Annotated in this window: 104 protein-coding genes (2 of these 104 only partly in view); 44 read left to right on the top strand and 60 right to left on the bottom strand. The window is 50.5% G+C overall.

Features of this window, described 5'->3' with window-relative positions:
- Together AC0KH7_RS11935 and AC0KH7_RS11930 are read left to right on the top strand one after the other, a co-directional pair.
- Positions 1-2,042 carry the 3' portion of a methyl-accepting chemotaxis protein gene (locus AC0KH7_RS11935; RefSeq protein ID WP_472373686.1) on the top strand. The gene continues 262 nt to the left of window position 1, outside the view, so 2,042 of the gene's 2,304 nt are visible here — the last part of the coding sequence; its start codon lies beyond the left edge, outside the window; it ends in the stop codon at positions 2,040-2,042.
- A gap of 166 nt (positions 2,043-2,208) precedes the next feature.
- A complete protein-coding gene (locus tag AC0KH7_RS11930) occupies positions 2,209-5,043 on the top strand; it encodes a sensor domain-containing protein (protein ID WP_472373685.1) in 2,835 nt (944 codons plus the stop codon).
- Between the two features lie 55 nt (positions 5,044-5,098).
- On the opposite strand, the gene AC0KH7_RS11925 is transcribed toward AC0KH7_RS11930, so the two are convergent.
- Complete coding sequence (locus tag AC0KH7_RS11925; RefSeq protein WP_472373684.1) at positions 5,099-5,536, bottom strand: GNAT family N-acetyltransferase; 438 nt, start codon at positions 5,534-5,536, stop codon at positions 5,099-5,101.
- Between AC0KH7_RS11925 and AC0KH7_RS11920 the strand changes: the two genes are divergently transcribed.
- On the top strand, positions 5,536-6,189 hold the full coding sequence (locus tag AC0KH7_RS11920; RefSeq protein WP_472373683.1) for a tRNA-uridine aminocarboxypropyltransferase: 654 nt from the start codon (positions 5,536-5,538) through the stop codon (positions 6,187-6,189). The two genes, AC0KH7_RS11925 and AC0KH7_RS11920, sit on opposite strands and share 1 nt — an antisense overlap.
- A 20-nt stretch (positions 6,190-6,209) precedes the next feature.
- Here AC0KH7_RS11920 and AC0KH7_RS11915 read toward each other — a convergent pair whose 3' ends face one another.
- The 12 genes from AC0KH7_RS11915 to AC0KH7_RS11860 all read right to left on the bottom strand — a co-directional run bounded on the left by AC0KH7_RS11915 (position 6,210) and on the right by AC0KH7_RS11860 (position 19,861).
- Complete coding sequence (locus AC0KH7_RS11915) at positions 6,210-7,436, bottom strand: TsoY family (seleno)protein (RefSeq protein WP_472373682.1); 1,227 nt, start codon at positions 7,434-7,436, stop codon at positions 6,210-6,212.
- Between the two features lie 152 nt (positions 7,437-7,588).
- Positions 7,589-8,905, bottom strand: coding sequence for an MFS transporter (locus AC0KH7_RS11910; protein WP_472373681.1), 1,317 nt, complete (start codon positions 8,903-8,905; stop codon positions 7,589-7,591).
- A 57-nt stretch (positions 8,906-8,962) separates the two neighbouring features.
- Positions 8,963-9,679 (bottom strand): VIT1/CCC1 transporter family protein, encoded by a 717-nt coding sequence (locus tag AC0KH7_RS11905; RefSeq protein ID WP_472373679.1) that lies wholly within the window; start codon positions 9,677-9,679, stop codon positions 8,963-8,965.
- Between the two features lie 22 nt (positions 9,680-9,701).
- Positions 9,702-9,914: a LapA family protein gene (locus tag AC0KH7_RS11900; RefSeq protein WP_472373677.1), complete on the bottom strand. Its 213-nt coding sequence runs from the start codon at positions 9,912-9,914 to the stop codon at positions 9,702-9,704.
- A gap of 51 nt (positions 9,915-9,965) precedes the next feature.
- Positions 9,966-11,369 (bottom strand): MBL fold metallo-hydrolase RNA specificity domain-containing protein, encoded by a 1,404-nt coding sequence (locus AC0KH7_RS11895; RefSeq protein WP_472373676.1) that lies wholly within the window; start codon positions 11,367-11,369, stop codon positions 9,966-9,968.
- Positions 11,370-11,440: 71 nt separating this feature from the next.
- The gene (locus AC0KH7_RS11890) at positions 11,441-12,073 is read right to left on the bottom strand and encodes a LysE family translocator (RefSeq protein WP_472373675.1); all 633 of its coding nucleotides are present in this window, start codon (positions 12,071-12,073) and stop codon (positions 11,441-11,443) included.
- Between the two features lie 53 nt (positions 12,074-12,126).
- Positions 12,127-13,386, bottom strand: a complete 1,260-nt coding sequence (locus AC0KH7_RS11885; RefSeq protein ID WP_472373673.1) for a diguanylate cyclase — start codon at positions 13,384-13,386, stop codon at positions 12,127-12,129.
- A gap of 92 nt (positions 13,387-13,478) precedes the next feature.
- Positions 13,479-14,612, bottom strand: a complete 1,134-nt coding sequence (locus tag AC0KH7_RS11880; protein ID WP_472373671.1) for a polysaccharide deacetylase family protein — start codon at positions 14,610-14,612, stop codon at positions 13,479-13,481.
- Between the two features lie 152 nt (positions 14,613-14,764).
- Positions 14,765-15,886 carry an ABC transporter permease gene (locus tag AC0KH7_RS11875; protein WP_472373669.1) on the bottom strand — a complete coding sequence of 374 codons (1,122 nt, stop codon included), beginning with the start codon at positions 15,884-15,886 and terminating at the stop codon, positions 14,765-14,767.
- Positions 15,886-17,025, bottom strand: a complete 1,140-nt coding sequence (locus tag AC0KH7_RS11870; protein ID WP_472356517.1) for an ABC transporter permease — start codon at positions 17,023-17,025, stop codon at positions 15,886-15,888. The genes AC0KH7_RS11875 and AC0KH7_RS11870 overlap by 1 nt, the downstream gene beginning before the upstream one ends.
- Positions 17,022-18,812, bottom strand: a complete 1,791-nt coding sequence (locus AC0KH7_RS11865; protein WP_472373668.1) for an ATP-binding cassette domain-containing protein — start codon at positions 18,810-18,812, stop codon at positions 17,022-17,024. The genes AC0KH7_RS11870 and AC0KH7_RS11865 overlap by 4 nt, the downstream gene beginning before the upstream one ends.
- A 5-nt stretch (positions 18,813-18,817) precedes the next feature.
- Entirely contained in the window at positions 18,818-19,861 is a 1,044-nt protein-coding gene (locus AC0KH7_RS11860) for an HlyD family efflux transporter periplasmic adaptor subunit (RefSeq protein WP_029939255.1), read from the bottom strand.
- A gap of 225 nt (positions 19,862-20,086) precedes the next feature.
- On the opposite strand from AC0KH7_RS11860, the gene tsaC reads away from it, so the two are divergent.
- Positions 20,087-20,644, top strand: coding sequence for an L-threonylcarbamoyladenylate synthase type 1 TsaC (gene tsaC, locus AC0KH7_RS11855; protein ID WP_472373667.1), 558 nt, complete (start codon positions 20,087-20,089; stop codon positions 20,642-20,644).
- A 15-nt stretch (positions 20,645-20,659) separates the two neighbouring features.
- On the opposite strand, the gene AC0KH7_RS11850 is transcribed toward tsaC, so the two are convergent.
- The gene (locus tag AC0KH7_RS11850; protein ID WP_472373666.1) at positions 20,660-21,529 is read right to left on the bottom strand and encodes a M48 family metallopeptidase; all 870 of its coding nucleotides are present in this window, start codon (positions 21,527-21,529) and stop codon (positions 20,660-20,662) included.
- Positions 21,530-21,630: 101 nt separating this feature from the next.
- Here AC0KH7_RS11850 and hemF point away from each other — a divergent pair, with 101 nt between their 5' ends.
- From hemF to AC0KH7_RS11810, 8 genes are all read left to right on the top strand, one after another.
- Positions 21,631-22,599, top strand: a complete 969-nt coding sequence (gene hemF / locus AC0KH7_RS11845; protein ID WP_472373665.1) for an oxygen-dependent coproporphyrinogen oxidase — start codon at positions 21,631-21,633, stop codon at positions 22,597-22,599.
- 2 nt (positions 22,600-22,601) lie between these two features.
- Complete coding sequence (locus AC0KH7_RS11840; protein ID WP_472373664.1) at positions 22,602-22,976, top strand: RNA-binding S4 domain-containing protein; 375 nt, start codon at positions 22,602-22,604, stop codon at positions 22,974-22,976.
- A gap of 116 nt (positions 22,977-23,092) precedes the next feature.
- Entirely contained in the window at positions 23,093-23,353 is a 261-nt protein-coding gene (locus AC0KH7_RS11835) for a phosphopantetheine-binding protein (protein ID WP_472373663.1), read from the top strand.
- Between the two features lie 60 nt (positions 23,354-23,413).
- Positions 23,414-24,736 carry an AMP-binding protein gene (locus AC0KH7_RS11830; RefSeq protein ID WP_472373662.1) on the top strand — a complete coding sequence of 441 codons (1,323 nt, stop codon included), beginning with the start codon at positions 23,414-23,416 and terminating at the stop codon, positions 24,734-24,736.
- Complete coding sequence (locus tag AC0KH7_RS11825; RefSeq protein ID WP_472373661.1) at positions 24,723-25,109, top strand: ApeI family dehydratase; 387 nt, start codon at positions 24,723-24,725, stop codon at positions 25,107-25,109. The genes AC0KH7_RS11830 and AC0KH7_RS11825 overlap by 14 nt, the downstream gene beginning before the upstream one ends.
- Positions 25,106-26,005 (top strand): LpxL/LpxP family acyltransferase, encoded by a 900-nt coding sequence (locus AC0KH7_RS11820; RefSeq protein WP_472373660.1) that lies wholly within the window; start codon positions 25,106-25,108, stop codon positions 26,003-26,005. The genes AC0KH7_RS11825 and AC0KH7_RS11820 overlap by 4 nt, the downstream gene beginning before the upstream one ends.
- Positions 26,002-26,616 (top strand): LolA-related protein, encoded by a 615-nt coding sequence (locus AC0KH7_RS11815; protein ID WP_472373658.1) that lies wholly within the window; start codon positions 26,002-26,004, stop codon positions 26,614-26,616. The genes AC0KH7_RS11820 and AC0KH7_RS11815 overlap by 4 nt, the downstream gene beginning before the upstream one ends.
- Before the next feature lie 3 nt (positions 26,617-26,619).
- A complete protein-coding gene (locus tag AC0KH7_RS11810; protein ID WP_472373656.1) occupies positions 26,620-28,998 on the top strand; it encodes an MMPL family transporter in 2,379 nt (792 codons plus the stop codon).
- Positions 28,999-29,210: 212 nt separating this feature from the next.
- Here AC0KH7_RS11810 and AC0KH7_RS11805 read toward each other — a convergent pair whose 3' ends face one another.
- The gene (locus AC0KH7_RS11805) at positions 29,211-30,440 is read right to left on the bottom strand and encodes an NAD(P)/FAD-dependent oxidoreductase (protein WP_472373654.1); all 1,230 of its coding nucleotides are present in this window, start codon (positions 30,438-30,440) and stop codon (positions 29,211-29,213) included.
- Between the two features lie 122 nt (positions 30,441-30,562).
- On the opposite strand from AC0KH7_RS11805, the gene AC0KH7_RS11800 reads away from it, so the two are divergent.
- A complete protein-coding gene (locus AC0KH7_RS11800) occupies positions 30,563-31,564 on the top strand; it encodes an ABC transporter ATP-binding protein (RefSeq protein ID WP_472373652.1) in 1,002 nt (333 codons plus the stop codon).
- The gene (locus tag AC0KH7_RS11795) at positions 31,557-32,804 is read left to right on the top strand and encodes an ABC transporter permease (protein WP_472373650.1); all 1,248 of its coding nucleotides are present in this window, start codon (positions 31,557-31,559) and stop codon (positions 32,802-32,804) included. The genes AC0KH7_RS11800 and AC0KH7_RS11795 overlap by 8 nt, the downstream gene beginning before the upstream one ends.
- 19 nt (positions 32,805-32,823) lie before the next feature.
- Here the strand turns inward: AC0KH7_RS11795 and AC0KH7_RS11790 are convergent, their stop codons facing one another.
- The 15 genes from AC0KH7_RS11790 to AC0KH7_RS11720 all read right to left on the bottom strand — a co-directional run bounded on the left by AC0KH7_RS11790 (position 32,824) and on the right by AC0KH7_RS11720 (position 44,585).
- Entirely contained in the window at positions 32,824-33,486 is a 663-nt protein-coding gene (locus tag AC0KH7_RS11790) for a class I SAM-dependent methyltransferase (RefSeq protein WP_472373648.1), read from the bottom strand.
- A complete protein-coding gene (locus AC0KH7_RS11785) occupies positions 33,483-34,121 on the bottom strand; it encodes a LysE family translocator (RefSeq protein ID WP_472373645.1) in 639 nt (212 codons plus the stop codon). The genes AC0KH7_RS11790 and AC0KH7_RS11785 overlap by 4 nt, the downstream gene beginning before the upstream one ends.
- 120 nt (positions 34,122-34,241) lie before the next feature.
- Positions 34,242-35,255, bottom strand: a complete 1,014-nt coding sequence (darH, locus tag AC0KH7_RS11780; protein WP_472373643.1) for a BtrH-related acyltransferase DarH — start codon at positions 35,253-35,255, stop codon at positions 34,242-34,244.
- 23 nt (positions 35,256-35,278) lie between these two features.
- Positions 35,279-35,704 (bottom strand): DarG family dialkylresorcinol biosynthesis protein, encoded by a 426-nt coding sequence (locus AC0KH7_RS11775; protein ID WP_472373641.1) that lies wholly within the window; start codon positions 35,702-35,704, stop codon positions 35,279-35,281.
- An 18-nt stretch (positions 35,705-35,722) separates the two neighbouring features.
- Positions 35,723-36,898: a beta-ketoacyl-ACP synthase III gene (locus AC0KH7_RS11770; RefSeq protein ID WP_472373639.1), complete on the bottom strand. Its 1,176-nt coding sequence runs from the start codon at positions 36,896-36,898 to the stop codon at positions 35,723-35,725.
- Positions 36,889-37,836, bottom strand: a complete 948-nt coding sequence (locus AC0KH7_RS11765) for a dialkylrecorsinol condensing enzyme (RefSeq protein WP_472373637.1) — start codon at positions 37,834-37,836, stop codon at positions 36,889-36,891. The genes AC0KH7_RS11770 and AC0KH7_RS11765 overlap by 10 nt, the downstream gene beginning before the upstream one ends.
- A gap of 102 nt (positions 37,837-37,938) precedes the next feature.
- A complete protein-coding gene (locus AC0KH7_RS11760; protein WP_472373635.1) occupies positions 37,939-38,694 on the bottom strand; it encodes a glycosyltransferase family 2 protein in 756 nt (251 codons plus the stop codon).
- A gap of 5 nt (positions 38,695-38,699) precedes the next feature.
- The gene (locus AC0KH7_RS11755) at positions 38,700-39,377 is read right to left on the bottom strand and encodes a YdcF family protein (RefSeq protein ID WP_472373633.1); all 678 of its coding nucleotides are present in this window, start codon (positions 39,375-39,377) and stop codon (positions 38,700-38,702) included.
- A gap of 9 nt (positions 39,378-39,386) precedes the next feature.
- The gene (locus AC0KH7_RS11750; RefSeq protein ID WP_472373631.1) at positions 39,387-39,791 is read right to left on the bottom strand and encodes a hypothetical protein; all 405 of its coding nucleotides are present in this window, start codon (positions 39,789-39,791) and stop codon (positions 39,387-39,389) included.
- Positions 39,792-39,944: 153 nt separating this feature from the next.
- Entirely contained in the window at positions 39,945-40,673 is a 729-nt protein-coding gene (fabG, locus tag AC0KH7_RS11745) for a 3-oxoacyl-ACP reductase FabG (RefSeq protein WP_472373629.1), read from the bottom strand.
- Between the two features lie 3 nt (positions 40,674-40,676).
- Positions 40,677-41,135, bottom strand: coding sequence for a hotdog family protein (locus AC0KH7_RS11740; protein WP_472373627.1), 459 nt, complete (start codon positions 41,133-41,135; stop codon positions 40,677-40,679).
- Positions 41,136-41,141: 6 nt separating this feature from the next.
- Positions 41,142-41,933: a beta-ketoacyl synthase chain length factor gene (locus AC0KH7_RS11735; RefSeq protein WP_472373625.1), complete on the bottom strand. Its 792-nt coding sequence runs from the start codon at positions 41,931-41,933 to the stop codon at positions 41,142-41,144.
- Complete coding sequence (locus tag AC0KH7_RS11730) at positions 41,930-43,153, bottom strand: beta-ketoacyl-[acyl-carrier-protein] synthase family protein (protein ID WP_472373623.1); 1,224 nt, start codon at positions 43,151-43,153, stop codon at positions 41,930-41,932. The genes AC0KH7_RS11735 and AC0KH7_RS11730 overlap by 4 nt, the downstream gene beginning before the upstream one ends.
- 97 nt (positions 43,154-43,250) lie before the next feature.
- Entirely contained in the window at positions 43,251-43,781 is a 531-nt protein-coding gene (locus AC0KH7_RS11725) for a COG4648 family protein (protein WP_472373621.1), read from the bottom strand.
- Entirely contained in the window at positions 43,782-44,585 is an 804-nt protein-coding gene (locus AC0KH7_RS11720; RefSeq protein WP_472373620.1) for a MipA/OmpV family protein, read from the bottom strand.
- A gap of 203 nt (positions 44,586-44,788) precedes the next feature.
- Between AC0KH7_RS11720 and AC0KH7_RS11715 the strand changes: the two genes are divergently transcribed.
- A complete protein-coding gene (locus tag AC0KH7_RS11715; RefSeq protein ID WP_472373618.1) occupies positions 44,789-46,663 on the top strand; it encodes a DUF389 domain-containing protein in 1,875 nt (624 codons plus the stop codon).
- Positions 46,664-46,717: 54 nt separating this feature from the next.
- Here AC0KH7_RS11715 and AC0KH7_RS11710 read toward each other — a convergent pair whose 3' ends face one another.
- From AC0KH7_RS11710 to AC0KH7_RS11640, 15 genes are all read right to left on the bottom strand, one after another.
- Positions 46,718-47,659 carry a phosphoribulokinase gene (locus AC0KH7_RS11710; RefSeq protein WP_472373617.1) on the bottom strand — a complete coding sequence of 314 codons (942 nt, stop codon included), beginning with the start codon at positions 47,657-47,659 and terminating at the stop codon, positions 46,718-46,720.
- A 157-nt stretch (positions 47,660-47,816) separates the two neighbouring features.
- A complete protein-coding gene (gene gyrB, locus AC0KH7_RS11705; protein WP_472373616.1) occupies positions 47,817-50,261 on the bottom strand; it encodes a DNA topoisomerase (ATP-hydrolyzing) subunit B in 2,445 nt (814 codons plus the stop codon).
- Positions 50,262-50,562: 301 nt separating this feature from the next.
- Positions 50,563-51,582: a ChaN family lipoprotein gene (locus tag AC0KH7_RS11700; protein WP_472373615.1), complete on the bottom strand. Its 1,020-nt coding sequence runs from the start codon at positions 51,580-51,582 to the stop codon at positions 50,563-50,565.
- Positions 51,583-51,589: 7 nt separating this feature from the next.
- Positions 51,590-52,156: a lipid-binding SYLF domain-containing protein gene (locus AC0KH7_RS11695; RefSeq protein ID WP_127119028.1), complete on the bottom strand. Its 567-nt coding sequence runs from the start codon at positions 52,154-52,156 to the stop codon at positions 51,590-51,592.
- Between the two features lie 192 nt (positions 52,157-52,348).
- Positions 52,349-52,669 (bottom strand): DUF3240 family protein, encoded by a 321-nt coding sequence (locus tag AC0KH7_RS11690; RefSeq protein WP_472373614.1) that lies wholly within the window; start codon positions 52,667-52,669, stop codon positions 52,349-52,351.
- Positions 52,666-55,749: an efflux RND transporter permease subunit gene (locus tag AC0KH7_RS11685; RefSeq protein ID WP_472373613.1), complete on the bottom strand. Its 3,084-nt coding sequence runs from the start codon at positions 55,747-55,749 to the stop codon at positions 52,666-52,668. The genes AC0KH7_RS11690 and AC0KH7_RS11685 overlap by 4 nt, the downstream gene beginning before the upstream one ends.
- Positions 55,750-56,892, bottom strand: a complete 1,143-nt coding sequence (locus AC0KH7_RS11680) for an efflux RND transporter periplasmic adaptor subunit (RefSeq protein ID WP_472373611.1) — start codon at positions 56,890-56,892, stop codon at positions 55,750-55,752.
- Complete coding sequence (locus tag AC0KH7_RS11675; protein WP_472373609.1) at positions 56,889-58,082, bottom strand: TolC family protein; 1,194 nt, start codon at positions 58,080-58,082, stop codon at positions 56,889-56,891. Before AC0KH7_RS11675 ends, AC0KH7_RS11680 begins: the two co-directional genes overlap by 4 nt.
- Before the next feature lie 163 nt (positions 58,083-58,245).
- Positions 58,246-59,124, bottom strand: a complete 879-nt coding sequence (locus tag AC0KH7_RS11670; RefSeq protein WP_472373607.1) for an HDOD domain-containing protein — start codon at positions 59,122-59,124, stop codon at positions 58,246-58,248.
- 87 nt (positions 59,125-59,211) lie between these two features.
- Positions 59,212-60,531, bottom strand: coding sequence for a sensor histidine kinase (locus tag AC0KH7_RS11665; protein WP_472373605.1), 1,320 nt, complete (start codon positions 60,529-60,531; stop codon positions 59,212-59,214).
- Complete coding sequence (locus AC0KH7_RS11660; RefSeq protein WP_472373603.1) at positions 60,528-61,202, bottom strand: response regulator transcription factor; 675 nt, start codon at positions 61,200-61,202, stop codon at positions 60,528-60,530. Before AC0KH7_RS11660 ends, AC0KH7_RS11665 begins: the two co-directional genes overlap by 4 nt.
- Before the next feature lie 139 nt (positions 61,203-61,341).
- Complete coding sequence (recF, locus tag AC0KH7_RS11655) at positions 61,342-62,436, bottom strand: DNA replication/repair protein RecF (protein WP_472373601.1); 1,095 nt, start codon at positions 62,434-62,436, stop codon at positions 61,342-61,344.
- Between the two features lie 85 nt (positions 62,437-62,521).
- Complete coding sequence (gene dnaN, locus AC0KH7_RS11650) at positions 62,522-63,628, bottom strand: DNA polymerase III subunit beta (RefSeq protein ID WP_472373599.1); 1,107 nt, start codon at positions 63,626-63,628, stop codon at positions 62,522-62,524.
- A 153-nt stretch (positions 63,629-63,781) separates the two neighbouring features.
- Entirely contained in the window at positions 63,782-65,188 is a 1,407-nt protein-coding gene (dnaA, locus tag AC0KH7_RS11645; protein WP_472373597.1) for a chromosomal replication initiator protein DnaA, read from the bottom strand.
- 418 nt (positions 65,189-65,606) lie between these two features.
- Positions 65,607-66,395, bottom strand: a complete 789-nt coding sequence (locus AC0KH7_RS11640; protein WP_472373596.1) for a sulfite exporter TauE/SafE family protein — start codon at positions 66,393-66,395, stop codon at positions 65,607-65,609.
- A gap of 386 nt (positions 66,396-66,781) precedes the next feature.
- On the opposite strand from AC0KH7_RS11640, the gene rpmH reads away from it, so the two are divergent.
- The 11 genes from rpmH to AC0KH7_RS11585 all read left to right on the top strand — a co-directional run bounded on the left by rpmH (position 66,782) and on the right by AC0KH7_RS11585 (position 76,795).
- On the top strand, positions 66,782-66,916 hold the full coding sequence (gene rpmH / locus AC0KH7_RS11635) for a 50S ribosomal protein L34 (RefSeq protein ID WP_082671993.1): 135 nt from the start codon (positions 66,782-66,784) through the stop codon (positions 66,914-66,916).
- Positions 66,917-66,928: 12 nt separating this feature from the next.
- Complete coding sequence (gene rnpA / locus AC0KH7_RS11630; RefSeq protein ID WP_472373594.1) at positions 66,929-67,429, top strand: ribonuclease P protein component; 501 nt, start codon at positions 66,929-66,931, stop codon at positions 67,427-67,429.
- A 100-nt stretch (positions 67,430-67,529) separates the two neighbouring features.
- Entirely contained in the window at positions 67,530-69,194 is a 1,665-nt protein-coding gene (yidC, locus tag AC0KH7_RS11625) for a membrane protein insertase YidC (RefSeq protein ID WP_472373592.1), read from the top strand.
- Positions 69,195-69,206: 12 nt separating this feature from the next.
- Positions 69,207-69,530 (top strand): hypothetical protein, encoded by a 324-nt coding sequence (locus tag AC0KH7_RS11620; protein ID WP_472373591.1) that lies wholly within the window; start codon positions 69,207-69,209, stop codon positions 69,528-69,530.
- A gap of 118 nt (positions 69,531-69,648) precedes the next feature.
- Positions 69,649-71,004, top strand: a complete 1,356-nt coding sequence (gene mnmE / locus AC0KH7_RS11615) for a tRNA uridine-5-carboxymethylaminomethyl(34) synthesis GTPase MnmE (RefSeq protein ID WP_472373589.1) — start codon at positions 69,649-69,651, stop codon at positions 71,002-71,004.
- A gap of 1 nt (position 71,005) precedes the next feature.
- The gene (locus AC0KH7_RS11610; RefSeq protein WP_472373587.1) at positions 71,006-71,182 is read left to right on the top strand and encodes a hypothetical protein; all 177 of its coding nucleotides are present in this window, start codon (positions 71,006-71,008) and stop codon (positions 71,180-71,182) included.
- Positions 71,183-71,255: 73 nt separating this feature from the next.
- Positions 71,256-72,236, top strand: coding sequence for a cation diffusion facilitator family transporter (locus AC0KH7_RS11605; RefSeq protein ID WP_472373585.1), 981 nt, complete (start codon positions 71,256-71,258; stop codon positions 72,234-72,236).
- Positions 72,237-72,275: 39 nt separating this feature from the next.
- Positions 72,276-72,512, top strand: a complete 237-nt coding sequence (locus tag AC0KH7_RS11600; RefSeq protein WP_472373583.1) for a YigZ family protein — start codon at positions 72,276-72,278, stop codon at positions 72,510-72,512.
- A gap of 109 nt (positions 72,513-72,621) precedes the next feature.
- On the top strand, positions 72,622-74,511 hold the full coding sequence (locus AC0KH7_RS11595) for a Dam family site-specific DNA-(adenine-N6)-methyltransferase (protein ID WP_472373582.1): 1,890 nt from the start codon (positions 72,622-72,624) through the stop codon (positions 74,509-74,511).
- Positions 74,512-76,197, top strand: coding sequence for an AlwI family type II restriction endonuclease (locus tag AC0KH7_RS11590; protein ID WP_472373580.1), 1,686 nt, complete (start codon positions 74,512-74,514; stop codon positions 76,195-76,197).
- A 1-nt stretch (position 76,198) separates the two neighbouring features.
- Complete coding sequence (locus AC0KH7_RS11585) at positions 76,199-76,795, top strand: YigZ family protein (RefSeq protein ID WP_472373579.1); 597 nt, start codon at positions 76,199-76,201, stop codon at positions 76,793-76,795.
- Positions 76,796-76,917: 122 nt separating this feature from the next.
- On the opposite strand, the gene AC0KH7_RS11580 is transcribed toward AC0KH7_RS11585, so the two are convergent.
- Positions 76,918-78,042, bottom strand: coding sequence for a DGQHR domain-containing protein (locus AC0KH7_RS11580; RefSeq protein WP_472373577.1), 1,125 nt, complete (start codon positions 78,040-78,042; stop codon positions 76,918-76,920).
- Positions 78,039-78,881, bottom strand: coding sequence for a hypothetical protein (locus AC0KH7_RS11575; RefSeq protein WP_472373575.1), 843 nt, complete (start codon positions 78,879-78,881; stop codon positions 78,039-78,041). Before AC0KH7_RS11575 ends, AC0KH7_RS11580 begins: the two co-directional genes overlap by 4 nt.
- 343 nt (positions 78,882-79,224) lie before the next feature.
- On the opposite strand from AC0KH7_RS11575, the gene AC0KH7_RS11570 reads away from it, so the two are divergent.
- Positions 79,225-79,464 (top strand): DUF1949 domain-containing protein, encoded by a 240-nt coding sequence (locus tag AC0KH7_RS11570; protein WP_472373573.1) that lies wholly within the window; start codon positions 79,225-79,227, stop codon positions 79,462-79,464.
- 106 nt (positions 79,465-79,570) lie between these two features.
- Positions 79,571-80,416 carry a CHAD domain-containing protein gene (locus AC0KH7_RS11565; protein WP_472373571.1) on the top strand — a complete coding sequence of 282 codons (846 nt, stop codon included), beginning with the start codon at positions 79,571-79,573 and terminating at the stop codon, positions 80,414-80,416.
- Between the two features lie 5 nt (positions 80,417-80,421).
- Here AC0KH7_RS11565 and AC0KH7_RS11560 read toward each other — a convergent pair whose 3' ends face one another.
- On the bottom strand, positions 80,422-81,531 hold the full coding sequence (locus AC0KH7_RS11560) for a linear amide C-N hydrolase (RefSeq protein ID WP_472373569.1): 1,110 nt from the start codon (positions 81,529-81,531) through the stop codon (positions 80,422-80,424).
- 68 nt (positions 81,532-81,599) lie between these two features.
- Positions 81,600-81,797 carry a hypothetical protein gene (locus AC0KH7_RS11555; RefSeq protein WP_472373567.1) on the bottom strand — a complete coding sequence of 66 codons (198 nt, stop codon included), beginning with the start codon at positions 81,795-81,797 and terminating at the stop codon, positions 81,600-81,602.
- A gap of 75 nt (positions 81,798-81,872) precedes the next feature.
- On the opposite strand from AC0KH7_RS11555, the gene queF reads away from it, so the two are divergent.
- The 6 genes from queF to AC0KH7_RS11525 all read left to right on the top strand — a co-directional run bounded on the left by queF (position 81,873) and on the right by AC0KH7_RS11525 (position 90,046).
- Complete coding sequence (gene queF / locus AC0KH7_RS11550; RefSeq protein ID WP_472373565.1) at positions 81,873-82,721, top strand: NADPH-dependent 7-cyano-7-deazaguanine reductase QueF; 849 nt, start codon at positions 81,873-81,875, stop codon at positions 82,719-82,721.
- A gap of 86 nt (positions 82,722-82,807) precedes the next feature.
- The gene (locus tag AC0KH7_RS11545; RefSeq protein ID WP_472373563.1) at positions 82,808-85,693 is read left to right on the top strand and encodes an EAL domain-containing protein; all 2,886 of its coding nucleotides are present in this window, start codon (positions 82,808-82,810) and stop codon (positions 85,691-85,693) included.
- A gap of 147 nt (positions 85,694-85,840) precedes the next feature.
- Complete coding sequence (locus AC0KH7_RS11540; RefSeq protein ID WP_472373561.1) at positions 85,841-87,340, top strand: HAMP domain-containing sensor histidine kinase; 1,500 nt, start codon at positions 85,841-85,843, stop codon at positions 87,338-87,340.
- Entirely contained in the window at positions 87,337-87,945 is a 609-nt protein-coding gene (locus tag AC0KH7_RS11535; RefSeq protein WP_472373559.1) for a hypothetical protein, read from the top strand. The genes AC0KH7_RS11540 and AC0KH7_RS11535 overlap by 4 nt, the downstream gene beginning before the upstream one ends.
- A complete protein-coding gene (locus AC0KH7_RS11530) occupies positions 87,935-89,302 on the top strand; it encodes a sigma 54-interacting transcriptional regulator (protein ID WP_472373557.1) in 1,368 nt (455 codons plus the stop codon). The genes AC0KH7_RS11535 and AC0KH7_RS11530 overlap by 11 nt, the downstream gene beginning before the upstream one ends.
- Before the next feature lie 504 nt (positions 89,303-89,806).
- Complete coding sequence (locus AC0KH7_RS11525; RefSeq protein WP_472373555.1) at positions 89,807-90,046, top strand: EF-hand domain-containing protein; 240 nt, start codon at positions 89,807-89,809, stop codon at positions 90,044-90,046.
- Between the two features lie 188 nt (positions 90,047-90,234).
- On the opposite strand, the gene AC0KH7_RS11520 is transcribed toward AC0KH7_RS11525, so the two are convergent.
- The gene (locus tag AC0KH7_RS11520) at positions 90,235-91,137 is read right to left on the bottom strand and encodes a LysR substrate-binding domain-containing protein (RefSeq protein ID WP_472373553.1); all 903 of its coding nucleotides are present in this window, start codon (positions 91,135-91,137) and stop codon (positions 90,235-90,237) included.
- A 161-nt stretch (positions 91,138-91,298) separates the two neighbouring features.
- On the opposite strand from AC0KH7_RS11520, the gene metE reads away from it, so the two are divergent.
- The 4 genes from metE to AC0KH7_RS11500 all read left to right on the top strand — a co-directional run bounded on the left by metE (position 91,299) and on the right by AC0KH7_RS11500 (position 95,223).
- Complete coding sequence (gene metE, locus AC0KH7_RS11515) at positions 91,299-93,674, top strand: 5-methyltetrahydropteroyltriglutamate--homocysteine S-methyltransferase (protein ID WP_472373551.1); 2,376 nt, start codon at positions 91,299-91,301, stop codon at positions 93,672-93,674.
- A gap of 198 nt (positions 93,675-93,872) precedes the next feature.
- Positions 93,873-94,298 (top strand): hypothetical protein, encoded by a 426-nt coding sequence (locus tag AC0KH7_RS11510; RefSeq protein ID WP_472373550.1) that lies wholly within the window; start codon positions 93,873-93,875, stop codon positions 94,296-94,298.
- Between the two features lie 52 nt (positions 94,299-94,350).
- A complete protein-coding gene (locus AC0KH7_RS11505; RefSeq protein ID WP_472373548.1) occupies positions 94,351-94,497 on the top strand; it encodes a hypothetical protein in 147 nt (48 codons plus the stop codon).
- Between the two features lie 9 nt (positions 94,498-94,506).
- Complete coding sequence (locus tag AC0KH7_RS11500) at positions 94,507-95,223, top strand: hypothetical protein (RefSeq protein ID WP_472373546.1); 717 nt, start codon at positions 94,507-94,509, stop codon at positions 95,221-95,223.
- A 134-nt stretch (positions 95,224-95,357) separates the two neighbouring features.
- On the opposite strand, the gene AC0KH7_RS11495 is transcribed toward AC0KH7_RS11500, so the two are convergent.
- The 4 genes from AC0KH7_RS11495 to murI all read right to left on the bottom strand — a co-directional run bounded on the left by AC0KH7_RS11495 (position 95,358) and on the right by murI (position 98,290).
- Positions 95,358-96,092 carry an AraC family transcriptional regulator gene (locus AC0KH7_RS11495; RefSeq protein ID WP_472373544.1) on the bottom strand — a complete coding sequence of 245 codons (735 nt, stop codon included), beginning with the start codon at positions 96,090-96,092 and terminating at the stop codon, positions 95,358-95,360.
- 37 nt (positions 96,093-96,129) lie between these two features.
- The gene (locus tag AC0KH7_RS11490) at positions 96,130-96,594 is read right to left on the bottom strand and encodes a carboxymuconolactone decarboxylase family protein (RefSeq protein ID WP_472373542.1); all 465 of its coding nucleotides are present in this window, start codon (positions 96,592-96,594) and stop codon (positions 96,130-96,132) included.
- A 231-nt stretch (positions 96,595-96,825) separates the two neighbouring features.
- The gene (locus AC0KH7_RS11485; protein WP_472373540.1) at positions 96,826-97,065 is read right to left on the bottom strand and encodes a hypothetical protein; all 240 of its coding nucleotides are present in this window, start codon (positions 97,063-97,065) and stop codon (positions 96,826-96,828) included.
- A gap of 415 nt (positions 97,066-97,480) precedes the next feature.
- Positions 97,481-98,290, bottom strand: coding sequence for a glutamate racemase (gene murI, locus AC0KH7_RS11480; RefSeq protein WP_472373538.1), 810 nt, complete (start codon positions 98,288-98,290; stop codon positions 97,481-97,483).
- A gap of 350 nt (positions 98,291-98,640) precedes the next feature.
- Here murI and AC0KH7_RS11475 point away from each other — a divergent pair, with 350 nt between their 5' ends.
- The 6 genes from AC0KH7_RS11475 (at position 98,641) to AC0KH7_RS11450 (ending at position 104,430) form a co-directional block, all read left to right on the top strand.
- Entirely contained in the window at positions 98,641-99,930 is a 1,290-nt protein-coding gene (locus AC0KH7_RS11475; protein WP_472373536.1) for an MFS transporter, read from the top strand.
- Between the two features lie 174 nt (positions 99,931-100,104).
- Positions 100,105-101,520 carry a cytochrome ubiquinol oxidase subunit I gene (locus AC0KH7_RS11470; protein WP_472373534.1) on the top strand — a complete coding sequence of 472 codons (1,416 nt, stop codon included), beginning with the start codon at positions 100,105-100,107 and terminating at the stop codon, positions 101,518-101,520.
- Positions 101,520-102,518 carry a cytochrome d ubiquinol oxidase subunit II gene (cydB, locus tag AC0KH7_RS11465; RefSeq protein WP_472373532.1) on the top strand — a complete coding sequence of 333 codons (999 nt, stop codon included), beginning with the start codon at positions 101,520-101,522 and terminating at the stop codon, positions 102,516-102,518. The genes AC0KH7_RS11470 and cydB overlap by 1 nt, the downstream gene beginning before the upstream one ends.
- Complete coding sequence (locus tag AC0KH7_RS11460; RefSeq protein ID WP_472373530.1) at positions 102,502-102,633, top strand: hypothetical protein; 132 nt, start codon at positions 102,502-102,504, stop codon at positions 102,631-102,633. The genes cydB and AC0KH7_RS11460 overlap by 17 nt, the downstream gene beginning before the upstream one ends.
- 96 nt (positions 102,634-102,729) lie before the next feature.
- Positions 102,730-103,266, top strand: coding sequence for a DUF6790 family protein (locus AC0KH7_RS11455; protein ID WP_472373528.1), 537 nt, complete (start codon positions 102,730-102,732; stop codon positions 103,264-103,266).
- Positions 103,267-103,272: 6 nt separating this feature from the next.
- Positions 103,273-104,430: an NnrS family protein gene (locus AC0KH7_RS11450; protein WP_472373526.1), complete on the top strand. Its 1,158-nt coding sequence runs from the start codon at positions 103,273-103,275 to the stop codon at positions 104,428-104,430.
- Positions 104,431-104,543: 113 nt separating this feature from the next.
- Here AC0KH7_RS11450 and AC0KH7_RS11445 read toward each other — a convergent pair whose 3' ends face one another.
- From AC0KH7_RS11445 to AC0KH7_RS11420, 6 genes are all read right to left on the bottom strand, one after another.
- Positions 104,544-105,092: an SgcJ/EcaC family oxidoreductase gene (locus tag AC0KH7_RS11445; RefSeq protein ID WP_472373524.1), complete on the bottom strand. Its 549-nt coding sequence runs from the start codon at positions 105,090-105,092 to the stop codon at positions 104,544-104,546.
- Positions 105,093-105,270: 178 nt separating this feature from the next.
- Positions 105,271-106,587: a SulP family inorganic anion transporter gene (locus AC0KH7_RS11440; RefSeq protein WP_472373522.1), complete on the bottom strand. Its 1,317-nt coding sequence runs from the start codon at positions 106,585-106,587 to the stop codon at positions 105,271-105,273.
- Between the two features lie 155 nt (positions 106,588-106,742).
- The gene (locus AC0KH7_RS11435; protein WP_472373520.1) at positions 106,743-109,193 is read right to left on the bottom strand and encodes a YbcC family protein; all 2,451 of its coding nucleotides are present in this window, start codon (positions 109,191-109,193) and stop codon (positions 106,743-106,745) included.
- On the bottom strand, positions 109,190-110,743 hold the full coding sequence (locus AC0KH7_RS11430) for an NADH-quinone oxidoreductase subunit L (protein WP_472373518.1): 1,554 nt from the start codon (positions 110,741-110,743) through the stop codon (positions 109,190-109,192). The genes AC0KH7_RS11435 and AC0KH7_RS11430 overlap by 4 nt, the downstream gene beginning before the upstream one ends.
- Positions 110,744-110,963: 220 nt before the next feature.
- Positions 110,964-114,857 carry a transporter substrate-binding domain-containing protein gene (locus tag AC0KH7_RS11425; RefSeq protein ID WP_472373516.1) on the bottom strand — a complete coding sequence of 1,298 codons (3,894 nt, stop codon included), beginning with the start codon at positions 114,855-114,857 and terminating at the stop codon, positions 110,964-110,966.
- Positions 114,829-115,343, bottom strand: partial view of an HD domain-containing phosphohydrolase gene (locus AC0KH7_RS11420; protein ID WP_472373514.1) — the 3' end only. Its footprint extends 532 nt past the window's final position; only the last 515 of its 1,047 coding nucleotides appear in the window; the start codon falls outside the window, past its right edge; the stop codon is at positions 114,829-114,831. Before AC0KH7_RS11420 ends, AC0KH7_RS11425 begins: the two co-directional genes overlap by 29 nt.

Raw genomic sequence — 115,343 nt, 5'->3', positions numbered from 1 at the left:
ATTCCCAGCAGTTGCAAACCAACTTGGAGAAAATCCGATCCGATATCGAGGCATATCGACGTTTTCCGGATTTGCAACCGCCGGAAACCAACGGTTTGAAAGCCATCGAAACCACAGTTGAGCAATATCAGAAAATGGCCGACAAGGTGCGTGAACTCAAAAGGAGGGGGTTGAGCGTTGAAGCGATTGACCAGCAAATCGTGGTGGACGACCGTCCGGCGATGCAGGCGTTGCAGGTCTGGTCAAAATTCCTGAAAGCCAATGCCGCCCAGCGTATTTCGGCCTTACACTCCGAAGCCGACCGAAATGAATTGATGGAGCTGGCAACGATTTTTGGCATTTCTTTATTGTTGATTGGTTTCGCATTTGAAGGGTTGGTGCGCCGTGCGCTGGTTCAGCCGGTCGGACAGATTAATCGGCAATTGGAAAGTCTGTGTGGCGATGACGGCCATTTGAATCTCGATATTCAGGTTTGTGAAAAAGGCGCACGCGAAACCCGCCGGCTGGGTCAATACATCAACGGCATGCTGCAGATGATTCAAAATGAAATGACCAAAGTGAATGCGGTTAAAACGGTGGTGGATCAAAGTTCATCCAATATTATGTTGGCGGATCAGGATTTGGTCATTACCTACATGAATAAATCGATTGTCGATACCTTGAAAAAAGTGGAAAAGGACATTCAAAAGATGTTGCCGCACTTTTCCACCGAAGAGCTGGTGGGGCAAAATATTGATGTGTTCCACGTGAATCCATCACACCAGCGCAAATTGTTAGCGGAGTTGACCGATACTTATGTGGCGAAATTGACATTGGGCGAATTGCATCTCGACATTATTGTCACCCCGATCTGGGGTGCGGATGATGAACGTACCGGGTTCGTGACCGAGTGGAAAGATATCACCGAAACCGTCAAGCTGGAAAAGATGCAGGAAGCCGTGGAACAAAACCTGAAAACCATGGTGGAAAAAGCCGCCAAAGGCCACATCGGCGCGCAAATTGATGTTTCGGCGCTGGACGGTTTTATCCGTGACCTAGGTGAGCAAATTAACACCATGTCCAATGCCATTCATGTCGCCAATAAAAAAATCTCCGATGTGATCGTTCACCTTTCCAAAGGCGATTTAACACCACGGGTGGAAGGCGACTACGAAGCCGATCTGGGTGCCATGCAGGCCGCCATTAATCAATCGTTGGATAATTTGTCGTTGATAATGGCACAAGTGAACGTTTCCGTTCGGGAAATTGCCGAAGACATACAAGCCACCACAGAGCGTAACACCAACGTATCGTCACGTTTGCAGGAACAGGCGGCGTCTATTGAAGAAACCGCCGCGACCATGGAAGAGATGACGGCCGCCGTGCGTAACAACGCCCAAAACGCGCAGCAAGCCAATGATTTGACCGTTCAAGCCAGCGATAAAATGGCCGAAGGGGCACACATCATGCAACAGACCATTCAAGCCATGCAGGGCATTAAAGCGTCCAGCGATAAAATCGAACAGATTATCGGCCTGATTGACTCCATTGCATTCCAGACAAACTTGCTGGCTTTGAATGCGGCGGTGGAAGCCGCTCGCGCCGGAGATCATGGCCGTGGGTTTGCGGTGGTGGCCGGTGAAGTCCGTAATCTGGCCGGTAAGTCGGCGGATGCCGCGCGGGAAATCAAAACCTTGATTGAACAGTCGGTTTCGCAAGTGGAAAACGGTACGCAACTGGCCGAACAGTCCGGTGCGTCTTTGGATGAAATTAACTTGTCCATTCGTCAGGTGACGGAACGGGTCAGTGAAATCGCCACGTCTTCCTTACAGCAATCGCAAGGGATTGAGCAGTTAAACCAAACCATTGTCTCATTGGACCGCAACACGCAGGAAAATGCCCAATTGGTCGAGTTGTCCGCCAACAGTGCAGAATTGATTGCCGGGCGCGCCCAAGAGTTGGTGAACCGGATGCATCAATTCACCATTGCCGGGCCTTTCATGCAACAGGCGGAAACCGAATTGAAAATTCATCACTCGGATAAGACGGCGGACAAAGACTAGCCAACGCTGGACGTTTCCGCCAAAGTTTCGCATAATGAAGCGACATAAAAGAAACCCGTTACGTAAAGCGTAGGGTCGGGTGGATATATGGGAAGATTTGTAGCGCTTTCTAAAACAGATTTAGCGCCCGCCAACTTAAGGTTTGGACGTTTTAAGGTTCCGTTGGATGAGTGATTATCGCGACAGTGTGACGCTTGAGCAGTATGAAGAATGCCTAGGCGATAAAAGTTTCTTCTTTGCGCACAATCCGGAAGGCATTTTTACTTATGTCAGCCCCTCCATTACCAAAGTCCTCGGATATGCTCCGGAGGATTTCTTAGCCCACTACACTCAGTTTCTGACCGATAACCCCAAAAACGGTTTGGTGCAATCCAATACCGATATCGCTTTGGCGGGCGGCAAAGTGCCGGCCTATACTGTGGAAAGTTACCATTGTGACGGTGGCACTCGTTGGCTGCAGGTTCAAGAGTTTGGCGTCTGTAACGATCAAAATGAGATTGTTGCCGTACATGGGTTAGCGACCGACATCACCACCCACAAGCAGGCGCTAAAACAATTGGAACTGCAGACTCAGCGTTTCCAGCGAGCCGAAAGCATGGCAAAGGTGGGTAGCTGGGAATTGAATCTCAGTACCCAGGACTTGTACTGGTCTCAGGAAGTGTATCGAATTTTTGAGTTGGATCCGGCGCAGACCAAGCCGTCGTATGAGTTGCTTTTGGCGTTGACGCATCCGGCGGATCGCGAGAAGCTTAATAACGCCTATCACCATTCACTGGAAACCCGAAAGCCTTATCGGGTAGAACATCGTTTATTGATGCCGGATGGTCGCATCAAGTATGTACTCGAAGAAGGGGTGTCCGATTTCGATACCGACAATCGGGCTTTGATGTCGAGCGGCACGGTGCAGGATATTACCGCCTATCACATGGCAAAACAGCAATTGCTGGAAAAACAGGCGCTGTTAAAAGAAGCCGAAACCATTGCCCAGATTGGTTCCTGGGAATACGAAATTGCGTCGGAAAAGATTATTCTGTCGGATGGCTGTTATGCCATTCTCGGGTTGTTACCGGGTATGGATGTCGTCTATGAAGATTTCATCGCGCTGGTGCATGAGGAAGACCGCGAAATCGTTGAAGCCGGGTTCGACCGTAATTTGGAGTCCGACGAAGAACAGATTTCCGTGTATCGTATCGTCCGGGCGTCCGGGGAAACCCGTTATATCGAACAACGCGGCATCACTCGTTATGCGGAGGAGCATTCGCCAGCTCGTATTGTTGGAACTTTGCAAGACATTACCAACCAATATATGGCGCAACAGGCCCTGGAAAAACAGAAAACCTTGTTGCGTTCCGTGATTAATGCCACCAGTGATTTGATTTTTATCAAGGATGCGTTGGGGGTTTATCAAGGTTGTAACCTGGCTTTTGAACGTTTTACCGGTGAAGTTGAAGCCGACATTGTCGGAAAAACCGATTACGAATTGTTCGATTGGGAAGTGGCCGACGCTTTCCGTCAGCAGGATTACGCCATGTTCGACAGTGGCCAGGCTCGGCAGAACGAAGAATGGTTGACCTACCCGGATGGCGCAGAAACGCTGGTGGATACACTGAAGACGCCGTTTTACGGCGAAGACGGCAATGTGTATGGCTTGGTCGGCGTCAGTCGAGACATCACGGCGCGCAAAAAGGCCGAAGAAAGACTGTATTATCTGGCGCATCACGACGACTTGACCGGTCTGGCGAACCGACACTTGTTTACCAGCCTGTTGGATCAGGCGATTGCCCACAGTGACCGTCATCACGAAAAACTGGCGATTTTGTTTATTGATTTGGACCACTTCAAGCAAATCAACGATTCGTTGGGGCACCAAATCGGTGACCAGGTATTGGAGCAGGTGGGTAAACAACTGCAAACCACCGGCCGGAAATCCGACACCATTGCTCGTTTAGGAGGCGATGAGTTTGCGTTTTTGATTCGGGATTTGAAACGCTCTGAAGATGCCCAAATCGTGGCACAAAAGGTACTGAAAGCCCTGGAACAACCGTTTCTGGTGGAAAGCCACAAGTTGTATATCGGCGCCAGTATCGGCATCAGCATTTACCCTGATAATGGCAAAACGTCCGATATCATACTGCGCAACGCCGATGCGGCCATGTATCGTGCCAAAGATAATGACCGCAATACCTACGCCTTTTACACCGACGAACTCACCCAGATCGCTTTCCAGCATATTCAGCTTGAATCCGAATTACGGCGCGCTTTGCATGAAAACGAGTTTGAGGTGTATTACCAACCCAAGTACGAATGTCAAAGTAAACGCATTGTCGGGTCCGAAGCCTTGATTCGTTGGCGGCACCCTACACGTGGTTTGTTGCTGCCCGGCCAATTCATTGCCGAGGCCGAAAAAACCGATTTGATTATTGAGCTTGGGGAATGGGTGTTACGCCAAGCCTGCCGTCAAAATGCCCAATGGCACCGAATGGGTTTGAAATCCGGACGAGTGGCGGTGAATGTTTCCGGCCGTCAAATCACCAAACACGACCTCAGTGCCACCGTACAGCGGGTGTTGCAGGAAACCGACTGCAAACCCAATTGGTTGGAGCTGGAAATCATTGAGCGCTTTGTAATGAATTCTCCGGAGCAAACCTTGCAGGTGTTGGACGAAATTCATGGCAGCGGTGTGGCCTTTGCGATTGATGATTTCGGGATTGAATATTCATCGCTGTCGTATCTCAAGCAGATGCCGTTGAACACCTTGAAAATCGATTTATCCTTTATTCGTGACATTCCGGAAGACAAAGATGATATGGCGATTGTCGAAGCGATGTTGGCGTTGGCGAAAAGCTTTAATCTCATCGCTGTGGCCGAAGGTGTGGAACGGGAAGAGCAGTTGGACTTCCTACGGGCTTCCGGGGCCGACCGTTTCCAGGGCTTTTTATTGAGCCGCCCCATGCCGGCTTCCGAGTTTGAAGCCTTATTGAAAACCCACCCCACGCTTTAATCGGCCGACCAAGTCATTCTAAAAAACACCAGGCCTGGTGATTTCCCATTCTGATTCAACGGCGGTATTGATAAGCCTGCAATGCGGATTTGCTTTGTTGGTAGTTCGCCAATCGGGTTTGGAGTGACACCGGCAGTTGAGCGGCCATAATGGGTTGAAAACCCAACCGATGGTAAAATGCGTCGAGATTGGGCAAGGCAAAAGCGTAAAGCGTACCGCCGGTGTTGGTTTGAAGCGCCTGAATCAAACGATGACCATAACCATGCCGGCGTTGCTCGGGGTGGATGAACAGGCCACGTAACCACCAGGCCGGGTCACATTCCGTTGTTTCGGCCGCCGGAACCAGGCGCGCAACACCGATGAGGCGACCGTCAAGCTCCGCCAGCCAGACATGATCCCTCTGTAAGGGTTGGCTGAGGCGATGTTGTTTGTGAAAATGCTTCAGGCGCGCTTGATGTATCGCATCGGCTTTAACACAGTGAAGAGAAGACATTGACCATACCATCCGAAAAAAGAACCTATTGTTCACGTTGTGGCTTACCGTCGCGCAGTTGCATTTGCGACTGCGTTCGTCCAGTTTCACACCGCTTGGGTCTGGGTATTTTACAGCATCCCACCGAACAGCATCAGGCCAAAGGTACGGCCCGGTTGGCGAACTTATGTTTACAGGATTGTCGGATTTGGGTGGGTGAATCGGTTGAGGCTTTGCCAGATTTTCAAACCTGGTTGCAGGCGAAACCGACCTATTTGTTGTTTCCCGTTCAGGAAAATAATGGAGCGGGCGATGAAGTGGACATAACGGTCAACAAGGTGTTTGCGGCAGATTTGTCGGATATCTCTGTGGCGTCAATGCAAGTGCTGCTATTGGATGGCACCTGGCGTAAGGCCTATAAACTGTTGCAGACCAACCCGGCATTGCAGGCGTTACCGCGTTTGCAGTTGAGCGGTGACTGGTCGTCTTCTTACGCCATTCGAAAAGCACCCAATGCGCAGAGTTTATCGACGTTGGAAGCCATTCATGCGGTGTTGTGTGAGCTGGAAGGGGAACCCTCCCAGTTTGAAGACTTGCGCTTGGCGTTGGCCGATTTTGTGGCGCAACGTCAAGCGTTTGTGAACGAAAGAGACGTTTCCGCCAGGCCTGGCTAAAAGCTGGGCCTGGGTTGCGATTAGGATTTCAATACTCGAGAAACTTCTTCCGTTTGCCAAGACTGAATATTATTACGCAAGACCATTCGGTATAACAGCAGTCCAACGCCTAGCAACGTCAAAGTCGCCAAGAACAACTCCAGCACCCAGGCGACATTCCATACCAGACCGTACTTCGCAATAATGCCGGCTTTAGCGGCCGTGCCGGTAAACATCGCCGTCATCACATAACTGGAAACCAACATACAAATTTGCCCCAGCGAAAACAGATAGTTTTTAGACGCCGTCAAAAGGTGATTGAAGAATCCGGAGCGCCATAAGGCTAATAAAGTGATAGCGACCAATGGCAGGATAATTCCCATTCCCCAAGTCAGGCTGTTTTTGAAAGCAATGGAAAATTCACCGAAATTATGGCCGTAGTTCAGGTAATTTCGAAGCAGGATGATTTGCCAAACATTGACGGCCGTAATGGCGGTGGCCAGGTTGATTTGGTGACCCCAGACGCGTGTACGGGTTTGTTCATCTTGCGGGCGCATCCAAAGGTGTTGAAAAGCGTGCTTCAAAGCCGGTAATTTGCTGAAAAAGCTGTAAACGGACAGTGCTAAAAAGGTTAAAGACGCGCCCATGGAAAGGGTAGCGACGGTGGCATTTTCGGTAAAAGCCCCCGGCCCGGCCAGGTTTAAGCCCATAAAACCGATGGCAAACGGCACCACCATCGAATATTGTTCAGGGTTATCGGCCGACCGACGAATCTGACGATACCAAACGTATTGCCCAAATGCCATCAGTGCAATCACCAAATCCAAGCCCAGCCAAAACGGCCAGAGAATGTCATCCTGCTTGGTATTCAGTCCGAAAAACATCACCGCACCGAAAGCACCGACATTCATATACATCGCCAGAGATAAGGGCAATCCAAACCAGCCGGCGGTTTCCATGACGTTTTTGTCTGACAATCGGTGTGCACCAGCCCGTAAAAATTGTACCGATTTAAACAAAAATAACGGAATCAACAGACTGGTGGCGATGAACAAGCTCCAGAAAAGCGTCCAATCCATTAGCAGTAAATAGCCGATGAAGCCCTGCGTTTGAGCGTAACTGTAAAGTTGTGCGTAATCGGGCAACATGGCACCCGGGTGCGGAACATAGGTTTTGAGAATGAACATGGTCATAATCGCTAAGCCGCCAAGGGTTAAAGGCAGCAGCCAGTGGCGCGGGTGCCATTTTTGCAAATGAAGCGAAGACATAACGGTGACTCCTTAAAGTAAAAAATAACCAAAACTTGATATAGATTAAGTTAATCTGGCTATAAAAAATACTTTAAATGAGCATGAGTCACACTATGTTCAATATTTCTTAAGTGTTTTTACGTGTTCAGTATGTAAAGGATAAGCCTGTGTTAATCGCTGACTTCCGGTAAACGGGCTATCCAAAAGGCTGCCAGCACGGCGACGATACTCAAGACCAAAATCACCACTTGAATCGATAGGATGTCGGCCAACAAACCGATGGCCCCGCCCGCCAGCATTGCCAGGCCGATCAGCGTGTTGCTCAAGGCGACATAAGTGGCGCGATTGTCAGCATTGGCCAAGTCCACCAGGTACACCTTTCGCCCTAAACGCACACCGCTGTGAAACACCGTCAACAGCAGGAAAAAACCGGCATGCACCAACGGGTTCGACAGCCAGTGATTGTCGCTTTCCACCAAAGCGAACAGCACTATACCCAATAGACCCGCCGACAGTGACGCTAATAGCATCACCAATCGGCTGGAGCGGTCACCCAGTTTTCCCCATACCGGCGCGCTGATGGCACCGGCGATGCCGCTGGCAATAATCAACATCCCCAGGCCGCTGAGGTCGTTTTCACTGTACTGCTGAGCGAGCAATACATAAAACGGTGGTGCGAGCGCCGTACTCAGCAATAAGGCCCGACCGATGACGTATTGGCGGAAAGGCCGGTCGGTTTTCAACAAAGCAAAGCTTTTAAAGGCGGTGGCGAAGGCGTTCCCGCCGCCTTCCGTGGCACCGGGATGCTCTTCAATCTGCGCAAACACCACAAAAGCGATAACCCAGAGAATCGCGCCTATCCACAACAAACCGGCCAGCAAATCCGATGATGGGTTTCGGGTGAAAAACTCGATATACACCCCGATGCCTAAGGTGGCGACCCCGGCGATTCCCGAGCTGATGCCCATCAGATTGCCGCGCCGTCCTTTGGAAATGGTTTTGCCCAACACGTCTTTGGCGGAAACGGAGCAGAGACCGCGTGCCAAGCTGAAGACCACCAATGACAGAATAACCGCCCACCCGGCCGCAACACCGCTGACCGAACCGGCGGTTAACGCCATGACTGCTAGCGCCACGGCCGATAAGGCCGCCCCCAGTAACCAGACGCCTTTTCGCACCGGCAGATGGCGCACGGCGGCGGCCACAAACAATTGCGGTAACAGTACACTGGCTTCGCGAATCGGCACCAGAAAACCGGTGAACACCGCCGGGGTGCCTAACGTGCCCAGCAACCAAGGTAAGGTCAGTTTGGCGCTGGCGAGCTCATCGGCGATTTTACCGAGGAAGTTGGCGATGAGATAAGCGAAAAAATTTTTCGGTTGATGGTGACAGGCTGAATCGGGGATGTCTTTGCAAACCCGGGCGTCTTCTTCGTTATTAATGAGGTCGTAAGCTTTATCAAGCCGGGATTTAGCGTGTTGTGTCATGGTGTCGTGAAACGGTCTTTAAAGGTTAAAAACCCCCAGGCCTGGGGGTTTATGGGATTAGTGGATATTAAACATCAGGCCGACATAGGTGGTGAGTGCCATCGCCAAAAAGCCCCAGGAAGCCATACGCAGGGCACCTTTCAACATAGGCGCACCGCCGGTTTTGGCGGCGATGGCACCGAGCAGGGCTAATAACGCTAATGAAGTGGCGGCCACAATCACGCCGAGGTTTTCCATGGGCAGTAAGGCCACCAATAACACCGGAATGGCGGCACCGGACACAAACGAAGCCGCTGAAGCGAATGCGGCTTGCATCGGCCGGGCGCTATGAACTTCCGACAGTCCGAGTTCGTCTTTGGCGTGGGCAGCCAGCGCATCGTGTTCCATTAATTCGTTAGCGACTTGTATGGCGGTGGCTTCACTGACGCCACGTTGGCGGTAAATTAACGCCAGTTCGGCGTGCTCGACTTCCCAGTTTTCTTCGAGCATGATGCGCTCTTTTTCCAAATCGGCCTTTTCGGTGTCGGCTTGCGAACTCACTGAAACGTATTCCCCCGCGGCCATGGATAAAGCACCGGCCACCAAAGCCGCCACCGCCACCAGCAAAATATGTTCTCTATCCACGCCGGAGGCAATGACGCCCACCAGTAAACTGACGACGGAGATAATACCGTCATTGGCACCGAGTACGGCGGCTCGTAACCAACCCATGCGATGACTGAAGTGTTCTTTGGTCAGATGGTGTTCGAGCATTTCGGGGGTGAATTCGGCCATGCGGGTTCCTTGTCTGATAGGGTTATGGTTGAGTTGTGGTGTGGCGATGTTGGGCAAAAATCAACCCGATGACAAACCCGATGCCGATCATTACGGCCACCAGCACGGCTCTGGGCACACTCAGACTCCAGATCAGGAATTTGACTTCCACCGTGACCAGATTTTGCAAAATGAAAAGAACGGAAAAGGCGATCAAAGCCCAGGATAGAATCGATTTAAAGGTGAGTTTTTGCATATTGATTTCCTATATTGGGTTCCTGTATTGAGTTGAGATTCAATTCAAATCCTAAATCCAGACTTCTTCGGCGTATTCCACGATGTGCACCGGTTTGCGGTGGTGGAATTTTTCTTCGATGGCCGCTTTGAAAATTTCCTGTTTGTCGCGTTCGCCGTGAATCAAAAAGATTTTATCCAGCTGGCGGAAATGCGCCATCCAATCTAACAATTCATCCTGATCGGCGTGGGCGGAAAAGCCGTTGATCATATGGATTTTCGCGCGGACTTTGATTTTTTCCCGGTAAATGCGAATCTCCTCGGCACCGTCCACCAGCAAACGCCCCAAGGTGCCGACGGCTTGATAGCCGACAAACAGCACGGCGTTGCGCGAGTTCCACAAACGGTGTTTGAAGTGATGCAAAATGCGTCCACCGGTGCACATGCCACTGCCGGCGATGATAATACAACCGCTTTCTTCGTCATTGATGCGCATGGAATCGCTGCCTTTAATCGAATATTCCAAATAAGGGAAATCGAAGACCGAATCGCCTTTCGCATGAAGGGCTTCGGCGGCTTCATTCAGATCGGTGTGATATTGGTTGTATATTTCGGTCGCGCGAATGGCCATTGGCGAGTCGAGATAGACTTTGCAGGTGGGCAATTCATTGTCGTAATACATTTGTTTCAGTAATAACAGGATTTCCTGCGAGCGTTCAATGGCAAATGACGGAATCAACACATTGCCTTGGTTCATCAAGGTGTTGACGATGGCCTGCTTGAATTCGGAAACGCTGCCTTCCAGCGGACGGTGATTGCGGTCGCCATAGGTGGATTCGATGTAGAGTGCATCGGCTTGTTCAACGTAAGCCGGCGGCGGCATGGCAATGTCTTTCTGATTGCCCAAGTCGCCGGAAAACACCACGGTTTTCGGTTGATCATCTTCCTGAAAGTCGATTTGAATGCTGGCGGAGCCAAGAATGTGACCGGCATTGCGGAAGGTGGCGGAGACGCCTTGGGTTAATTTCGCCGGTTGGTCGTATTCGGCGTATTGAACGCTTAAGTCGAACACCGCCTGGACATCGTCCATAGTGTAGAGCGGCGGGTGCACCTTGTCTTCCTCGCCGCGACGCTGGGCTTTTTTCAGGTCGGTTTTATAGTCTTCACGCATGATTTTTGCGCTGTCCATTAAGATGACTTGCATGAGGTCATAGGTGGCGCGTAGGCAGACGATGCGGCCGCTGAAACCTTCATTGACCAGTTTGGGGATGCGTCCGACGTGGTCGAGGTGCGCATGAGTGAGCAGCAGCAGGTCGATGTCGGCTGGGTTGAATCCGAAATCGTTATTCGCCTGTTTGGCGGAACGCCCTTGAAACATTCCGCAATCCACAAGTATTTGCGGGCCTTGTTTCAGTTGTAAATAATGACAGGAGCCAGTAACGGTTTCGGCGGCCCCAAAAGATTGAATCGGTGTCATAGCGCACCCCTCGAATGGTAATCGGTCAAAGAAAGACAATTTCATTTTACAGGAATTACGTAAAAAAGCGCTTAAGAATATGATTGCGTCAGATCAAAAAACAGCTTCAAACCTAGTAGAGCCAGTATTCCGGCGGTAATGAGGTGCAAGCGCCGTTGCGCCAAATCGGATTGATTGAGGATTTTCAGGGTGCCGGCAAACAGCGCAATACTGCCGAATATAAACAAAGTGGCGAGAATGGCGATGGCACCGAGCACCAGTATTTGCAACGTGACGTCGTCGGTGTCGTGAGAGACGAATTGCGGCAGGAAAGCCAAAAAGAAAAGGGTGACTTTCGGGTTGGTGATGTTCATCAAAACTCCGCGGCGATAGAGTTGCCCCGCACGGAGTTTGGGTAGCTGCTGGCTGACATGGCAGTTGGCCGCCCGGTAGCTCTGCCAGGCCAGGTAAAGCAGGTAAGCGGCCCCGATGGCCTGGAGGCTGGTAAACAACCAGGGCGAGGTTTTGAGTACCAGTGCCAGCCCAAGTGCGACGGCTAAAGTGTGGCCGATCAAGCCGGTGCAAAGCCCTAGAGTCACCCAAACGCCGGCCGTTTTGCTGTGAACGGCCGATTGCATGAGCACAAACAGGTTGTCCGGCCCCGGCGATAGCGCGAGCAGCATCATTAACCCGGTGAAGGGGAGCAGAGTGTCAAGTTCGGGCATTGTGAAGCACCCTAGCGAAAATCACCAGGCCTGGCGGTTTTGGGCAAAACACCTTAAGTCTCTTTGGCGTAAATGGTCACCCGGTTACGCCCGGCGTGCTTGGAATCGTACAGGGCGGTGTCGGCCAGGTGGATGACTTCGGAGGTGGTTTCACCGTGTTCAATGGTGGCCAAACCGATGCTGACGGTCAGAGGTTGCTTGACCGGAAAATCATGTGTTTCGATTTTTTGACGGCATTCTTCCGCCAGTAAAACCGCTTGGTGGGCATCTATTTCTTCCAGAATGACGATGAACTCTTCGCCACCCCATCGGCCGATGTGACTTTTCTCGCTAAAGGTGTTGGTCAGGCAGTGTGCCATGTCTTTAAGCACTAAATCGCCGGTGTGATGGCCGTAAGAGTCGTTGATGCTTTTGAAAAAGTCGATGTCGATAAACAGGATGGTATATCGATATTGCTCTTCTTCATAACGGGTCTGTAAGGTTTCCAGAATGCGCTCGATCTTGAGTCGATTATGCAGTTGGGTCAAAGCATCCGTGGTGGATAAGTGTTCCAATATCCGGTTTTTTTCCAGTAGGTCGGATTGCGTTTGGGTCAGGCGCTGGGTACGGTTTTCCACTTCCTTTTCCAGGGTGTCGTTTGCGGCTTTCAGGCGCAGGTTGACGAGATGGAATCGGCGGGCCAATAGATAAGCGAAGAAAAAACTGACCAGAACCAGTAAGGTTGCCACCAGTACAATCTTCTGCATGGTTTGGTCGATGTTACGACGCGATTGTGAGATGAGCTTTTGGGTTTGCTTTGCTTGAAATTGTGAGAAATCTTCGATGTTTTGTCCGAAAGCGTCCAGCTGTTGCATGCCTTGATTGGCTAACAGTTTTTTGCCTTGTTCAACGTGTCCAGACAGCGCCAATTGAGCCACTTCGTTTTGCAAGGGTTCGGCTTGATTCGCGAGTGACTTTAAATTTTGATACCAATCATTTTCGGTGTTGTCGATGATTTTCGCCAATTGATCCCGATATTTAATAAAGTTCGAGCCGTCTTGATAAAACGCCATCCTGGCGGCATCTTTGGCAAAGGCATCGTCCAGCAACAGCATTAAGCTGAGGTTGATATTACGCTTCTGGCCGTAGAGTTGTAGATTGAGGAGGTTGTCCAATTTTTGATACTGGGTATTGACCACATGGGCGGCTTCATCAAGCGTTTCCGTGGTCATTTTTTTCGATACCGAAACCAATGTAAATACCAGTGCGATTACCGATACCAGAGCGATGGCAATCAGGAGGTTGTCCGCATTGAAAAATTTTTTTCGCGTCATAAGGTTATCGGAGGTTTCGGGTTCTTAAAATGATTAACAGTTCATTTTATCTTATCTACGTAAAATTAGGGTAACTTTTTGAAATAGTTAGGTTAATTTTCCTGTTGATGGCTTGGGGTCGGCTTGGGTAGGACCCAGCTGTGGCTGAACCAACGCCAACGACCGTCTCCGGTTAATTGGGTGCAGGCATAGCGGCTGCGTGGAGGCGGAATCGGATTTTCATTCCAGATTTCCAGGGTGGTGTCGTTTAACCATTGTTGCTGTAAGCGCTCGCCCTGCGGGTTGAAACATTGAATATTGCGACCGGGTGCTTCAGCAAAAAACAATTTCAAATGCGGCGGGTTTTCGCGGAGGACCGGGTCGAAAGGAACGACCTTTTTTATCGGCATGGCTACGGCATGAACCTTTTGTTTAAAGACTTCCATGTCAGCGAAGGCTTCGCTCATCGGAAAGCGCATCAAGGCGCGTAAATCGGAATGACGATTCACGGCACCGGAATTTTGCGCGATGCCGACAAACCCCATTTCTTGAACTAAGTTGGCCAGTTCTTCGGAAAATTCACCGTAAGGATAAGACAGCAATTTGGTCTGGTTGGTATCGGCCCTCAGTTCAGCTTGCAGTCGTTGTTGTGCGCCGGTGATTTCCTCGCGAACCCGTTTTCGCCAGGCCTGGTGGGATTCGTCGGAGTGGCGAATCAACGGATCGTGGGAGCGGGAATGGTTGGCGAATTCGATGCCGTCGCCCTGCACTTCGCGCATTTGCTCCCAAGTCATGCTGGAGGCATACCCTTGATCGATGGCGTCGGTATTGACGAACACCGTCATCGGCCAGCCGCGGGCTTTGAAACGGGGAATGGCTTCTTTATAGACGCTGATCCAGGCGTCGTCCACGGTAAACACCACGGTTTTGTCGGGAATCGGCGTTTGGTTTTTAAACGCCTTGACCAGTTGCGACAGTGACCAGACATGGAAATCGTTTTCCGCCAGATAATCGAGTTGTTGGTCGAATTGAGCCAAACGGATATTAGTGCTGGGGACAGAGTCTTTGCCGAAATGGTGGTAAATCAAAATCACCGCGCTGTTATCGGCGGTGGCTTTGTCAGTCGCAGCGGGCGGTGAGGATTGGGCCGGTTGATTCGGTTGCCAGACCATGAAACCAATGAAAACGGCTAAGGCCAATAACGCCAAGCCATACCAGAAAGGGTGTTTCGATGCTATCTGCGGCATAAAGTGACTCCTCCATCACGGTTTCCGTTGGGTTCAATTTTCGTCAGGCCTGGTTATTTTAGCGTGATCGTGCCTGAACACAGCCGACGTGTTTTTTTGTATCGGGTGTGGATGTGTACCGAGTGCAATCGAGTTAAAAGCAATTTACCACATTAATCGGTGCGATGTCTAAACAACCAGGCGGCCATCGACAGTGTGATTAGCGCGATGATGATCATCGGCCAGATTTGCGGCCAAAGACTGTCGAAAGACATATTCTGTAAGAAAACACCCCGTACCACGACGAGAAAGTAACGCATCGGGTCGAGATACGTCAGCCATTGGATTACGTCCGGCATATTTTCAATCGGGGTGGCAAATCCGGAAAGAATGACCGCCGGTACCATAAACATAAAGGCACCGAGCAAAGCTTGTTGCTGGGTGGTGGAGAGCGAGGAGATCATCAACCCGATGCCGATGGCCGACAGAATGAAGAAGAACAGGGCGAACTGCAACAGCAGGTAATCACCGCGGAAAGGGACATCGAACCAGAACATCGCCAATAGAATGATGATATTGCTTTCAAACAAACCGATGAGCAAACCGGGCAGGGATTTGCCGATGAGGATTTCCACCGGCAAGGCCGGGGTGACGAGCAGTTGGTCAAAGGTGCCTTCTTCACGTTCGCGTGCCACCGACAAGGCGGTGACCAGTAAGGATACCACCAGCACGATCAGCGCCACGATCCCGGGCACGAAAAACCAATTGCTTTCCAGGTTCTCGTTGAACCAGTTGCGGGGCACCAAGGAGATTGGCGGATCGGCCAAATGATGGTGTTGGGCCCAATCTTGATTGAAGGCTTCCACCACCTGAGCGACGTCGTTTTGGGCCAACAAGGCGGTGTTGGAGTTACGCCCATCGACAATCACCTGCATTTGAGTGCTGCCGGTACGCATCAGGCGTGAGGAAAAGTCACTCGGAAAACTGACCACGATCATGGCCTCTTTACGGTCGATTATCTCCGGCACTTCGCGATTACTGTGGAGGTGGGCGACGATTTCAAAGGTGTCGGAACCGGCCAGATGGCCGATGATTTCCTGCGAGACCATGCCCTGATCCTGGTTGAAGATGGCGACCGGGGCCTGTTTCAAATCGAAGGTGGCGGCGTAACCGAAGATGAATAGCTGAATCAGCGGCGGTCCGATCACCACGAAACGGGTACGTTTGTCCTGAAACAGCACACTGAATTCTTTTAGGGTCAGGGCCCAGATACGAGCCCAGGATAACCAAGCCATCAGTCCAACCTCTTATAGGATTTTTTCAAAACAATCAGCGTTAAAATCAACCCCATCAAAACCAAAGCGGCGAGGTTGGGCAGAATCACCCACAAAATGTCCCCGGCCAGAAATTCGGTTTGCAGCAGGGCGACGAAGTAGCGCGCCGGCACAATGTGCGTGACCCATTGGATGAACAACGGTGTACTGCCAATGTCGAAAATAAAGCCGGACAGCAGAAAGGCGGGTAAAAAGGTGACGAGAATGGCGATTTGTCCGGCGACGAATTGGGTTTTACCAACGGTGGAAATCAAGATACCCATCGACAATGCCACCCATAGAAACACCGCCGAACTGAGCAGCAATAACCCTAAAGAACCGCGTAACGGCACCTCGAACAGAAACAGCGCCATCACCAGACTGAGCAGCATACCGCCCATACCGAGTACGAAATAGGGAACCACTTTGCTGAATAAGAGTTCCTGAATCGACACGGGCGTGACCAACAGCGCTTCCATGGTGCCGCGTTCCCATTCACGAGCGATGACCAGTGACGTCAGAAGGGCGCCGATCAGTGTCATGATGATGGCAATCAAACCCGGTACCAGAAAGTAGCGGCTGTTCACTTCGCTGTTGAACCAGATACGGGTGAGCTGTTCCACCGGTTGGCGGAATTCAATGCCTTGCGTATCGCCGTAGGCAATCAGCCATTCCGCCCAAGTGCCTTGCACATAACCATTGATGAGGTTGGCGGTATTGGAGTCCACGCCATTGACCAGCAATTGTACGGGGGCGGAATCGCTTTGGTGGAAATCACGGGCGAAATTGCTTTTGAGAATCAACAGGGCTTGGATGTCGCCGCCTTGCATGGCATTTTGGCCGTCGGTCACGGTCAGGTAATTGCGGGTGTCGAAATATTCCGAGCGATGGAAGCGGCTGACGAAACTTTGTGATTCCGCTGAGGGCTGCTGTTGCACGACGCCGAGCTTGATGTGTTTGGCGTCGAGGTTGACACCGTAACCGAAAATCAACAACAGGATAATCGGCAGAATAAAAGCGATGCTGATGCTGCTTGGATCACGGATGATTTGCAGGAACTCTTTACGGATCAAACCGCGGATACGCATCCAACGAGCGCCTTGAGAGGTTGGATTGCTCATCCGGTGGCCTCCTGTTTCGGCGGGGTATCGGGTTTGTTTTTTTGCTGTTCGATAATATGAATAAAAGCCTCTTCCATATCGGTTTGGCCGGCCCCTTGTTTGATGTCGGCCGGCGAACCGATGGCGAGAATTTGACCGCTGGCCATAATCGCCATCCGGTCACAATATTCGGCTTCTTCCATAAAATGGGTGGTGACCATAATGGTCACCCCTTGTTCCGCCAGCGCATTGATTTTATTCCAAAAGTCGCGTCGTCCCATCGGATCGACACCGGACGTCGGTTCATCCAAAAACAAAATGTCCGGTTCGTGCATCAAGGCGCAGGCCATCGCCAAGCGTTGTTTGAACCCAAGCGGTAACTCGTGACTTCTTTGGTGCAAATAGGGCGTCAGTTCGAACATTTCGATGGCCCAGTCGATGCGTTCTTGGCGGCGTTGTCCGGTCAGTCCATAGACTTTGCTGTAAAAATTGAGGTTTTGCGCTACGGTCATGACACCGTAAAGTGAAAATTTCTGTGACATATAACCCAGCCGTGCCCGAGCTTGGGCTCGCGCTTTGCGCAGGTTGAGTCCGGCCACGTGCAAATGGCCTTCGGTGGCGGGTAACAGTCCGCACAGCATGCGGAAGGTGGTGGTTTTGCCCGCGCCGTTCGCCCCCAGCAGGCCAAATATTTCGCCGCGCTCCACTCGGAAAGACAGGTGGTCGACCGCGACGAAATCGCCGAAGCGACACACCAGTTCTTCGACATCAATGGCGGGGGTGTCACGGTTTTCGTTTTCGGCAGGGGGGTTGGATGTTTCCATTGGCTGTGCCGGTTCGGCGACCATGGCATCGTCTTGTTGGCTGAGTTGGTCAACAAATGCATCTTCAAAGCGCGGTTCGACCGGTTCGATGCGTAGGTTGGCGTCGGGACAATCCAGGGAATCGAGCAGTGTATCCGGTTTGGATTGCGGTTCGGCGGTGAGGATTCGAATCGTCTCTCCAAAAATTAAGGCGTCGCGGATACCCGCTTGGCGACTGAGTTGTTTTTTCAATTGACGTTTCGGGTAAGAAGCCTCGCTGGCGACCAGAAAGGTTCGGTTTTTAAGCGGTTCAGTGAAACTTTCCGGCCGCCCTTCCGACAGCAAACGACCTTCGTGCAGTAATTTGATGTCATGGCAACGTTCGGCTTCGTCGAGATAAGCGGTGCTGAGCAAAACACTCATGCCGTTTTCTTCCACCGCTTGATAAACAATTTGCCAAAGTTCGCGGCGTGAAACCGGGTCAACGCCGACCGTGGGTTCGTCCAATAACAATAAGTCGGGCGACTTTAACAGGGTGCAGGCCAGGCCCAATTTCTGTTTCATGCCGCCGGAAAGTTTACCGGCCAGGCGGGAACGGAAAGGGGCCATGCCACTCATATTCAGAAGTTGCTCAAATCGGGCGTCACGTTGGTTGGCCGGTAAACTTTGTAAATCGGCGTAGAGTTGGAGGTTTTCCAGTACGGTGAGGTCTTGATAAAGCCCGAATTGCTGCGGCATGTAACCGATGGCCGACTGAATGGCGAGCGGGGATTCGGCGACGTCGTGGCCGAGAACATTGATGCGTCCGGCATCCAATGTCAGCAGCCCGGCAATCAAGCGCATCAGAGTGGTTTTCCCGGCGGCATCCGCGCCGATTAGGCCGGTGACCTGGCCGGGTTCAATCTGGAAGGAGACCTCGTCCAGTGCTTGCACACGGCGATTCGGCAGTACGAACGCCTTGCTGACGTTTTCAATCGATAAGGGGGCGGCCGAATCCGTCAGCATAGCGTTTAGTTGTCCGCTTGGTTATCCGTCTGGGCGTTGCACTGTGGGTTGTTCAGCGGTGGCGTTTTCACGTTCAGGGAAACGGTGGCCGGCATGCCGAGCCGCAGTTCACTGTCGGGATCGCAGGTGAAAACGCGAACCTGATAGACCAACTGAGTGCGCAACTCTTCGGTTTGTACGGTCTTCGGAGTGAATTCCGCCGTTGGTGAGATGTAACCGATCCAGCCGGAATAGGATTTGTCGGGATAACTGTCGGTTCGCACTTGGGCCGGTTGTCCGAGCTTGAGTTGCCCGAGCGCGGTTTCGGAAACGTAGGCACGAATCCATTTCGGACTGTTGAGCGCCAGCGTCATGACGGTCTGTTGTGGTTGCGCCAGGTCACCGGGTTCCTGTACTCGATCGCGAACAATGCCGTCAATGGGGGAGAGTAATCGGGTGTCGGTGAGGTTTTTTTGGGCCAGTTTGACTTCCGCTTGGGCTTGCGCGATTTGGGCTCGCACTTGGGCGATGTCTTCGTCTCGGGCACCGAGAATGGCGACTTGCCAAGCTTCATAAGTGGCTTTTTCTTGATGACGTAAGGCCTGGGCCTTGGCTTCGGCATTGTCGACGTCCTCTTGTGACGCGAGTTTTTTGGGTAACAGTGACTTCAAGCGTTGATAGGTTTTGTAAGCCTGTTTGGCCTCACTTTGCGTGGCGAGGTAGGTGTTTTTGGCCTGAGCGATTTCTTGAGGGCGGTTGCCCGCCACGAGCTTGTCAAGATGGGCTTGTAAGGCTGCGACATTGGCTTGGGCCAGTTCCAGCTTGGCTTTATAACGTGTTTGGTCAACACACGCCAGTTCTTGGCCGGGTGTCACGTGTGTGCCTTCGGTCACTTGCATGCGTTCGATCTGCCCGCTGACCTGAAAGGCCAGGTTGACCTGGCGCAAATCGACATTGCCGTACAGGGTGAGCTGATCAGGCGATTTTGCAGCGGGCTTTTGCAGGAAATACCAGCCGGTGACTGATAAGATAACTAAAACGACGATACCCAGTAACATGCGTTTTTTCATTGTTGTCACAGCCTTTCCTCCAAGCGCCTACCGACTTTAAATGGTTTTTTCCATTGGTGTGTTACATAACGTTAACACAAAACCCCGGTTTCGGGAATGGTATTCATGCTTTGTCCAGCTTTTGGCGCGCGGGTTTTCGCCAGACCTGGGGGTTTTCGGGGGTGACCGTGTTTTTAGCCGGTGGCTTTGCTAAAATGCTTGGATTCGATAACAACAGGTGATGGCATGGCGGAAAACCGGGTGAACGCGATGGAAGCGGCCGAATGGGTTCGCAACGGCGGGGTGCTGGCTTACCCGACCGAAGCGGTGTATGGCTTGGGCTGCGATCCGTTCAATGAAAGTGCGTTTCAGCAATTATTGGCTTTAAAAGGACGGCCTCTGGAAAAAGGCGTGATTCTGATTGCTTCACGAGTGGCACAGGTGGCCGAGTTGACGGAATTGTATGAGCGCCCTTGGACAAATGAGGTACTGCAAAGCTGGCAGGAAGAAGGTGCTGTGACCTGGGTTTTACCCGCCAAAACGACGGTGCCGAGTTGGATAACCGGTGGACGCGATACGGTGGCCGTTCGGGTCACCCACCACCCTGGCGTACAGACATTATGCGATCAACTGGAAGGCCCGTTGGTCTCTACCAGTGCAAATCTGACGGGCGAAGCACCTATTCGGAGCGAAGCGGCTTGTTTGGCCGCTTTTCCAACGGTGCCGGTGTTGGCTGGCAAAGTCAGTGGCGGCAAAGCACCGTCCGAAATCTGGGATGCGCAAAGCGGTGAACGGTTGCGTTGATTTGGGCCTGTGCGGTTAAGGTTTGGGTTGCGAAACGAGTTTCGCCGGTTTGGGTGGGTGTTGTTTGGCCTGCTGATACAGCGGTTCGACCATGGCGGCGTATTTTTTCAAGTCGTCCACGCGGGTGGCATTGGACGGGTGCGTGCTGAGGAATTCCGGTGGCGCATCCTTTGAGCGTTTTTCCATTTTTTCCCAAACGGAAACGGCCGCATAAGGGTCGTATCCGGCCCGGGCCGCCAACTCTACGCCCATGCGGTCGGCTTCGGTTTCATGGGTTCGGCTGTTGGGTAGCAAGAAGGTCGTTTGCATCACCAGATTGCTGGCATCCAATGCCGGGCCTTGGATGCCTGTAAGGATACTTAAAGCCGTCAGGCCGGCTTGACTAACCATTTGTTGAGAGGCGCGTTCCCGGCTGTGTTCGCGCAAGGCATGGGCCATCTCGTGCCCCATAATGGCGGCGATTTCATCGTCGGTGAGTTGCAATTGGTCAATGATGCCGGTGTAAAACGCGATTTTCCCGCCGGGCATACACCAGGCGTTGAGCTGATCGGATTTCAGTAAATTGACTTCCCATTGCCAGTCGGGCGCATCTTCACGGTAGATTTTGGTTTGTGGAATCAAGCGGCTTGCAATGGTTCGCAAACGCTTCAATTCTTTAGGGTCGGTGTTGAGTGTATGGTTTTTTTTGGCTTCCGCCAGCACTTCTCGGTAGGCTTGATCCGCGCCTTTTTCCATTTCCGTTTCGGAAACCAATAACATTTGCTGGCGTTCAATGCCGACAGCGCCTTGTTTGGTGGTCGGTGTACTACAACTTACCAGCGTTATCAACGACAGTAACAGTAAGGCTTGCGCCCAAAAGTATTGTGTTTTCAGTCGTGTTTTCATGTGCTTTTTTCCAATCCGAGGAACGGGATATTTTAAAGAAATAGGCGGTTTTTTTCTATAAAATAACGTCCTAACTGCTCCCAACGAATCGAAGGATGTTTATGTCAGACACACAACCCAACCAAGTGAATATTGAAGTCGTTAAGAACTATCTGCTCGACCTGCAAGCCGATATTTGTCGACAGCTGGCGGCGGAAGACGGTTCCAAGGACTTCATTGTCGATCAATGGGAAAGAGAACCCGATCAGGGAGAAATGGGGTTGACGGGGGGCGGTATCAGCCGGGTGCTGGAAGGCGGCGATGTCATCGAAAAAGGCGGTGTGAATTTTTCGCATGTACGGGGCAAAACCTTGCCGGCTTCCGCCACCGCGCATCGTCCGGAATTAGCGGGGCGCTCTTTTCAGGCTTTGGGGGTGTCGCTGGTCATCCATCCGCGCAATCCGTATGTGCCGACATCCCATGCCAATGTACGTTTGTTTGTGGCGGAAAAAGAAGGTGAAGCACCGGTTTGGTGGTTTGGCGGTGGCTTTGATTTAACACCCTATTACCCGTTTGACGATGACGTACTGCATTGGCATTTACAGTCCAAAGCGGCGTGTGATCCGTTCGGCGACGACATTTATGGCAAGTATAAGGATTGGTGCGACGAGTACTTCTTCCTGAAGCACCGTAACGAAACCCGCGGTGTCGGTGGTTTGTTCTATGACGATTTGAATGAAAGCACCTTCGGTTGGGATTTCGACACCTGTTTCCGTTTTATGCAATCGGTCGGTAACCATTACATCGAGGCCTATCGTCCGATTGTGGCACGCCGTAAATCGGTGGCGTACGGTGACCGTCAACGTGATTTTCAGTTATACCGTCGTGGTCGTTATGCCGAATTCAACCTGGCCTTCGACCGTGGCACCATTTTCGGCTTGCAGACTGGCGGGCGCACGGAGTCGATTTTGATGTCGATGCCGCCGTTGGCGACTTGGAAATACGATTACCACCCAGAGCCGGGCACGGAAGAAGCCAAACTGTATGAATACCTGGCGCCGCGAGATTGGTTGAACACGGAAGGAACCTAACGGTGGAAAAAGTTCGGGTCGATAAGTGGTTGTGGGCCGCGCGGTTTTTTAAAACGCGTGGCGTAGCGCTGGACGCCGTCAAAGGCGGTAAAATCGAATTGAACGGCAGCAAGCCCAAGCCCAGTAAAACCGTGACCGAAGGTGATGTTTTGAAAATCACCCAACCGCATCGTAAGGTGGAGGTGACGGTGTTACTGGTGTCGGATAAACGTGGGGCGGCACAAGTCGCGGAAACCTTGTATCGTCTTGATCACGAAATACTGAACCAAAAAACGCCACCGCCGCAAATGGCGTTGGCCGGATATCGTGAAAGAGGCAAAGGCCGGCCAACCAAACGTGACCGTCGTAAAATCGAACAAATGTCACTTGGAGAGTAAGTTTTTTCATGTTTTTCGGGGTTTTATAACCATTAAAAAAAGAAGGCTGATATAATTTGCGCTACTTTTGAATTTCGTTAAATTCAGCTTAAAAACCGAAAAATTTGGAAAAAAACATGACACCTGAGCAAACCGAAATTGCAGAAATGATTATTGAAGCCGTTAATCTGGAAGACGTGACTTTGGACGAAATCGACCCGAATGAGCCCATTTTCAATGACGGCCTGGGTTTGGATTCCATTGATGCGCTGGAGATTTCACTAGAACTGAATAAGCGTTACGGCATTAAAATCAAATCCGGTGATCAGAACGTCGGGGATGTGTTTGCTTCCATTGCAGCTTTGTCCGAATTCGTTCAAGCCAACAAACAGGCCTGATTCGTGGCCGGCCACTCGGTGGAATTACCGTTAAAAGGGTTGCTGTCAAGCGACCCTTTTATGCTTTCGGGGGATGGAAACCGGTCCCGTCATCAACTGTTTTCCGCCGCTTACCGTTTCAGTGAAACCTTGCCGGACGCGCCCGTCGTCCTCAATCTTTATGCCCGTCGTGATCTGTTTCTGGTGATGCTACTGGCGGTCGCCATGCGGGGCGGTAAAACCGTTCTCCCGCCGAATACCGCGACCAACACCTTATCGGAACTGAAAGCGTCTCTTGAGGAAACGGAAGCACAGCCCGTTCTTGTGCTCAGTGAACACCAGGCTCCGGAAGTGTTGCAATCCGTTGAACGGTGTTTGGCCGCAGAAGCGGTGGAAGAATCGAGTTTGCAGGCGGTGTGGCACACGGTCTTGGTCAGTGATATTTGGTTGTACACGTCCGGCTCCACCGGCCAGCCGAAACGGGTGGTAAAAACCTGGTGGCAAATGGCGAGGCTCGCACAGCAGGCGATTGCCCGATTCGAACTGGACCAACCCGGTTGCGTGGTGGCGACGGTGCCGAGTCAGCATATGTTCGGCTTGGAAACCACCATTTTTTGGCCGTTGTTTTCCAATCAGGCGATTTGGACCGGACGACCGATTTTTGCCGAAGACATTCGTGATGTTCTGGTGGCTCAAAGTGGGCCCGTGTTATTGACTTCGACGCCGTTGCATCTGAAGAAGCTCATGGCGTTTGATGTGGACTGGCCGCAACGGTCATTGCGGGTTTTATCCGCCACCGCGCCGCTGGAGGACAATTTGGCCCGCCAAGTCAGTGACACCCTGAATGCTCGGGTGTTTGAGGTTTTTGGCAGCACGGAAACCGCATCGATTGCTTCACGTGAAACATTGGCCGGTAACGCTTGGACGCTGTACGGTGGCAATTACCTGTTGTGTGAAGAATCTTTGTCGGTATGTGAGGTGAACATTGCGCCCTTGTCGGAGACCTATTCATTGCACGACCAGTTTGAATTGATTCCAAACCAGCCAAATCGGTTCCGGTTGCTAGGGCGTCGTTCCGATGTGGTGAAAGTGGCGGGTAAACGCAGTTCATTAGCCGACCTGAATCAAAAGTTGCAAGCCATTGACGGCGTGGCCGATGGCCTGTTTTGGCAGCCTCCAGGCGGAGAGCGGTTGCAGGCTTTTGTGGTGTCCGAATTGAGCGCACAGGAAATCAAGCACGCGTTAGCGCAAGATATGGACGCGGTATTTTTGCCCAGACCGATTCATTTTGTGGAGCAGATTCCGCGCAATGAGTTAGGTAAAATACAGTTTCAACAGTTGAACGATTTGGCCAAGCGAGCCACAATGCAAACAGGAAACCAAACCCAAAATGCCCGTGTTTGAACCGATTTCAAAAACGTTTGTTATTCCCGCCGAACACCCCAGTTTGCCGGGGCATTTCCCGGGCAATCCGGTGGTGCCGGGCGTCGTGTTACTGGAAGTTGTGGAAAACACGCTTATTGAGCGTTATCCTCAGTACGATATCGTTAAGGTTCCTCAGGCTAAATTCACTCACTTGGTACGCCCGGAGCAACCGGTCGATTTGCACATTGAATGGACGGATGAAGCCAACATTGAAATGCCGAAAGCGCGGTTTAAACTGATATTGAGCGGCGAGTCGGAAAACGCGATTCCGGCCGCGAGCGGCCAGTTGGTGTTGCACAAACGCGGGCCAACGGATAAGGCGCTGAATCAAGCAAGGGGCGAGGCCGTATGACGTCACATAAACTGACCGAATGGACACAGCAAAAAGAGCGTACTTCCGGCTTCTGGCTAAAACTGATTCGTCGGTTAGCCTTGTTGTTTCCGCGCTGGCTGGTGAAACCCCTGCTGCATCCGATTATTTTATTTTATATGCCGATTTCCGGTAAACAAAAAGCCGCTTCACGCCATTATCTTGGTCAGGTGTTGGGGCGTCCGGCTCGGTTTGGAGACGTTTACAAGCATTTTTTGTGGTTCGCGACGACCATTTTGGACCGAGTGTATTTTCTCACCGGTCGTATTGAAAACTTTGAGTTGACGTACCGAAACCTGGATAGCTGGCGTGCGTCGATGGAAACGCACCCGGCGCAACTGTATTTCGGGGCGCACTTCGGCAGTCTGGATGCCATTCGCGCCTTGTCGTCGGATTTATACGACATCAAAATCAAGGTGGTTTTAAAGGTCGACCAGAACGAAACCATTGTCAAACTTCTCAATGAGTTGAATCCCGAACTGGAAACCATGGTGATTCCGTACAATGGTCTGCAAACCATTTTTGACATCCACGACACCATCGAATCGGATCAATCGGTGGCGATTCTGAAAGACCGTCCGGTCGGGCAGGAAGCCACGGTCAAGGTGCGTTTTTTCGACGATGAAATGTTGATTCCGATTGCCGGTTTCAAACTGGCAAAACGTTTTGATATTCCGGTGACGGTTTTCTTTGGCCGCTTTGAAGGCGGCAACCGCTACCATGTTTACAGCGACGCCCTGACGTTCGAACCGGGTGCCAGCTTGCAGGAAATGGCGCAGGCATACATGGATGAGGTGGCGCGGCAATGTCGTCAATCACCGTACAATTGGTTTAATTTTTACCACTATTGGTTGGACGACGAGGGCGTTTCAAAATGAATGGTTTGAGCGGATTTAAATGGGTTATCTCGATGATGACGATTGGGTTGTTGTTCGCCAGTCATGCGTTCGCCGATACGGCGGCTCAAGCGGGCCAAGCGAGTCAAGCGGAAAAGGCCAAAATCTACCAGGCCTGGGCCAAAACCCCGAAAACGCAGGATTTTGTCGAAGCTCGACACGATACCTTGCTGGATGTCACCAGCGATTATCAAGGCACCTTTCACTATCAAAATCCACAGCATTTTTCATTGGTGTACCATCAGCCGATTCAAGGCACCTTGTCGATGATCGGGGATTCAGCCAAAGTCGATTTTCCCGACAAACACTGGCAGGTGCCTTTGGCACAGGTGCCGGATATACAAGCTTTTTTGAATCCGTTGCAAGCCTTGTTATCCGGTCGGCCGCAAGCCTTGGAAGACTTGTATGAGGTGCGCTATCAAGCTATGCCGCAAGGCGGTTGGCAGCTTACTTATCAGCCGAAAGCCAATGTGGTTCTCACCACGCACGACGTCATCGTGTCCGGCATTTGGCATCATCAAAAAGCCCAGGTGAAAACCATCCAATTGAATTTCGCCAATGGAGATTGGCGGCGTTATCGCATGGAGCCATAGCGGATGGCGCCGCGCTCGCGTTATGGCGTTTTGCTGGCCGTGGTACTGGTCTTCGCTGCGCTGGCCGCTTGGAATCTGCCGAAACTGAACCTGCAAAATCAATTGACCGCCTTTTTCCCGCCGGCGGAAACCCCCGACCAATCGGTGTTGTTCGACTCCCTGAAACAATCTCTCAATCAAGACCGTTCACAGCAACCCTTAATGGTGTCGGTTCAAATCCCTTTGAACGTGAATATCACCTTAAATGACACGGCGTCCATCAGTCAGACGTTGGCCTCGGCATTACGGCATCAGCCATGGGTAGTCGAGGTTCGGAATGCCCCGTCGTCCGTTTCCGCCTGGAATCGGGCACCTTTACGGAAATATCGTTATCTTTTGACCGATTTTGACCTGGAAGCCTTGCCGTCGCGGCTGGACGATTTGTGGCAGGCCTGGCAAATAGGGCTGGTGATGGATAAGCCCACTGTGCTGAGCGATCCAACCCAGCAGTGGTTCCGTTATTTGGGGCAGTCCCGTTTTCAGCAAGCGGTGCCGACGATCTCCGGCGTGTGGGGCGAAGCGGCGAACCGCCCTTCCGACAAAGAGCCTGAATCGACACCATCTGAATCCATACAATTGCTGTTGCTGGTGACCTTCAAACCCGAGGCTTTGGTCAGCCATTTGCAAGCGGTCGAACCGGTTTTGCGAGTGGCGTTAGCAAAAGTGGGGGGTTCCGCAGCGGATAGTCCGGGCGTGAAAATCGCTGTGTCCAATGTGGCCTGGATTGCCCAGCAGGCGCGCCACGACATTGAACAGGACGTCAAATGGCTGTCCGCCATTGCGACACTGTTAGTCTTGGGCTTTCTGTTTTGGGTGTTCCGACGTCCGTTGTGGGTGCTATTGAGTTTTGTGCCTTTGGCGGCGGGGACCTTGCTGGGCGCACTGGCGGTGCAGGCCGTGTTCGGTGCCCTTGAAGCGATGACGTTGGCCTTGGGGGTGGTTTTGATTGGTGTGGCGGTGGATTACCCGATTCATGCTTTGTCGGCGCTTCGGCAGTCCCTGCAGCAGGCCTGGCGAAATTGGCCGGTGATTCGTCTGGGAGCCTTGAGCAGTCTGGTCGGCTTGGGCAGTTTGATGTGGCTGGGGATTCCCGGTGTGCAGCAAATGGGGCTGTTTGCCGCCGTTGGGCTTTTGACGGCTTTGGGCATGACCCGTTTGATTTTATGGGTGCTGGCGCCAGCGACGTCCTGTTCAATGTCTGCGAATTCAGTGCCGGCAAAAATGAAGGAGACCGATTCGGCGCTTGCCACCTTGCGCGATGGTTGGAAATGGATGGGATTGGCCGCCTTGATCATGGCCGTGCTGTGGTGGAAACCCATCGTGTGGCAGGACGATTTGGCCAGCTTGAGTCCGGTGCCGCCCAGCTTATTGCAACAGGACGGCGATTTGCGACAGGCGTTTCGTCAGCCGGAAGCCAGCCAGTTTTTACTGGTTCAAGCCGACTCCATGCAGACGTTATTGCAGCGGCAGGAAGCTTTATCGGCCAGTTTGGCACAGTTGAAAACGGACGGCGTTATTCAAGGCTGGTTGGGCCTGTCCGATTGGTTGCCGAGTTTAGCACGTCAAACGCAACGACTTGCCCGTTTGCCGTCGACCGACGCTTTGAATCGGATTTTGGCGCAAAGCGACACCCCGTTACAGCCCAACCATTTCCAGTCGTTTGTGCAAAGTGTGGAAGCGTCTTCGACCTTGCCACCGTTGGATTGGCCGCGATTTGAAACCCTGGCGCTGGATTGGCAGCAGGCTTTGTTGCCGACCCTGGTCACTGAGACGGCGCACGGCGTGGTCGGCAAAATCTTATTGCAAGGCGTGACCCGGCCAGCGCGTTTGGCGGACTGGAGTGAGGCGCAGGGCATTTTATATTTCAATCAGCGGTCGCTGGTGGCGGAGTCGGTGACTCAGTTACGTTGGGAGCTGACGTGGGGTTTGTTCGGCTTGCTGTGGGTGTTTGTACTGGGGCTCCGGCTGGCCACCGCCGGTTTCGCCCAGGCCTGGCGGATTTTACTACCGGTCGTATTCGGGCTGGGCGCGACCTTGGCCACCTTGTCTCTGTTCGGGCAAGCGGTGACGGTGTTCCATTTACTGGCTGGTTTTCTGGTGGTAGCGATCGGTTTGGATTACAGCCTGTTCGCACGCCAGGCTAAGCTGGAATCGGGCACTTCGCGGGAACCGCATGATGGTGGCGATGCCATGCAATCGGTCACCATTGCATGGATGACCACGATTCTGACGTTTGGTTGTTTGCTGTGGACGTCCATCCCGATTCTGGTCGCCATCGGCCAAACCTTGGTTGTCGGCGTCATCTGGGTGTACCTTCTGGCGCGTTGGCAGAATCGGGTGTGATAAGACCTGTGCGCGAGCCAATGACACGGCTAAAAAAGGTTAAAATGCACGGCTTCTGCGTTAAAAAACTTGGCAATAGTCAGGCTATTACCTGCGTTTTTTGCCCTGAATCCGCCCATTTTCCCGCTTTTTTATCTCGCGCCCTGACTCGCGCAAAGGTCTTGAAGTAACCTCGCTTGATTCAGAAGTCGAACCGAGTCTGGGGAAGCACTTTAAACAGGTTGTTTGGAACTCTCAATCATGGCCACCAGCGTATTCACGGCGGCGGTGGGTGATTTGACGAAATAGTTTTTCGGGTTCCAGACGTAACCGCTCAGTACCGAGGTGATGGATTGCTTGATGCGTTCGTCTTTGTGTTCGGTGAAGAAAATCGTTTGCAGACGGCCGTCGTACCAGGATTCCACGAATTCGCGGAACACATTGATGCCGCGCATCATGTAGTCTTCATAGTCGGTTTGCCAGTCCACGGCGTCGCCCTGCAATTCACGCAGCGTTAAATCCGCGGCAACCGACCCGGATTCCAAGGCCAAGGTCACGCCGGAGCTGAAAACCGGGTCAAGGAATTCGGAGGCGTTGCCGACCAATACGAAATTGTCGCCGTACAGTTTTTTCACTGCGGCCGAATAACCGCTCAAGGAACCGACGTCATTGATTTTGGAGGCGTTTTTGTAGCGTTCTTTAGCGCAGGGATGGGTGTGGATAATGTGATCCCAAAAGGCGTCGTCGGTCATATTGAACGACTGGAAAAACTCTTCGGTACAGACGATGCCGACCGAGGTGATGCCGTCGTTAAACGGGATGTTCCAAATCCAGGCATCGTTGTCACCGTAAACGTCGACGTAAATGTAGCCGTCGGTGCCGTCGGTGGGGCGCACGTCATTCTGGACTCGGCAGAAGGTGGCGCGTCTCAGGGCCAGTTTCGGTTTGGCGTCCAGATTCAGTAAACGCGGCAAAACACGGCCATAGCCGGACGCGTCGATGACTTTTTTTGCCTGGTAGGTTTCGGTGTCGCCTTGTTTGGTTTTGACGGTGACGATGTTGGCATCCGGGTCGTAAGCGGTGACTTCGGATTCGAATTCCACATCCGCGCCTTTGCGTTCCGCATCTTTCAACAGTTCATGGTCGAAGAGCTCGCGTTTCACTTGAAAGGAACTGTTGAAGGGCTCGCCGAGGTTGTTGTCGAAATGGAAAATCTCGAATTCCCGTCCAGTCTGGAAGGCGACGCCGCCTTTGAATTGGAACCCGGCCGCTTCGATGCTGTCGAGCATATTGGCGTCGTTCAGCAGTTGGTTGCAGCGTGGCAACAAGGATTCGCCGATGACAAAACGCGGGAAGACCTGGCGTTCCACCAGTTTGACGTCGTAACCGGCTTGGACCAATTTTGCGGCGGCGATGGAGCCGGCCGGACCACCCCCGATAATGAAGACATCACAGTGTTTCAAACCTGTTTCCTTTGCAAGCGAACGAGAAGCGTTAAGTCTATCAAAAAAACCGCCAATCGGTTGTGTTTCCAGCGCTTTTGTGAGAAAGTTTGTGCAATTTTCAGCGGAACCCTTTTCACCTCGTGAACACCCTCGACATCCAAGACCTTTCTTACCAATACCAGCCCGGTCAACCGGTGCTGAAAGCGCTCGACCTGCAGATGAAACAAAACGATATTTTGGGGCTGTTGGGCATCAACGGTGCTGGAAAAAGCACCTTGATCGGTTTGCTGACCGGTCAGCTCAAAAAGCAATCCGGCGACTTGACGGTGCTGGGGTTGGATTATGCGACCCATCGCACCGACATCCTGCGACAGATTGCGTTGGTACCGCAAGGCTATGCGTTTTACCCGACCCTGACGGTGCTGGAAAATTTGCAGTTTTTCGCCGACTTGCGGGCGGATTTGGGGGAGCGGACGCAACGTGTTGAGGACGCCATCGCGTTTTGTCAGCTGGAAACGCACCGCCAGCAAACCGCCGACCGGTTGTCCGGTGGCCTGAAGCGCCGCTTGAATCTGGCTATCGGTTTGGTCAATCGCCCGAAACTGTTGTTCCTCGACGAACCGACGGTCGGTATCGACCCTATTTCCCGCGATTTTATTCTCAAGGCAATTCGTCAACTGCGCGATCAGGGCGTGGCGATTGTCTATACCTCGCATCACATGCAGGAAATCGAATTGTTGTGCGATCAGGTAGCGTTGTTGCATCAAGGTGAAGTGCGTTTCCAGGGAGAATTGGATGCCTGGCGGCGAGAAAGCGGCGTGAAACTGGAAGTCGAAATTGACCAGGCCTGGTCAGGTTTAAATCATTTACCGGCATTTGATGAATTTTGCCAACAAAATGGGCTCACGGTTCAAGGAAATAACGTATCAGGGCGGTTGCCGTCCGACATGGACTTAGCGTTTATCGACCGGCAAGTGATGGCATTTTTGAATCATCTGCCGGGTGCAAAACTGCAACGTTTATCGATGCAACCCTTGGACATGGAAACCCTGTTTTTCGAATCCGTGCAACCGGACGTGCTGGCAGCCTTGAAGCATGCTTCGCAGTCGGATATGGCGATTGAGGATGTGAACCATGTTTAAGGCCTTATTGCAGAAAGAAGCGCGTTTGATTCTGCGGGATGTCTATGCCTTATTGGTGCTGTTTTTGATGCCGGTGGTGTTTGTGGTCATTATGTCGATGAGTTTGCAGGAAGTGTTTTCCGACAAACAGGTAACGGACGCTAAAACCTCCGCCGCTTCGGCATCCGGCGGCTTGAAAATCTTTGCGGTGTTCGACGACAAAATCTCCCAGGCCTGGCAGAACGACTTTCTGAATCTGGAAAGTTTTGATGTCCTGCCGATTGAAAACAGTCCGCAAGCCATCGCCGATGCCCGGCAAGCGACGTTGAGCGGGGAGCGCTTGGCCTTGATACAGGTGCCGACCGGTTTGGTGAAAAAGCTTAAACGCGGCGAGCCGATTCAGACACCGATTCAAATCGACTATTCTCCGGTGGCACCGAGTTATGCCCGTTCCTTGTTGAAAGCGGCGTTGATGCGCAAACTGGTGGAAAAGAAAATTGCCGTGACCTTCGCGGCCGGTTCCCGCTCGGCGAGCCGACAGCAAGAGGTGCCGGAGTTGGATATCCGCAAGTTTCTCGGCCCCAGCGTTTTGAATGAAACCAGCTTGTCTTATGGCAAAACTCAAGTAACGCCGACCTCGGTGCAGCAAAGCGTGCCCGCTTGGCTGGTGTTTGCGATGTTCTTTATTGTGATTCCGTTTTCGGCGACCTTGTTGGTGGAATTGAACAATGGTACGTTGGAACGGCTCAACACCTTTCCGATTGCCAAGCAGTGGATTCTGTTAGGGAAGCTGTTGCCTTATATGCTGATTAATTTGCTGCAAACAGGGCTGATGTTTCTAACGGGCGTATTTTTGGTGCCGTTATTGGGCGGAGAAGCGTTGCAGTTGAGCAGCAACGCTTGGTTATTGTTGCCGGTGTCGTTGGCGTTGAGTTTGACCGCCATCAGTTTTGCGTTGTTGATTGCGGTTTGGGTGAAAACCCACGAACAGGCTTCGACCGTTGGCGGCGTCAGTAATTTGCTGATGGGCGCGATGGGCGGGGTGATGGTGCCGGTGTTCGTGATGCCGGACGCCATGCAAAAGCTTGCTGCTTTTTCACCGATGAACTGGGGCTTGGAAGCCTTTCTGGAAATCCTGTTACGCCAGGGCGATTTTCAATCGGTTCTGCCTTATATCCTGCAATTGCTCGGCCTAGCGTTGGTGTTCTTTCTGGCGGCCTATTGGCGTTTGCAAAAACGCCTGACCCAGCCGGATCATTGAAGGCGGCCATCGCCTGTTTTTATGTTTTTAATACGAAAATCACCGATGCAATCCGGTCACTGTCCGGATAAGCCGGGTAACGCACAGCTTCCATTTCCAACCCCACTCGGGTGAATAATTCAAACCAATCCGCTTCGCAACGTTTGAACCAGGGGTGCGGTTCCTGAAAAGTGTCCGGCAGACCGGCCCAGGAGTCGGCTTCCCACTCACTCGTTGGTGCGTCCGAATATAAGGTCTGAATTACCAACCGGCCGATTTTCGGCGTAAGGCAGTCGCGTAATCGTTGCAATAACTCCACAACCGCTTCGTTTTCGAATAATGAAAAGTTGCAGACAATGCGTTCGAAAGGCTTTGAAAAACGGTTGGGGTGTACTTGTTGATAGGTAAGGTGATGGTAATCGCTGTCCCAGTCGTCGGCGCGAGCGGTTTCGATTAAGGCCGCACAGCCGTCAAGTCCAGTGAACTCTGCATCGGGGCGTTCGGATTTTAGGGTGCGAATTAACCAACCTTCACCGCAGCCCACATCGAGAAGAGAGGACCAGTCGGATTCCGATAATAATTGTTCGACGATGGCGGCGTCGGTCACGAGCCGGCGTGAGGCCAAGGCGTTCTCCCGTACGGTTTTGGCCCAGGCCTGGGCGTTTTTGTCCCAAGCGTTCAGAATGCGTTGCGATACCGTCATGACCACTCCAGTGTGGTGGTGACGATGAGGTACACGCCGATGACGAGAAACACGCTGGCGGCGATGCGGCGAATCAAATCCTGACGTCGAGGGCGAAAAAACGCCGATGTTTTGGCGGCACTGATGGCGTAAAGAGCCTTGGCGCCACCCACGGTGACCAGCGTGAGCAATAGAATCAATAAGATGTCGCCGATTGCAAGTTGATCCATGGGCACGAAAGCGGGGAAAAACCCGAAATAGAACAGAATGGCTTTCTGGTCGCCGAGGGTAAATAATAAGCCTAGCCCAAAACTGGCGGTGAGAGTGGCGTGGGTGGTTTGCATCACGGGTTTCTGTTCTGGCGGACGGCGCAGCAATTGCACACCGAGCCAGATGAGGTAGCCGCCGCCGAGATACGTCAACAGCCTGAAGCCGAGTTCAAAATGCTCCGCCAGCCATTTCAATCCGAAAAGCGCTACCAGTGTGAACAGCAGGTCGGCGCTGACAATACCGGCGGCGGTTGCCAAACCGTGGCGAACCCCGAACAGGCTACTGCGGCTGGTGACCAACAGTACGCTGAGACTGGGCATCAACGCCATGATGAGCAATACCGCGCCCATCGCCAGCCAGATATCGAATGTCAGTTGGAATGCCATAGAACCCCAATCGAAATGGAAGGACTCCATTATGACGGTTTTTTGCTAAAAGTGCCATCTGCAACCAAGTACCCCGAAACGGCCAGGCCGGGTGGGATGTTTGTTTACTTGATGGAAAGCTTATTTAAATTTGGCCATCTGGTTGTAGAGTCTTTGTTCCTGGTCGGCAATGCGACGCAGGAAGTCGGCGGCTTCTTTTAAGGTGTGGTTTCCGCGTCCTTTGCTGATGCGGGCGCACAATAAGGCAAACTCGCGCCACTCGTCGCCGATGGCGACAAAGGCATCGGCCCATTCATTCAGTTCCGGGCGCTGGATTTTGTCGGCGGCTTCCTGCAAAAATGCGGCGTACATATAGCGGAAACCGGCACCGCCGGTACCGATTTCTTCCTGCATCCGCACGATGTGGCCTAAGAAAAGTTGACGATAACGTTTGCTGTCCTTTTCCAGTTTTTCGATGCGTTTCGCCACCCGTTTCATACCGCTCACGCCGGAAATAGGTGTGATGTTGCGTTTACCGTTGGCCTTGCCGGTAAAGCGAATGGCTTTGGGAATCAACGTTTCGTAATCGATGGTTTCGGGCACCGACTCAAAGTAGTATAAGCGGCCATTCGGTGCCAGAGCGCCTTTAGCGAAGCGCGCTTCGGTCAGGCTGGCGGCATCGGTGGTCACGGTGTGGGAAAACACCGGGTCGCTGATGTGATATTGTGTTTCGCCATCCACCGTTTCCTTTCCGAAAATCAACAGGTTGTGGGCGTTGAAATGAAAACGCATTTCTTTCGGGAAGTACGGCAGAAAGAATACGGAGGTCTGACAACCGACCAATTCGCCTTCGGCCAGTTTTTGGTCGAGAAAGGCTTGGCCGTCGGCTTCGTTTTTGAAGGTTTTAAAACGAATTTTCAAGCCTTTGATGCGCCATGACAGCATTTTTAAAATCATGCGCGGCGGCATGCGATAGGCCATCAACGGCAAGCCATTGATTTTAACAAATGGCAGATACGCATAGGTTAAGCCGCTGGCGAGGCCAAAGACCATGGCTTCGGATAAGTCGAGGCCGTGGGCGCGGAACAATCCGGCGGCGGCGCCGGTTTCGCAGTGGGCGGCTTGTTGATGTTGGAATTGAGATAAATCAGGCATAGAGAGTCGTTTTTTACAGAAAGTTAGGACTTGGCATGGTCGGTTTCGAGGGTGTTTGGCAGGCGTTTCAGCGACTCGACAGACAATCCCATCACTTTGGCATATTGTTGCAGGTGTTTGTCCGACAGGCGGTTAAAGACGGCCGGTTTGAAGTGACGCCGGATCTGCCATTGGAATTTGCCCATCGCCTGCGCTAGCATCGGCACATCCAGTCGTTGACGATGCATGTGGTATTCTAATGGTGAGGTATCGCCGTTTTGGGCGCGCTGCCAGGCATCCCGAGTCTGCTGTTCGATTTCATCGACGGCATCTTTCAAGGCCTCGATTTCCGCTTCCCAACCTTGGGTGGAGGCGGTAGCGAGTTTGCCGTCGTGGCCGACGGCGTAGACCACTTTGGTTTCGCCTTCGTAGATGTCGTCGGCTTGTTGGGGTACGTCATCGACCTTCATAGGCTGTTCCTTTTCACTTTAGACCACTTCCAACAGCATAAAGCCGCTGGAAAAACGGCCACTCTCCGGTACGAAGCAGAGTAGTGTGTCGCCGCTTTTCAGGCGGCCGGATTTGACCAATTCATCAAGCATGATGAAAATAGAGGCCGAACCGGTGTTGCCTTTGGTGGTGAGGTTGGTGAACCACTTTTCCTGCGGAATGACGAAATTCATTTCCGCCAAGGCATCGGCGACTTTGTGGTAAAAATACATTGACGAAATGTGCGGCAGGAAATAATCGATGTCATCGGCCTGCAATCCGGTTTCCGCCACCAGTGTATCGAGCGTTTTGGTGATGGCATAGGGCACGATGTTATCGTTGAGGAGTTTGACGTCCTGTTTGATGGCCAACACGCTTTCTTGCATCAAGGCAGCACCCTCGTAACGATTCCAACCAATCAGGTCGCCGTTAGCTTGCTTGGTGGCCCCGGCATACATACAGGTTTCCAGTTCGTTGGCGTAAGACAGGGTTTTGATCCAGTGAATTTTCAGGCTGATGGTATCGGTGCGCGGTTGCGGTTCGATGCAGACCGCACCGGCTCCATCCGACAGCATCCAGCGCAGGAAGTCTTTGTCGAAACCGATTTCCGGGCGGGTTTCAAGCTGTTCCAGCTTGGCTTGGGTCTCGGCTTCGTAATTGCGAGCGCGCAACAGGATGGAGGCGGTTTCCGATCCGGTGGCGACGGCCTTGCGGCTATCGCCGTTCCGCACCGCCAGATAAGCGTATTTCAACGCCATCAGGCCGCTGATGCAGATGCTGGCGGTGGACACGGTTTCACAAGGCGGGCAGGCTAGCTCGCCGTGCACCATCACCGCATGACCGGGCGCGATTTGGTCGGGCATGGTGGTGCCGCAGGCCAGTAAATCGATTTGATTCAATTCATTTTTTGATGCAAATAAGTTGCGCACGGCCTGTGCCGTGAGTTGCGCATTATTGCAAACCGGTTCCTGAGTGTTCGGATCCAGAACATAATGACGCGATTGAATACCGTTGTTGCGCAGAATAATACGTTTGGCGCGAGACGGCTTGCCGTTGATCATGCCGAGCACGGATTCAATTTGGTCGTTATCGACCGGCGCATTGGGCATTTCGGCGGCGGTCAGGGTAATGTAGGCTTCCGGCCGGGCATTGGGTGTATTGGAGTTTACGGACATGGGAAATCCTTCAACCGCTCGGAGCCCGAGCCGGACGGCGCTTCAAATTCCGCTTCAAGTTGCTTCAGGCGGTTATTCAACAACGGCTTGAACAACTTGCGCAGCAGTAGGGTGATCGGCACCACCGTGATGATCATCAGCACCAAAAACAGAATGTAAATCACCAGAAGGGGTTTCCGTTGCCAGCTTCCGCTGGGGCCGACGGCGCGCAACAGTTTGCCCCAGATGTGGAAACTGCGGGCGCCGATTTTTTCCGACTGCAGCAGGCTGGCATCGGCTTTCACCGCTTTCAGCCCGGTCAGCATGGGCGCGTCGGTGAGAGTGTCCTGGGTTTCCAGTGTTTGACGAATGGCGTGCCCGAAACGGCAGGCCTGGCAGATTTCGTCGGGAGCAATGCCGGCATCGGGCAAATTGAGGACACCGCTTTTACGGCCGGTCAGCAACCAGACCGGCGTGGTGATGAAGGTGGCCAGAGATGACCCCTGGTCGGTCAGCACCACATTATCGATGAGTTTGGCTCCGGCGGCGGCCAGCAGCGTTTTGACTTTCAAGTGCGCCTGCCCCCACATATTGCGGCAACCAATGACGGTGATGACCGGAGTGTCTTTTAAAATGGCTTTGCCCTGTTCCGATTTGAGAAACGCGGTGGTCGGCAGGGAGGGTGATAAAAACCAGGGTTGGTAACCGAGAATCACCAAATCGTAGTGTTCGCCCAAATCCAGCGGTTGATTGTCGGGGGCGTCCAAATAGACGCATTCTGGAAAAATATCGAAAAACCGGAAAAACGACCAAGGGAACGAATAAGGCTGCTTCGGCATGAGCGTACGGCGTGAAACAGTCACGGCGTTGCTGTCGGAAAGCGGTTGTTCAATGGCGTCCAAAACGGCGTTGAGTTGGCCGGTTTGGCTGTATCCCAAAATCAGAATTTTTTTCGGCATGCGGGCTTTTATAAAATAATTTAATAATGGGGTTATTTTACCTTGAAATGACGTTTTTTTGAAAAAAAACAGTTGGGCAGCCTAGGTTTTACAAGGCCGATTTTACGGGTCGCCGTTGGCGATATGAGGCTGTTTTGTCAGGGATTTGACCAGGCCTGGCAGATTCAGGCCTTTACGGAGCAGTTTACCGGCCACCATTAAGGTGATTTGGGTGATGTCGAAACCGGGCCGGAAATGACTGGCGCGGCGCTCTTCCGGGTAACAGGAGGCGATGGGGACGAATGTGAATCCGAATCCGGCGGTGGCGGCATCAATCAAGACTTCGCTTTCAAAGACGAAGCCGGAAGGATTGACGGCATTGGTCTTCAGGTTGCGGATCAAGTCGATGGGGTAGAGACGGAAACCGGATTGGCTGTCGGCAATCGGGCTGGAGGCGGCCCAGCCGACCCAGAAATCGGCGATTTTATTGGCGATCAGGCGCGCTTTGGGCGCATTTTCGCGGTTTTGTAAACGTGCGGCGATGACCATGTTTTGAGGGGTTTCTGCAAAGGCCGCGAGCAGTTGCGGGATTTGCTGTGGGTCATGTTGGCCATCGCCGTCCAATGTAATGACGCAGTCCACACCGAGTTCAAGCGCTTTGGCAAAGCCGGTCAATAAAGCACTGGCCTTGCCGCGATTGTGTTCGTGTTCCAATAACAACGCCGGGGTTTGGCGAACCAGTTCGGCGGTATTGTCTTGGGAAGCGTCGTTGACGACCAGAACGTTCGGGGTGATGGCCAGAGCGGAATCAATGACGCTGGTGATGGTCAAGGCTTCGTTATAAGCGGGAATTAAAATGGCAAAAGTGGAAGGTGTCATAGAACTCAGTGAATTTTGGCAAGCATGCGTTTGTTGTTAAGCCATCGGCTGACCCGTGCGCCGGTATGATACCAATGGCTGAAAAAAGCTTCCATGAAAATTTTGTAACAGTTTGCCCAGCGGCCGTCAAAACGGTTTTCGGCGGCCACCAAAGTGACGTTGAACCCCAGGCCTTGTGCCAGCGCCTGACAGCGGTAAAGATGATAGCGATTGGATAACAAATTGACTTGGAGCGCACTGTTTTGTCGGGTCAAAAACAGTCGGGCCTGTTTCAGGTTTTCCAGGGTGTTGCGGGAGGCTTCTTCCAATATCAATTGCGGTTTCAGATCGGGTTGGCGGTGCAGTAAAAACGTTTCTCCGGCCTTGGCTTCAGACACCGAATTGGGCGCGGTGACACCGCCGAGCACAAAAATAGGCTGGTTGGTCTGCAAGGCGAGTACGCGCTTTAAACGGGCGCGATAATCGTTGTCGATTTGGTTATGGTGTAGTTGTTTGCCAAACACGATTAAAGGGTGTTGAATTTGGGAGGGTGTGGGGGCTTGTTTTGCGGTTCGGTAGGTCTTGAAAATCAGCCAAAGCCATGAAAGGCCAAAGGTCGCCAGGATAAACAGGGTCGACAAGACGAGCATGAGCAGCCCGTCCCAATCGACCCCTTGCTGGGATGCGCTTGAGGTTAAGCGCATGCCAATGCCTTAAAGCCCGATCAACTGCACTTGGATGCGGTTGTTCAGATTCTGAATCCAGCTGTTGTAGTTTTTGTGGATGGTGCCCTTTTCAGGATTGTAGTTCAAATCCACACTGGACTGATAGATCAAACTGTATTCTTTTGCAGAATATGGAATGGAAATCACCGCTTGGTGGGTTCTCAAGTTCAAGGTGCCTTTCAATTTGCCTTTACCGTCATCGCTGATAATCCAACCCAGACCGGCGCCCGCAGTACGGATGGCTTTTTTAACCTGTTCGGCGGTCTTGATGTTCGACGGGACCGGTTGTGATTCCATATTACGGATTGGGTGACCTTTACCACAGGCCGTTAAAGTGGCGACTAAACCAAGTACGGAAAGGCCTAATATTAATTTTTGGAACATGGATTTCATCGTGTTTATCCTCCTGAATCGATCGCAATAAATGTGTGTATTTCTAAAAATGGAAAACCCCATTAAAGTACCATTAATAGGGGATTTGGTAAAGTGAATTTCGTATATTTGCTTAATCTTATCGGGCTTTGATATCCGTTTGGATAGCCGATGTCAGATCATGCCGCCATTGATATTCAGTACTTGACTGGTGATGTAACCGGCTTTATCTGAAGCGAGGTAACTGACGGCGTGGGCGATGTCATTCGGTTGCCCGGCGCGCTGCATGGGGACCGCTTTTTTGATGACCTCCGGCGGGAAAACATCCTGCGTCATGTCGCCTTCGATAATGCCGGGGGCGATGACATTGACGGTGATTTTGCGCGAGGCCAGCTCCAAGGCCAGCGATTTGCTGGCGCCGATTAAGCCGGCTTTGGCGGCGGCGTAGTTGGTTTGGCCGCGGTTTCCGGCCACACCGGCAATGGAGGCGATGTTGATGATGCGGCCCCATCGAGTCCGAATCATCGGCATCAGCAGCGGTTGGGTGACGTTGAAAAAGCCGTTCAGTGACACGTCGATGACCGATTGCCATTGTTCTGTCGTCATGCCGGCCATCACGGCATCGTCGTGAATACCGGCATTGTTGACGACGACTTGAATCGGCCCTTGTGCCAATAAGCCATTGAGTGCAGCTTCTACGGTCTCGGCCTGGGTGATGTCGAATTGGACGGCTTCGGCCGACAGCTTTTGTGCGGTTAAATCGGCGACGATGGTCTCGGCTTTGGCCAGATTGTGGTTGGCGTGTACGATAACGTGAAAACCGTCTTCGGCGAGTTGTTTGGCGATGGCGGAACCGATGTCGCCGCTGCCACCGGTGATGAGTGCGCGTTTGATGTTTTCCATAAATCAGTCTTCCGGATGTATGACCAGTGCCCGGCCGCTGCAAACGGTTTGGCCGTTCTGGTCTTGCAGTTCGAATTGATAGAGTTTTGAGGCGTCATCCGCCATGAGCTGTGTGGCTTGGCCGGTGAGCATGGCCGTTTGCGGATTGAAGTCGCCGAAGGCGATGTTTTTAACACTCGCCAAATAACCAGGCCTAGGCGTTTTCGAAGATGACGTGGCGTTGTTTTCGGCTTGCGCTTTTAAGCCGCCGTGAATGGCGATGGTTTGTGCACCGAACTCAATCAGGTGGAGTTTCGATAAATGACCGTCGCGTTTCAGCGGGTGATTTGGGTCGAGATGACGGGTGGTGCGGCATTGCACACTGTCGTCGTCAAATGCCGTGACGGCTTCCCACAGGCACATTTTGTCCGAATGCGGAATCAAACGGTGCAGGGTGTCGAAATCAAAGAGCACGTCGTTCATCGTCTCTTATCCATTTTCATTTAAAGGCGTCAGAGCGAGGTTGGCCGTCAGTTTTGATGAGATGGGAAAGGCAAATTCTCCACTCTGATATTGCGCCAGACTTTGTAATAGCGGTAGGGCTTGTGCCGCGATATTGTCGCCGAACCAGGCCGATTTTGGTGCTTGAACTTCGCCGGGAGCTAACGAGAGTGTTAATTCCGCTAAAGATTGTTGGCTGGGTTGATATGTTAGTACCAAACCAAAGGCAAAAGGTTGCATTTCCGGTTGGTAGTTTTCGATAATCGGGTCAATCGGTAAATCGTACACAACCAGCAGTACTTTCGGATGGGTGTCCGACAATTGCGATAGCGCTTCAATAAAGCTGTTGGCGATTTGGTATTCCCCGGCGGAAATGGCGGAGGCCGCCTGTTGGTTACGCTGACCGATCATCCAGTAACCGGCGGGGGCATTGTGCACCGAATTGTGAAAATGAATCGGCGAAATCATCGGTTCGTCCTGCAAAATTGCGCTGGTCATTTTCGCGGAAATTTCGGTGTCGCCGTCCACACAGGCAAATAAAGTTGGCATGGCGGCGATGGCTTCCGGTGTATAGCCGGTAACGGTCTCTTCCGCGGTGCGTAACGCCAGTTTAATGGTGGGCGTGGTGCGGCGCCGTTCATTGGCGGGCAGAAATTGCGGGCTGTATTTTGATAGCGGTTCAGATTGATACGGCGCGCCACCGGTCAGAATGGTTTGAGAGGCTTCCCAGCCTTCCAAGCCGGGCGCTTGCAAGCCGATGTGTTCGATATACGCTTTCATGCCGGCCCTCCAGGTTTGTCGGTTTTGGTTTGGCTGAAAATGAGGCAGGCATTGTTGCCGCCGAAACCGAAGGAGTTGCTCATGCAATGACGTAATTCGGCCGACTGTGTTTGTAACACCGGCGTCAGCGATAAGGCGGTGTCGGGCTGCTCGCAGTTCAAATTCGCCCAGGCCTGCTGGGATTCAAGTGCCAGTTGGCAGAAAATCGCTTCGGTAATGCCCGCCGCACCGAGTGTATGACCGGTGAATCCTTTGGTGGAGCTGAGCAGAGGGGGCTTTTCACCAAATAACGTGTTGACGGCTTTGGATTCCGCCAGATCGTTACTGGGTGTGCCGGTGCCGTGCAGATTGAGATAATCAATGTCTGCGGGCGTGAGTCCGGCCATGTTCAGCGCTTGTGACATGGCGTCGTGGGCGCCCTGGCCGCCGGGATGTGGCGTGGAAATGTGGTAAGCGTCGCTGGTTTCGCCAAAGCCGGTCAGTTGAATGCGGTTTTCGCCAGGCCTGGTGGTTTCCGAGGCTTTTTCCAATAACATAAAACCGCCGGCTTCGCCGATATTGATGCCGTCACGGCGCGCGTCCAATGGTCGCACGATGTCGTGGCTCACCAAGCCCAACGCATTGAAGCCGTGAATGGTGGTCAGACATAAGGTGTCGACGCCACCGACCAGCACCGCATCGACCAAATCGTTATCCAGCCAGCGCGATGCGGTGGCGAACACTTTGGCACTGGAAGAACAGGCGGTGGAAATAATCAGGCGAGGCCCTTGCAATGACAGGGCGTCGGCGCAGAAATCCGCCAGGGAATTCATGCGATGCGTGGTTTCGTAATGATAATCATCGGAAAATTGCCCATTTTGTTCGCGATAGGCCAGCACCTGTTCAGTTTCTAAAATACCTGAAGTACTGGTTCCAAGCGCCAAACCGACGCGATGTGCGCCGAAACGGTTAATTGCATCCGCAACTTGATCGGCAAACCCGTCGGTGATTAACGCCTGCCAGGCCAGGCGATTATTGCGGCAGTCGTAGTTACTTAAATGTGCCGGTAAGGCCGGTAAGTCGGTCACTTCGCCGTAGTAGGTCGCCAGTTTGGTTTCAAGAGTTCGGGTGTTGAGCTTCAAACCGGTGGTCTCGTTTTCGAGGGCTTGGCGGTGGGCCTTCAAGCCAACGCCCATGCCGGAGACAAGGGTTGAAGCGGAAATTTGGATTGGATAACGCATAGAGCTTTTTTCAAAAAACGAATTGCCAAAAGTATAAAGCATTAAGGATTTTTTGTGGCGTTTTTAACGGCTCGCCCATGCATCATCCATGTATTATTCAGGGCTTATTAACGCCTCTCTGCGCCTGTTTTGTTGGCCTGAATTGCCAGATGTCCTTGAGGGAAACCTGTGAGGTTTTGCCGATGAATTGCAACAGGGTCTCCGGCGGTTTTTCCGGGAACACCCAGCGGCGCAGATAGAGTTCGCCAACGAATAAGGCGGTGGAACCCAGAAAAAAGCCCACTTCGATGTAATCGGTGAGGTCGTGGCCCAACAGTATCCAGCGTCCGTCGAATACTCCGCTCCAGAGTTTAGTGAGCAAAATCAGGCTTAATAGAATGACCCAAGCCCAAGTGACTCCGCGGGTATAGTGCAAGTCGCGCGGTGTTAAATCGGCCTGCATTAAGATGGCGTACCGGGTGATCAGCGGTGTTTGGCCGGGTAATAAGCTTTGTACAAACAGACTGTAAATGAAGAGGAACAGTAAAATCGAGATGGTTTGCACCGTGCATAATAACCAGCCGTCGGCAAATAATAAAATGCCCAAAATAGTTGTGAGTACCAGGGCGGGAAAGAACAGCTTTTTCATTTATTCGAGACCCTGAACCGTTTCGTCGGATTGATAGAAGTTCCAGGTAATTGCAAAGCCAAAGGTTTCGGAACGGGTGGTTTCCATTAAAGGGCTGTTTTCGTAAACACTGCCCGAGAGATCGCGGAGACGATAAAAACCGCCCAGCCAGAAGTCGCTGACGTGCCAGTTCAAACTGAAAACGTACGCCAGGCCGGCGAAGCCGCCAGTGGCTTTGTAGGCCGGTCTAACGGCGGTGGCTTCATTCGGGTCCACACCGTAAAAATAATTGTTGTTGCGGGCGGTGGCGAAATCGGCGCGGGCACCGAGGGTGACTTTCAAGCGTTCCCGCGCGCTGAAGCCTTGCCGAAAATAATAATAGAAACCGGGCGAGGAAAAAAAGCCTTCTTCGTGGATGGATTGAAAATCGGAAGCCACGACCCAGCGCACCGGCCATTCGAATTTGAATTCGCTGAGATCATTGCGATATAAACGAGCCTTGATGACGGGACCGATGCCGATGGAACCATCCAGGTCGTCCATGCCCTCGCGGGCTTTGTTGTCTTTGCTGGACACGGGAATGGTGCCGGAAATACTCAGGTCGAACTCCAGGTTGCGGTATTCGTACAGCGGTTTTTTGATTTCGCGCTGGTCGATGGTAAAGGCATCACTGCGGTAGGTGATGTACGGAAAAGGCACGATGAGGTTGTTTTGTTCTTTGGAACCGGGGTAATCCGGATAACTGACCAGGCCTGGCCCCAAGCCGATTTCCCATTTTGGCAGGGTTTGCTGTTGTGCCTGAACAGGCAACAGCAGAACGCTCATAAAGGCGCAGGCAAGGAGACGAAAGGAAAGCGATTTCAGCATGGGCTTATTATGCCCACAAATGATGCAATAAAAAAGGCCATCATTCGCTTGAGTGGATCTTAAACAGAATGTTCGCTGTGTTTAGGGCATTACATTGGTTGCATTTATTTCGGGGTCGATTAGAATCAAAAGCAGTGATCATCCGTGCAAAGGAAGCTTGAGTGAATCAATACGTCATTTTTTACGATGCCGAACGGGCCGAGTTGTTCGAGTCGGATATCAAGGCTTTGTTGCCGGAATCCTGTGAGTTTGTGGCTTATGACGGCCAACGGCTGGACGATTATCAACCCGATGGCGCGGTGTTGTTCTGGCTGAGTGACGAAGCGCTTTACCAGCTGTTACCTTTGGCATCGAAACAAGGCTGGACCATCGGGTTCATTCCGCATCCGGAAATGAACCGCATCCACCGCAGTTTTTCAATTCCGAAAGACCCAAAAGAGGCGGTGGAAGACATTTTATCCGTGGACAAACCGGTGTCGGCGGATTTGATGTATTGCAATCATCATTTGGTTTTGAATTCGGTGATGCTCGGCAATCCCGATATGATGAAACCAGCGGCGCTGGTGGACGAAAGCGTTTGGTGCAAGCTTAAAAACCTGCTGTTGCTGGTGTTCAGTCTGAAAAAAATGTGTTTGTTACCTTATAAGATGGTGACGGCCAAGGAAACGGTCGTTAATACGGCTGCTTTGGGGATTTCGGTGGTGTACCGCCCCAGTGCCAGCGAGTTCACCAAACGTGTGGTGGGGGAAACTGAGAAGGATGAAGCCACGCTGAATGCCGTCATTCTGGCACCCCGCAGTATGTCCGAAGTGTTGCATTTTTTGCTGACCAAAGTGTTGCCGAAGCGGGTGGTTTCGAAAGGCGTTCTTGCCGGTTACCTGGGGCATATTAAAACCGAAAGAATCAGTTTGTCAGGTGCCGGGCAACTGGAATTCAGCATTGATGGGCAATATTTCAATGCGGAGAAAGTGGATGTGGCGATTGAGCCGGACGCACTGAAAATTCTCAGTCATCAGTTACCGGAAAAAATCAGCCATAAAGAATTGAAAGAATCGGTGCGGGTGACTCGCTTGCCGAAAGGCGAGGCGGTAAAAGCTTTGGCAAATCGTCCTTTTCCATTGATCCACCACGCGGATCAGGAAGAAATCAAAGAAGTGTTTCTAACATTACGCGAAAACGCCCAGGCCTCGGAATCCTATAAAGTACTGATGGTGTTGGCCACCTTGCTGGCCACGGTGGGGCTGTTCGCCAATTCGGCACCGGTTATTATCGGTGCCATGATATTAGCGCCGCTGATGGCACCGATTATTTCGCTGGCCATGGGGGTGTTACGCCAGAATGTCGATTTGGTGACGGAAAGTGCCAAAACTTTGAGTGTCGGCATTTTGTTGGCGCTATTTTTCGGAACCTTACTGACATTGATTACCCCCTTGAACAGTGTGAATCATGAAATCAGTGCGCGTTTGAGTCCGACCTTATTGGATTTGGGGGTGGCGATTATTTCCGGCATTGCCGCCGCCTATGCCAATGCCCGTTCTGAAGTGGCGAAAAGTTTGGCCGGCGTCGCCATTGCTGTGGCATTGGTGCCGCCGCTGGCGGTGTCGTCCATCGGTATCGGCTGGTGGGATTGGTCGGTGTTCTGGGGCGCTTTCTTATTGTTTATGACCAACTTGGCCGGCATTGTTTTGGCGGCCGCCGCGACTTTTCTGGTGTTGGGGTTCAGCCCGTTTCAGCTGGCCAAAAAAGGCTTGTTGCTGTCGTTGGCCTTTGTGGCCATGGTGAGTATTCCGCTGGTGTTTGCGTTCAGCAGTTTGGTGCAGGAACAGCAGGTGGCCTCGGCCCTGAAAGATTTTCAGATGGAAGGCATTGTCTTGAAGGATGTGAAAATTCGCAGTGGTGAACCCATGTTAGTGTCGGCGAAATTGGTGTCGCACCATTCCTTGAAGGATACACAAATCGAAGCGGTGAAACAGGAAATTGAAACCCGATTAGGCACGGAGATTCAGTTGGAAGCCATTACGGCGGTGGTGAAATAGACATAAAAAAACCTGCACGAGGCAGGTTTTTTATTGGATGATGAAACGAACGTCTTAGCCGTTTTGTGCCGCCAAGGCTTTACGTTTTTTCTCAATCAAGTTGTGGATGATTGGGGACATCATCAGGTCCATGGCTTGTACCATATGTGAACCGTTGCACACCAAAGTGGTGTCGTTCTGTAGGAATGCGCCCGGAATTTTTTCCTTGATGGCTTCCAGATCGACATCTTGGTGGCGAACGTGACAGATAATCAAAGAATCTTCTGGAGCCGGCCCCATTGGTGCGTCGTCCGAGATGGTGGAGAACGGATCGGACGTATCGATCAACGGTACACGGTGGAAGTTGATGTGTGTACGGTGGAACTGTGGAACAATCGTTTCGATGTAGTCTGGCATACGTTCTAGAATGATGTTGCGCACTTGTTCTACGGAATATGGACGTTCCGAGGTATCACGGTAGATTTTCTGCATCCATTCGATGTTGATGGATGGTGCGACGCCAATCCCGAGATCCACATACTGTGCGACATTATGCATGCCTTCTTTTGGGCCATGGTCCATACGCTTGACCATGCCGTGCAGGCCTTCATAGAACAAGATGTCAGTGCCTTCCGGAATCGGCTCCCAAGGGGTGAATTCACCGGAAGAGAAGTCCGTTCCTAGACGAGCGTTATGCTCAGCGGCTTCCTCATCACTGTGGATGTAGTAGCGACGCTTACCGGTGGCACTTTCTTTGTATTCTTTGAAAAGCGCTTCCAATTCGCCGAATTCGTTGGCTTGTTCGGAAAAGTGCGTTAGAACCGGCCCACCATTTTCTTTGGATTCCGCTACTTTCGCTTTCATTTCGGCACGGTTGTATTTGTGGTAGCTGTCGCCTTCCACAATCGCCACATTCAATTTTTCACGCTCAAAGATTTTTTCCACAGCGCGTTTTACAAATGACGTTCCGGCTCCTGAAGAACCGGTCACTGTAACAATTGGATGCTCTACTGACATATGTGTCTCCTATTGTTTTATTTACACAGGCGTGTAAATGACCCCTTTTTTTGGGGCTTTCTAAAGTTTAAAAAATAAATTTCGGCTATTAAAAGCGATTTATACCGCTTTGTTAACAATGAAATTTTGACCGTTTTGTGACATTCACGGAATCGCGTTATACGTCGATATTTTCTGCCTGAAGGGCATTGGATTCGATGAACTCACGTCGGGGTTCCACTTCGTCCCCCATTAAGGTGGTAAATACCTGGTCAGCCTGGATCGCATCAGAAATTGTCACTTGCAAAAGGCGTCGAGCCTCGGCATTCATCGTGGTTTCCCATAGCTGTTCGGGGTTCATTTCACCCAAACCTTTGTAACGTTGAATGCTTTGGCCACGTTTTGCCTCAGCGAGTAGCCAGTCCATGGCATCTTTGAAGTGTGAAACCGCTTCTTGTTTTTCACCGCGTTGGATATAAGCCGAATCGCTCAGTAGCCCTTTTAGTTCAGTGGCAACGTTTGCAATTTGTTCATATTCCGCCGCAGCAAAGAAGTCTTCGTCATAGACTTGCGAACTCAGTGTGCCGTGCTCACGTTGTTGCAGTCTGATTTGAAATTTTGTTTCGCCCTGTAAAGCCGGTTCGACCTGTAGTTGGTATTCGACCTTTTGGTTCTCGCCAATCGCTCTTAAACGTGGCAGGGCTGCGGCCACCCACTTCTCGCAAGCGGCATGGTCGTCCAACAGGCTGACCTCGACTGCTTCCAGGTCCAGCATCAGCTCCAGGAACGTTTTGCTGAAACGTCTCGCTAAACGGTCAATGATGCGGTTGCTCTGCAAGAAGTTTTTGGCGAGGTTTTCAAGCGCCACGCCTTGGATGACCGGTGCGTCCTGGGCCGTGTACAGTGCCGCGTCGTTCAACGCGGACTGAAGCAGGTAGTTTTCCAGTTCGGCATCGTCTTTCAAATAGGCTTCTTGCTTGCCTTTTTTCACTTTGTAAAGTGGCGGTTGGGCAATGTAAATGTAACCACGTTCGACCAATTCCGGCATTTGACGATAGAAGAAGGTCAACAGCAAAGTACGAATGTGAGAGCCGTCCACGTCGGCATCCGTCATGATGATAATGCGATGGTAACGCAGTTTGTCCGGGTTGTATTCTTCGTGACCGATACCGCAACCGAGAGCGGTGATCAGGGTACCGACTTCGGCGGAGGCCAGCATCTTATCAAAGCGGGCTTTTTCGACGTTGAGGATTTTTCCTTTCAACGGCAAAATGGCTTGGGTGCGTCGATCGCGCCCTTGCTTGGCCGAGCCACCGGCGGAGTCACCCTCCACCAGGTACAATTCGGATTTGGCCGGATCTTTTTCCTGGCAATCGGCCAACTTGCCGGGTAGGCCGGCGATGTCCAAAGCGCCTTTACGACGAGTCATTTCACGGGCTTTACGCGCCGCTTCACGGGCACGGGCGGCATCGACGATTTTGGCGAAGACCGATTGGGCGTCTTTCGGGTTTTCCAACAGGAATTCCGCTAATTTTTCGTTCATAGCGGTTTCCACGGCGGACTTCACTTCGGAAGACACCAGTTTATCTTTGGTCTGTGACGAGAATTTCGGGTCCGGTACTTTGACGGAGATAACGGCCGCCAAACCTTCACGGGCGTCATCGCCGGAAACGCTCATTTTGTATTTTTTGGTTAGCCCTTCTTTTTCCGCGTATTGGTTCAATGTCCGCGTCAAAGCGGCACGGAAGCCGGACATATGTGTCCCGCCGTCGCGCTGAGGAATGTTGTTGGTAAAGCAGTAAATGGCTTCCTGATAGGCTTCGGACCATTGCATGGCCACTTCCACTGTAATGTCGTCTTTTACGGTGGAAAAGTAGAATACTTTCTCGTTGATCGGTGTTTTGTTGGTATTGATGTAATCCACAAACGCACGAATACCACCGTCGAATTCAAAGACTTCATGACGGTCATCGCGCTTGTCGATCAACTCGATGTGGACACCTGAGTTGAGGAATGAGAGTTCGCGCAGGCGCTTCAACAAATAGTCGAAACTGAATTCGGTTTTGTTGGTGAAGGTTTCTTTGCTCGGAAGAAAGCGAATTTCCGTACCGGTTTCTTCAGTCTCTTCAACCGCTTCAAGCGGTGCGTCCGGTACCCCGTGACGGTAGGTTTGTTTCCAGACATGGCCTTCACGCTTGATGGTCAAGTGTAACTCTTCGGACAGGGCGTTGACCACGGAGACCCCAACCCCGTGCAACCCACCGGAGACCTTGTAGGAGTTATCGTCGAATTTACCCCCGGCGTGCAGAACCGTCATAATGACTTCCGCTGCTGAAACGCCTTCTTCTTCGTGAAGGCCGACCGGAATACCGCGTCCGTTATCGGTAACGGAAACCGAACCGTCGGTATGGATGGTGACAATGACTTTGTCGCAGTGGCCGGCGAGGGCTTCATCGATCCCGTTATCGACCACCTCGAAAACCATATGGTGCAGACCGGTTCCATCGTCTGTGTCACCGATATACATCCCCGGGCGCTTACGAACTGCATCCAGTCCTTTCAGGACTTTAATCGAGGAAGAATCGTATTCTGGTTGAATCGGATTTTCAGCTTCTTGAGTCATAAATGAGTATCTTCACATTGTTGTTTTTATGGGGTTAAGGTGCAAAATTAGCCAAGCAATTTTACCACAAATCGCATTTTTTTGTAGCGCTTAAGGTTGGGCCGTTTTTATGGGGTTAAGTCACTGATTTTTTAAGGAATCAAAAAGTCGAAAAAATCCGGTTCGGACGGTGGATTTGGGGCAAATGGTCGGTGCAAATTTGTGAAACATTCGAGCTAAAAACAGACTAGGCCTGGGTGTTTTTCAAAGCTCTCTCCAAATTGGGTTTCATGTGAAACCTTAGGCGAAATGAGCACCTAGCCTAGCGGCAAGGTTTGGCATCGGCTTTGTCGAACATCTTTTTGAACGCGGCACGGCGTTTGGCGGCTTGCACATAATCCTGCGGTTGTGCCTGAATCAAATAAATGGCATTGCCTTTCGCTAAATCCGCTTGGTTAAAACTGGGTGTTTGCGGGTCATCCACCACGACCGGACTGATAACGGCGATTTTTAATGTGGGGTTCAAATGCTTCAATGCGGAGACCGTGCCGAGGAAGTTGTCGCTGTGAAAAGCGCCGTTTAAATGCACAATTTGGGCTTCAGGGTATCGCTTCAGTGCCTTGAAAATCGATTCGGCCATGGTGTTGTCACGCACCAACTGCGCTAGATACGCCGGATTGCTTTCCGGCGCGGCGGTCGGTTGATCGGATTGTCCATGCCGGGATTTCGCCATAAACTCAGCGAACTTATCGGCATAGGCCGGGTCGCTGTAAAACGTTTCCTGGGCCACTTGTTGGCGTTCATCCTGGGTCAGTTTGGGGAGATAGGCTTGGCCTTGTCGTCCCACGCAGCGCACCGTTTGAGCGGGTGCGTTGGCGGCGATGACCGGCAGAAAATGCTGTTTGGCGAACTCAATGATCGGCCGATAACTGCCAGCGTAATTTGACCAGGCCGGTGCGTCTTCAATCAAAGTCTTTTCACCGATCTCACCGTCCAGATAACGGTTTAGCACCACTTGCTGATCGCGGTTGAACTGTTCCAGTGAGACCACCTGATTCGGACGCTGCTGATAGAGCTTCGCCTGCAATTGCGCTTCCAGCAGATGCGAAGCCTGGTTGCCGTGGAGTTCGCCGATAAAGACCACATCCATGTCTTTCAAAGACGCCACCAAAGCCTGAAGCGAAATGGGCTGTCCGCTGGTGCTGTCGATGAGTTGATAGTCATACAGTGTCGTCAACGGCGGTACCGGTGCTTCCGGTTTGGGTGACGGTGTTGAGCAGGCGCTCAATAGCAGCGCGCTGGCTAAGATGAAAAGAGAAGCGTAGCTTGAGCGGTGGCCCATTCAAATCCTATTTCGGCGTAAAGGTAAATTTTTGTCCGGCCAGCGAGGCTTCATACATCAGGCCGCCTTTAGCGATGATGAAGGTCGCCATGCCGCGATAATAGTCAGCGGAGGTGCGGGCGTTGTTTTGCCCGCCGCTGACGGAGGCGCCGGTGCCTTTTGTGCCGGCTTCGGCCGAAGCCCCCGCTGTAATGGCGACAACGGTCGCTTGGGCACTGAATTCAAAGTTGCCACTGGTGAATTCGTCATAGGCGCGCTGATCTTCAAAAAAGATGATCTGGCTATAGGCTTGTCCGCCCAGTTGGAAGCCGACGGAGGCTTGTGCCATGCTGGTGGTGCCCATGTATTTATGGTGTTGGTATACACGTCCCTCGCCGTAGGCACCGCCCACGATAAAACCGCCTTTGCCGATGGTTGGGAAAACCGCATAACCATAGGCGCTCTTGAAGTAAGGCTGCGGTGCTTTGGCCTCACGGAACATATCGACGGTTTCGCGGTATTCATCCGCCCAGGCCTGGGCGGAAACGCCTAATGCGCTGAATATAAACACGAATGGAATCAGTAAGTGACGCATGATGGTATCCTTCAACGATGAATTTTTTGTTCAATTGTGAGGTATTATCCGAATCTCGACGAATAAACACAACTGGAAAGTCTGAAAACCTTATGAAGATGCCACCGCGGAAAGGCGAAAACAGAGAGCAGCATTGGGTGGAAAATGCCCCTAGCCAAAAAAATATAGAGGCCTGGGCATTTTTCAGAGAACTTAAATCAATCCCCGCGCATGGCATGGAATGACTTCATAGCGCAGTTTGACCTTGGGCACCGCTTCTTTCAAGTGCTGTAAAACACTCGGATAATCGGCCAAGGTGGTTTGGATGTCCAGCACCATTTTCAGCTGATAACCGGAGACCTTTTCGTGGGTACCCTGCAAGGTTTGCTGCTGGTGATAGGAATTCACTTCATACAGGTGAAACGGCACCGCCGGATTATAGGTCAGTAATTGATCCGTCAAATCATGGTGCCATTTGTGGTCGATGATCAATTGCAGGCGCACGGCGTCCTGTGCATGAGTCATGGTGTTCATTCCGTCACCTCCTTGGCCGGTTTTATATCAAGTGACCCCAAACCGAATCGGCGATAGATGATTGGCAGAATCATCAGGGTCAACAGAGTGGATGTCATCAAGCCGCCGATGACCACGATGGCCAAGGGGCGCTGAATTTCCGAGCCAGGGCCGGTCGCGAGTACCAGCGGCACCAATCCCAGCGCGGCGATGGAGGCGGTCATCAGAACCGGGCGCAGGCGTCGCAAGGCGCCTTCCACCACCGCCTCGGAGATGGCCAAACCGTTGGCAATCAATTGGTTGAAGTAACTGATCATCACCACGCCGTTCAAGACGGCGATGCCGAGCAGGGCGATGAATCCGACCGACGCCGGAACCGATAGGTATTCGCCGGTGAACCACAGCGCCAGGATGCCGCCGATCAGCGCGAATGGAATGTTGACCAGTACCATCAGCGCCTGCGTCATCGATTGGAAGGTACTGAACAAAATAATGAAAATCAGCACCAGTGCGATGGGCACCACCACGCCGAGTTTGGCGGCTGCGCGTTGTTGGTTCTCGAACTGACCGCCCCACTCGAAGTAATAGCCGGCCGGGACGTTCATGGCCGTCGCTTCCAATTTGGCGTCTTCCACGAAGCTCACCAAATCGCGGCCTGAGACATTAGCGATCACCGTCGCGTAGCGTTTACCTTGTTCACGGCTCACCGAAACCGGCCCGGAAATTTCCTCGGCGTCGACCAATTGATTCAAAAGCACGGTACGCCCGTCGGACAGGCTGATGGGTTGTTGCAGCATTTCGATTTTCGATTGCTTGGTCGATTCCGGGCCACGGATAATGAGCGGCGTCTGACGAATGCCTTCGTAAATGATGCCGACCGGCAGTCCCTCGACCTGAGTGCGGAGCAATTCTTCGACATCGGAGACGGTCAAGCCTAAACGTCCGGCCATCAAACGATTCACTTTCAGTTGCAGATAACGCGATCCTTCGTTACGCGGCGTGTAAACGTCCACCGCGCCCGGTAGGGTTTTGACGCGCTCCACTAAGGTATCGGCCAGTTGATTCAGAGTGCCCTGCGATTCGCCGAAAATCTTGATGGCGATGTCCCCCCGTGCGCCGGTCAGCATTTCGTCCACCCGCATTTGAATTGGCTGGGTAAAGGCGAAATTAATGCCCGGGAATTGCTGTTCCATCACCGTACGAATGGCGTCGATCAATTCTTCTTTGGTGTCCATGCGCCACTCGTCTTTCGGCTTCAGGACCATGAAGGTGTCGGTGTCGTTCAAGCTCATCGGATCCAAGCCCAGTTCATCTGAACCGACACGGGCGACGATACGGGTGATTTCCGGCACTTCGGCCATCAATTTTTTCTGGATGCGCAAATCCATCCGCACCGTTTCTTTTAAGCCGATGGACGGAATCTTTTCAATTTGCAGAATAATGTTGCCTTCGTCCATCTGCGGCATAAAGGTTTTCCCGACTTGGGTATAAACAAACCCGGCGAATGCCAGAGCGCCGACAGCCAGGCCGATGACCAGTTTATCGTGGGCCAGGCTCCACGTTAGAGCCGGGCGATAGACTTGTGTCAGTTTGCGAATCAACCAAGGCTCTTTATGGGAGGGTTTACCCAAAATAAACGAAGCGAGTGTTGGGATGACCGTTAAGGAAAGCAGCAAGGAACTGCCGAGCGCGAAGATAATCGTCAGGGCCACCGGCACGAACAGTTTGCCTTCCAGGCCTTCCAGTGTCAGTAATGGCAGGAAAACGGTCATGATGATTAGAATTCCGGACACCACCGGCACCATCACTTCCTGCAAGGCGCGGTAAATTAGATGCAGCTTCGGCAAGCCGGCGCGGTCTTTTTCCTGGGTGGTGACGATGTTTTCCACCACCACCACGGCGGCATCCACCAGCATCCCCACGGCAATGGCCAGCCCCCCCAATGACATCAGGTTCGCCGACAAACCGTACAGGTTCATTAAGATAAACGTCATCAATGCCGATAGCGGTAAAATCAGCGCCACCGTGATGGCCGCGCGCAAGTTGCCGAGGAATAACAGCAGAACCAATACGACAAGGACGACCGCTTCCACTAAGGCTTTGGAAACGGTGTAAATGGCGCGGTCTACCAAAGCACTCCGGCTGTAGAATGGATTGATACTGATGCCATGGGGCAAGGCCGACTTCAGTTCTTCAAGGCGTTCTGTCACGCCTCGAATGACTTCTTTGGCATTGGCACCGCGCAGGGCGATGACCAAACCTTGAACCGCTTCGCTTTCGCCATTGGTGGTGACGGCACCGTTGCGATACAAGGAATCGATTTTAACATCGGCAAGGTCTTTGACCGTGACCGACACATCGTTTTGGTGCGAAACGACGATGTTTTCGATGTCTTCCACCGACGTCAGGTTGCCTTCGGTGCGCACCAACAAAACTTCTTCTCCTTGATTCAGGCGACCGGCACCATCGTTCTGGTTGTTTTGGCGTACGGCATCGGCCAATTCGGAAAGCGTGATTTCATAGGCTTGCAGTTTTTCAAAATTGGGTTGTACGCTGAACACCTTGACGAAACCACCCAGTGCATTGACATCCGCCACGCCAGGTACAGAACGCAGGGCGGGGCGAATAACCCAGTCCAACAGGCCGCGTTTTTCCTGGTTGTTGAGGGTGTCGCCGTCGATGGTGAACATAAAGACGTCACTCAATGGGGTCGACAAGGGCGATATCCCGCCCGATACACCGGAGGGCAAATCCACATTGCCGAGTCGTTCTGCCACTTGTTGACGGGCCCAGTAAACATCGGTGCCTTCTTCGAAGTCCAATGTGATGTCGGCAATGGCGTATTTGGCCAGCGAGCGCAGACTGGTTTGGTTTGGAATGCCGAGCAATTCCATTTCCAGCGGTGCAATGATGCGTTGCTCCACTTCATTCGGGGTCATGCCGGGCGCTTTCAGAATGATTTTTACCTGCACCGGCGAAACATCCGGGAAGGCGTCAATCGGCGTTTTTTGGAACGCCATCCAGCCGCCGGAGACGATGCCGAAAATCAGCAACACCACCAGCATACGTTGGGTGAGAAAAAATTGGGCGATGCGATTCATTTATTCGCCTCCTTCGGCCGTTTCCAGAAGCCCTTTGACGGCCGCGGTGCTTTCAACCAATATTTCGGTATTGGTGGGTAACGGCTCGGCCGTGGTGAAATACAGCAGGTTGCCGGTGATGTTTTTCACCTCAATTGGCTGTACCTGAATGCGGGTGCCTTGGCGTAGGTAAACCACATCTTGGTTGTCGTAACGGCTGATGGCCCCGCGCGGAATGACGTACAGCGGCGTATTCGGCTCGGCCTCAAACAGAAAGCTCAACGTCACTAACTGACCGGGGCGCAATTGATGTTCGTTATTGGCGAACTCGATGTGGACATTCATGGTTTGTGTCATCGGGTCGCTGAAATTGGGAATGTATTCGATTTCGCCAATCAAATCCGGAGAGGCCAAGCGCGCTTTTTGTTTGAACGAAAGCAGTCTGGCGGCTTGAATCGGCACACGCGATTCGACCACAATCGGTTCAATCTGGCCGATGGAGATAATCGGTTGATTGGTGGTCAGGCGTTGGCCGACCCGAATTTGCAAATCGAACAATTCCCCGTCAACCGGTGCGGTGATTTGCACGACAGCGGGTTGCAGTTTATGGCCTTTTTCCAAGGCGTCGATGGCGCTTGGGGCCATGCCAAGTAACGCCAAATCTTGACGTTGCTGGCGTTGAATCTGGCGGAATTTTTTCAGGTTGGCTTCTGCCTGTTGGTATTTTTTGGCCGAAACCACCCCCGTCTTCATTAATTTTTGGGCCCGGTTTAGTTCCGATTGAGCGGCCTGCAGGTCCGAGAGAGTGTTGAGATAGTTCTTCTGGGCGTTCAGCAACTCCGGGCTTTGCAGTTCGGCAATGACGTCTCCGGTCGTAATCGGGCCGTGAATATGAATGATTTTGGTCACCAGGCCGGATAGAGGGGCGGTCACCAGAAATGTTTGATTGGGCGGAATAATGGCTTCACCCGGATAGCTCACGCCCGGGTAGGTGTTTATCTGTTGGAGCGGTGCGGTTTGAATGCCCAAGGAAGCTTGTTTTTCGGCGCTGACGTCCAGCGATGTGGCTGAAGCGGGTTGCCAGAAAAGAACGGCGCCCAGTGAAACGGCTCCGAGGGTCAAGGTACGAAAAGCGGATGTCAAAGACAGGATAGATGGCTTCATTTCAGGCGAACTCCCAAGGCTTGATTCAGGTTAGCGATGGCTTCCAGGCGATTCAGCCGGGCCAGTTTAAAATTCAGTTTGTCGTCAAAATACTGTTGTTTCATTTGTAAAAGGTTTTGGATGGACGTTTCCCCTTCCTGGTAAGCCATTTGCGCCAAACGCATGGCTTCTTCCGCCAACGTATTTTGTTCGGCGGCCAATTGTTCACTTTTTTGCGCGGCTTGCAGTTTTTGGCGCGCCTGGAACTGGGTCATTTTCAACTGCTGCTTCATGCGAGCCAGCGCCATTTGGCTTTGTGAAAGCTGCTGACGTTGTTCAGCGATGCGTGTCGGAGCCATGGGGTTGCTGCCGATCGGGATTCGAATTTCGGCGATGAGGATGCTGTTATCGGATGTTTGGTCGTCGCGCTCGTTTTTCGCCGCCAAATACAGATTCGGGTTGCTGTGGCGGCTGGCCTCGGCCAGGTCCAAGCGTGCTTTTTCGGTTTTTTGACGAGCGTTTAGCCATTGCACATCCGGGTGATTTTCCAAGGCCGGTGCCGACGCAACTAAGGTTTCGGCCAAGGGCGATGGCAGTTCGGTTTGTTGCGTCCAATATTGGTAATGTTGCAGGGCGACATCATAGTCCGCTTGCAGTTGCGTCAGGCGTTTTTCAACATCATAAAGCGATTTTTGCGCCAGCAGTAGGTCGAACTTCGGGCTTTCGCCGGCGTCGACTTTTTGTTTGACAAAACTCACCAGGGCTTGGGTTTGTCGCAGGTTTTTATGGCCGAATTTAAGGCGCATGGCCGCTTTTTTGGCTTGCCATACCACTTGGCGTAATTGTTTGGAAGCCATTAATGCCAGTTGGGTTTGGCCGGTTTGGGTTTGTTGTTGGTAACCGTCGCCGATGGCGGACTGGTGACTGGATTGGCCCGGCCACCAAATCGGGAAGGTGGCGCCACCCTCCCAGGATCGGAAGCCTTTATCGCCGGTTAAACCGTCGTTTTCGTGTTTGAGGTTCAGTTCAACTTCACCGGGAATCCAGCTGTCCGCGGCCTGACGGTTGGCTTTCGACAACGCCTGATAGTCGTTTAATTGCTGTGTTTCCGGTAATTTGGCCATGACATTGGGCAGCAATTCGCCATACGTCACCGCCCAGCCAAGAGAGGAGTAGGCACTCAGCCCCACCAGTAACCAAAACGCTTTCATAATTCACCCTATGGTTGATTGAAGGTGGCTATCTTAGAAAAGGAAACTGAATTGAAGCTGAAAAAACGAAAAAAGTTAAAAAAAAGCCAAAGGCCCGGTTAAGAAGAGCTCAATCACGATAATCGCCAGGCCTGGTGATTTTGTCGATTCAATCAGAGGTTACTTAATGACTGGAAAAATGCAGGTGATCGTCGTCGCCCCATTTTTTCAAAGCGGCTTCGGCGGCATCGATGGCGTTGTCCGGTAACTCCAGAAAGGTGCGGGCGTGTTCGAAACTCTGTTGCAGTTCCTCGGTCATGTAATGGTCGGAAAAAGTTTTGAATACCAGGTAGTTGGCGACCTGAATGATGGCGACCATTTTGGCGACTTTCGGTGCATAGGCTTGCACGCTTTCCAGTTCATTCTGGTGGTGAAGCAGCAAGGATTTACTCAGCAAATCGCTGAGATGCCAACGCCGGGCAATCACACTGCCGACAAAGGTATGCGCCGTCTGATAATGGTCGAACTCCGCTTGATAACCGGTGAACGGTTGGTTGAGCTGGGCGTTCAGGTAGGTTTGGGTATAATGATCGAAATCGTGCCGCATGATGAAGATGGCACCGATGTCTTGCATAAAGGCAATCAAATAGGCTTCAGTGCGCTCAATCTCATTTACCCAATAGGACAGTTCGGCGGCAGCCAGGCCGGAACGCATGCTGTGGAGAATGATTTTGCGGTCTTGGTCGCAGGTGGGCAGTTGTTTTTTGAGGTAGGCGCTGAGAAACAGGTGTTGGATTTCCTGTAAGCCCAATAGATTCACCGCCGCCAGAGGTTCCAGAATGAGGTCTTCCTGGGGCCGTTTCAGTACTTTATTGGTGAGACTGAGAAAATCGCCGAGCAGTTCCGGGTGTTTGGAAATTAAATGAGCAATGTCGTTGGCATTAGGCTGTTCGGCTTCCATCAGCGCTTCGAGCTGATAAATTTCCGGCGGAACTGTTTCCACTTTAATTTGTTGGATGAGTTGGGTGGCCTGATCCATCCCGAGCTTCATTTCGATTTTCATGTCGCTTCTCCTCAACGCCTGAAATCATCATAGCCGAAGACGATTGTTTGACAAAGCAAAATTGGCGTCCACTTCTTAGAAGCGACTTTAAAAGCGCAGGGTGACTTTTAAGCCGCCGTGTTTGGACGTGTCGAATTGCATGGTTATTCCGTACGCATCGGCGACCTGTTTGACGATGGATAAACCGATGCCGTGCCCATCGACCGATTCGTCCAGCCGGTGCCCGCGGGTTTGGATGGCTTCGAGCTGGTCTGATGGCACTCCGGGGCCGTCGTCTTCGATGATAATGGTCGGTTGTGCCAGAGTTTGAATCTCGATATAAACGTGCCGTCGCCCGAATTTGGCGGCGTTGTCGAGCAGATTGCCTAATAACTCGAATCCATCTTCCTTCTCCATGGGCAGTAACGCGCCAGGCCGGTTGGTTTCGGTGAGGTTAAAGTGCATATGAGGGTAAAGCTGTTGTAAAGAATCGACCAGGTCTGGCAGATGTTCGGTCAGGGAAAAGGGTTGAACCGAGAGCGTGCCTGAGGCGAGGCGGGCTTTTTGCAGTTCGCTTTCGATCCGGGCGTGGATTTTTTGGGCCTGATCTTTTAAGGTGGCTTTCAATTCGGTGTGCTCTGCCAGCGCCGGGTCTTCCAACAATTGGTAGATAAGGTTCAGCGGTGTTTTTAAGCTGTGCGCCAGATTGGCGTTGGATTGGCGGGATTTTTGCAGTTGCGCGCTGGCGCTGAGAATGGCCTGATTCAGGCTACTAATCAGGTCGCTGACTTCCGATGGGTAATCGGCCGGATCCAATTGCGTGGCTTCGCCTTTCTGTAGATTGGCCAGGGCGACTTGAATCGGTTCCAGACGTTTAAAACCTTTGCGCAGCAAGTGCCGTTGGCTCAAATACAACAAAGTAAGTGTCATCAAAGCAAACAGGCCTACCATAATATCGAAGACTTTTAAGGTGCGCTGGATGGGGCTGTGGTCTTCGGCGACGTAGAGGGTCATCGGTTGACCTTGGTAATGGCCGACAAAGCGCCGGACCAGAATGGTGGTTTCCGCCGGTCCTTTGGTCTCATAATGGCTGATAAGGTGTGAACTTTTTTTGAGATACAACGGATAATCGCTTAAAGAACGTGACTTCACAAACCGGTCGCCGAATTGAATGACGAAATAATGACCGGAATCTGGCTGGGCGTAAATTGGGTTGATGGCATCGTAATCGACTTGCGGTAGTTGTTTGCCCTGACCGGTGCGATTGAGGTGTTTTTCAATCGACAAGGTATCATGTTCCAGGCGCGTCAGGATGTAGTCTTCGGTCAAGTGGTGAATGGTGAACACCGACAACCACCAGAAAATCAGGAAAATCAGCAGGATGCTGGCGGCCAGCGACAGGTTGAGTTGTTTTTCGATGGATTTCACGTCGCGTCTCCCTGGCCGACGAAACGGTAGCCTTGGCCGCGTAGGGTTTCAATGGCTTCTTTGCCGAGGTATTGGCGCAGTTTGCGGATGTAGACTTCGATGACATTGCTTTCGCGTTCGTGGGTGTGGTCGCCGAGGCGTTGCATTAGCTGGTCTTTGGAAAACACCCGGTAAGGTTGATTGAAAAAAGTTTTCAGCAAAGCAAACTCCGTTTTGGTCAGGGCGAAAGTACCCTGCTCGCTTTTTAGTTCACGCCGGTTTAAGTCCAATTCAAAGCCGTTGACCTTGAGCTTATCGTCGCGTGTTTGCGCCGGGCGTTTCAGTAGCACTTCGATGCGTGCCAGCAATTCTTCGAAATGGAAAGGTTTGCCGAGATAATCGTCGGCCCCTTTTTTCAAGCCTTCCACGCGTTCTTGCCAGGTATTGCGAGCGGTCAGAATCAATACCGGCGTCGGGTTTTGAGCTTGGCGCAGTCCTTCGAGAACCGCTAAACCGGGTTTTTTGGGTAACCCGAGGTCGAGAATGATGAGATCGTAATTGTATTCATTCAGTAAGTAGGTCGCTTCGTCTCCATCCAGAGCCGCATCCACAATGTAACCGGCCTGGGTTAGATTGGTTTTGAGGCGGTCAACCAAAAGGGCTTCGTCTTCAACAAGCAGTAGTTTGTCCATAGTGTCGGTTACGATCTTCTCAGAGAATGTTGGCGTCGCGCCATTAACAAGTGTTTACTATTCTAAAGCTTTTTAGCCGGAGATGGCGAATGATGTATGGGGCATTATTGAGGGATGAAAAGCGCCAGGCCTGGTGCGTTTAGGTATTTGGCCGGTCAAGGAGCCGACCGTTTTCAATCTGCCATCGGCGAGCGTTTTCCGGGTTTAGAATCGGAATCAGGTCGTCGGCGGTGCTGGTCAGAATGTGCTGGATATGCAATAAATCCAGCAGCTTCAACAGGGTTTCACGGTGCTTGGCGTCGAGCTCGGCTGGCAGGTCGTCAATGAGCATAATGACCGGTTTGCCGCTGTGCTTTTCATAGAGACTGGCTTGGGCCAACAACAGAGCGCAGACAAACAGTTTTTGTTGGCCGCGGGATAAAGTCATCATGGCATCCTGGCCATCAAAGCGGAATTTGATGTCGGCGCGATGGCTGCCGTATTGGGTGTGGCCCTGCATGGCGTCTTTCGGATAGTGTTCGTCCAGCAATTGGGCATAGCTGTCGGCACTTTTCGGCCAGCCGGGTTGATAATGGCAGGCCGGTTGGGCACGGACTTCCGGCATCAGCGCCTGACAGAATTCCACCAGATAAGGCGTCAGGTCGGAGATGTAGGCGGCGCGGATTCGGTCGATTCGCTCGGCGGTGTCAATCAGTTGTTGATCCCACAGACGCGCCTGGTTGGCGGGCAGTTTCCGCTTCAGGGCATGGTTGCGCTGTTTCAAGGTGCGCCGATAGGTGCGCCAAAGGTGGATGAAATCAGCGTCATGGTGAAAGCAGCCCCAATCCATGAATTGGCGTCGGGCTTTCGGGCCCTCTTCCAAAAGGCGGTGGCTTTCGGGGGTGAGCAATTGCACGGGCAGTTTGGCGGCCATTTCCGCTTGGTTGCGCAGTGTTTCGCCATCCACTTTCAAGGTCACTTTGTCGAGGGAACGGGACAGACCGATTTTATGGGGGTGTTCGCCGTCGGAAACTTCGCAAAACAGCACGGTTTCCGTTTGGTCACGTTGGATGAGGTGTTCGGGTTTGGCGGTGCGGAAAGAGCGCCCCGAGGCCAACACCCAGATGGCTTCGATTAAGGCGGTTTTTCCGGCGGCGTTGTCGCCGACAATCACATTTAAGCCGTCACCGAACGACAGGCAGGCCTGGTCGATATTGCGGAAATGGCGAAGTTGTAATTGCTGAATTTTCGACACGATTCACACTCGTGAAAAAGGGAATTGGGAACGGACAGGACGGGAAAATAGCCCGGCGCTTGGGTGTGCGCCGGTTGGAACGCGACTAGAGACGCATTGGCATGATGACGTGCTGGCAGTGGCAGGTTTCGTTTTGGGTATCGACCATGCAGCTGCTGTTGGCGTCTTTCATGTACAGGGTGACGGCTTCTTCGTGCATGGAGTTCAGTACGTCCAATAGGTAGTTGACGTTGAAGCCGATTTCCATTTCTGTGCCGTTGTAATCAATCGCCATGTCTTCGTGCGATTCGTCCTGATCCGAGTTTTGCGCGTGTACCGCCAACAGGTTCTGGGTCAGCGCCAAGCGGATGCCTTTGAATTTGTCGTTCGACAGGATGGCGGCGCGTTGTAACAGGCTGCGCAGCAACTCACGGTCGGTTTGCACCAGTTGGTCGTTGTGCTGCGGTAAGACGCGCTTGAAGTCCGGGAAGCGGCCGTCCACCAGTTTACAGGTGAACACCGTTTCTTCGAATTGCACCGTCAGGTAGTTTTTCGCCAGAGCGAAGGCAATCAGGCTGTCGTCGTCGTCAATCAGTTTTTGCAATTCCAGCACGCCTTTACGTGGCAGAATCGCTTGGGTGGCGGTCAGCCCTTCCGTTTCCAACAAGGTTGAGCAAGTCGATAAACGGTGGCCGTCGGTGGCCACCACGCGTAAAGTCTGGTTGCTGATGTCAAACAGCATCCCGTTCAGGTAGAAACGGACGTCCTGGCTGGCCATGGCGAAAGCGGTATTGTGAATCAGTTGCTTCAATTGGTTCTGCGCCATGGAGAAGGACAATTCGGTTTGCGTCAAATCGATGGTCGGGAAATCGTCTGCCGGCAAGGTGGAAAGCTTGAAGCGGGAACGACCGGCCGATAATTGGCAACGCATTTCTTCAAACTCCAGCAAGATGGTCAGCCCGTCCGGCAGTGAGCGCACGATGCTGATGAGTTTCACGGCCGGCAAGGTGACGCTGAAATCGCCATCGCTGCTTTCCAACTCGGTCGTGGCACGGGTTTCGATTTCCAAATCCGACGCGGTGACGGTCAAGGAATTCTGGCTGACCTGAAACAGGATATTGGCCAGAATCGGCATCGTTTGACGTTTTTCGACTACGCCGCCGACCGTTTGAAGAACTTTTAAAAGATTCTCGCGGGAAAGACTGATTTTCATCTCAATACCTTTGCAATATGAAGTTTGACGTTGGGTCTAATTATGCCAATATTTCCGACATTTATGTATAGAAACCCAAGAAAAATTTTAAATATTTTTACCAATGTTTTGTGTGGGTTTTAAACGAAAGCGTTCAGGCTTTCGAACAAGGGGTTAATTCGTAATAATTCGAACCAGACTGTTGAAGTCTTCTTCCACACGGTGGTCGGTTTCTTTCAGTTCGTTGATTTTGCGCACCGCATGCAACACAGTGGTGTGGTCACGTCCGCCAAAAGCGTCGCCGATTTCCGGCAGGCTGTGGCTGGTCAATTCTTTGGAAATGGCCATGGCGACTTGTCGAGGACGGGCAATGTTGCGGGTGCGACGCTTCGATAATAAATCGGCGACGCGAATTTTGTAATAATCGGCCACGGTTTTCTGGATGTTTTCCAGCGTGATCATTTTTTGTTGCAGTGCCAACAGGTCTTTCAAGGCTTCTTTCGCCAAATCGACCGTGACCATTTGCTGGGTGAACTGCGCAAAGGCGCCGACCCGTTTCAAGGCGCCTTCCAAATCGCGGACATTGCCGCGCAAACGTTTGGCGATGAAGAAAGCCACTTCGTCCGGCAGCAAAAAGCCGAATTCACCGGCTTTTTTCATCAAAATGGCGACCCGCATTTCGAACTCCGGCGGCTCGACGGCGATGGTCAGTCCCCAGCCAAAACGCGATTTTAAGCGGTCTTCCAGGCCGTCCACTTCTTTCGGAAAGCGGTCACTGGTGAGGATGACTTGTTTATTACCTTCCAAAAGGGTGTTAAAGGTGTGGAAGAACTCTTCTTGCGACTGTTCTTTTTTGGCAAAGAACTGGATGTCATCGATCAGCAAGGCGTCGAGTGAACGGTAAAAACGTTTGAATTCGTCGATTTTATTGTGACGCAGCGCATTGACCATATCCGCGACGAAGCGCTCCGAATGCAGGTACACCACACGGGAGTTCGGGTTTCGGCGAATCAATTCATTACCAATGGCGTGCATTAAGTGGGTTTTACCCAGGCCAACGCCGCCGTAAATGAAAAAAGGGTTGTAACTGCCACCCGGATTGTCGGCCACTTGGCGTGCGGCGGCGGCGGCCAATTGGTTGGCTTTACCTTCCACAAAGGTTTCGAAGGTGAAATTGGTGTTGAGGTTGTGTTTGATGGACTTTTTTGAGTTGCTGGAACCGCTGTTGGTTTTTTGTTGTGCGGCCGGTTCCAAGTCATCCTGTGGTTGGGCTTCCGGTGCCTCGCGCAAGGCTTGCGGCACCGTACTGACCTCGGGCTCGTCAAAGCTGTCCAGAGCATAGTCGCCCACTTCCAGGGTGACTTCCGGCGGATTGACCGGCGCGACCAGGTACACGGCTTGTTTGATTTCGCCGAAAAGTTTTTTGTTTACCCAGTCCAAAATGAAGCCGGACGGCGCAATCAGGCGAATGCGTCGCGCGTCTTCCATGGCTTCCAAAGGGCTGATCCAGGTTTGCATCTGCTGTTCATTCAGAACAGCTTCCAGTTGTTTTAAGACTTGTGGCCAAAGCGATGTTGTCAAAACGAGTACCCATTTCCGCTCCGAGAAAAGGAAAAAAGCGGCGCTTTCCTCGGGCGAATTTTATTCATTATTATGGTTGATTCATTTGAAACGTTCGGAAAAACGTTCGCCCATGAAAGAAGGGCAGACCGGTCGAAAACGTTTTCGAAACCGGCTTTAAAAGCGCGCCCATTCGGCGGCCAAAAAACTAACGGCGATTATACCTGTGAATAACTTTAAAAAATACCCTTAGCCTGTGGATAAGTTGTTGAGAAAGGCTGTGGATAAAACCGATTTCAATGTAGTTATCTAGCTGAAATATAAGTTGTTTTTGTGTTTTTTAAAATTAAACAATTTTTTTTGTATTGAAGATTTTTGGGCGCGCTTGTTGGCCGACGGAAGGCGACCAGTCATGCGTTGTGTTCGATTGACGGGCGGGTTAAAACCAGAACATTTTAATGGCCAGGATAACCAGCAGTACACCAAAGACCCGTTTTAAGAGTTTGACCGGCAGTCGATGGGTTAAAGCGGCTCCGAGCGGCGCTATAAAGAAACTGGCGATGACAATGCCGAAAAAGGCCGGCCAATAGATATAGCCGGTGGCGTAAGCCGGTAGGTCGGTGGCGTTCCAGCCACCAATGACAAAGCCCAAGGTGCCAGCCGCCGCCACCGGCAGGCTGCAGGCGGCCGAGGTGGCGATGGCTTGTCGGACCGATACGTTATGCCACACCATATAAGGGGTATTGAGTGCGCCGCCGCCGATGCCCACCAGTGAGGAAATGCCGCCGATCAGCGTGCCGGCCACCGAGCGGGCGGCCAGCCCCGGTAATTCACGGTGGGGATTGGGCTGCGCATCCGTCAGCATTTTAACGGCGATGACCAGTTCGATAACGGCAAATATTTGCGCGAGGGTGTTGGCATTGAAAAACTGTGACACCCAACCGCCGAATAGACCGCCGAGCAAAATGCCCGGCGTGAGGGTTTTGACAATGTCCCAGCGGATGGCGTCGTGTTTTTGGTGTGCACGAATTGATGCCGCGGCCGTTACCAGAATGGTAGCCATGGAGGTCCCGATGGCGAGATGGACTAAGTGGGGCGTGTTCAGAAAATACACAAACGCCGTGGTCAGCACCGGTACAATGATTAAACCGCCGCCGATGCCCAGCAAGCCTGCGAAAAAGCCTGCGATGATTCCCGTCAGCAGATAAATAGAAAATTCGATTAACATGGACGGGAACTATAGCATAATTTGCGAAAGGTGGATTCTGAAAAGGCTTGAAACACTTTGAGAAGAAGAAATGGGCGGATGAGAGCGGATGAAACGGCGTAAATCCGATTTTTGACCAGGCCTGGTAAAAATAATGGATTATCTGGTTGTTATTTAAAGGGGATTCGATTAAAATGCGCGATTCTTTTGAAAGAAGTAATTTTCTAATGAGAGCTTTGCATGAGTGGGGCGCTATAGAAAAATGAAATAAAATTTTTCTGAATTAGGCGGAAAACGCAGCGAATAGCGAGCTATTGGCCAGTTTTTCAACGACATTCAGGGAAATTTTAGCCATTTTTATCTGTGCATCCATCTCGTGCAACGCTCTCCTTAATAGGATTGATATCATGAAACGTACATTTCAACCAAGTGTTATCAAGCGCGCTCGTACGCATGGTTTCCGTGCTCGCATGGCAACCAAGAACGGCCGTAAAGTTTTGGCGGCTCGTCGTGCAAAAGGACGTAAGCGTTTGACTGCGTAATCATTCATCTTAATGATTGAGCAGCCGCCACAAAATTCTGATGAGTCGGGTTCGGGGTTAAGTCTAGACAACCTGGAACTCACTCATCACGATTTCAACCGAAATCACTTTCCCAAATCCCTTCGACTTCTGAGTCCCAAACAGTTTCAACACGTATTCGCCAAGGCAGAGAAATTCTCTAATCGCCATTGGACCTTTATTGTTCGTCCGAATGGGTTGCCTTATCCGCGGCTGGGATTAGCCATCGCTAAGAAACAATTGATGAAATCCGTCTGGCGCAATCGGGTAAAAAGATTGGCGCGAGAGACATTTCGTCAACATAAACAAGCAGTAAGCGGGTATGATATTGTCGTTTTAGGGCGTAGAGGCATGCAGGATGTCGAGAATCGCGTTCTGATCAACAGTTTTGAACACCTGATCCGGAAAGTGAAGCAAAGCGGTTTGAAAGACGGCCAGCAACGACGCCAGGCCGGCAGACCGGCTGCAGTGCGAAAGCGCCGGGACAAGGCTTGATTTCGCCCGAATCAGCCGAACAGTACAGTAGAATAAACACCTTTAATATATGTTACTCGGTTTTTGTGAACCGTAACGATTGAGAAGCAGGAAACAACGGATGAATATGAGATCTTTCTGGTGGTTGGCGTTAGCCTTCACATTGCTCTGGATTTGGTTGCAATGGACGCAATTCCAAAACCCACAAACCCAGGCCCTGACGACCGCCACCCAATCGACCTCGCAAACGTCGAAAGAGGCCGCTGTGCCGGAAGTCAATGAAGCGGATGCCGTGCCGGGCGCACATCAGGCCACGCAGGATGTGCCGACGGCCAAAGCCAAAATTCAGCAAGCACAGCGCATTCATGTCAAAACCGATGTGCTGGACATTGTGATCGACACGCAAGGCGGTGACATTCGTGATGTGAAACTGCTGAAATACGCCGCGACGCAAGATCATTCCAAGCCGTTCCAGTTGATGGGCGATGAAGCCCCCATGATGTACATCGCGCAAAACGGCATTGCCCTGCAGAAGAAAGCCACGCTACCGGCTCCGACACACAAATCGTTGTATCAGTCGGCGCAAACCCACTATGAACTGACCGGCGATACGCTGGAAGTGCCTTTAACGTGGGAGCAGGATGGCGTCAAGGTCACCAAAATTTATCGCTTCCAGAAAGGTCGTTACCTGATTAACATCGATTATCGAGTTGAGAATACGGCTCAGGCTGAATGGAGCGGTAGCTTGTACTCTCAGTTGGTCCGCAACACCTACGATCCGGATCACAATGCGATGATGTACACCTACACCGGACCGGTGTTGTACAACGGCCACGCCGAAAGCAAATACAACAAACATCCGTTCGATGACCTGAAGACCGAACCGGTTAATAACCTGTCCGTTGAAGGCGGCTGGGCAGCGATGATTCAGCACTACTTTATGTCGGCGGTGATTCCGAATCAGGACAGTCAGAACCGTTATTACGCCAAGCCGTTGGGTGAAGGCGATTACGTTGCCGGTGTGGTGGAGCCGATGGTGTCGGTTGAGCCGGGCCAAACCGGTAACTTGACGTCCGAATTGTATATTGGGCCGATTATTCAGGATAACTTAGAAAAAATCGCGCCCGGCCTGGAGTTGACCGTGGATTACGGCGTCTTGACCATCATCGCCGAGCCGATTTTCTGGGTGTTGGAAAAAATCCACGCGCTGGTCGGCAACTGGGGTTGGTCGATCATCCTCTTGACGATTTTGATCAAACTGCTGTTCTACAAACTGTCGGAAACGTCTTATCGTTCCATGGCGCGCCTGAAGAAATTCCAGCCGAAGTTGCAGCAGTTGAAAGAAAACTATGGCGATGACAAGGCCATCTTCCAGCAGAAATTGATGAAGCTGTACAAGGAAGAGAAGATCAACCCACTGGGTGGTTGTTTGCCGATTCTGGTGCAGATGCCGGTGTTCATTGCGCTTTACTGGGTATTGTTGTACTCGGCGGAAATGCGTCAGGCCCCTTGGATTCTGTGGATTCAGGATTTGTCGGCCAAAGACCCGTATTACATTCTGCCGGTTCTGATGGGGATTTCCATGTGGGTACAGCAGAAACTGAATCCGTCGGCAATGATGGACGAAATGCAGCAGAAGGTCATGAAAGCCTTGCCGTTTATCTTCACCATCTTCTTCATGTTCTTCCCGGCCGGTTTGGTGCTTTACTGGGTGGTCAACAACATCCTGTCGGTTGCGCAGCAGTGGTACATCACCAAGAAGATCGAATCGGGCGAAGAAAAATAATAAGGAAATACCATGCAGTTAACCTATGAAAAACCGGGTAAAGATCACCCGAAATATGGCCAAGTCGATTGGTTGGTGATGGATGGCACCACGCCGATTTGTTATAAAACTCAAAACGGTTATGTGCCGTTGGAAGGCGGCTCGGTGCAAACGGCACCGGCCACGGCCTCTGTCGACACACAGCCTTTGTATGTGCTGTCGTTCAAGGTCAACGACGAAGCCGAAGAAATGACGTTCAAGTCGAAAAAGAAACTCGATAAAACGGTGGCCAAATTGAGCCAGAAACCGTTTGTGACCGATTTACAGACCACCACTTATCAAGTGATGGCCGGTTAAGGTTTCTAAGTTTCGGTCTCGATTGTTTCGGCAAGGTACGTCGAAACAATCCATATGTTTAGCGCCCGTTAAGGGCGCTTTGCATTTCAGAAGCGCCAACGGTTGAACAGGAATCCACATGACGTTTGCATCGAATGACACTATTGCTGCGGTTGCTACCGCGCCGGGACGCGGCGGTGTGGGCATTGTTCGCGTGTCCGGTCCGCAGTGCCGCGGTATGGCGGAAGCGATTCTCGGTTTTGTTCCGAAACCGCGTTATGCGCATTACGGCCCGTTTTATGGGCTTGGCGGTGACGTGTTGGACGAAGGCATCGCGTTGTTTTTTCCGGGACCGAATTCCTTTACCGGTGAAGACGTTCTGGAGTTGCAAGGGCATGGCGGGCCGATCATTCTGCAATGGTTGTTGGAGAGAGTGGTGCAACTCGGGGCACGGTTGGCGGAGCCGGGCGAGTTTTCCAAACAGGCTTTTTTAAACGATAAGTTGGATTTAGCACAGGCCGAGGCGATTGCCGATTTGATTGACGCCAGCTCGCAGCAGGCGGCTAAGTCGGCGTTAAAGTCTTTGCAGGGTGAGTTTTCCAAACAGGTCAACGAACTGGTCGAAGAGCTGATTCAGTTGCGCATTTACGTGGAGGCCGCCATCGACTTTCCGGAAGAGGAAATCGATTTTCTGTCCGATGGCAAAGTGGCTGGGGAATTACAGCATATTCTCGATCGGTTGCACCAAGTGTTGGCGTCTGCGCAACAAGGGGTGTTGTTGCGGGAAGGGATGTCGGTGGTGATTTTGGGGCGCCCGAATGCCGGTAAATCCAGCTTGTTGAATGCCTTGTCCGGCCGCGAATCGGCGATTGTGACCGATATCGCTGGCACCACGCGCGACATCGTCAAAGAAGAAATCCAAATCGACGGCATGCCGTTGCATGTGTTGGACACCGCCGGGTTGCGCGAAGCGACCGATGCGGTGGAGCAAATCGGTATCCAGCGCGCCTGGGCAGCCATTGAAGAGGCCGATAGGATTTTGGTGGTGGTGCAGGCCAATGAAAGCATCCACCCCGAAGACCGGGCGATTTTGACGCGGATGCCGTCACACATTCCGGTGACCCTGATTCACAATAAAATCGACTTGATTGAAAAATCGCCAGGCCTGGACGAATCCGCGACAACCGCGGAAATCTGGTTGTCGGCCAAGCATCAGCTCGGGCTGGACCTGCTCAAGCAGCATCTGAAAATCCAGATGGGGTATGCACAAACCCAAGAAGGTGTGTTTATGGCGCGTAAACGTCATCTGGACGCTTTGAATCGGGCCTTGGAATTCGTACAAACCGGCCAACAGCAGTTGGAAGCCTATGCCGCCGGGGAATTGCTCGCGGAGGATTTACGTCAGGCGCAGCAGGCACTGTCGGAAATCACCGGGCAATTTACTTCGGACGATTTGTTGGGACGAATTTTTACCTCCTTCTGCATCGGAAAGTGATATGTTGAAGCTATTGAATTGGGTATTCGGTTGGTTTGGATACGAATGGGTGCGTGATATCCGACCGTATGAACGCGAATATGGCGAAAATGAACTCGACGATGGCTGGGACGATTTATATGAAACCAACCCCCGCTACCGTTTACGGCGCAAAGGCGTGTCGTCTTCCGATGACTGAAATGGTTAGCCTATTATTAAGCCTGCGGGGCTCGGGCCTATATTGAACTTACAAAACACATAAGAACGGAAACATGTCGAATCAAAAAATCCCTTTAGCCCAAAAAGTTGCGACGGAAAAGCGCGCCATCAAACTGGTGATGGTCGGCGACATTTTGATGGCCGTGCTTGGGCTATTGTTTTATTACCTGACCCAGTCTCAGGCGATTTTGATGGACGGGGTTTATCCGTTCATCGATTTGGTCGCCGGTTTGTTGACCTTGCGGGTGGTCAGCCTGATGGCCCAGCAGGCCAGCCAGTCTCAGCCGTTCGGTTATGCCATTTTTGAACCGGTGCTGAATTTCATCAAAGGCGTGTTGATTCTGCTGGTCATTTTGGTGGCGTTTTACGCCTCGGTGGAAGCGATTTTCCACGGCGGTCGTCACATTGACGCCCATATTGCCGTGTTCTATTCCGTGATTGCCTCCGTGCTTGGGTTTGGGTTGGCCTATGTGCTGTACCACATGAATAAAACCGCCCAGTCATCGCTGATTCATGTGGATTTGCAAGGTTGGTTGACCGGCGGCATTCTCAGTATCGCTGTCGGCTTGTCGTTCGGCGCGGCTATCTGGATGGAAGCCATCGGCCATGAAGAATGGGTGCCTTACACCGACCCGGTGGTCATTCTGATTTTGATTTTATTGATGTTGCCGATTCCGCTGAAAATCTTAAAAGATAACGGCTTGCAGATTATCGGCCGTACCGATGATGCCGAATTGATGCGTTTTCTGCAAAAAGAAGTCGAGGAGGTCTTCGATTCCGTCGGCTATCTGGATATGAAAATTCGTTATTTACAAGCCGGGCGCATGATGTACGTGCAGGTTTACATTCAACTGGGGGACGAAACCCCGTTTGACATTCATCAGCAAGACGACTTCCGTGACCGTTTGTATCACCACCTGAAACAAACCTATGATTATCTGTCGTTGGATGTGATCTATACCGCTCAACCGATTTGGGTGATGCGCAGTATTGGCGAAAACCATACCAACATCGAATCGAACTCCGAAAATTGACCAGGCCTGGCCTGTTTGCCGGGTCATAAAAAGGTAACCATGTCGTATCCTGTTCCCGCGGACTTGAACCGCGCTGAAATTGAAATCAAAAAAAGCCGCTTTATCGCCTATGCCAAGGGCATTCAGAATCGTGCGGAAGGCATGGCGTGGTTGGCGGAATTGAAAGCGCAGTACCCGGATGCTCGCCACCATTGCTGGGCGTATTTGCTGGGTAACCCCGAATGCGCCAGCAATGCCGGGATGGGCGATGGCGGTGAAGATTTGAGGAGTTGTTAGATAAAATTAATCAACTGGAAAGTGGTAAAGTTGTCCATTCAGATCATAAATGAATTACTAGTACGTGGTAAAATAAAAAGCTAATGAAAATTAATTCGGTGTCAGGGTAATGCAACAAGAATGTCTTTTGATTGGTAGTAGCTACAAACCCATTTTGAAGTGGGCTGGAGGGAAAACTCAATTATTGGACAAAATTTATCCACATATTCCTAATCATTACAATAAGTACATAGAGCCATTTTTTGGTGGTGGTGCTCTATTCTTTAGCTTAAGTTACGAAAATTCTGTTATTTCTGATCTAAATCCAGAATTAGTTAACCTTTATACTCAAGTTGCGAATAATCTTGATACTGTAATTTCTTTCCTAGAAAAATACAGCAATACAGGAGAATGTTTCTATCACGTTCGTGCTTTGGATACTTCTAAACTATCCGATTCTGAAAAAGCGGCAAGAACACTTTATTTGAACAAAACCTGTTTTAATGGTTTGTATCGAGTGAACAAAAAGGGGCAGTTTAACGTCCCATTCGGGCGTTATAAAAATCCTACGATTGTTGACTACGAAAACCTTAATAATGCTTCCAAATTACTTCAAAAAGCAACCATTATCAATGGAGGCTATAGAGAAGTTTTGGGTCAATTCGCAGAACCTAATGATTTAGTATTTCTAGATCCCCCATACCTACCAATTTCTGATTATTCAGACTTTAAAAGATATACAAAAGAACAGTTCTATGAAGAAGATCATATTGAGTTGGCGGAAGAAGTGGAAAGACTCCGAGAATTAGGATGTCATGTAATTTTGACTAACTCTAATCACCCTCTCGTACATGAACTTTTTGGTAAGTATAAAATCGAAGTGCATAGCACAAAAAGACACATCTCTTGTAAGGGCGGTAAACGGACTGGTGAAGATGTAATTGTAGACATTCCTCCAAAGAAAAAATTTGATTTAAGAATTGTTCCTGATCAGCTCCCCAAACAAGTTTCAATGTATCCTTCGACTCGTTATATGGGTTCTAAGAATAAGTTATTACAGCAGATTTGGGGCATTGCTTCTCAGTTTGATTTTGATAGTGTTTTGGATTTGTTTTCAGGCTCTGGCGTAGTTAGTTATATGTTTAAAGCTCAAGGGAAAAAGGTTGTAAGTAATGACTATATGTCATTTTCTTCTCTATATACAAAAGCTATGGTAGAAAACAACACTGTTACGCTTACTGACAAGGATATTGAATTTCTTTTGTCGGATAAGGGCCTTTGTGATGGATTCGTTGAAAATACATTTAAAGACCTGTACTTCACCGAAGATGAAAATATTTTCATTGATCAGGTAAGAGCAAACATAAAAAAGTTTAGAAGCAGTACAAAAAGAGCAATAGCAACATCTGCTTTAGTTAGAGCTTGTTTTAAAAAGAGACCTAGAGGAATCTTTACTTATGTTGGTCACAGGTATGATGATGGTAGGAAAGACCTTCAAACAACACTAAAAGACCATTTTGTAAATGCAATAGAACAAATTAACTTAGCTGTTTTCGATAACGGACAGGAAAATTTATCAAGAAACCTTGATGCAATGTCTCTAAATACAAAAACTGACTTAGTGTACATAGACCCTCCATATTACTCGCCTCACTCTGACAATGAGTATGTTCGTCGATACCATTTTGTTGAGGGTATAGCTAGAGATTGGAAAGGGATTGAAATTCAAGAGCACACCAAGACGAAGAAATTTAAATCTTATCCAACTCCTTTTTCGTCGAGAACGGGAGCTTATGAGGCGTTTGATAAGCTTTTCAAGAAACATAGGGATAGTATTCTGCTTGTTTCATATTCATCAAATAGCTTACCAACACTAGATGAAATGGTTTCGTTGCTCTCTAAATATAAAGGGAATGTTGAAGTGATTCCTGTTGACTATCAATACTCTATTGGTAATCATGGTCATAAAGTTGGAAGTAATAACAACTCCGTTAAAGAGTATTTGTTTGTGGGTTACTAAATGAAAGCGTGGCACTTTGGTAATACAACTGTTCGTTCAGCATTGAGATTAAGAGATGGTTTGATAGCGATTAGAGAGTGTGGTCTGGAAGGTCATATTCGGGGTGCTGATGGGGATAAAGCATTAAGAGACTGTTTTGGTAAAGTTGAATTGGTTTCTTTAGGAGCAGACTCTACCAATAGTGTTGGTCGAAAATGGCGTTCAGCTATGGAAAGAATGGGGTTTTTAGTTCCTGATTTACCAAAGAAACACTCTTATATTCAGAGTGCAATTGGCGCATCTGACTTTATTTCTAATAATGGTTTGACGTTAATAAATTCAGATAATCTTCAAACTTGGCAAGAATGTTACCTTAGGGCTTTATCTGCTTATCGTATACCTGACGATAATGATGACTTAAGTTTTGCTCCTTTTTCTTTTGTATTGAGTGTCATGTTAGGCCTAAGAGAAAAATGCGGTAACAGCAAATTGAACAAACATGAAATGGCAATTTTTGTTCAGCTAAGCTGGTCGAATGAAAAGGTTGATATTGTAGTCGATGAAATAAGTTCTTTTAGGAGTGAGTTAAGAAAACTTAAAGGTAAACCAAGAAAAGATTTGATTAAGCAAACTTGGCTTTCTAAGTCTGGATTGTCTGAAACAACTCAAAATGATTATTCCGATACAAATTTTCGATACTTAAAGTCTACTGGACTTTTTAAGTCATCACGCACCAGTATTTTTTTGGATGAAGACAAAATTTTTGTGGCGGAAGAAATCGCTAAGAGTTTTTGGAAACCTCAAAATTTGACTGAGTATTATCAAGGTCTTTGTAATGGTGCTCCATTACCAACCGATAATTTAGATACAGCAAAAGATACTGCTAAGGTATTTGCTAGTAAGTTAAAAGAGCATGGTATTGAGGTCTCTGAAGATGAGCTAAATGCGATAACTGAAGTCTCAGCTATAAATACAAAGCGTTTTGAGCTTGAAGAGCAACTATTTAAGATCAGAGAGAAAGAGTTCGCTGCTCAGCAGGTTCAAGAAATTGAAGAAATTATCGCATATCTTAATTTGCTTTTAGATAATAAATTTAATGCGACACTTGAAGACGGTACTGAAATAGAAATTCCTAAAAATGAGAGACCTGCATACTTTGAATGGATTGTTTGGCGTGCGTTTTTAGCAATTAACTCAATTGTCAATCCTCCTTGGGAGTCGAGAAACTTTAAAGTAGATCCTGACTTTAAACCTCTATCTCATGCGGCTAGTGGCTCTTCAGATCTGGTTTTTGAGTTTGATGACTTTGTTCTTGTTGTTGAAGTAACTCTTACCCAGTCATCTAGGCAAGAAGCAGCTGAAGGTGAACCAGTCAGGAGGCACGTAGCAAATTTTGTACAGGAATTTTCAGAAACAGGTAAAAGGGTTTTTGGGTTGTTTTTAGCGATTAATATCGATACTAATACTGCTAACACATTCCGTCTAGGTGAGTGGTATTTACCAGGCGACTCACAAATCAATGTACATATCGTTCCCACAACTCTTCAAGACTTTAAAACCCTGTTTGAATCAAGAAAAGAAGACCCAAATAGTTTATTGGTAATTTTAAAGCACTTACTCATCGACTGCCGATTAGACAGTAATAATCCTGCTCCTGAGTGGAAAAAGAGAATTTCAGAGAAATTCCAAGCATCCTCAAACTGTTGATATGTCTTACTTAGAACCTGTTAATAGTGTTTCAGAAGAAATTGAGATTAAGAAAAGTCGGTTTATCTCATTTGCTAAAAAAGTGATTTCTCGAGATCAGGCGATGGAGTTTATACAAGAATTACGAGATGCGTTTCCAGATGCAAGGCATGTTTGTTGGGCATATTTACTTGGAGATCCTAAGAACTCTACAAATTGTGCGAGTAATGATGATGGAGAACCAAGCGGGACCGCGGGAAAACCAATCCTTAGTCAAATCAATTATAGTAGTATTGGCAATGTGGCCGTAGTAATTGTCAGGTACTTCGGAGGTATTCGCTTGGGTGCAGGCGGACTGGTTCGAGCATATAGAGAATCGGCACAAAAAGCATTAAAAGCATTAGAGGTTGAAGAACATATAACACATGTTGAACTATTAGTTAATTGCCCATTTAGTGAAGAAAATAGCTTAAGAAAAATTATTGAATCGCTTCAGGGGGAAATATTGAAAATAGATTATTCATATGAAGTGAGGATTGCGGTAAGTCTTCCTGAGGCTTTTATTTCTCGCTTGAAGCAAGAATTCCATAATACTTCTATCGAAATAATTGAAGGGTAAAAGTAATTTTTCCTTTCTAGATGACAAAATGCGTACACAGTGAATCGCCACTCATTTACTTTCTGATCAGCAATCTGAAAACAGGCTCATAAAATTCGTGGAGAGATTAAAGCTTTTCTAGATTATGAGTAACCTTCTAATAATGTTTTTAATTCATCCTTGATTTTTCCTTGAATACCTTTCCCTGTTCCTGTTGCTTGCGGTAGTGTCCAATCGTACTCATGAAGTCTTGAAATTAACAGTTTAAATTTATCCGAATTTCCTTTCGTTTGATGATAAACATCGGGAAATAATTTCAAAATGGCTCCAAATCCGTTTGTTTTTAGCAGTTGGCTCTTTCTATACTTAAGGACCATTTCTTCATGCTCTTCTAGCTCTTTATGGGATTTTAAGTCTCTTGGTACGGGCCAATCGTCGGGAAAGGTTTCTTGAAAGGCTCTAAAGTATTTAAATAATTGGTTATAAATTTCTTGGGGTTCGGCCTTTTTTAATGAGGTTCTGTCAATGGCCTCCATTGTGTAGTCAATAAAGAAGGCCTGAGAAATAGAACCATGTCCAATTCCTAGCATTTTTATTTGTCGATAAAGAGGGCCTTCTCTGTCTTGATAAAAACTAGAACAGATACGTTGAAAGCGTTTTATTAGGGTGTTATTTTCATCGGTAGCTGATAGGTCATATATTAATGACTTGCTGACGGATTTTTGTTTTCCATTTATGTCTGCAAAAAGCTTACTAGCCACTGGCCTTGAGACGTTTAGGAAAAGCACTATTGGAATTTCCATTTCTTTTCTAATGCTTGATTCAACTAATGCCAAACCAGCAAGACGGTGCTGACCATCGATTATTGAGAAGTAAAAATTGTCTGGGAATTTAAATGCTCCGGTTTGTTTGTCTTCGTATGATAAGTAATTGTTTTCAAAATCTTGTAATTCTGAAACGTCAGCAGACAAAAGAACATTTGAAGGTAAAAAATTTGTTTCATTTGACTCAATAAAATCCTTAATATTTTTGATTCTATCAATCTGAACACGTCTTTGTATCCCTTCCTCTGTTGAGGATAGTTCAATCCCCGCTTTTTGAAGTTTTTGAATATATTTTTCGTGGTCTTCTATTTCTTTCGAAGTTTTTAATTCTGAATATGGTTCTCTAAAATGGAAATTGAGATGCTTTACTAGAGTGTCTGCATTTAACTTACAGAGGAAAAAAACTTCTCCTCTTTGCTGTAATGTGATGTAAGGAAGGATCATCTTTTATTCTCCGGAGACGTTAATAGATCATCATTGTCAACCATTGTCTCAGATTGTTCTGTTTTTTGTTTTCGATGAGGCTGTAAAAATAAAACTGCTTCTGGTTCTGGAGGGACGTTCAAACTTATTTTATCTTTATTTAACATGGGGAGGACTATATAGTAGATACATAGTTCGATTACTAACATTACTAACAGACTCCCTCCAAAAGCATAAAGTTTATCGTTTGTCGCCATCGTTTTTAGCAATACCAACCCTGCAATAAACATTACAGCCCAGCGCGAAATTTTTTCATTATCAATTTTTGAATTATTTTGAATTAATTCTATTTGTAACATCAAACTAGGATCAACTATATCGCTTTTATCAGGGGTTATTGGAAATGCAAAGACTTTTTGAGCCTTTTTTGTTGAAAAGTTGATTTGGAAGTTTGAGGATAAATCGCGTAATTTTTTGAATATAACATGGGTTAGTTCTTCTGGTGAGCCTTGACCAAAAGCTATGACTTCAAATGTTTCATCTTGTTTTTGTAGTCCAGAAGTTGAATTGTTCAAGGAAAAGAGATAGATGTCGATACCTTCATGTTCGAGGTAAAAGGTGAGATTTTCCTTTGCATTTATAAGACTAACGTTTTTATACTTTTTTTCAATCTCTGACCATTCGGAAGGAATTTTTATTTTATATTCATGTAGGGTTTCGGGCGTTTCTTGATTGTCCTTTATTGCATTGAATATTATTTCCTGAACACTGGCTTTATTATGTTCGTTCTTGCCGAACGAAAACAAACTTTTTTTTTGTTTGTATAGATGTAGCTCAAATTTGATGACTGAATTAAGCACGTTAGCAAGGAACCTATTGATAAATATATTTCAAGTTTAGTTGCATTGGTAAAAATTGCAAATATTGTCATTCTTTTAAGTATCAGGTTTTGAATATTAAACATTTAAATTCTAATATTTAAATCTTTGAAACATCATGTTGAAACTACTTTTGAGAATTGAATTTCATAGACGAAGCTATATCAGTTTACTGTGTGTTTTTTGAGAAAACCATAGACATACAGAACTCTTTGAGTTTTTAACACATTTTTAATGTCTATCAAATTGTCTTTCGTGTGTAAAGCAACATCAAGCTGGAGCCGGCGGTCTGACACGCGCTTATGGCCAAGCCGCACAGGCGGTGATGGAAAGCTTGTCGGTGACGGAGCAGGTGGATGTAACGGTGTGTCGAATTACCTGCGATTTCGCGCAGGAACAACCGGTGCGCCACCAGCTCGGCTTGGTGGACGGTGAGGTGGTGTCGGTGGATTACCACAGCCAGGTCATAATGCAGGTGCAACTGCCCGAGCAAGCCTTGCCCGATTTTCAAGCGGCGATGGATGCGCTGGGCTGTGCGCTTGAATGCGACAACGACGGACGCTGATTTTCTGTTCTGGTGTCCGGGGCGGCACGCCGTCGGGAAAGCTTTCATAATCATGTCATAGACTTAGGTTAAGATAGCGTCATTCGGGTGGCGTTTGGAGTCAAACATGAAAAAATCCGCCGTGGACTGGGCCGAGCCGTTTTTCGGTCAGATGTCCGATGCCGAGCGGCTGGCACAACTGCAACAGGAAATTCTTTCCTTGTTGGAAAACGCCCTTGCGTTGGCGCAATCCAAACACCGTGACGATAAAGAATCGGTGCATGCCCTGCGTGTCTTACTGAAACACCTCCGCGCCTATTGGCAACTGGTCCGATTCGCTGTGCCACGTCTGACCTTTCAAGCCGCCAAAAAACGTATGCGTCTGACCGGCAAACAACTGTCTGCCATGCGCGACCGTGAAGTCCTGATGGATACACTTTTGGATCTGGTCGAGTTAGCGCCCGAATCTGAAAAGCACTGTCTGATGGCGATGCTGAAAGCCTGGATGAACGAACCGCCTCCGCCGCCGATTCCGTGGGATAAAGTGATTCAGGCTTTGAAAAAAGAACGCCAGGCCTGGCGAAAATTGAAATTCGACTTTCAATCCGATGGCCCATTGAAAGAAGGGTTGGCGATGACGTTTACCCGATGTCGGGCGCTTGGAAAACAGGCGTTTAAGCCGGGTCAGCTCGAACAACGCCACGCCTGGCGAAAATGGGTGAAATACGCTTATTATCAATTGAAGCTGTTGCGACAACTTGGGTTGCGGGGTCAGCGCAAGCGCATTCAATGTTTGGACGAACTGGGTGAATTGTTAGGCCGGGAGCATGATTTTATGATGTTGAAACATCGCTTGAAAGAGACATTACCTCAGCCGGAACACTGGGAAACCATTCAACCGGTTTACCAAACCAAAATGGCGGAATTTCAAACACAAAGCGCCGCATTGCAACGGCGCCTTTCTAAACTTTAAGCGCATTACGGCACGGGTAAATATTGAAAGGGTTTGGCCGGTTTGAACTGCTTCGTGACGTCGCCCGAAAAAATCTCCCCTTTCTCGATGGTGAGTTTTTTGGCCGGTTGTCCGGGTGTCAAATCCGCCTGTTTCAAGGAAACCCAGAAAGTGTTCGGGCGATTGGCGGCGTCAAAGTAGTAAACGTGATTTTTCTGATCCGAGACGGTACGCCACAGGGTGGAAGATAAGTTGGGTTGCCCTGGGGTGCTAATGCCGATGGGGACGCTGACGGCTCTTTGAACACTCATCACGCTGGCGACGGCTTGATTCTTAAAGGATTGATTGGGAACGCTTTTAATCAACTTTGAATCGATTTTGCGTGGGATGCCGCTAATGAAGTAATGGGTTCGGGCAAACCGATCGGCCGCGCTGATGGTGCCGGGCAGGAATTTTGTGCCGCCAATTTGTTCCCAGTAAGCGTTGATGGCCAATTGTTGCGAATAGGGCGGAGAGTTGGTCATCACGGTGTAATTTCGGCTGTGGTGAATGGTGAGCTTGCCGTTGAGGTATTCGAAAATGGCGGAATCACCGGTAGCATCCGAAATGGCCAAGTGTAAAGAGGATGGCGAACCGTTCGGTAGTGTCGGGCCTTGCACTTGAAACGTGGCTTTGCGTAAGGCTTTGACCGCTTCAGCCACCGTAGCGAAGTTATCCAAAACATATTGTGTCCAGACGCTGTTGGACATTATCGGGCGTTTATTGTCGGGTTTTCCGTAGTCCGATTCCGCCAGGAAGAGTATGTTGGCGACCAGGCCTTTTTCGTTCATACCATCGGTAGTGGCGGCATGGTAACCGGAGGTAATGACGCTGCCGTATTTGGATGTCCAGGAAAATGAATGTTTTCCAGCGGCACTGTCGCGCTTCATACCGGCCGGGAACAGCCACAAGTTGGAGGACATGTCTTCCATCCAATCCATGTTGCGTCCGGTGACCACCATGTTGTCGTCACCGGTATAGAGCGCTCGGGTACAAGCGTCGGCGGTTAAAGGCAGAGAACTCAACGCCGTTACGATAGCAAAAGGTAACAGCGAAGCGCGTTGCAGAAACGGAAGGCGTTTAGAGGCGTGCGTCATACAAAAATCCTTTTGTTTTAAAGGGTATGGTCGATTATATGCGATTCCTCTCTGACTCGGAAGAAAGGTTAGTTCAGCATCCAGTAAACGGTCAGCACCACGCCGGTGAAATACAGAATTAAGGTCAATTGCAACATGCGCTTGTTGGCGGTGCGGGTGTTGAAGCCGTCAAATGCCGGAAAGCGTCTCAGGAACCGAAACCCCAACCAAAGCGCGGCCAAAACCAAAGCCGTCAGTAGCATGCCATAAATCAACGTTGTTAACACGGGCGAACCTTTCTGTATCTTGATAATCGTTTTCGTATAATACCTAAAATCGTAGCCAATGTTTTTGAGAGATTTATGACAAATCCCCTTTCCCCCAAACCGGGTTCCACGGCGAATCAAAGCCTGTTAGGCCAAGCAACGCCTTATTGCACGCAATACGACCCGAGCATTTTGTTTCCGGTGCCGCGTCAGGAAAAGCGCGATGAACTCGGGCTTCAGCCAGAGGCCTTGCCGTTTTCGGGGCAGGATGTCTGGACCGGATTCGAAATTTCCTGGCTGAATGACAAGGGCAAGCCACAAGTCGGTTGGGCGTTGTTTTTTTTCCCGGCGGAGTCGCCGTATCTGATTGAATCGAAATCCTTCAAGCTGTACCTGAACGCCTTCAACGGCACCCGTTTTTCGTCGGCGGAAGCGGTTAAGCAGCATTGGATTACCGATTTGTCCCAGGCCTGCGGCGCTGACGTCAAAGTGGCGTTGTACGATTTGAACGAGCCGCACACCTTAATCGGCGCGCCGCCCGGCGAGTGCCTGGACGACTTGGATATCGAAGTGAGTGATTATCAGGTGCGCTCGGATTTATTGAAAATCGCTTCGTCTAAACATGTCTCGGAAACGTTGTACAGCCATTTGCTGAAATCTAACTGTTTGGTCACCGGCCAACCGGATTGGGGCAGTATTGTGATTCGTTATGAAGGGGCGGAAATTAATCGTGAAAGCCTGTTGAAATACCTGGTGTCGTTTCGGGAACACAACGAGTTTCACGAGCAGTGCGTTGAACGGGTTTTTGTTGACCTGATGCGTTACTGTCAGCCGGAAAAACTGACCGTTTATGCACGTTATGTTCGCCGGGGCGGGCTCGACATCAACCCTTATCGTTCCAACTTTGAAACCGAGTTCGATTTGCGGCGTCTGGTTCGTCAGTGACAAAGTGGGGGCACCCGTTTCAAAAAGGCTGTTCTTTTCCATTAACTTGGTAGCCTTCCCGAAAGGGTTAGTGTAAAATTTTCGTCATGAAACACCCTAGTAACATTTCTCTGTTTGCAATGCCGCCAGAATCTTTGACTGTTTCGCATTTTATGCACCACGGGTTGGAAACCTGTTCGCCGAATATGAGCATTAAATCGGTGATCGGTATCTTGAGCCAGAAAAACATCGGCTCCATTCTGGTGGAAGAGAATGGCGAAATCGAAGGCATTTGGACGCGTACCGACCTATTGCGTCTCGACGTCTCCAAACCGGAAGTGTTACAAGCCCCGATTGCGATGGTGATGAACACCCCTGTCTGGCGCATTCATCAGGACGAACTGGTGTCGTCCGCTACTTACCTATTTCATAAAAAACACATCCATCATTTATTAGTGGTGGATTGCGACGAACGCCCGGTTGGGGTCTTGGCGCAATCCGATCTCGTCAACGCCAAAGCCAGTGAGCATTTTCTGGAAGGCATCGCCATCAGTGAATTGTTGAATGGGCATTTGCATTACGTCGATGCACAAACCGGCCTCAACGACGTGCTGGCGATGATGGCGGAAAAAGACGTGGACGCGCTGGTGGTGCAAAACGGTGACGAACTCGGGATTGTCTCGATGCGAGACTTGTTGAAGTGCTTCGCATTGCTGGAAAACTACGATGACCTGGTGGTTAAGGACATTGCTTCCTGGCCATTGATTAGCGTATCCCATAATCAAAGCTTGTCTTATGTGCGCCACTTTATGATGGAACGCAAATTCCATCATATTGGTGTCACGGATGAAAATGGGGCTTTGCTGGACTTAATCAGTTTCTCCGAACTATTACACCGCATCGAAGAAAACTTCCATTACCAGACCAGTATCAGCATCAAAGAGAAAGAACAGCGGGTATTGGAAGCGGAAACCCTGTACCGTGACTTATTGAGCATGTCGATGCACGGGGTGTTAATTTATCAGGGCGATCGCATCGCTTATGCCAATCATGAAGTCTATAACCTGTTGGGCTATCAGGAATGCGATTTGATGGAAAAATCGTTGTTGGATCTGGTGCCGGAGACAAAACGGGAAGCCTTCTCTCAGCGTCTGCGAGAAATGGAGCATCACCATCCGGCTTATATTGAGCAGGATTTGTTGTGCCAGGATGGTCGCCGGGTGGCGGTGGAGCTGTCGCACAAACCGATAACCTATCACGCCGAACCGGCGCATTTGGTGGTGATGAACGACTTGAGTTTCCGCCATGAAACCGAGCGTTTCCAAATGCTGACTCGTTCGGTGTTCGACAATGCCGGAGAAGGCATTTTGGTTACCGATGCCGACAACCGTTTTGTACTGGTTAACCGCAAGTTTGAAGAAATCACCGGTTACGATTTTGAGGATGTCGCCGGTCAAGACCCGTCCATGCTCAGTTCGGGCCAGCAAGCGAAAGATTTTTATCGTGACATGTGGGCGTCGTTAAAAGCCACCGGTACTTGGCAGGGCGAAATCTGGAACCGTAAAAAAGACGGTACCATCTATCCTGAATGGCTCACCATCAACGCCGTCAAAAATAAAGCCGGCGAGGTGCTGCATTACGTTGGTTTAATGAATGACTTGAGCCAACAAAAAGCCACCGAACAGGAGATCAACCGTTTGTCGTTTTACGACATTCTCACTGGCTTGCCGAATGTATCGCTGTTCAAAAACCGATTACAACAATCCATCAAAAAATCTTCGCGCGAATCACAAAAAGTAGCGTTGCTGATTGTGGACATCGCCCGTTTCAAAATGTTCAACGACGCTGTGGGCTACGAATACGGCGACCAATTGCTGAAAGCGGTGGCGCAACGTTTGAATCAACTGCTGGATTCGGAAGATTCCGTGGCGCGTTTGGGGGCGGACAACTTCCTGATTCTGATGGAAGATATCCAAAACAAAAATGAAACCGTTGAATTTGCCGAGCAATTGATCGAGGCGTTTTTGGAGCCATTCAGTGTTGACGGGCAAGACCACGTGTTGGATGTCAAAATCGGCATTGCCTTGTCTTCGCTGGACGGTGACGAAGCCTTGGATTTGATGAAATCCGCCGACGAGGCGCTGTTTGAAGCCAAGAAACTGCCGCACAGTGGTTACGCTTTCCATTCCTCGGAGTTGACCACCACCACCTCGGAATATTTCTTTTACGAAAAAGCGTTGCGTCAAGGCATTGAAAATAAAGAACTGGTGACCTATTTCCAGCCGCAAATCTGTTTGAAGGAAAATCGCGTGGTGGGGGCGGAAGCCTTGGTGCGCTGGCTGCACCCGGAAATGGGCGTGGTGCCGCCGAATAAGTTTATCGGCATCAGCGAATCCACGGGGCTGATTATTCCGTTGGGGCGGGATGTGTTGGCTCAAGCCTGTCGTCATTGGCTGGCCTGGCAAAAACAGGGGTTCGAGCTGGAGCGTATTTCGGTGAACGTGTCCACCATTCAACTCATGCATCAGGATTTTGTCGCCACGGTCGCGGAAGTGTTGGCGGAAACCGGCATCAACCCTGCGGTGCTGGAGTTGGAAGTGACCGAAAGTTTCCTGTTGCAGAACGAGCAACAAGGGATTGAAGTTCTGTACGCCCTGAAAGATCTGGGCGTGGCCTTGTCGATGGACGACTTCGGCACCGGCTTCTCCTCCTTGTCCTATTTGAAGAAACTGCCGCTGGACCAGTTGAAAATCGACCAGTCTTTCGTGCAGTCGCTGCCCGACGATGCCGAAGACCTGGCGATTGTTGAAGCCATTATCGCCGTGGGCAAGGCCGTCGGGGTGGAAGTCATCGCCGAAGGCGTCGAAACCGAGTTGCAGGCCCAGTTCCTGCGCGACAAAGGCTGTCTTCTGGCGCAAGGCTTTGGGTTCAGTCGGCCGCTGCCGCCGGAAGAATTCCTCGGTTGGTGCCGTTCCTTTAACCAGACGAATTGATTTCCGTCGAATCGCTGTTACTCCAAAATATTCCGATTTTTCCCGGCCGTCGTTTTACAATGATGTTTTTAATTTTTTCGATGGTGACTCTTCGAATGATTTTTTCCCAACCGCAAACGAAGCCGTTATTGGCTGGCCAGGAACCGCGTGTTTAACCAGGCCTGGTCAAATGTTCGCCAAAACCTGACCGCCAAACTGAAACCGGTTTGGGCGGGTTCCCTGTATCAGTGGATGCTCGGCAGTTTCGTGGTGGTGAGTTTGCCATTGATGTTTGCCATTGTGTATGCGCTGGTGTCGATGGACAGTTATTCCAAACAGGCGCACAAAACCGTGTTTCAAACCGTGATGGTCACGGAAAACAGCCGTTTGATTCTGGAACGTCTGGTGTCGATGGAACGCAGTATTCGTCAATATCAGGTGTTGAAAGAAACCTCTTTGCTGGACGCGTTTTTGACCCATCACCAAAAATTCATCAGTCTGGTGGATGCTTCCAAGCCTTACGACATTGATTCCGATTTGGCGAAAAAGCTGAACCAGTTGAAACAGTTGGAAATGGAATTGTTCGAGTCGGTGTATCATCGAGCGTTTCAGGAGCAGAAACCGGTTTTGGCGGAAGACGTCGGTCAGTTTGAAATATTGACCAATCAGGCCAAGCAAATCATCGAAATGGGGTCGCGCCAGCAATCGCTGGAAGTGCAAGCCCTGTCGGAGTATGAAGGGTTGGTGCGTGAGCGAGTGTTTTACATTGTGCTGGCCAGTGCTTTGTTGGCTTTTTTGCTCAGTGTGGTGTTCGTGCATTTTATTACCAAGCCGATTCGTAAAACCGGTTCGGTGATTCGCCGTTTGGCGAAAGACGACTTTGAAACGCCCATCGATATTTCCGCCGGGCCGCGCGATGTGCGCGAGTTGGGGCGAAATCTTGAAGGGTTGCGGCAGGAATTGAAGCACCTCGAAAACGAAAAACAACAGTTCATCCGTAACATTTCCCATGAGCTGAAAACGCCGCTGGCCACACTGAAAGAAGGCACCGACTTGCTCTCGGAGGAATTAATCGGTTCTCTGACGCAGGAGCAGAAAGAAGTGGTGCAACTGATGCAGGTGGGCAACTTCAATATCATGAACCTGGTCGCCAACTTATTGGAATATCAGAAAGCGGTGTCGATTCAATCGCGGCTTGATTTGGGTGAGGTGGATGTGTCCAAACTGGTGGCGCAATTGGTGGCCGATTACCAATTGTTGGCCCAAAATAAAAGCGTGGTGTTGGATGTGGCGGTGCCACGGTTTAAAATTGTCGCGGACGCGGCCAAACTGAAGATGATTTTGAGTAATTTTCTGTCCAATGCGATTAAGTTTTCCAATTCGGGCGATCACATCGGCGTGTCGGTCACGCGTACGGCAACCGGTTTGCGTTTTATGGTGGAAGACCAAGGACCTGGCATTCCGGAAGAATTACATCAAGCCGTTTTCGAAGACTTTTTCCAAGGCGACGTTCAGCCCGGCTCGACCATGAAAGGTACCGGGCTCGGATTAGCCATTGTCGGTTATTATGTGGAAAAGCACGGCGGCGAAATTCAGCTGTTGCCGCCGAACGAACATTATTCTGGAGCGCGTATTGCTTTGGATTTACCTGTGGAGCCAGTGAAATGAAATTCATCGCCATGATCGGATTGGGCTTGACCTTGTCTCTGTTGACGGGGTGCAGTGCTTTTTCCCCCAAGCACTCCGGGCCGTCGGATAAAATGCAGTTTCCGCTGGCGTTTCCCGAAGACAAAGATCAGGTCAGTGAATCCCTGTTTTGCAGCCTGACCGATAAAGAAGCGGTGCGGCTGCTGAAACAAGGCGCCTATTATTGCAATCTGCAAGGTGAACATCGTCAGCGGGTATGTCACAGCCTGGCGCAGCAATACCGTGAAAAACAGGTCTGGCAGGCCGGGTGGCTTTTGGCGTACAGCTTTTCCGACGAGAAAAGTTGTATTACCCACAAGGAACGTTTGGCCATTTTGCACGACTTGAACCAACGGTCGGCTCAAAATCAGAACCGGTTACTGGAATGGCTGAACGACAGTCAGGCGCAGACACTGGAAGTCATCGACACGCTGAAAGCCGACCAGAACACCTTAGAAAAAAAGAGAGAAGCTCAACATCATGAGCTTGAGGAACTGCGGAAGGAAAACGCTGTGCTGAAATCGCAGATTCAGGCACTGAAATCAATCGAAAAAACCTTAAATAAAAGGATAAACGATGAGCGTTGACTCGGAAGCAACGCCCGATTTTAACGGGCAACGATTATTATTGGTGGACGACGATGCCAGCTTGCTGACGCTGCTGTCCATCCGCTTGCGGTCTTTGGGGCTGGAAGTGGAAACCGTCGGCAGTGGGGTCGAGGCCTTGGCCAAATTGCCTACCTTTAACCCGCACCTGGTACTCACCGATTTGCGGATGGCCGAAATGGATGGTCTGGCGCTGTACGAACAGATTCACCAACATTATCCCACGCTGCCGGTCATCATCATGACCGCGCACGGCACCATTCAGGAAGCGGTGGACGCCACCAGCCGCGGGGTGTTCGGGTTCATCACCAAACCGATTGACCACGTTGAGCTGAATGAAAAAATCCGTCAGGCCTTGAACATTCATACCCCGGTCGGCTCCGGTGAGGAACAAGCCAAATGGCGCAAGAACATTATCGGCCAAAGCCACGTTATTGAAGCGCTGTTGCAGGATTTGTATCACGTCGCCCAAAGTGACATCAGCGTGTACATTCAGGGTGAAAGCGGTACCGGGAAGGAGTTGATTGCTCAGGCCATCCACGCCGCCAGCCCGCGGCGCAACAAACCGTTTATCGCGGTCAACTGTAGCGCCATCCCGGAAGACTTGCTGGAATCGGAGTTGTTCGGCCATAAGCGAGGGGCGTTTTCCGGTGCCATTGAAAACCGCAAAGGGTTGTTCGAGCTGGCGCACGGCGGCGTTCTGTTTCTGGATGAAATCGGCGATATGTCCCCGGCGTTTCAGGTCAAGCTGTTGCGTGCCTTGCAGGAAGGCGAAATCCGTCCGGTGGGTGAAAGCAAAACCGTTTCCATTGATGTGCGGGTGGTGTCGGCCAGTCATAAAGATTTGAAACAACTGGTGGACGAAAAGCAATTCCGGCTGGATTTGTATTACCGTCTGAACATCGTCACCTTACGTTTACCGAGTTTGACCGACCGGCCGGAAGACATTCCGTTGTTGGCAAACCACTTCATCGCGCAACAGAAGACCAAAGCCAAAAAGTTATCCAACGAAGCGATGGAAATGCTGTTGGGGTACGATTGGCCGGGGAATATTCGCGAACTGAAAAACGTCATCGAACAGGCCTGCACTTTTGCCACCGCGCCGTTGATTCCCGGCAGCCTGATTGAAAAGGCCCTGCAACAGAAAAACCTGTCGATGATGTCATTCAATGAAGCCAAACAGAACTTCGAGCGGGATTACCTCATTCGCTTGCTGAAACTGGTGAACGGCAATGTCACGCATGCGGCGCGAATTGCGCAACGTAATCGCACCGAGTTTTATCGTTTGTTGGAACGCCACCAGTTGAAACCGGCGGAATTTAAGAAAAAATCGTCTTAACGTTCTTTCTGTCGTCGTCCGGCGACAGAGTTGAAATTCCTATAAAATCAATTGTTTATCGTCTGTTTGTTTCGATTTAAGGCCATACTGAAAAATAGGTGTCGCTTAATGGCAACATTTTTTAAACCCCGTCGATGAAAGGGTTGGTTTTTATCTAAATAAATTTTCCTTAAGATGTCAGCCACTTAGCGATTCCTGGCTCGGTTTTTCTATGAATGTTTGCAAACCCTTCGTATTTTTCAGAAGTTTTTTCGTTTTATAAACCGATAAGTGTCGGGCTATGCATACAAAAAAAACGCCTTTTTTGGCCGATTTGAAGCCTCGCTTCTCAAAAAATGGTTTTTGGTTAAAAAATAGCTTTTATATCAATAGGTTATTTCATTTTTAAAAGTTGGCACAGCCGGTGCTATATAGACCTCGAAAGCAATCATCATGCGGTCGAATAGGGGGAGTTCATTCGGTCGCCTTTTGATTGTTTCACTTAATTTTAAAAGGAGTAATCACATGAAAAAAATCAGACTAATCACAGCATTTTTGGCTTCCATCGGTATGGCAGGCGTTGCAATGGGTGAATCGCAAGTGGATCAACTTTGGTCGGATTTGAATGCCGATAAAAACGACGCACTCAGTGCCGATGAAGCAAAAGGGTCTGACAAAGTGCAAGCCCAATGGAGCTTGTTGGATGTCGATCAAGACGGCCAATTGAGCTACAAAGAGTTTTCAATGATCGATTTAACCAAGTAATCGATTCATTCTTATCTCCTAAGTTTTAATTTTTGGGGCTTCGATTTGAAGCCTCTTGTAAGAAGTTCCTTCTAGTTAGTTCCTCAGGGTTTGAGGGCCGTCCAGGCCCTCCTTTTTATTCCCCGCCTCCAAATCAATTTTGAATTATCCGTTTCCTGAAAATGGCCAGGCCTGGTGAATTTCGTGATTCAGGTGTTTTGCATTTCCTGTTTGATTTTGTCGATAAACGCGCTGATGTACGCTTTGTTTTCCGCGTCTTCATGAATGGCAGCGTAAAGTTTGGACCATAAACCTTGCGTGCCGAGTCGAAGGGTGGGTAAATGCTGAAATTCCGGCAAGGTCGCCAGCAACCATTTCGGTAACACACACACGCCTTTGCGGCTTTCTACCAATTGCAGCATCATCAACGTCATTTCCGATAAACGCTCGTTCGGGGAAATGTTCTCCGGCATCAGAAAATGTTTGAACACATCCAGTTTTTCTTTCGGCACCGGGTAATGAATCAGGGTTTCGTGTTTCAAATCCTGCGGCGTCAGCCAATCGGCTTCCGCTAATGGATGCCCGGCGGCCGTCACCAAAACGGATTCGTAACTGAACAATTCCTTGTAAGTCACGCCGCTCAGTTCCACCGGGTCGGAGGTGATGACCAAATCCAGCTTCTGGCGTTGTAGGTTGGATAAGGCCTGGTTATTGACCGCGCCGGACAAGCTGTTGACCACGTCCATGTCCACACCTTGCCAGGCCTGTTGATAAGTGCGCATGACCGGCAGCAGCCATTCAAAACAGGTGTGGCACTCCACACCGATGAACAAACGGCCCTGCTCGCCCGACTCGAAACTTTTCAGCGCCATTTCGGTCTGTTCCAGCTTGGGCACAATTTCCTGAGCGGTTTTCAGCAGCATCTTGCCGGCGGGGGTGAAGCGAATCGGCGAGCTTTTGCGTTCGAATAACTTCAAACCGAGACCGTGTTCCAATTGTTTGATTTGATGTGATAGCGCCGATTGCGTCATGCACAAGGTCTGGGCGGCGAGGCTGACGCTGTTGTGTTGCTGTAGCGCCAGCAGGGTTTTGAGGTGGCGAATGTCAATCATTATTAATATTTCTCATATATCTTTGAATATTATTCGTTTGTGTTCATGTTTTGAGGATTCTATCATTGTTTTTGTACAAATAGAAATCAAAGGGCACCTTGAACAACCCGCAGAATCTCACTGGGGGTTGTTCGAGGTGCCCCAATTCAAAGGAAACAATTATGACACTCCATAACTTAGGCTACCCGCGCATCGGCGATAAACGGGAATTGAAATTCGCATTGGAAACTTACTGGAAAGGCGAGCAAAGCGAGGCCGAATTGGCCGCCGTGGCAAAAGACATTCGTCGTCGTAACTGGCAAACCCAGTTGGACGCGGGCGTGGAATTGTTGCCCGCCAACGACTTTGCCTATTACGACCAGTTTTTGAACATGAGCACCTTGCTGGGCGTGATTCCGAAACGCTTCCGGCAAGAACCGTATGATTTGGAGGTGGCGTTTCGCATGGCGCGTGGCCGAGCGCCGTCCGACGATGCGGCTGCCTGTTGCGTCGGGCATGTGGGGCACGAACAGTCGGAACCGGTTTCTAAAACCACGTCCAAAGCGGATTACGCCGGGGCGATGAAAAAATGGTTCGACACCAATTACCATTATATTGTGCCGGAATTGGAGGACGATACCGCCTTTGCCCTGACCGACACGCGTTTGTTTGACGAAGTGGCCGAGGCCATTGAAGTGGCAGGCCTGGCGAAAAACGTCAAACCCGTATTGGTCGGCCCGGTCACTTATTTGTATCTGGCGGAAAACAAAGGTACGGCGATTCCGAAGCTGAGCCGCTTGCCGGAGTTGCTGGCGGTGTATGGCGAAATCTTGCAACGTCTGGCCGACCAAGGCATTGAATGGGTGCAAATCGACGAACCGATTCTGGTGCTGGAACTGGCCGACGAATGGCAACAAGCGTTCCAACAAGCTTATGACGCTTTGAGTCAGTCGTCGAGTCAAGCGCCGCTTAAATTGCTGTTGGCCACCTACTTTGAAACGCTGGGCGATAACCTGTTGTTGGCGTGCGACTTGCCGGTGGCTGGGTTGCATTACGACGGCTTACGCGGCGCGAAACAATTGAACGATGTCGTCGCGCAATACCCAGCCGATAAAGTGCTGTCCATCGGTTTGGTCGACGGGCGCAATATCTGGAAAACCGATGTCACCGATGCGATTGCACAGCTTCAGGACGCCAAAGCTAAATTTGGCGATAACCTGTGGGTAGCACCAAGCTGTTCGTTACTGCATGTGCCGGTCAATCTGGAGGTGGAAGAAACGCTTAATCCGGAACTGAAAAACTACCTCGCCTTCGCCAAACAAAAACTGGCGGAAATCAAACTGCTGGCGGATGCTTTAAACGGCCAGGTCGATGAAAAAGCGTTGGCCGCGAACGCTCAAGCCATTGCCGACAAGCAACAGTCCAAACTGATTCACAATGCCGACGTGCAAGCGCGAATCGCCAAGTTGGATCAAGTTGCTTTGGATCGCGCCGCGCCTTATGCCGAGCGTGCCGCCGTTCAGAAGCCCAAGTTCGATTTGCCGTTGTTCCCGACCACGACCATCGGCTCCTTCCCGCAAACGCAGACCATTCGTCAGACCCGTCTGAAATTCAAAAAAGGCGAGATGTCCGAAGCGCAATACATCGACGCCATGCAGGCAGAAATCCGCGATGTGTGTGAACGTCAGGAACGCATCGGCATTGACGTTTTCGTGCATGGTGAGCCGGAGCGTAACGACATGGTGGAATATTTCGGTGAGCAGTTGGACGGTTTCGCCTTTACTCAATTCGGCTGGGTGCAGTCTTACGGGTCGCGTTGTGTGAAACCGCCGATTATTTTCGGAGACGTTTCGCGCCCGAAACCGATGACGGTTTTCTGGTCGCAATACGCGCAAAGTCAAACCGACAAAACCATGAAAGGCATGCTCACCGGCGCTGTCACCGTGTTGCAATGGTCGTTCGTGCGTAACGATCAAACCCGCGAAGCCACCTGTAATCAGATTGCCTTGGCCTTACGTGACGAAGTGCTGGATTTGGAAAACGCCGGCATTCACATGATTCAAATCGACGAAGCCGCACTGCGTGAAGGCTTGCCGTTGAAAAAATCGGATTGGGCGGCGTATTTGCGTTGGGCGGTGAACAGCTTCCGCATGACGACTTCCGGCGTGCAGAACGACACCCAGATTCACACCCACATGTGTTATTCCGAGTTCAATGACATTATCGAAGCGGTGGCGAAAATGGATGCCGATGTCATCACCATCGAAACTTCAAAGTCGCAGATGAAACTGTTGGATGCCTTTGTGGATTTCCAATACCCGAACGAAATCGGGCCGGGGGTGTACGACATCCATTCACCCAACATTCCAACCGTGGAGCAGATGGTGGATTTAATTCAGAAGGCGGCGGAAAACATTCCGGCAGAACGCCTGTGGGTGAACCCCGACTGCGGTTTGAAAACAAGGGGCTGGCAAGAGACCGAACCGGCACTGACGAATATGGTCGAGGCTGCGAAAGTGTTACGGAAACAGTTTGAAATGCAGATTAAAAGTGCTTAATTGGCTTTTAATTAACCTTTCTTAAATCAAGAAAAAACCACCAGGCCTGGTGGTTTTGTCATTTTTGGAGCAAGAAGATTAATAAAAATAACTAGAAAATCTTACCTTTAAAGATATTTTTATTAATTCTTGACAGGCATGTTTTAAACGCAATAGTATTAAAAATGATAATTGTTAATGCTTATAAGTTGAGGGATTATGTCTAATACTATTGAGTCAATACCTGTAAAAATTGTTAATAAAACAAACCAGTCATATGATGTTATGAAGAGGGGGGAGTTTTTAAGAAATTCTTTTTATTCTATAGCGTCTTTGTCATTGATTGGATCAGCAGTCTCTTCAAAAGAAGCCCAAGCTAACCTTGTTGTCGCTACATTTTTAATTGAGCTTGCTACATTTGGAATGGTGCTATGGGATAAATTCTCGGAACAAGGTGAAGATTTTGAGGGGGGCCCCGAGTTTCACTATAACCAATATGAAATTATTTGCATCGGGTGTGGCGATTGTTGGCCGGAGCTTGCTATACAGCCGATGCACAATGAGAGAGGGGGAGAGGAAGTGTATAGGGCTATGCAAGCATGTCCAGTGGCAGATATGCCTGATATCGATGTTCCCCTTAATTGATGACCCTAGAATCGTAACAGAAGTTAATTTTTGTTTTAGTTAAGGAGAAAATATGGTAGATATTTTAACGCATATAGTGATTTTTTTATTGATTTTGAATGTTTTTATAATGAATCGAAAACTAAAAAAAATAGAAGATAAGCTAGAAAATGTAACTAAAAATTTGGTTAAAACAAATGCAACTCAAGATGTTTATTAGAAATTAGCCATGAAGCGTATTGTATTTTTAGTATTTCTAAGTATGGCATTGCTTCTATTGATTATCTATGCCAGAGATTTTTTTGCATGTGGTGGTAAAGCCGAAAATATTGAAATGTCCTTTCATGGACCAAAATATAATTTGAACACGGAAAGTTTTAATAAAACTAGCTCAAAGTTAAATAGTGAAGTCCAAAGCTCTAGGAGCCTAGAACCTTCCATTCCGTTATTTTCTAGGGAGGAGGTAAGGGCGACTAAAGGACAGGTTATTAAAATGATTGCCGATCGCCCATTGGAAGAGTTAATTCCTCTACTAGAAATAGAGTCTAATGGAAAAGTCATCTATCCTTATATGCGTACGGCAGCCATGAAAGGGCGTTTGGAGTTGCTTGAATATATGTTGGGGCGAACTCCTATAACCGAGCAGAGAAAATTAGATGATTTATTAAAATATAGTGCTAATTCAGGCAATATTGATGTGGTGCGTTATTTATTATCATTTGGTGCTACGGAGAAGGTGCCGCCTAAAGAAAGCCCAGAATGGCTTAAATCCAGCATCATTGAACGCTCAATACGGCATGCAAGAAATCAAGATTTTACTGAAGCCTTACTGCAAATGGGGTTTTCCATTGATAAAAGTACAGTAGAGCACATGAAACAGCAGAAGTGGTTAAACCCGAAGTCTCGAAAAATTATCGAGGGTTTAGAACAAAAAGGCTTATTGTAGATTAAGGTTAAGCATTTTTTATTTTGTCCATACATAAGCATGCCGAGTTACTATTTAGGTAACTTCACTTGTATTGGTTTCAGACCTGGTTAATGTTCAAGCTAGCTTAATATTTTCCTTCTCTTTTTTTCGATCTAGTGTATTTCCTTCCGATACTTCTGCGGCGTGATTCGGGCAATCTGTTTGAATTCGCGAGTCATGTGGGCTTGGTCGGCGAAGCCGTGCATTAGGGCGAGCTCGGCGAGGTCGATGTCGGGGTTTTGTTTTAAAGTTTTTTGGGTGCTTTGAATGCGTTTGATGCGTTGGAATTGTTTGGGCGTCATGCCGAGCAGCTGGCGGAATTGCCGTTCGATTTGGCGTTGCCCGATGGGTAAGTCGGCCGGGCTTTCGGATTGGCGCATCCAGTTCAATACCGGCCGCCAGGCCGGGGCGATTTTGTCGGAAAAGGGTAGGTCTTTGTCGAGCCATTGATACAGGCGGATAAGCCGGGAAAAATGGCTGGGCGAGTCGGTCATGCGGCGGGTGAGTTGGTGTAAATTGGCGGGCAGTTCCGAGTCTTGCAAGGCGAAAGGTTGTTCGTAATGTTCATTGAAGACGCCGAAGCTGATGCCCGGATGAAAACGGATGCCGGTCAGTTGTGTGCCGGGCGGCCAGGTCATGGAGTGGGCGTGTTTTTCGACGGGCAGTAAGATGACTTTTTCCGAGTAGAAGTGGTCGTCTAGATAGACCGCTTCGGTGAGGTTGAACAAAATGCCGCTGCAGGCGTCCACCTGCAACCATTTTGTCAGGTCTGAAGGGTTGGTTTTGGAAACCGTCAGCGACCAGATGGCTTGCACATAAGGCGACAGCTTTCCCTGTGGTTTGAACAACCTCAGGGAAAAGGTGCCGTCCTGCAAATGGTGAAGGTTATTTTCGCGGTTGATAGCGTCCCACCTCGGGTTTGAAGACTTTCACAATGCGATTCCAACTGTTGATGGCGTTGATCGCTAGGGTCAAATCTACCAGACTTTGTGGCCCGAAACCATCCAAGGCGTGTTGGTAGGCCTCCTCGTCAATTGGCTGGCCCGAAGTCACTCGTTCCGCCCAGCCCAAAGCGGCGCGTTCGGCGTCGGAATACATCGGCATATCCCGCCAGGCACTGAGACCGTAAATGCGTTCTGCGGTTTCGCCCATCGAGAGGGCGTCTTTGCTGTGCATGTCGATGCAGAACGCGCATTGGTTGATTTGTGAAACGCGCAGTTTCACCAATTCCCAGGTGCGGACCGGCACGGTGTCGCTTTGTTGGAATTGGTGGCGCAGGTAGTTTTCCTGCTGGTGCAGGATTTTAATGGCTTCCGGCGAAATGGCGGCGTAATCGATTCGTTTTGTCATGTTGACCTCCTGTGGTTGTGTCAGGAGTCATGTTAGAAAAAGGCGCGGCAAAAGGATTGAAGAAAATCGACATTCCACCGGTTTGGTCTCTTTTTGAGATTTGATAGCGTGTGATTTGGCTGGTTATTTGATTGGTTATTTGATTGGTTATTGACTGATTATTGGGCGGGAAAGAAAAGCAAGCAGGGGTTTACAAAAGCGGCGCAACTTGCACCGCCGCTTCATAAGGCGTTATTCGCCTTTTTCCGATTTGGAAGCCCCTTCGTCGAGTTCCGGGTGTTTTTTCATGACCTTTTTGAGCGATTGTTGATACGCATTCAGTGACTGGGCCAAGGCCGGGTTTTCTTTGGCATAGCTTTGCATGGATGCGGTGTAGGGGTCTTTGTCGGACCCTTTGGCGGCCATGGCGCCGGTGCTGATAAAGGCGGTTCCGGCCAGAGCGGCCAGCATCAGTGTGATGGGTTTTTTCATCGTAAACTCCTTGTTATTGTTGGAACCTCTGACTGAATCAGTTTAGATTCTGGCAACGCCAATTTTTCGTCTTTAAGGCATCGTTTTGAAGCGCCATCTAGATACCACGAGAAATGATAACGCAGAAGTCGGAAAATTGGCGTTGCCCCTCCGGGCGGGGGTTAAAGCCCACCTCTTCGTTGTTGTGACTCTTGACCTTAGAATGGCTAAGGTCGGCGAGCCACGCCTAGAATAAGTGAACTTTAAATCCCGCAGAATCTCAAACTGATTCAGTCAGAGGTTCCCTAGGGAAAAATAAATCGGAGGATAAATGCATCAGGTGATTCCGATTAAGATTTAGCCTATGGAAATAAGCACCGAGTTTCAAGGGTGAGATGGCATTTCAAACGTTTTGTCAGGGTTTGTAATGATTTGCTTAGAAGGATTTGATTTGCAGGCGGTGTTCGGCGTCATGTCCCCACAGTGCGGTGACTTGTTTTTGGAACAGGGGTAAATCGCTGTTGCTCCAGAATTCAGCGGTGGTTGGGTGTGTTTGTGCGGTGGGTTGAGAGAGTAGGTTTTCGGCTTCCAGGCGGCGGGCGACTTCTTTGGCGACGGCGGTTTCGGTGCTGATGACGGAAACGCCCAGGCCTGCCACTTGTTCGATGATGGGCGCAAGGTGGGCGAAGTGGGTGCAGCCGAGGATAATGGTGTCCGCGCCTTTTTCAAGCAAGGGCTGCACATAATCTTCCACGGCTTGCACGGCATCTTGGCCGCTGAGTTGTAGAGATTCCACCAGCCGCACGAGTTTTGGGCAGGGTTGGATTTCCATCTGCACGTCTCCGGCGACGCGTTTTGCCAGTTGGTTGAAGGCATCGCTGGTGAGGGTTTTTTCCGTGGCGAGCACGCCGATGACCCCGGTTTGGGTGTGAATGGCGGCCGGCTTGACGCCCGGTTCCACACCGATAAACGGCACGGCGTGACGTTCGCGTAGGGTTTTGATGCTGACCATGGTGGCGGTGTTGCAGGCCACGACAATGGCTTTGACGTTTTGCGCCAGCAGGAAATCGGTGACGGCCAGCGAGCGTTGCAGAATATAGTCTTCGGTTTTTTCGCCGTAAGGGGTGTGTAAGGTGTCGGCGACATAGACAAGGTTTTCGTTGGGGAGCAATGCGCGGATTTGACGGGCAATCGGTAGGCCGCCGATGCCGGAATCGAATACGCCGATGGGTCTGGGTGTTGTCATATCGTTTTTATTGTTCAGAAATGTCTTGCCGACTGTCTGGCTGGTTGTGCGAAGCCTTATTGTAATCCATTCCCGCGAGATTGCACTCGGCAATTGCGAGGGCGAAGCCTAATTTTTGCGTAAAGATGCTAGAATGTTTTTACGAATTTTTCAAATCTCGCCCGTGTGTAATGATGATGTACAAGCGGGCGATTCAAAACGGTTTCAAGGCCGTTCAAAGGTTTGGCCGTTTGGGCCTGTCTCGTGAGTGTCTGTCGAATGGGTGCTTATCTTGGTGTTTCTCTTCCGTGATGACGGTGGTTGCATGGCACCTTTGAATCCGGCAAACAGCAAATGGAAAGGACAATTGGATGAAGTGGGCAAGTTTTAAGCGTTTCGGTTCGCCGTGGTTTTACGGTTACGGTTTTCAGGGCATAGTGGTGTTGGGCATTGTGCCGATTCTGATGCCGTTGATTGTATCGCAACACGCTGGCGCGTCCACGGCCGGGCTGGTGGTGGCGAGCTTTTACGTGGGCCAGCTGCTCGGGCCGCTGGTGGGCATGTTGAGTGACCGTTTTGCGCTGCACAAGCCGTTGTATTTGTCCGGGTTTGTGTTGTTGGGCGGGGCGCTGGTGTTTTTTCCGTATGTGCAGGACACGACCTATTGGCTGATTCTAGCGTTTTTGCAAGGCTTCGGTTCGGTGGCGTCTAACACCGTGGCGGGGATTTTCATTGTCGAACGCTATGAAAAGTCGGAATGGGACGAACGCATCGGCGTGATGCAAACGCTGTACGGTGTCGGGCAGGCGATTGGTTTGGCGGCGGCGGCGCTGTTGTTTTCGGATCCGACGGTGGCGTATCTGCTGGCGGCGGCCTTGATGATTCCGGGGATGCTGGTGGGGTATGCGTCGATTCCGTCAATGCGTAAACAGAAAGCCGACCCAAAATTACGCGGTGAATTCGAGCATAAACGCCATCTGCCGTTTCGTTCGCCCATGGTGCTGTTGAGCAAACTGGAATTGTCTTTTCATCAGGCGATTTTGAAGATTCCGGCCTTGTTGACGTCGCGCTTCGGGCTGTTCATTGTCGGTTGGTTTTTCATTATGCTCGGTAACTGGTTGCTGTATAACCTGTATCCGCTGTTGATGCGTTCGGTGTTTGATATGAATGCGGATGTGTCCTCCGTTTATAATGCGCTGGGCGCGTTAATCGGCATTTTTCTGTATGCTCCGGCGGGGATGCTGGGCGAAAAAATCGGTGACGGCAAAGTGGTGTTGGCGGGCATCTTGGCGAGCTTGGTCGCCGTGGGGTTGATGGCGTTTTTCGCCTATTTCAATTTCCACGGCTTAGCGTTTTTCATCGGTGGTTTGGCGTTTGTGTTGATTCCGGCGTCCTGGTCGCCGTTGATTGTGGGCGGCACTTCCTGGAGTGCGGAACTCAGTTCCCTGTCGCAAGGTGAGGCGTTGGGGATTTTCAACTCCACCACCGCGTTGGCGTGTGTCATTTCCGCGCTGGGGGCCGGTTACATTGCCGAGTTTGTTGGCTACAAAGCGATTCTGTTGGTGTCGCTGGCGTTTACGGTATTGTCGTTGTTTGTCATTCTGCGCGTCATGGCGACGGACGCGGAACCGACGGAAACCGCTGCCGCCAAGGCGTCTTAATCGATTCAAGACGTCAAGTTCCGAAAATATCCAGGCCTGGTGAAAACCGGGTATTCCGCCGGTTGGTACGCGCCGGTTGTTGATGGGGTTAAGTGATAAAATTTATACACTTACTATCTGTGTAATTTTGTACTAGAATGTGCGTACCTCCTCCAATCAGCTTCAGGATGCCTTATGGAACTCGATGCCGCGATTTTGTCCCGTATGCAGTTCGCCTTTACGGTGAGCTTTCACATTCTTTTTCCTTCCATTACCATCGGTTTAGCCACCGCCATTGCCATTTGGGAAGGCCTGTGGCTGAAAACCCGCAACCCGGTGTATTTTCAATTGGCGAAATTCTGGATCAAGCCGTTTGCCGTGACCTTCGGTATGGGCGTGGTCAGCGGCATTGTTTTATCGTTTGAATTCGGCACCAATTTTTCCGGTTTTTCCGAGAAGGTCGGCCCGGTGCTGGGGCCGCTGCTGGCGTATGAAGTGCTGACGGCGTTTTTCCTGGAAGCCGGGTTTCTCGGCGTGATGTTGTTCGGCTGGCAGCGTGTCAGCGAGCGATTGCACTTTTTCGCCACGGTCATCGTCATGCTGGGCACTTGGTTGTCGGCGTTTTGGATTTTGTCGGCCAACTCTTGGATGCAGACCCCGGCGGGTTATGAGTTGGTGGACGGGCGTTTTCAGGCGAGTGATTGGTGGGAAGCGGTGTTCAATCCATCCATGCCGCACCGCGTGGCGCATATGCTGCTGGCGGCGATGCTGACGGCGTCGTTCATTATCATTGCGGTGAGTGCCTGGCATGTGTTGCGCGATAAAACAGCGCTTTGGGCGAAGAAAAGTTTGTCGATGGCGTTGTGGGGCACGCTAGTCTTAGTGCCGTTGCAAATTTTTGTTGGCGACGGCCACGGCTTGAACGTTAAGGAATATCAGCCGGTGAAGTTGGCGGCGATTGAAGGGATTTGGCCGGAACACGAGCAGCCTTTGCCGTTGGTATTGTTTGCCTGGCCGAATATGGAAGAAGAACGCAACGATTACGAAGTGGCGGTTCCGCATTTGGGGTCGCTGATTTTGACGCACAGCTTAGATGGCGGTGCGCAGGGCTTAAAGTCGGTGCCGCCGGAAGATCGCCCTTATGTGCCGATCGTGTTTTTTTCGTTTCGAGTGATGGTCGGCATCGGTTTCTTGATGTTGTTTGTGAGTCTGTGGGCCTTGTGGTTACGCCGCAAGAACCGTTTGTATGAAAACAAGCCGTTTTTGACGGTGGCGCGCTGGATGTGGCCGGTGGGTTCCATTGCGACCTTGGCGGGCTGGTATGTGACCGAAACCGGCCGACAACCCTGGTTGGTGGAAGGGCTGGTGCGCACCATGGAGGTGGCATCGCCGTTACCGGCGGAAAAGGTGCTGTGGTCTTTGAGCACGTTTGTGGTGTTGTACGGCAGTTTGTTGCTGACTTATTTGTATTTCATGCGTAAATTGTTGCGCAAAGGTGCGCCGTCGCTTGAAGCGCTGGAGTCGCAGTTAAATGCGCCGGATTTGCCCGGATATGCCAAGGCGCTGGTGAAGCAGGTGGCCGACAAACCAACCGAAGGGGAGGCGCGATAATGGAACAGGAATTGGCGTTATTTTATTTTTTGGTGCTGGGCTTCGGCGTATTGATGTACGTGATTTTGGATGGTTTCGATTTGGGGTTGGGCGTGCTTTACCCTTGGCTTGACGGCGACAGTGAGCGTGATACGGTGATGCGTTCCATTTCGCACGTATGGGACGGCAATGAAACCTGGTTGGTGTTTGGCGGTGTGGTGCTTTTTGCGGCCTTTCCGACGGCCTATGCGCACCTGTTGTCTTCTTTGTATGTGCCATTGGTGTTGATGCTGTTTGGGTTGATTCTGCGTGGCGTGGCGTTTGAATACCGTTTTAAGTCGGTGCGTTCCAGACGCCTTTGGGATGCCGCCTTCTTCGGCGGTTCCACCTTGGCGGCGATGTGTCAGGGCATGGTGTTGGGCGCCGTGGTGCAAGGCGGTGACATGGTTGGTGAGGTGTTTGTCTTGCATTGGTTTACGCCGTTTACCATCTTTACCGGTCTGTCCGTGGTGGCGGGTTATGCTTTGCTGGGAAGCTGTTATCTGGTGTTGAAAACCCGTGGGGATTTGCTGATGCGAGCGGCGCGATTGGGCCGTCGTTTGGTGGTGGTGATGATCGTGAGTTTGGTCATTGTCAGTTTGTGGATGCTGTACAGCAATGAATGGGTACGCACCCGTTGGTTGGAAGGGTTGAATGCCTTGTATCTGTTGCCGATGCCGGTCTTGAGTGCGGTGTTCGGTTTTTGGTTGTATCGCACTCTGGATGGCAATGAGTGCGGCGCACGGCCTTTCTGGTTGGCGGTGGGCTTGTTTGTGATGAGCTTTGTCGGTTTGGTGGCCGGGCTCTTTCCGTTTCTGTTGCCGCATCAGATGACCTTGTGGGAGTTGCACGCGCCGGAAAGCACCTTGTGGTTCACCCTGCCGGGCGTCTTGATTTTCTTACCGTTGGTATTAGCCTATACGCTTTGGGGTTATCGCATCTTCGCGGGCAAGGTGGAAGATTTTGAAGAAGGTTACTGAGGCCAAGTCGAAATCGTCCTGGCGCTGGTTTGTTGGTTTGTACCTTGCCGGCGTGCTGGTGTTGCTATTGGTGACGCTGTTGCTGAAATGGGCTTTCGGTTTTTTGGTTGATTGAGCGTTATCGACGTTATCCTAAAATGGCCAGGCCTGGCCATTTTGCTGTCTAAGCCGCCCGTCTGATAACTGGCCAAGGTGTTCAAAGGAGAAGACAATGGCGCAATCTTATCTGTTCTATATCGTCACGGTGATGTTTCTATTGCCGGTGTTATCGGTTTATGCTGAATTTTATTTCACGCGCAAGCGTCGTCAACAGACCCTGCAAACCAGTGCTTTTGCTTATACGGCCGTGCTGTTCAAATGGTTTGTGTTTTGGGCGGTGGGTGTACGTTTGTTTTCCGCCGGATTGAGTCAGGTGTTTCATCCCGAAATGACGGCGTCGATTCTGAGCTTGCCGGTGGCCGCGGATGTCATCGTCAAAGAGTTGGGCTTGGCAAATTTGGTGATGGGCACGGCCGCCATCGTGAGTATATGGGCGGTTTCCTGGCGGCCGACGGCCGCGTTTACCGGGGCCCTTTATTTGGGGGTCGCCGGTGTCTTGCACTTGATGCGGCTGCCTCATGGACTCAGTCATAAAGAAAGTGTCGCCATGGTGTCGGATTTGATGATTGCCGTTCTGGTGATGCTGTACTTACTTTGGTTGTGGCGACAGCACCGATTGTCCGTTTCCAATCAACGCCACCGCGAATAACCAAGTATGTTCTTTTTCGATCGCGCTTTCCGCGCATTTTTTCTGGGTGGCAGTCTGTTCACCGGCGTGGCGATGCTGATATGGTTTTGGCAATACCCCGCGGCGATGACGACCTTTTCCGGCATTCCGTCGATGTATTGGCATGCGCATGAAATGGTCTTCGGTTATGCGTTGGCGACGGTAACGGGTTTCTTACTCACGGCGGTGATGAACTGGTCACGGGAGAGTTCGGCCTCGGGCTGGCGTTTGGCTTGGGTGTTTGCCTGTTGGGCCTTGGCGCGAATCGGTTTTTTGCTGGATTGGCCGTTGATTTGGGTGGCGACGTTCGATTTGCTGTTTAACCTTGGATTGTTGTGGCTGTTTATCGGGCCGGTGTTGCGCCAAAAATTGTGGCCGCAAATGGGACTGGCCTCGAAATTTGCCTTATTGTTGGCCGCCAATGGCGTGTTTTACGCCGGAGCGTTTAACTGGCTGGATAACGGCGTGCACCTGGGGGTGATTTTCGGCTTGTTTCTGGTGCTGGCAATTAACTTGACGATGATGCGCCGTTTGATTCCGTTTTTCACCGAAAAGGCGTTAGGTTTGCCGGAGAGCCTGCAGTCGAAACGGCTGGATGCCTTGGCGCTGGTCGGGTTTTTGGCGTTGATGGTGGCGGCGGTGTTTTTCCCGCAGCACTGGGCGACGAGTTTGATCGCGTTTCCGTTGGCGGGGGTGCATTTTGTCCGGTTTAAGGCCTGGTATCATCCGCGTATCTGGTCGGTGTTATTATTGTGGCCGTTGCATGTTTCCTATGGGTTTATGATAACCGGGATGGTGTTGTACGGATTGGTCGGCCTGGGATGGGTCAGTGAATCGATTGCCTTGCATGCGCTGGCGGCGGGGGGCATTGGTTTGTTGTGTTCGTCCATTATGGCGCGCATTTCGTTGGGGCATACCAATCGGAATGTGTTTGAACCGCCGAAAAGTTTGGTTTGGGTGTTTGCCATTTTGGCGGCCACTGCCGTATTGCGGGTGGCGTTTCCGCTCTTGTTGCCGGAGTACACGGTTTGGTGGATTCAGGCCAGCCAGTTGGGTTGGAGCCTGGCCTTTTTATGGTTGACGGTGTTGTACCTGCCGATTCTGGCACGCCCCAGCTTGAAGCCAAGCAGCGGCATTTTGCTGTAACCGCTGTCGTTTGAGCCAGGCCGATACTTCGTCCAATAAGGTGCTATCCAAATTAAGGCGCAATAAAGTGTCGCATTTCTTTAAGTTGTGGCATTATCTGAGCTTATCCAGCATCAAGATTCTGGCATCATCGAAGAATGATGGTGGATGATTTTCCAATCGCCATGACGAAACTCATACACAAAGGTGTAACGGGCGGGCACCACACTTTTTTGCCCGTCTTTAACCACTTCAAATTCGTAGACACCCGCATCCGTCAATTTATTACACCCTTGTTTTAAATTACGTGATATGACGGTGCCATTCGGCTTGGATTGCAAAAAGTGCTTAAAGTAATCTTCAATTTCAGCCGGGTTGATACGCGGAACATTAGATACTGTCGGCAACAACACCGCATCGTCCCAATATAAATTGGCGACCGACTTGGCATTTTCGCTCAGCAGAGCCTGGTTCCAGCGCTGAAATAATTCCTTGGCTAATTTTTCTGAGGATGGCGCACAACTGCAAGATTCATTGGCATAGGCGGTGTCCACCGGCGTTTTTAGATTGCGTTGAGTGACCGCACGGTTTTTTTGTTTTGATTGGAAACCGCTGACACTGACTTTTTGTTGGCCATCCCACTCAATTCCCACCGTACCGCTGATTGGATAAGGATCCTTCATAATAATTTCCTTTTCAATGAGAGCTTTTCACGAGATAGTTACACGAGTAAAAATGGCTAAAATCCGTCTGATTTTTGTTGAAAAACTGGCTAATAGCTAGCTATTAGCTGCCTTTTCCGCCTCAATCAGCCAAATTTTCTCTCATTTTTTCTTCGCGTCCTACTCGTGCAAAGCTCTCTCAATTTAATTCTTTATCGTCTTCTTTAAATTTTTTGAAATAGTGACGGAGAATCGAGCCGGTTGGATGGCAATCAATTTTCTTAAAAATCACATAATAAATGAGTGCATGAATGACCAGAGTAATGATTAAGCCTTCGAAAATGCCGACTTTAAAAACCAAAATGCCACACAGTGTGGCCAACAGCAAAGCATAAGGGCCATGTTTGGCAATGTGCAGTAACCCCAGCACCATTTTGATGCCGACAAACGTCATGATAATCGCCAATGCAAAATAAGGCAGATGATCCAAATGGTGCACATTAAAAACAAAAAAAGTAATCAGTAACCCAATGATCAGCACCGATAATTTGGTGTAAGCGCCCGCCAAGCGATTGGTAGACGATTTCGCCAAACCGTCCAGGTTCGTCATGCCGCCAAAGAAGGACGCCCCCATATTCGACACCCAAATCGACAGCAGTGAATTATTGGAATTACAGGGGCGTTTCAGCGGATCGATTTTTTCAATGGCGGCGTTACTCATCACTTGCTCAATCACATCCACCACGGCCAGCATCATCGCGAAGAAAAAGGCATAAAGCCACAGCCACACACTGTCAAAGTTGGGAACCGGCAAACCGATATTAAACTCAATGTCTTCGACCTTGAGCATTTTTACCTCCACAAAGAAGGCGGCCATAATGCCAAAGACAATCAGTGCAAAATAAGGCAATGCCGGTTTGGTGTCCTTAAATTTTTGAAACAGTCCCAAAAACAACAAAACACCGACGGCGGATAACGCAATCACTTGCATACGCGATTCCGTCCAGAAATCTTCACTGGCGGCCACTCCGACCGGTAGCATCCATAAAAACGGCAGAAATTTCAGGGCAATTTTTAACCCAATGCCGGCCAATAAACCTTCAACCAGGTAACCGGGAACGGCCATAAGCAAATATCGCTGCCAATTGAACTTCCAAATCAATGCCTGAAAAGTCGCCGTTAAAAAAATGATAAAGGCCATGTTTTCGATGCCGAAGGTGGCAATGCCCAAGGCTAAAATCGGTGCTAAACCTGCGGCAATCCCCGGCGCGCCGATAAAGTTTCCTGGGCGAAACCAGGCAAATAAAAAGCCAATGAAAGAGGCAAATGCCACCGTCGCGAGGCCGACCTGAATCGGGTAATCCGACATTAAAGCGATGCCGATGGACAAAGGAATCGCCATGGTTGCGGTAATCACGCCAGCTTGCAGGTCTTGTAAAGCGTATTCCTTGCGAAAGGCCGCCGAACCTATATTCGATATTTGGGCATTTTCGGTGTTAATGTTTTCCTGCGCCATTTGTTTTTTAAACCTTTTGATTCTGAAAATGCTTAAATGCAATTTGCATTTAACCGCCTGGTTATCCCAGTTGAGCAAGCGGGATATGTTCGCCACGTCGCCGGGCTGTTCAGATGAAAACCATCAGGCCTGGTGGTTTTCATGATGACTCTCTTTTAGTTATGATGCGCCTGCCAAGTGTGCTTAATAAACCTTTCAACGCTGCCATTAGAGTCCCAACGGAAACAGTAGAGCCATTCGTTATCAATGAGTTGTTGGACCACGTCATTTTCGGACGTCACTTTTTCAATGAATGCTCGCGGCGCGTCGATGTAGACACTGAGGCGAAGCGGCTCGTGCATCCATTTTTCACCATCATGCAATGATTGCATTGGCAAACCGATGCGTAAATCTCCGCCATTCCCTTCAAACACCCCGATGCAGCCGTCCACCACATTGTGCAGAACTTTGTTGCCGCTGCCATAGGTGTGGTTGTCGCAGACCGACGCGTAGTATTGTAGGTTGATCCAGTTGGTGACCACCATTGGAGCGGTCATGATTTGGGTCAGTAAACTGGCGTCCGGGTCCTGTGAGGCTTCATAATCGTGCAGGAAGGCACGACCTTGCAGGTTGATGCCACGAGTACGCCAACGCGGTGCCACGATAAAGGCGGCGTTGTTGGATAAGCCCCACTCCGGTCGGACTTGCGACCAGTCTTTGGCGCGACGTTGAATCGATTGATGCAAGGCTTCACCATGTAAGTGGTCGAGCCCGAGTCGCGTGGCACGTTCCTGACGAGACAATTCGGTCGCGCGCGTCAGCCAATTTTCAATTCTGCCGTTGGTATCTTCTAAGCCAAAACAGGTGAATTCATCGGTTGTGGTATTGTGCATGGCGGCCACAAAACGGGTTTGAACGGGGATGTCGATGCCTTTTTCCTGTAAGCCGTTCCGTACCTGCTCATCATTCAACAAAAATGCCAATACCCTAACATTGACTTCGCCGGTTTGTCCCCCGCAAGCGCCGCAGTCCAATCCGGCGGCATGGGGATTGTTGCAACTGGAACTACCATGTCCAACCAGCAGCACCGTTTCAGCCAAGTTGTGATCCAATCCTAATCCATGCAAAATGCCGGCGGCCAATTCAACCTTCTTTTGAAGCGTTAAAGGCGATTCGTTTTCCGTCAACTCAAATTCATCGGTGGCGGGTAAGTGGTTGATCGGATGCTCATGTTCATGCGGAAATAAACTGTTTCGTAGCAATTTAAAGGCATACATTAAGCCGGTTGCTTCGACCATGCTGAACGTGGCCGGTGGTGCTTGCCCCCATTCGATCCAGCGGGCCTTTTTATTCAGTTCCTTGCGTGTTTTTGCATCGGTTTCTTCGCCAACGGCCGGCCGGACCTGAATGCCAGACTTTAATAATCCGGGCAATTGTGGTCGAGACACATCGGTGCCAACGGGATGATATTCAATCGGTAGCCCGAAGAAACCCGCGAACCCAAGGGTTTCTATGCCGGCATCCTGTGCTTCCAACGCACGCCGAATGATTTCCGAGCGTACGTCAATGCAGAAAGCGGCTTGTAACGTCGGTGTTTTTCCGGCGTCGCTTTGTTCGGCATGGGGTGAGTATTTCAGTTGTTGATGCAATGTCGATTGATAGGCGATTTCCGCGGCCCGTTGCCAAATCCAGGATTTTTCCTGCGAGTTTTGATGGTTCTGGATCAAGTCGTGCACGATGGTCATCTGGTGGCGCCACATGACTTTCAATTCGTTGAAAACGGCTTTGTCGGTTTGCTTTTGATGGCGCCAAAGGACCCACTCCCAGGCCATGCGAATGGCGAGCAGATCCAGCATCAAGTCGTTGTCGTGACCGTTCAGACGGTCCTGCCACCGCAGATACGCCACCCAAGAGGCCCAACCGTTGATGTCCAGCAAGAGGGCATGACCGTATTCGGCGGCTTCATCTTCCGATAAGCGCAGGCCGACCATAGCTTCCGCCAAGAGCGCTTCGGCACTTTCCGGCAGGTCGTTGAACAGGTTGGTTAGGCCGTCTTCGGCCATGAGAATTTCAATCCCCTTGTCTTGACGGGTGGTGTTGAGCCATTCGAGGTAGAGGCCTTGATAAATGTCGGCATAGGATGCGGTACCCAAGTCTTTCTGACGGAAAAAGTCCGCGCAGAATTGGCTGATCTGGTGGGTTATTTCATCCCGCCAGGCCATTTTGTATTTACGGTTGGGGCCGCTGTCGACGAAGTCACTGATGTTGTGCCAGTGGGTTTGGTCGTCTTCATTGAGCAAATAGCGCTCCAGGATTTCCACGCTGTAATCTTTGCCGAACTCGGCGATGGCCGCTTCCAGATGCTGCGGTTGCAAGGTTTCCATCCAAATTTCTTGAAAATAGGCTTTTGGCATGACGCAGCTGGCCTGTGTCAGGGCACTGAGGCGGGCGGAGACTTGAGTGATGTGTTCGTCACGCATTTCCCACCAAGGGTTGACGGCAATCAGCTCGTCAAGCGGCCAAGTGGGGGCAATACGGCTGCAAGCCGCTTGCAGGGAACGTCGTTGATTGTCAGGAAGGCTCGGCCTTAAGGCCGTGGCCTGGAGAGTCATGTTTTCAGCCATCATTGGAAAAACTCCTCTTTTGGAATCTGAAGTTTTTTGGGTTTCAATCGAACCGGTAAACGGGTTGGGTAGATCCGCAGATTGAGACGCGTAATCCATTCGTCGAGATAAAATCCGGCATAAAAGGCACGACGCGCTTTGATGACAAGCGGGTTGTCGGTGTGGTAGCGCAGCAGCAGGTAGCCCGCCATAAACAGGATAATCAAAAAGCCAATCCACGCATCACCGGCCCAGCCGACGCTGGTGGTCATGGATGGTATGAATAGATGGGCCCCGGCTTTTTGCAAGCTGTAAGCGGCAATCAAGATGGCACCCAGCGTGATCATGCTGATGGCGGAGCTGGCGTTGAGTCGTCCTCGACGTTCGGCGATGAGCAGCGTCAGGGCAATGGCGAACAATAACCATGGGCTGTAAGGGCCTTCCAAATCCAACAAGGTGACTAAGATGGCGACCAGTGCCAGTGAGGCCAACCCAGCCAGAATCCATTCGACTCGGCTGGGCGGCACCGCTTGTGACAGGCGGCGCTTGAGGCTGGATTCGACTTCGGAACCGGAGTTCAGGAAGGCGTAAGCTTTGTAGCACGAGTGGGCGACCAAGTGCAGCAGGGCCAGTTCGAATAACCCCAAGGCGCATTCGACCAGCATCAAGCCCATTTGCGACATGGTGGACCAAGCGAGACGCACCTTGACCGAAGCGCGGGTCATCATGACCAATGCGGCCAGCACGGTGGTGATGCCGCCGACAACGAGCAGAACCCATTGAGCGATATCGGAAACCACGATCAAAGGCGCGAAGATAATCAATAGGAAACCACCCAGGTTGATGATGCCGGCGTGCAACAGCGCGGAAACTGGCGTGGGGGCTTCGACCACTTGAATCAACCAGCCGTGCAACGGCAATTGGGCACACTTCACCAGCGCGGCCAACGCGACCATCAGGGCGGCGACTTGATCAAGATGGGTGATGCCGTTCAAGTCGATGGCACGATGGATGTCGGTGATGAGCCAGGTGTTGTGCTCGTAATGCAGAATCAGGATGGCACTCAACAGACACAGTTCCGCCACTCGGGCAAAAATGTATTTCTTGTGGGCGGCCAGCACGGCTCGTTGGCGTTCCGGGTAGAAAATCAACAATTGGTGCAAGCTCAGGCTGATGGCGATCCAGGCGGTCATCATCAACAGCATGTGGTTACTGATGACGACCATCGCGACACTGCCCAGTGTGATCATCAGCCAGCGTAGGTAGCGTTTTTCTTCGTCTTTATTTCCGGCCATGTAAGCGCTGGAATACCGAATATTGATAAAGGCGATGAAGCTGATAAGGCCGAGCATGATATAGGCGACCGGCGAATAGGTGATCCAGCTTTCGGTGGTTACGACCGGCGCGACATTGAAACGTTCCAGCAAGCCCAATACGATCACCAGAGTGAGTGCGCTTAAGCTGATAAGGGTGGCCGCTTTCCAGCGGGCACGTTTTTCATTCAGTAATGCGCCCAGAAAAAAACCGAGCGGAATGAGTATTAATAGCCAATTTCCAATCCAGTGACCGTCCATAGGACACTCCTTTCACAAATACAGTTGAGGGTGACGACATGGTGATAATGTTAGGAGAGATGCTTAGGAAAGAAAAATTGGGAAATTAAATGCGACCTATAGACTGTATCGCATGTATGGTGGCGTCAAGCTTGATTCTATAAGGGGTTTGGGGGGAAGGTAAAAAAGCCGGAAATTGGCCAGGCCTGGTCTTTTTAGGGGGAATCAGGCTGAAAACGCATTAGTTTGGAGAGTCGTTCAGCGCTTTTCGAAGCGCGATTTCGATGCTTGGATACCGTTGCAGTCCGGCCTGAATGCCTGGAATGTCGAAACTGTCCAACGCTTCCAGCAAGAAGGTGGCGAGTTCGTCGAGCTGGGCACACTGGTATTGGTCGGCCAGTTCACGGCATTGCTCTGCAAAACGTTTGATGTCGTCGATGTTGTTGGTTTTAAGGGCTTTTTGGTATTTGGGTTGCAGGCTATCGAGTGCTTGCAGAAATTCGGTCGGGTGCTGTTGAATCAGCTCATTGGTGATTGGGCGCTTGGCGGTCGGTTCCTTGGTTTCAATCGCTTCGTAGTCGTGCGGTAAAAAATGGCTCAGGGTTTGGTACAGGTCGGACTTTAAAACCGGTTTGCGCAGGTAGTCGTCGAAGTGTGCGCGTTTGGCTTTTTCTTCTGTGTCTTCCATGACCGACGCGGTCAGGGCGACAATTGGCAAATCTGGCTTAAAGGTTTTAATGGTTTGTGCCGCTTCGTAGCCGTCCATGACCGGCATGCGGATGTCCATCAACACCAGATCAAATGGCTCTTGGCGGCAGAGTTTGACCGCTTCGGCGCCATTTTCGGCTTTGGTGACGCGAACGTTGCTATGGTCGAAATTGTGTTCAATCAAAGCGCGGTTATCTTCTATGTCGTCCACAATCAGAACCGAAGCCGGTTGGAAGTGAATGCTTCCTTTGGAGGTATTGGGTTCAGAGTTGTCGTCGGTCTGATGGCGAATGGAGGCGATGTCGACACTCGGTAGAAGGATGCCGAAAGTGCTGCCTTTACCCGGTTCGCTTTCGAGGTTGATGTGGCCGCCCATCATGTCCACCAAGCGTTGGGTAATCGATAAGCCGAGCCCTGTTCCACCGAATTTGTGTGTATTCTGGCCGTCCTGTTGTTCGAACACATTGAAAATCCGCTTTTGTTGTTCCGGCGGAATGCCGATGCCGGTATCCGAGATCTCTATCAGGATATCGAGTTTGCTGAGATGTTCCAGAACGTTCATGGATTTCACCGACAATTTGATGTGACCGGCATCGGTAAATTTAACGGCGTTACCGAGTAAATTGAACAAAATTTGCCGAAGGCGAACCGCATCCAGCAGCAGGGCATCCGGTAGGTTCGGGTCGATTTCCACCAAGAAGTCCAGGCCTTTTTTCTGCATGTTCATGGCAAATATCTGACCGATTTCTTTGAACAGATCGTGGGGGTTGATGGCCTGTTTTTGCAGCGTCATTTTGCCGGCTTCGATTTTCGACAGGTCAAGGATGTCGTTAATCAGCATCAATAGGGTGTTACCGGCGGATTGAATGGTGCGAATGAAGTTTTTCAGGCGTGGCTCGGTTACCTGTTCGTTCAGCAGTTCGGTAAAGCCGATAATGGCGTTCATCGGGGTGCGTATTTCGTGACTCATGTTGGCGAGGAATTCCGATTTGGCACGGTTGGCGGCATCCGCCTTTTCTTTGGCTTCCTGCAGCAGGCGTTCTTTGTTTTTGAGTTCTGTTTCGGCCGCTTTGCGCTGTTTGATTTCGCGTGCGAGTTTGCGGTTCCAGTAGAAGAACATCAGGACAACGGCCAGGAAAATACCGATAACTTGTATGAATAAAATGTAATCGAACTTGGGGGCGAATTCGATTTTGGTCCAACGATCCAGGATGGCTTGTTTTTGTTCCTGAGTGAGGCTGTCCATCGCCAAGCTGAGGAGTTGGTGCAGCTCAGGCTTATCTTTTGACACAAACAAGGTGACCTGCATGAACAGGTCGGTTTTGCCGACAATGCTCAAGGTGTGAAGATTGTCCTGTTTGATCAAGTAGCTGGCTTTGGGCAGCGACAGTAACGCCGCGTCGTAACGACCGATGGCAACACCTTCCAGTGCTTCCTGGGCCGAATTTACCGGTTGTAAATGATAGGTTGGATAGGTGCGTGTGATGGTGTGGCCGTAACCATAGCCTTTGACAAACGCGATTTTTCGGCTGCGAAGTTCGGATAGTCCGCTGACAAAGTCGTTGCGGCCTTTCATGACAATGACAATCGGGCTTTTCAGATACGGCGAAATGGGCCGATAATGCTTGGCTAATAATGGATCATCAATGTCCCCGGAAATCACGTCCAGGGCATTTTGCTGCGCGAGTGCCAAGGTTTCCTGCCAAGTCGCCGTCGGATAGGGTTGAAATTCAATTGGAATTTTCTGTTCAAGGGCTTGGAGAAAGTCGGCGACAATGCCGACATACTGCCCCTTCGAAGTAAAAGCCTCAAAAGGCCGCCAATCGGGTGAACCCCCGAAAGTGGCAATTGGGTGCGCATTCAGCCAGGCCTGCTGTTTGGGCGTGATGGATATTGATTGTGACGAGGGGAGGTTGTTTAACCATTTATCGTCAATTTGCTGTTTTTCGGAAGGGTTGATGGCGGCCAGCGCTTTGTTGAGGATGGATTGCAGTTCCGGCGCATTTTGGCGAATCATAAAGTGCAATGACTGAGTGGCTTGTCTGGATGAGCGGAAGGGTTTGATATTGTGGATGCCAAACTGCGATAGGGTATAGGATAAAACGGAATAGTTGTCGTAAAGCAGTTGTGCTTTGTCTTCGATGACGGCATCAATGGCTTCGTTTAAGGTTTGGGTTTCCAGAAGGTTGATTTGCGGATAATGTTGTTTTAAATAGTCGAGCTGAGCGTATCCTTTCGGGATGGCCAGCGTGAGTCCATTTAAATCGTCCAGTTTTTTAACGTCAAGGTCCTGACGGATAAAGAAATAGGTGAGCGTCTTGAAATAAGGCGAACTGAACAGCGCGTATTGACGGCGGCGGTCATTGATGAAGGCGGCGGGAAGTAAGTCCACCTCTCCGCGTTTGATTTGGTCGAGGTTGCTTTGCCAAATGCCGGTTTTAATGTCGAATTTCAAACCGGTCTTTTTCGCGATGAGCGTCAGATAATCATTGGCGATGCCTTGGTAATCGCCGTTGAGGTTGACGAAATCGAACGGCGCCCAATCCGGCTCGCCGACCACTTTAATCACAGGGTGTTTCTGAATCCATTTACGTTCCGCGTCGGTCAGGTGGAGTTGGTCGGAACGGGAGACGAGAAACCAACGGTTGAGCACGGCATTTTTTTCACTTGGTTGGATATCATTGAGGGCTTTTTGGATGATGCTGAAAAGAATGGGTTGGTCTTTATCGATGGCAATGGCGGTTTTGGTTTGGTATTCGTTGGCTTTGGCGAGAATATCGAGGTTGGTCAGATAGCGGTGCTTGATGAGGTAGGTAGCGACCGCCAGGTTACCGATGTAAACGTCGGCTTGACCGAAAGAGACCGCTTCCAGCGCTTCCAGATTGGATTGTTGCGGCCGGAACTGAAAATCCGGGTGGTTTGTCTTGAGCCATTCGTGCAGATAGGAATTTTGGTTGAGAGCAATGGTTTTGCCTTTCAGGTCATCCACTGACTCGACCTGTTTTAAAGCGCTGTCATTGCGCACCAGTATGGCCAATGGCATACGGGTATAAGGCGTGGTGAATGAAAAATATTTTTGACGTTCAGGGGTTTTGACAGCGCAGGCCAAGCCATCCAGTTTACCGTTTTTGGCGGCTTTTAGGATGTCGGCCCACACCCCGGAACGGACGTGGATGGTCAGTCCTGTTTTGTGTTCGATCAGCTGCAGAATGTCGGCAGAAATACCGGTATGACGGCCTTGTTCGTCATTGAATTCGTAGGGTGGCCATTGATAATCGGCACCTAGAGTGATTTCCGGGTGCTGTTTCAGCCAGCGGGTTTCTTCGGACGTCAGGTTCAGTGCATGCGCCGTGCCAGCCCAGAAAACCCCAAGCCAAATCAGCCAGCGCCAAAAAACGTTAAGTTTGCGAAATACGGATGAATTCATCAAGGTGCTCTGTAAAGATGTCCACGAGCTGGGGGTCAAATTGAATGCCTTTTTGTTTGATAATGTATTCCACCGCATCGTCAATAGGCCAGGCGTCTTTGTACTCCCGTTTGTGGGTCAGGGCATCAAACACATCCGCCACACTGACAATGCGGGCATAAAGGTGAATGTTTTCTCCGGCCAGGCGGTTGGGGTAGCCGGTGCCGTCCCATTTTTCATGATGCTGTAAAGCGATTACAGCGGCCGCCTGAATGAATTTGCGTTTGGAAAACTTCAGCATGTCATAAGCGGCCGTGGTATGAGATTTGATAATTTGAAACTCGGCGGGGGTTAATTTACCGGGCTTATGAAGGATTTCCAGTGGGACGGTCATCTTGCCGATATCATGCATCGGAGCGGCGTGGTAAATGACCATTTCGTCGTCGGGAGACAGGTTGGGGTGGTAATAGGCCATATACTTAGAGTATTCCGCAACCCGACGAATGT

Origin of the sequence: Hydrogenovibrio sp., from assembly GCF_965140365.1 — a bacterium.
In the GTDB taxonomy this organism is placed as follows: domain Bacteria; phylum Pseudomonadota; class Gammaproteobacteria; order Thiomicrospirales; family Thiomicrospiraceae; genus Hydrogenovibrio.
Note: the sequence above shows the minus strand (reverse complement) of the source record. Positions and strands in the feature narration are given on the sequence as shown.

Coding starts and splice junctions, on each gene's coding strand:
- AC0KH7_RS11825 (WP_472373661.1), top strand. CDS start 24,723: ATGCCCGTGTTTGAACCGATTTCAAAAACGTTTGTTATTCCCGCCGAA.
- AC0KH7_RS11530 (WP_472373557.1), top strand. CDS start 87,935: ATGAGCGTTGACTCGGAAGCAACGCCCGATTTTAACGGGCAACGATTA.
- AC0KH7_RS11500 (WP_472373546.1), top strand. CDS start 94,507: ATGAAGCGTATTGTATTTTTAGTATTTCTAAGTATGGCATTGCTTCTA.
- AC0KH7_RS11875 (WP_472373669.1), bottom strand. CDS start 15,886: ATGGCTTGGTTATCCTGGGCTCGTATCTGGGCCCTGACCCTAAAAGAA.
- AC0KH7_RS11565 (WP_472373571.1), top strand. CDS start 79,571: ATGAAAAAATCCGCCGTGGACTGGGCCGAGCCGTTTTTCGGTCAGATG.
- hemF (WP_472373665.1), top strand. CDS start 21,631: ATGTCAGACACACAACCCAACCAAGTGAATATTGAAGTCGTTAAGAAC.
- AC0KH7_RS11535 (WP_472373559.1), top strand. CDS start 87,337: ATGAAATTCATCGCCATGATCGGATTGGGCTTGACCTTGTCTCTGTTG.
- AC0KH7_RS11595 (WP_472373582.1), top strand. CDS start 72,622: ATGCAACAAGAATGTCTTTTGATTGGTAGTAGCTACAAACCCATTTTG.
- AC0KH7_RS11860 (WP_029939255.1), bottom strand. CDS start 19,861: ATGAAAAAACGCATGTTACTGGGTATCGTCGTTTTAGTTATCTTATCA.
- AC0KH7_RS11700 (WP_472373615.1), bottom strand. CDS start 51,582: ATGGGCCACCGCTCAAGCTACGCTTCTCTTTTCATCTTAGCCAGCGCG.
- AC0KH7_RS11735 (WP_472373625.1), bottom strand. CDS start 41,933: ATGAAAGCGTATATCGAACACATCGGCTTGCAAGCGCCCGGCTTGGAA.
- AC0KH7_RS11560 (WP_472373569.1), bottom strand. CDS start 81,531: ATGACGCACGCCTCTAAACGCCTTCCGTTTCTGCAACGCGCTTCGCTG.
- AC0KH7_RS11435 (WP_472373520.1), bottom strand. CDS start 109,193: ATGATGGCTGAAAACATGACTCTCCAGGCCACGGCCTTAAGGCCGAGC.
- AC0KH7_RS11605 (WP_472373585.1), top strand. CDS start 71,256: ATGTCGAATCAAAAAATCCCTTTAGCCCAAAAAGTTGCGACGGAAAAG.
- AC0KH7_RS11830 (WP_472373662.1), top strand. CDS start 23,414: ATGCTTTCGGGGGATGGAAACCGGTCCCGTCATCAACTGTTTTCCGCC.
- AC0KH7_RS11640 (WP_472373596.1), bottom strand. CDS start 66,395: ATGTTAATCGAATTTTCTATTTATCTGCTGACGGGAATCATCGCAGGC.
- gyrB (WP_472373616.1), bottom strand. CDS start 50,261: ATGACTCAAGAAGCTGAAAATCCGATTCAACCAGAATACGATTCTTCC.
- AC0KH7_RS11660 (WP_472373603.1), bottom strand. CDS start 61,202: ATGGACAAACTACTGCTTGTTGAAGACGAAGCCCTTTTGGTTGACCGC.
- mnmE (WP_472373589.1), top strand. CDS start 69,649: ATGACGTTTGCATCGAATGACACTATTGCTGCGGTTGCTACCGCGCCG.
- AC0KH7_RS11545 (WP_472373563.1), top strand. CDS start 82,808: ATGAAACACCCTAGTAACATTTCTCTGTTTGCAATGCCGCCAGAATCT.
- AC0KH7_RS11795 (WP_472373650.1), top strand. CDS start 31,557: ATGTTTAAGGCCTTATTGCAGAAAGAAGCGCGTTTGATTCTGCGGGAT.
- AC0KH7_RS11475 (WP_472373536.1), top strand. CDS start 98,641: ATGAAGTGGGCAAGTTTTAAGCGTTTCGGTTCGCCGTGGTTTTACGGT.
- AC0KH7_RS11670 (WP_472373607.1), bottom strand. CDS start 59,124: ATGAAAATCGAAATGAAGCTCGGGATGGATCAGGCCACCCAACTCATC.
- AC0KH7_RS11730 (WP_472373623.1), bottom strand. CDS start 43,153: ATGCGTTATCCAATCCAAATTTCCGCTTCAACCCTTGTCTCCGGCATG.
- AC0KH7_RS11455 (WP_472373528.1), top strand. CDS start 102,730: ATGGCGCAATCTTATCTGTTCTATATCGTCACGGTGATGTTTCTATTG.
- AC0KH7_RS11505 (WP_472373548.1), top strand. CDS start 94,351: ATGGTAGATATTTTAACGCATATAGTGATTTTTTTATTGATTTTGAAT.
- AC0KH7_RS11765 (WP_472373637.1), bottom strand. CDS start 37,836: ATGCCGAAAAAAATTCTGATTTTGGGATACAGCCAAACCGGCCAACTC.
- AC0KH7_RS11675 (WP_472373609.1), bottom strand. CDS start 58,082: ATGAAAGCGTTTTGGTTACTGGTGGGGCTGAGTGCCTACTCCTCTCTT.
- AC0KH7_RS11925 (WP_472373684.1), bottom strand. CDS start 5,536: ATGTCTTCTCTTCACTGTGTTAAAGCCGATGCGATACATCAAGCGCGC.
- AC0KH7_RS11820 (WP_472373660.1), top strand. CDS start 25,106: ATGACGTCACATAAACTGACCGAATGGACACAGCAAAAAGAGCGTACT.
- AC0KH7_RS11600 (WP_472373583.1), top strand. CDS start 72,276: ATGTCGTATCCTGTTCCCGCGGACTTGAACCGCGCTGAAATTGAAATC.
- AC0KH7_RS11725 (WP_472373621.1), bottom strand. CDS start 43,781: ATGAAAAAGCTGTTCTTTCCCGCCCTGGTACTCACAACTATTTTGGGC.
- AC0KH7_RS11815 (WP_472373658.1), top strand. CDS start 26,002: ATGAATGGTTTGAGCGGATTTAAATGGGTTATCTCGATGATGACGATT.
- AC0KH7_RS11510 (WP_472373550.1), top strand. CDS start 93,873: ATGTCTAATACTATTGAGTCAATACCTGTAAAAATTGTTAATAAAACA.
- AC0KH7_RS11740 (WP_472373627.1), bottom strand. CDS start 41,135: ATGAACGACGTGCTCTTTGATTTCGACACCCTGCACCGTTTGATTCCG.
- yidC (WP_472373592.1), top strand. CDS start 67,530: ATGAATATGAGATCTTTCTGGTGGTTGGCGTTAGCCTTCACATTGCTC.
- queF (WP_472373565.1), top strand. CDS start 81,873: ATGACAAATCCCCTTTCCCCCAAACCGGGTTCCACGGCGAATCAAAGC.
- AC0KH7_RS11690 (WP_472373614.1), bottom strand. CDS start 52,669: ATGAACACCATGACTCATGCACAGGACGCCGTGCGCCTGCAATTGATC.
- AC0KH7_RS11810 (WP_472373656.1), top strand. CDS start 26,620: ATGGCGCCGCGCTCGCGTTATGGCGTTTTGCTGGCCGTGGTACTGGTC.
- darH (WP_472373643.1), bottom strand. CDS start 35,255: ATGCCTGATTTATCTCAATTCCAACATCAACAAGCCGCCCACTGCGAA.
- murI (WP_472373538.1), bottom strand. CDS start 98,290: ATGACAACACCCAGACCCATCGGCGTATTCGATTCCGGCATCGGCGGC.
- AC0KH7_RS11610 (WP_472373587.1), top strand. CDS start 71,006: ATGTTGAAGCTATTGAATTGGGTATTCGGTTGGTTTGGATACGAATGG.
- AC0KH7_RS11585 (WP_472373579.1), top strand. CDS start 76,199: ATGTCTTACTTAGAACCTGTTAATAGTGTTTCAGAAGAAATTGAGATT.
- AC0KH7_RS11895 (WP_472373676.1), bottom strand. CDS start 11,369: ATGACACCGATTCAATCTTTTGGGGCCGCCGAAACCGTTACTGGCTCC.
- AC0KH7_RS11490 (WP_472373542.1), bottom strand. CDS start 96,594: ATGACAAAACGAATCGATTACGCCGCCATTTCGCCGGAAGCCATTAAA.
- rnpA (WP_472373594.1), top strand. CDS start 66,929: ATGATTGAGCAGCCGCCACAAAATTCTGATGAGTCGGGTTCGGGGTTA.
- AC0KH7_RS11760 (WP_472373635.1), bottom strand. CDS start 38,694: ATGACACCTTCCACTTTTGCCATTTTAATTCCCGCTTATAACGAAGCC.
- AC0KH7_RS11770 (WP_472373639.1), bottom strand. CDS start 36,898: ATGTCCGTAAACTCCAATACACCCAATGCCCGGCCGGAAGCCTACATT.
- AC0KH7_RS11525 (WP_472373555.1), top strand. CDS start 89,807: ATGAAAAAAATCAGACTAATCACAGCATTTTTGGCTTCCATCGGTATG.
- AC0KH7_RS11910 (WP_472373681.1), bottom strand. CDS start 8,905: ATGACACAACACGCTAAATCCCGGCTTGATAAAGCTTACGACCTCATT.
- AC0KH7_RS11880 (WP_472373671.1), bottom strand. CDS start 14,612: ATGCCGCAGATAGCATCGAAACACCCTTTCTGGTATGGCTTGGCGTTA.
- AC0KH7_RS11620 (WP_472373591.1), top strand. CDS start 69,207: ATGCAGTTAACCTATGAAAAACCGGGTAAAGATCACCCGAAATATGGC.
- AC0KH7_RS11450 (WP_472373526.1), top strand. CDS start 103,273: ATGTTCTTTTTCGATCGCGCTTTCCGCGCATTTTTTCTGGGTGGCAGT.
- AC0KH7_RS11865 (WP_472373668.1), bottom strand. CDS start 18,812: ATGCTGACGGATTCGGCCGCCCCCTTATCGATTGAAAACGTCAGCAAG.
- AC0KH7_RS11885 (WP_472373673.1), bottom strand. CDS start 13,386: ATGACGCGAAAAAAATTTTTCAATGCGGACAACCTCCTGATTGCCATC.
- AC0KH7_RS11440 (WP_472373522.1), bottom strand. CDS start 106,587: ATGGCGCAGGAAAACATTAACACCGAAAATGCCCAAATATCGAATATA.
- tsaC (WP_472373667.1), top strand. CDS start 20,087: ATGGCGGAAAACCGGGTGAACGCGATGGAAGCGGCCGAATGGGTTCGC.
- AC0KH7_RS11425 (WP_472373516.1), bottom strand. CDS start 114,857: ATGAATTCATCCGTATTTCGCAAACTTAACGTTTTTTGGCGCTGGCTG.
- AC0KH7_RS11445 (WP_472373524.1), bottom strand. CDS start 105,092: ATGAAGGATCCTTATCCAATCAGCGGTACGGTGGGAATTGAGTGGGAT.
- AC0KH7_RS11915 (WP_472373682.1), bottom strand. CDS start 7,436: ATGTCTTCGCTTCATTTGCAAAAATGGCACCCGCGCCACTGGCTGCTG.
- AC0KH7_RS11930 (WP_472373685.1), top strand. CDS start 2,209: ATGAGTGATTATCGCGACAGTGTGACGCTTGAGCAGTATGAAGAATGC.
- AC0KH7_RS11750 (WP_472373631.1), bottom strand. CDS start 39,791: ATGAAATCCATGTTCCAAAAATTAATATTAGGCCTTTCCGTACTTGGT.
- AC0KH7_RS11680 (WP_472373611.1), bottom strand. CDS start 56,892: ATGAAGCCATCTATCCTGTCTTTGACATCCGCTTTTCGTACCTTGACC.
- AC0KH7_RS11790 (WP_472373648.1), bottom strand. CDS start 33,486: ATGACGGTATCGCAACGCATTCTGAACGCTTGGGACAAAAACGCCCAG.
- AC0KH7_RS11470 (WP_472373534.1), top strand. CDS start 100,105: ATGGAACTCGATGCCGCGATTTTGTCCCGTATGCAGTTCGCCTTTACG.
- AC0KH7_RS11870 (WP_472356517.1), bottom strand. CDS start 17,025: ATGAGCAATCCAACCTCTCAAGGCGCTCGTTGGATGCGTATCCGCGGT.
- AC0KH7_RS11850 (WP_472373666.1), bottom strand. CDS start 21,529: ATGAAAACACGACTGAAAACACAATACTTTTGGGCGCAAGCCTTACTG.
- cydB (WP_472373532.1), top strand. CDS start 101,520: ATGGAACAGGAATTGGCGTTATTTTATTTTTTGGTGCTGGGCTTCGGC.
- AC0KH7_RS11785 (WP_472373645.1), bottom strand. CDS start 34,121: ATGGCATTCCAACTGACATTCGATATCTGGCTGGCGATGGGCGCGGTA.
- AC0KH7_RS11570 (WP_472373573.1), top strand. CDS start 79,225: ATGGAAAGCTTGTCGGTGACGGAGCAGGTGGATGTAACGGTGTGTCGA.
- AC0KH7_RS11835 (WP_472373663.1), top strand. CDS start 23,093: ATGACACCTGAGCAAACCGAAATTGCAGAAATGATTATTGAAGCCGTT.
- AC0KH7_RS11685 (WP_472373613.1), bottom strand. CDS start 55,749: ATGAATCGCATCGCCCAATTTTTTCTCACCCAACGTATGCTGGTGGTG.
- AC0KH7_RS11520 (WP_472373553.1), bottom strand. CDS start 91,137: ATGATTGACATTCGCCACCTCAAAACCCTGCTGGCGCTACAGCAACAC.
- AC0KH7_RS11695 (WP_127119028.1), bottom strand. CDS start 52,156: ATGCGTCACTTACTGATTCCATTCGTGTTTATATTCAGCGCATTAGGC.
- AC0KH7_RS11580 (WP_472373577.1), bottom strand. CDS start 78,042: ATGATCCTTCCTTACATCACATTACAGCAAAGAGGAGAAGTTTTTTTC.
- AC0KH7_RS11890 (WP_472373675.1), bottom strand. CDS start 12,073: ATGCCCGAACTTGACACTCTGCTCCCCTTCACCGGGTTAATGATGCTG.
- AC0KH7_RS11755 (WP_472373633.1), bottom strand. CDS start 39,377: ATGCGCTTAACCTCAAGCGCATCCCAGCAAGGGGTCGATTGGGACGGG.
- AC0KH7_RS11775 (WP_472373641.1), bottom strand. CDS start 35,704: ATGAAGGTCGATGACGTACCCCAACAAGCCGACGACATCTACGAAGGC.
- AC0KH7_RS11485 (WP_472373540.1), bottom strand. CDS start 97,065: ATGAAAAAACCCATCACACTGATGCTGGCCGCTCTGGCCGGAACCGCC.
- fabG (WP_472373629.1), bottom strand. CDS start 40,673: ATGGAAAACATCAAACGCGCACTCATCACCGGTGGCAGCGGCGACATC.
- AC0KH7_RS11430 (WP_472373518.1), bottom strand. CDS start 110,743: ATGGACGGTCACTGGATTGGAAATTGGCTATTAATACTCATTCCGCTC.
- AC0KH7_RS11900 (WP_472373677.1), bottom strand. CDS start 9,914: ATGCAAAAACTCACCTTTAAATCGATTCTATCCTGGGCTTTGATCGCC.
- rpmH (WP_082671993.1), top strand. CDS start 66,782: ATGAAACGTACATTTCAACCAAGTGTTATCAAGCGCGCTCGTACGCAT.
- AC0KH7_RS11710 (WP_472373617.1), bottom strand. CDS start 47,659: ATGTCAGTAGAGCATCCAATTGTTACAGTGACCGGTTCTTCAGGAGCC.
- AC0KH7_RS11720 (WP_472373620.1), bottom strand. CDS start 44,585: ATGAGCGTTCTGCTGTTGCCTGTTCAGGCACAACAGCAAACCCTGCCA.
- metE (WP_472373551.1), top strand. CDS start 91,299: ATGACACTCCATAACTTAGGCTACCCGCGCATCGGCGATAAACGGGAA.
- AC0KH7_RS11590 (WP_472373580.1), top strand. CDS start 74,512: ATGAAAGCGTGGCACTTTGGTAATACAACTGTTCGTTCAGCATTGAGA.
- dnaN (WP_472373599.1), bottom strand. CDS start 63,628: ATGAAAATCAGTCTTTCCCGCGAGAATCTTTTAAAAGTTCTTCAAACG.
- AC0KH7_RS11905 (WP_472373679.1), bottom strand. CDS start 9,679: ATGGCCGAATTCACCCCCGAAATGCTCGAACACCATCTGACCAAAGAA.